This is a genomic window from Streptomyces sp. NPDC025638 (assembly GCF_055558775.1).
This window is the reverse complement of the sequence record NZ_JBVHLX010000009.1, coordinates 167507-282299: the sequence shown is the minus strand read 5'-3', so window position 1 is coordinate 282299 and position 114793 is coordinate 167507. Positions and strand designations below refer to the sequence as shown.

Sequence of the window (114793 nt, the reverse complement as noted above, 5' to 3'; positions counted from 1 at the left end):
GTATCAGGACGAGGCGGTTACTGATCGACGGCGGAGTGCGGGTTGGCGTCCGTGCCCTCGGTGCTGAGCAGTACGACCACCGAGGCCGGGCCCAGCCCCAGTGCCGCACGGCGCTCTTCGGCGCCCTTTCCGGTGAGCGCCGCGCGGACACCGGCGAGAGCGGCGGCACCGCACGGGCCCGAGGAGACACCGAGTTCCGCGAGGTCGGCGGCCGCGCAGGCGCTCGCGGCATCGGTGACGGCGACCGCGGCGTCGAGCCCGCCGTGCAGACAGGGCCAGGCGATGCTGGACGGGGTGCCGCAGTTCAGCCCGGCCATGGCGGTGTGACCGGTGATGACGCTGATGGGTTCACCCCGATCGAGACTCTCGATGACGCATGCCGCGGCCTCCGGTTCGACGGAGAGCAGCGCCGGAGCCGGTCCGGACGGACGACTCCGGTAGTGGGTCACCACGGCCTGGGCCAGGGACCCGACGCCCACCGGGACGGCGACGAGCCCCGGCGCCGTGGCTCCCGCGGCAGCGAGCTGCTCGTCCATTTCGACGCAGAGGGTGGAGTAGCCCTCGACGATCCAGCCCGGGATCGTCTCATAGCCCGGCCAGGCGGTGTCCTGGATCAGGACCGCGTCCGCAGCGGCTTCGGCCGCGTCGGCCGCCTGCCGTACGGCGTCGTCGTACGACCCGGGAACGCGGGTGATGTCCGCCCCCTCGGATCCGATGGCCGCGACGGCCGCCGGATGGACGCCCCGGGGAACGAATATGTGCGCGCGCCGGCCGAGCAGACGCGCCGACCGGGCCACCGCGCGGCCGTGGTTGCCGTCGGTGGCGCTGATCAGCGTGGCGGGCGCCGTGCCCGGGTGGCGGGCCGCCTGCTCCGCCAGCCCACGGTGTATCGCCCAGGAAGCGCCCAGCGCCTTGAAGGCCGGCAGGCCCAGGCGGGACGACTCGTCCTTGACGAAAACCCGGCCGACCGCCAACTCAGCGGCCAGGGAGGGGAGTTCTCTCAGTGGGGTGGGGGCATAGCCGGGCAGGGCGGCGTGAAAGTCCCGTACCTCGGCAGGCGCGGGTGCGCAGGTCCAGGACCGGGCAGCGGGCCGGGCGAACCAGGGCAGCGCCCTCGTGGAAGAAGCGTTCTCAAGCACGCCCTCAGCCTGCGGCCGTCCCGCATCATCGGTCCAGCGAATGTTTCCGACTTATATTCATCAGTGGGACCGATGAATCAAGCCTCCGAGCAAAGCGAGCGATCTGCCGATGTTCGACCTGCACCGGCTGCGCCTGCTCCGCGAACTCAAGCACCGCGGCACCCTCGCTGCCGTCGCCGCAGCCCTGTCGTACAGCCCGTCCTCCGTTTCCCAGCAGCTCTCTCAGCTGGAGGCGGAGGCCGGTGTCCCGCTGCTGGAGCCAGTGGGCCGGCGGGTACGGCTGACCGAGCAGGCCGAGATCCTGGTCTCGCACACCGAGGCCGTGCTGGAGCGGCTGGAGCGCGCCGAGGCGGACATAGCCACCTCGCTGACCGACCTGACCGGCATGCTGCGCATCGCCTCGTTCCAGACGGCTGCCCTCACCTTGGTGCCACCTGCGCTGAGCCTGCTGCGCGACCAGCACCCGGGCCTGCGGGTGCATGTGGCACAGATGCCTCCGGAAGTGGCCCTGTCCGCCCTCCAGGCCCGCGACTTCGACCTGGTCGTGGCCGAGGAGTACCCGGGCAATCCCAATCCCCGGCCGTCGGGCGTAGAACAGGAAGATCTGCTGGATGACCCCCTTCACCTCGCCCTGTCCGGAAAGCCGTCGGAGGACACGGGCGGCCCCACCGCGTCGCTGCGCGCGCTCGCCGATCGGCCCTGGGCCATGGAGCCCGAGGGCACGGCCGCCCGCCACTGGGCCATGACCCTGTGCCGCAACGCCGGTTTCGAGCCCGATGTGCGCTTCGAGACCACCGACCTTCTGCTCCAACTCCGCCTGGTCGAACAGGGCCATGCCGTCGCCCTGCTGCCCGACCTCGTATGGAACGGGCAATCACCGACGCTCGCCCTGCAGACACTCCCGCGCGGCCAACGCACCCGCCGCATCTTCACCGCCGTACGCCAGGGCCGTAGCCGACACCCCGCCGTCATCGCCGCCCGTCGTGCTCTCCAGCACGCAGTGACGGAACTGACGGCCCGGACCGGCGCCTGAACGGCGCGGACAAGGCTCGGAGGCCTCGCGAGTGTTCGGAATTTCCGATGGCTCATGCTCGGAAACCTTCGCTGGACCGATGCGATACGCCTGGTGCACGGTGCTCTGATCACGGATCCGCCGTCGAGACCCCGCTCCCTGGCGCGCCCTCCCCGGGCGCGGCAACGCGCCGGAAGGCCCCCCATGCTGCCCCAACCACCCGCAACCCCAACGGCTTCCGAGCTCCTGGACCGCGACCCCGTTCGTCTCCTGGCCCGGCTGACCGCCCTCGACTCCGCCAACCCCGACCTCGTACCCGGCGGGGCAGGCGAGACCGCCGTCGCCGACTTCTGCGGCGCATGGCTTGCCGCCCAGGGGTTCGAGGTGCATCGCCTGGAAGAACGTCCGGGGCGTCCCTCGCTCGTCGCGATCGCCCGCGGTGTCGGAGGCGGTCGGTCACTCATGCTCAACGGCCACCTCGACACGGTCGGGCTCGCCGGTTACGACGGCGATCCCCTCGACCCGGAGATCCGGGACGGCAAGATGTTCGGCCGCGGTACCTTCGACATGCCGACAGCGTCGAACGGGAGCTGACCGCCGTACTCGACCAACTCGTCGTCACGGTCCCGGACTTCCGGTACCGGCTGACCCGTGGCCTGTACCGAGAGCCCTTCGAGGCCGATCCCCAGGCGCCGATCGTCCGCACCCTGGCCCGCCACGCCGGGGAGTCGCTCGGGCACCCGCCCGTGGTCCGCGCCGAGCCGTTCTGGACCGACTGCGCCCTCCTCGCCCGCGCGGGCATCCCCTGCCTGCTCTTCGGCGTCGACGGCGCGGGTGCCCACGCGGCCACCGAGTACGTCGAGCTGGCCTCGCTGGAGCGCCTGACCGGCATTCTCACCGACACCATCGCGGAATTCTGTTCCTGAGTCCGCACGGGTCCCCCCGGGCACGCGGAAGACATCTCTCAGTCCGTGGGCAGTGCCTGTTCCGCCCAGATGGTCTTGCCCTCGCGGGTGTAGCGCGTGCCCCACCGCAGTACGAGCTGGGCAACGATGAACAGCCCGCGACCGCCTTCGTCGTCGTCCGCGCTGTGGCGCAGGTGGGGCGCGGTGTGGCCGGCGTCCGCGACCTCGCACACCAGGGTGCGGTCACGGATGAGCCGTAGATGCAGCGGCCCTTCGGCGTATCTGATGGCGTTCGTGACCAACTCGCTGACGATCAGCTCGGTGGAGAACACGAGTTCCTCAAGCTCCCAGTCGGTCAGCCGGCCGGCGACCAGCTCCCTCGCGCGACCGGCGGCCACCGGCTCAGCGGGCAGATTCCAGACGGCGACCCTGCGGCTGTCGAGCTCGCGGGTGCGGACCAGCAGGAGGGCCGTGTCATCGGTGGTCGTGCTGTCGGGGAGAAGTTCGGTGATGACACGGTCGCAGAGATCCTCCAGAGAACCCGAGTTCTCGCTGAGGACCTTCCCGAGGGTGTCCAGCCCCTTGTCGATGTCCCGGTTGCGCAACTCGACCAGTCCATCGGTGAACAGGGCCAGCAGACTGCCCGCCGGCAGTTCGATCTCCAGGGACTCGAAGGGAAGCCCGCCGAGGCCCAGAGGCGGACCGGCCGGCAGATCCGGGAAGCTGACCCGTCCGTCGAGTTCCACGACCGCGGGCGGCAGATGGCCCGCGCGAGCCATGGTGCAGCGTCGCGACACGGGATCGTAGACCGCGTAGAGGCAGGTGGCCCCGGCCGCGACATCGTCGTCGGGGGCCGCGCCGAGGGGGGCCGTGCCGGCCTCCGCCGACTGCCCCACGAGGTCGTCCAGCCGCTTCAGGAGTTCGTCGGGGGGAATGTCCATGGGGGCGAGGGCACGTACGGTCGTACGCAGCCGCCCCATGGTGGCCGCCGCGTGGAGCCCATGTCCCACCACGTCTCCGACCACCAGCCCGACGCGTGCTCCGGAGAGCGGGATGACGTCGAACCAGTCGCCGCCGACACCGCTCAGCGCGTCCGTCGGCAGATAGCGATGGGCCACCTCGACCGCCGAGTTGGGCGGCAGGTACTGCGGCAGGAGCTGGCGCTGAAGCGCGAGGGCCGCAGTGCGTTCGCGGGTGTAGCGGCGGGCGTTGTCGAGGGACACCGCGGCCCGGGCGGCCAGCTCGTCCGCCACCGCGACGGCCGGCTTGTCGAAGATCCCCGACCCGCTGTGGCGTACGAAGGTGACGAGGCCGAGGGAGCTGCCGCCCGCGCGCAGCGGCACGACCAGCGTGTCTTCATCGAGGACGAGCCCACCCGAGGCGAGGCTGCGGTGCTGGGGCGAGCCGTCCGCGTACACCACCGGATGCGGCTCGCGACTCGGTGATCCCGCGGAGCCCGCCGCGTCCACCGTGTCCACCACGTCCATCGCGTCGATCGTGTCCATCGCGTCCGCCGTGTGCTCGGGGGAGACCGAGCGGGAGGAGGCGCGGATCAGCTCGCTGCCCGCCGGACCAGCGATGTCCGGCACCTCGCCGCTCAGCACGGCCGGCGCGAGGTCCACTTCGACGAGGTCGGCGAACTCGGGGACCGCCACCGCGGCCAGCTCGTCCGTCGTGGCGATCACGTCCAGCGTGGTACCGACGCGACGGCCGGCCTCCACCAGCAGATTGAGCTGGCGCTGCGCCTCGTGGCGGTCGGAGATGTCGAACGCGTCCTCGCACACGCCCAGCACCTGGCCGTTCTGATCCTGCAGTCGGTAGTACGAACAGGACCACAGATGTTCCCTCCCGGGCGCGCTGGGCTGCTGTCCGCGGAAGTGCAGGTCGATGATCGGCTCTCCGGTGTCCAGCACCCTGCGCATGACCGCGTCCAGGGTCTCCGGGTAGCCCGGCGTCACGAACCTCCCACCGGGGTACAGCTCGCCGGCCGACCTGCCCCGGGCCTCCGCGCTCGGCAGGCCGAGCTCCATCTCGGAGGCGGCGTTGCACCAGACGAGGCGAAGCTCGGTGTCATAGATGGCGAAGCCCAGCGGTGACTGGGTGGCCAGTCCGTCCAGCATGGCCAGCCGGGACTCCCAATCACCGAGCCGGCCGCAGTCGGCCGCCACCACGACCCGCTGCGCGGATCCGGTGCCGGACAGCTGACAGTGCCTGGTGACGAGTTGCAGACGGTGGCCGTCGCGGTGGACGGCCACCTGCACGTCACGCTGCGGCAAGGTCAGGACCGGAACGCCGGCGGGGTGCTCCGCCGACGAGGGCTCGCACGCGGACGGCGTTCCGGTCCCGGTTTCGGCTGCGGACACCAGGAACGTGCTCATGGGACGCCCGACGATCTCGGACGGCACATATCCGAGGAGCTCCTGCGCCGCAGGGCTCCAGCCGATCACGATGTCCTGGCTGTCGACCACGAATGTGGCAGCCATTGTCACGTCCAGCGGACCGCGGAAGTCGGCGTCCCTGGCCGCCTTTCCTGCGTAGCTCATGACGCCCTCACCGGCCTGCCTCATCAGGTCCAGAGTCCGCCTGATGCTGACGCCGCGCAAGCGACGGATCACCGGCGCGCCGGGGCGGCGGGGGCTGCGGGGCTGCAGGGGGTCAGCCGGCTTCGACTGCCGTCTTGATCCGCCGGGCGAATGCGCCGGCGTCCTTACGGGCCGCGCCGACAGCGATCCCTTCGAGCAGCTTGCCGACGCCGTGGCCCTCCAGGACGTTGTAGACCCTCAGCTGGGTGTGTCCGTCGGGGAGCGGTGTGAGGTCGTAGCCGCCTTCCGCACCCGTGATCAGGTTTTTCGAGGTCTCTTCCCAGCGGATCCGCGTGGGCGGGGAGTAGGTGGTGATCCGGAACTCGCGCCGGGTCTTCATACCGGCGTCCTTGACCACGCTCCGGTAGACCGTGCCGACGGATGTCGGCCCACCCGTGGTCTTCTTGATCGCCAGCACGCGGGGGCTGAACTTCGGGTCGTTCTCGCCATCCGCGAGAAATTCAAACACTTGCTCGATGGGGCGGTCGATCTCGACCTCTGCCTCGAACTGCCCAGACATGGTGCTCCCTGTTCGATCTCGTGGTTCTCACAGGTTCCTACGCAGGAGTATCCGCCGCACGGGGGTGAGCCGCCCGCCGAGTCGGTGAGCGGGGTACGAAAGCGAGTCCGCTCTCCGGCCCCCGCACGATGGGGTCACGCAGCCGCGTCGGAGCCCGGGGAAGCGGCCCCGTCCGCAGCCGTGATGCGGCGCGCGGCCTCGACGACCGCCGACCGGTGCTCGGCCAGCCGCCGCGCCGGCCAAGGGTGATCGTCCGTCGCGGCATCGGGGTCTTCCGCATTCCAGAACCATGCCTGGGCCACGGCAAGCACCATGGTCAGGACGTCTGCCGGAGCAATCCCGGGGGCGATCTTGTGGTTCTCCTGTGCGGCCGCCACTTCGGCGGTCTTGCGCCGGAAGGCATCCGGTTCCAGCCCCGTGGTGCTCGGTCGTTCCAGCTGTTTCCACAGCCGCAGGCGCAGCAGGTCGGGCCGGGCGACGAGGTGGTCGAAGATCGCGCCGGCGTACCCGGGCAGGTCGGCCGCGTCGAAGGGCACCGCCTCGGCGCCCTCTTGCAGAGCCCGGTCCAGAACCACGTCGAACAGCTGCTCCTTGTTGCCGAAGTAGACGTAGATCAGCCGCTTGTTCGCGCCGGCATTCTCGGCGATCCGGTCCACCCTGGCGCCGGCGATGCCGTAGGCGGCGAATTCGGTGAAGGCGGCGTCGAGCAGACGGGCCTTGGTAGCGCTGGAGTCCCGTGCCATGACGGCAACCCTAGCAAGTAACTATCTGGTTATTGACGTCGATCGACCTCGGTCCTATCGTGTGTAACTATCCAGTTAGTTACATTGAAGCGACAACGTACGGAGACCCCCATGTCCCAGGCACAACCCCCCACCACGTTCGGAGCGAGCACGACCGCCGCCGAAGCAGTCGATGGCATCGACCTGCACGGCCGCCGTGCCGTCGTGACCGGAGCCAGTTCCGGGATCGGCGTGGAGACGGTCCGGGCGCTGGCGTCGGCCGGCGCCGACGTCACTCTCGCCGTGCGCGACACCGACGCCGGCGCACGCGTGGCAACCCGGCTGGAAGCCGTACTGCCGCCCACAGCCGGCAAGTTGACCGTCGCGCGACTGGACCTGGCCGACCGCTCCACGGTCGCCGAGTTCGTCGCGGCGTGGAGCGGGCCGCTGCACATCCTGGTCTGCAACGCCGGAGTCATGGCCTTCCCGGAGCTCACTCGCGCACCCGACGGCCGTGAGGCGCAGTTCGCCGTCAACCATCTCGGGCACTTCGCCCTCACGGTCGGGCTGCACCCGGCGCTCGCGGCGGCGGACGGCGCGCGAGTGGTCTCGGTGGCCTCGATCGGCCATCTCTTCTCACCGGTTGTCTTCGACGACCTGGACTACCGGTTCCGCCCGTACGACCCGTGGACCTCATACGGGCAGTCGAAGACCGCCAACATCCTCTTCGCCGTCGGTGCCGCCGAGCGCTGGGCCGGTGACGGCATCAGCGTCAACGCGCTCATGCCGGGCAACGTCGGCGGCACATCGCTGGCCCGGCATGTGGACCCGCAGCAGCTGGCCGGCTTCATCGACCTCGCCGGATTTGCCCTGCCGCCGGAGAAGACCGTCGAGCAGGGTGCGGCGACCTCGGTGCTGCTGGCGGCCTCGCCCACCGTGGAGGGCGTCACCGGCCGCTACTTCGAGGACTGCGCCCCCGCGCAGCTTGTCACGGAGCGAGCCGGCGCCGTCGCCGGCGTGGCGCCGTACGCCCTGGACCAGGGGAACGCGGCCCGGCTGTGGACGGTGTCCGAGTCGCTCCTCGGTGAGTCCGGCACCCCGGCATGACCTCGCCGCGCGAGCCCTGGGCGGCCCGGCTGCGGCGCCGGCTGTGGCAGCCGCCGCGCGCCCACGGCGAGCAGCCGCTGGAGCGGGTGGTCGGCCCGCTGGAGCTGTTCTACGACCTGGTCGTGGTCGTGCTGGTGGCTCAGGCGGCCCACCACCTGGCCGGGCACCTCACCTGGCGTGGACTGGGGGAATTCGCCGTGGTGTTCGCGCTGGTGTGGGTCGCCTGGCTCAGTGGCACGCTGCACCACGAACTCCACGGACGCGAGGACGCCTGCGGCCGCAGCCTGTTCCTGTTGCAGATCCTGCTGCTCGCCCCACTGGGAGCATGCATTCCCGAGGCCGGAGGCGAGCGCGGAGCCGCCTTCGCCGTCAACGCGGGGGTGCTGTTCGCGGTGCTGGCGGTGGTCTGGTACCTCGCCGCACGCGGGGACAGCCCCGAATTCCGCCGATCCAGTCGGCTGTTCGTGACCGGGACGGCGGTCTGTGCGGTCGTCCTGGCGGGCAGCGCCGTAATGCCCGCCGGCGTCCGGACGCTGACGTGGGGCGTGCTGGCCGCCGGCTACCTGGTCGGGTTCGCGGCGATGATGCTCACGCCCGGCCCGGTCCGGTCGGCCGCGCTCATCGTCACCGACGCACTCACCGAGCGCTTCGGACTGCTCATCATCATCGTGCTCGGAGAAACCGTGAAGGGCGTTGTCGACGGACTGGTCGATGTGCCCGCCGACGCACTCACCCTCGCGGTCGGTCTCGTCGCCGTCGTGGTCGGCTTCGGTGCCTGGTGGACGTACTTCGACTTCGCCGGCCGTCGCTCACCCCGGCCCGCCCGCACGGCCACGGCGCAATGGGTGCTGACGCACCTGCCGCTCACGGCCGCGGTGACCGTCATGGGTGCCGCGATGGTGGGCCTCGTCGAGCACGCCCACGACGGACGGACCCCCGCCGCGACGGCCTGGGCGCTGTGCGCCGGAGCGGTCGTCGTCCTGGGTACGACGATGGTGATCGCGGCAACCACGCAGTCATGGCGCCGCGACCGCCGTCTCTACCGCCCGCTCGCCCGGACCTGTGCCGGAGTTGCCGTCGGCTGCCTGGCCCTGGCCGCCGTACAGCCGCCACCCCTCGCCCTCGCCTTCGGCCTGGTCGTCCTCCTGGGAATCCCCTGGCTGCTCGCCGTGGCGCAGGGGTGAAGGAGTCCTATCCGGCCGCGTCCGGCCCGGTGAGCATGATCCACCGGGAGACGACGAAGGTCACCGGAATCGCCGCCATGGACGCGAGGAGCGGAGCGAACCGGCTTCCGGCGTGCAGGACGCCGACGATCACATACACACCCGCCGTGGTGATCAGGAAATTGGCCGCGTTCGTCAGGGGAAACATCAGGAATTTCCGCCAGGTCGGCCGAGTCCGGTAAGTGAAGCGTGCATTCAGGAAGAAGGACCCGGTCATGCTGAGCAGGAATGCAAGGACATGGGCACCGAGATAAGGCAGGGGATCGAGGAAGAGCAAGTAAAGGCCGTAGTACGTGGCCGTGTTGATCAGGCCGACCGCGGCGAAGGTGATTATCTGTCTCGGCACGGCGCGCGGCGTTGCGATGCTCATCAGGGAATGAGGTCCTTCGCTCGTTCCACGTTGGTCGCCTTCACCAGGAAGTGCGGCCGCCCCTTGACCTCGTAATAGATCCGGCCCGTGTACTCCCCGATGACCCCGAGCATGATCATCTGGACGCCAGCCAAGGCCGTGACGGCGGTGATGATCGTGACATAGCCGGGTGTCTCCACACCGTTGACGAGCGCCGCGCCCACGATCCACGCCGTGTACAGCCCCGCACACAACAGAAGTCCCATACCGAGATAGAGGGCGGCGCGCAGCGGTCGGTTGTTGAAGGACAGCAATCCGTCGAGTCCGTAGTTGAGCAGACCGCGGAACGTCCACGAGCTGCGGCCGTGTTCGCGTGCGGCGTTCTCGTACTCGAAGGTGGTGCTGGGGAACCCCACCCACGCGAACAGGCCCTTGGAGAACCGGTTGTACTCGGTGAGGGCCAGGACCGCGTCCACCACGCGACGCGACAGCAGCCGGAAGTCCCCGACGCCGTCCATGAGTTCCACGTCGACGAGACGGTTGATGAGCCGGTAGTACAGGCGGGCGGTGACGGTACGGGTGATCGGGTCGCCGTTCCTGGTGCGCCGCGCGATGACCTGGTCGTAGCCCTGTTCCCGCAGATCCACCATGCGTTTGATCAGTTCCGGGGGATGCTGGAGGTCCGAGTCCATGACGACCACGGAGTCTCCCGAGGCGTGCCGCAGACCGGCGAGGAGCGCCGCCTCCTTGCCGAAGTTGCGGCTGAAGGAGACGTACCGCACGCGCGAGTCGTGGTCGGCGAGCCGCTTCAGGACGGTGAGGGTGCGGTCGCGGCTGCCGTCGTCGACGTACACGAACTCCATGTCGTGGCCGAGCGGCAGCAGTTCCTCAGCGACCTTCTGTACCTCGTCGTGGAAGCGTTCTATGACGTCTTCTTCGTTGTAGCAGGGTGCGACGATCGAGATGAGCATGGTTCTCCCCCTGGGGCACGGTCTCGGAGCGCCGGTCACGCGCTCGTGAGGTCGAAAGGTCGTGTGGTCGTCGGTGGCGCCGCGGCACGCCGTCGGCGGACGGCGGCGAGGGCACCCAGGAGCGTCAGGGTCGCCAGCGAGGCACCTCCCACCGCCGCGCCCAGCCGCAGGCCGGGCGGGTGGAACGTGCAGGTGAGGCTGGTCGAGGAGCCGTCGAGGGGTACGGCGATGAGGCCGTAGTACTCCCGGGCGGGTACGGCGGCCGCGTCGCCCGTGGCGCAGCGCCAGCCGGCGATCCGGGGAGCCGCCACCACCGCGGTTCCCTTGCTGCCCGCGGGGAGTTGGGCCCGGATGGTGCCGTCGGAGACGGTCACCTCGGTGGCGCCGGTGGTCCTGAGCCGTTCGACGGCGGTGCGCAGCCGGGCGGTGTCCAGGCAGCCGACCGCGCCGTCCGGGACGAGGCTCGTCCGGCCGGGGGAGAGGTCGATCCGCAGCCGTCCGGAGGCGGGCACCGTGCCGAGCCGCTGCATGGCGGAGATCTTGGTGACCGGGTGGTCCGACCGGAACCGCCCGGTCACGCCGTGGGCCGAGTCACCGGCGAGCCGCGCGGAGCCCGAGAAGTACGGTGCCCACAGGTACACCTCGTTGCCGGCCGGACAGTGCGCCGTGATCGTCGGCTGCCGAGCGGCGGCACCTGCGGGCAGGGCGCCGAGGCGCAGGCCCGGCCGTGCGTCGTCGCTGCGGTGCGGTGTCTTCCCGGCGCTGGTGCGCACGGTGAGGCGGGGCACGGTGTAGACCCGGCTGCCCAGCAGCAACTCCTGGTTGCGGTACGGCGACGAGCCGAAGGCGGCGACGTCGGTGCGGCCGTGAGTGCCGGGCGGTCGCACCGTGACCAGGGGCGGCACCTCCTGCCGGGACACGGTCGTGCGGCTGCCGTCCTGCGGGAACCAGTTCTGGTGCGGGTCCGGCGGGGAGTGCACCCGCGCGCCGACGGAGAAGATCGCGTCCGTGACGGCGTTGTCCAGGCTCTGCAGGTTGCGGCCGCGCGAGGTCCAGCCGTCCCCGAGGGCGGTGAGGGTGCGGCTGAGGGCGTCGGAGGTGAGGCTGCTGTAGTACTGGGCGCCCTGGCCGCCCACCTCCAGCGGGTCGTTGCCGACGGTCTGCTCCCGGCCCGGTTCGGTGCGGTACCGGGGCCAGCCGTCGGCGTCGGCGATCGCGTCCGCCTGCCCCTGCTGGCGTGCGCCCCAGGGGGCGTAGTCGTCCATGTGCGCGAGTCGCAGCCGGGTCGCCACGGCGGAGGTGGCGGCGGCCTCGCCGAACTGCCCGCCGAGGAGCAGGGCCACCGCGAGCGTGGCGAGGGCGGCGCGGCGCCCGCCGTCCGTGCGGCCCAGCAGGGCCAGTCCGGCGAGCGCGACCAGGGCGGCGAGCAGCGTGAGCGGCAAGGTGAAGGCACGGCGCGTCAGTTCGCTTGCGCTTGCGGCGGCCGTGATCAGCGCGAGCAGTCCCGCTGCCACTGCCAGCGCGCGCCGGTCGGGCGGGCCGTACGAGAGCGCGGTCCACGCGGCGATCACCAGCAGTCCGCACAGCACGAAGGTCTGGCGGTACGCGCTGCCCTGAGGGGTGGCGAAGGCGTGCCAGACCAGATGCGTCGGCCCCCACTGCATCGACAGCGTCACCGCCGCCACCAGCAGCGTCCACCCCGTGCGCACCCGCCCCGGAACCGCTCGGTGGAAGGGCAGGGCGAGGGCGAGCAGCAGCGCCGTGGTGCCGACGTACACGGCCGGGCTGCTGAAGCTGTACGTCGTCGGCAGCAGGCGCGCCAGCAGGTCCTCGGTCGGCACCGGCACGAACTGCCTGACCCTGCCGGGATATGCGTGCCTCGTCCCGAAGTACACGACCGTCACCAGGGGCGCGGCCAGACCGACGCCGAGTGCCACGGTCAGGCCTGCCCGGCCGGCTGCCGCGAACCGCCGCCGGCGCGGGAGACCGGAGAGCCACAGCCGGAGCAACAGCACCAGACCGGCGCCGAGGGTGGCCATGTACGCGGTGTAGAAGTTGGCGATCCAGGCGATCGCCACGACCAGCACCCCGAGGACCGGCCGCCGTCCGCTCAGCGCCCACTCGCCGACCAGGCACAGCAGCGGCAGGGCGATGAGTCCGTCGAGCCACATGGGGTTGTACGCGCCCATCGCCACGCTCCAGCCGCACAGGGCGTAGGAGGCGCCGAGCAGTCCCGCCGCCCACCAGCGGCCGGGACGAAGGGCGAGCAGCAGCCAGGCCATGGCCGCGCCGGCGGACGCGGTCTTCAGCACGGTGATCGCGTAGACCGCGAGGTCGATCTCGTCCCTCGGGAACACCGCGACGAGCAGGGCGAACGGGCTGCTGAGGTACGTACCGACGTCGGGCAGGAAGCTGGAGCCGAATCCTGACTGCCAGTTGACGAGGAGACCGCCGTCGGCCCTTCCGTGCAGCAGGTCCCACAGGTGCGCGTGGAACGGCACGTACTGGTTGCCCAGGTCGTTGACGTTACGGGTGCGGGGCCCGAAGGGGTAGCTGCGTGCGACGGCGTCGGCGGCACAGGACACGAGGACGGTGATGGCCGCCGCGAGCAGGGCCGCGGCCTGCCCCGGTCCTACCGCCGGACGCGGCAGCCGGGGCCACGGACGGCGCTCGTGCGCATGGCCGTTCGGCGGATCTGCGGGCGGCGCGGATGTGGCCTCCGGCGCCGGGCGGGTCGTCGGTTTCACACCCTGTTCCCGAGCGGAGTGTTCCCGTGCGGAGTGCCACAGGAAATGGCGATGGGCAGGATCGAGTGGTGCATTCTTTGCAGGCCCCCAGGGGAAGTGGGACGCAGAGCGTCTCGTCCGGGGGCGTCACTCCCCGTGCCTTATGTGATTCGCAGTCTTAGACGGGCCTTGTTTCCGAATGGTTGTGCCTCGTCTGCAAATTGAGTGGGTGTACTGCAATTGCGGTTACGGGGGCGCAGGAAAGTGCGGTGAACGCCAGGGAAACGAAAATTGTCAGGGGTGTGATTCAACGGTGAATGATGTGGTGACATCGTCGCCGCCCACACGGACAGGTGCCCATCACCGTCAGGGTTGCGTGCCCGCTCCCCGTACCACCGCGACCGGACAGTGCGCGTGATGCAGCAGGGCCTGGCTGACCGAGCCCAGCAACAACCCGGCGAAGCCGCCGCGTCCCCGAGCCCCGACCACAACCAGTTGGGCGGATCGGCTCGCCTCGATCAGAGCTTCGCGCGTCTGACCGTGTACGACCTTGTGCTCCACCGCCACATCCGGGTACTGCTCCTGATGGCCGGCCAGCGCCGCCGAGACCAGGGTCTCTTCCTCCTGGTCGAGCGCCCCCGGCGGGTTCGCGTACGGCATCGACGCGACCTGCGGTGCGGGCAGCGGCGCATTCCACGTGGTCCAGGCGTGCAGCGCGACCAGTGGCGCCTTGCGCAGCGCGGCCTCGGCGAAGGCGAAGTCCACCGCTTGCGCACCGGCGGCGGAGCCGTCGACACCCAGCACGATCGGACCGTCGGTGTGGGCTTCCTGTCGTACCACCAGCACCGGGCATCGACCGTGTGCCGCCAGATGCACCGCCGTGGAGCCCACCAAGAGCCCGACGAACCCGCCCATGCCCCGGGACCCGACGACCACGAGTTCGGCGGCACGCGACTGCGCCTCCAAAACCGTCAACGGCTCACCCATCACCACCGCGTGCGACACCTCCACCTCCGGTGCCGCGGTTCTGGCATGCTCCACCGCCTCGGTCACCAGGCGGTCGACCATGTTCTGGATCCCGCCTTCCGGCGGACCCAGGGGTGACGGACCCAAGGGCACATGCATCGCGGGCCAGAGAAAGGCGTGCACCACCTTGAGTGCCGCTCTCCTCAGCCGCGCCTCCCGCGCCGCCGCCTCCACCGCGGCAAGACTCGACGCCGACCCGTCCACACCCACGACCACCAGACCGCCCACAGTGCCTCCTGCGTCCGAACGCTCCTGCCTCCCACCTTTCAGAGTCGCCCAGGCGACGCCCTGCTGCCACGGGATGGCGTCCTCCCGCAGTCGCGGCAACGTCGTAAACGCGCGGTCCCCAAGGCCGCAATGGAGCCTTGGGGACCGGTATGGGGGGTGTCAGCCTCGCAGGCGGTAACTGTTTGCGAAGCCGGAAGGGTTGCAGACGTTCAATTGGCTGGACACCTGGTCGTAGGTCCACCCGGCAGGAATGTTGCACGCCCAAAGGCCATTCGCGGGAGTGCGAAGGTGGTAGCTGTTTGCGAAGCCGGAGGGGTTGCAGACGTTCAATTGGTTTGCGACTCGATCGTAGGTGAGGCTGCCGTTGGGGATGGAACAAGCCCAGATGTTGTCCTGGCCGACTCGCATGCGGTAGCTGTTGGCGAATCCGGCGGAGTTGCAGACGTTCAGCTGGTTACTGGCCTGGTCGTAGGTGTAGCCGGGCAGTACGTAGCACACCCAGATGTTGTCTTGAGGTGCGCGCAAATGATAGTAGGAATGGAATCCGGATCCGCACGTATTCAGCTGGCTCGACACACGGTCGTAGGTGTACCCCGACGGCACTGAGCAGGCCCAGGTGTTGTCCAGCCCGGTCTGACCGGTCCCCGCGGCGGTTGCGGTTGCCGCAAAGCCGCCGGATAAACCCAGCAGCAGTGCCAGTACCGCGAATGCGCGCGTGCCTGCATGTGCCAGAGAACGGAATCTGAATCGCATGGAAGGCTCTCCTCCGGAAAGCGTGATCTGCCGGCGCACGAATCTGCTGACGTTCGGGACACTACTGTCTCCCGCTCGAAAAGCATGAGCTTATTTCGGCCTCGATAACCCGCCGTGCCGGTGGCTTGATGGCGCACGTTGATTTTTCATGGGCGCGGGGCTGACTTGCGTCATCGGCTGGAGTGGCCGGTGCGTGAAGTGCGCCGCAACTCGTTCCCGTCTATGCGCACGGAGACGATCTTTGCAACATGACGACCGACCGTTAGCCTCGGCGGATGACCGAGGACGCCGACGCCTGGAACCGGCTCGCCGCCCTGTTGCCGGAGGCCGAGGCCCAGGAGTTCAGGGACTGCTGGAGCATCGGGGAGCAGGAGGCAGGGCTCGGCCTGCTCGTCTCCGGCCTTCTCGCCCACCAAATGGCAGTCAGCGAGACGGTCAGGGCCCAGATCTCCGTGCTGACGGAGGTCTGGGGTGAGAGGGAGGCGCTCGCACCCCGGATCCTCCAATGCCGTGCCGACGGCGCGGACGCCGACGTGAAGTTGATCGAAGACGACGGCGGCACCGTCAGCGGTGCGACAGTCCAAGCCGAGCGGAGCCTGGCCGATCTCGTTCTCGTGCCGTGGATCATCTGCATGAGATGCAGTCAGGTCCTGATGCGCGCCCATGACCGCGAAGACTGGGGAGGTGTCTCTTATCTCGCCCGGCACTATGTGATCACTTCGCCGGACCGTGCCACTGCCGTGCAGTTGTTCGCTGCCGACTCGGTCAACGACGCCTTTGCCGCCCTCCGGCACGGGTGAACTAGCTCCCGCGGCGGAGGTGGATCATCCGTGTGGATGACTTCTCCTCGTCGTGTTCCGGCCGCGATGGAGTCATGGCGATCAAGCTGAAGTCCCGGCGGCACCTTCACCATCGACATCCTCGGGCCTTCGATCATCGCGAGCGTCGGCTTCGGGCTCTGCCTCGGACCGGTCGTTTCCACCGCCACTGCGGGCGTCGCCCCCCATGAGACCGGCACCGCCTCGGGCCTGCTCAACAGCTCACGCCAGATCGGCGCCTCACTCGGACTCGCCGCCCTCGGCACCGCGGCTCACCACCGCACCGGTTGGACCGTCACACCTGAAACTCTCAACGATGGATACGCGTGGGGCCTGACCCTCGCTGCCGGGCTCCCGGTCGTCGCCGTGCTCATCGCACTCACCGTCCCGCGGCGGACCAGTCCGCCGTCACAGCCCGAGCAGAGGGGCGGGACGGACACCCATCGGCGCATTACGGATGCGGACGACCAGCCGTCAGGGTTGCAGGGGTGGGGCCGTCGGGGCGGACGGTGATGCCGTACGCCGCCTTTGTGGGGGTGGAGGAGAAGGCCGGGATGTGGGCCGGCAGCAGGTGTTCGAGCAGGACGGTCGATTCGCGGAGCGCGAATTGGAGTCCAAGGCAGGCGCGGGGACCGATGCCGAACGGGTAGTAGGCGCCCGGGTGGGCGGGGCGGCCGTCCGGGGTGAGGAAGCGCCGGGGGGCGAAGTGCTCCGGGTCCGGCCACAGTTCGGGATCGCGGTGTGTGAGGTAGGGGCAGACCAGGATGTCGGTGCCCGCTTCGACGGCATGGCCGGCGAGGGTGTCGTCCTCGGTGGCGTGGCGGGGCAAGATCCAGGCGGACGGGTAGAGGCGGAGTGTCTCGTGGACCAGAGCCTGGATGGCCTGGCGGCGTTGGGCCGTTCCTTCGTCGCCGGCGGCGAGAGTCTGTTCGCGGGCGGCGGGATGCTGGTCGAGCAGCAGGTAGAGCCAGGTCAGGGTGGTGGCGGTGGTCTCGTGCCCGGCCACCAGCAAGGTGACCAACTCGTCGCGGATCAGCCGGTCCGTGTACTCGGGGCGCTCGGTGGCGGCGTCGGTCAGGACGCGCAGCAGGCCCGGGCCGTCGGGGCCGGCCGTCCCGCCGCGGGCGGCCTCGATGGCGTGCCGGGCGACCGCGTCGATCCGGGCGAGATCGGCGGCAACGGCGTCCTGGGCGTCGGTGACGTCGGCGGGAAGCGTCGGAAGGGCGGCCGCCACCGCTGCCACGGCGGCCAGTTCGCGCTCGGTGCCCGTGTCGAGGGGGTGCCCGGTGAGAGAGCGCCAGATGGCGTCCAGGGCGAAGCGGCGCATCTCTTGCCCGACGTCGAAGGTCTGCCCGGTACGGGCGTACGCGCTCCAGCGGCCGGCGGTGGTCCGGGCGGCCTCGGTGATGCGCTGTTCGTGACGGCGCATCCCGGTACCGGTGAACTGGGACTGCAGCAGCCGGCGCTGCCGCTTCCACGCCGCACCGGTGGCGGCGAGAACACCGTCGCCGATCAGCACACGGGCGCGGTGGGAGCGCTTGACGTACTGCTCCGGGTGCCGGGCGAGAACGTGCTGGACCGCCTGCGGGTCGGTGACGAGAACCGTGGGGGTCGGCCCGAGCCGGAACGCGGCGATGCCGCCGCACCGTTCGCGCACCCGGGACAGCAGCTCGACCAGTGCACCTCCGCCCGAACGCCACCGCTCCACCAATCCAGGCTCGGCCTCGGGAACCGGCCGCCCCGTTCCGGGAACGTACGACACAGGGCCGGGACCTGCTTCGCTCTCCACACTACGGACTGTACGCGAGGAGGAACATCCGGTGACAGGCCGCCCCTCCCCGCCCTACCCCCGTCCGTCGCAGCATTCCACCTTTTCCGTATCCGTCTCAATCGCTTACGCCCACCGTCAGAAAAATTGCCACCGCGCGATTTTACGAGCCTATTGGGCGGCGCTTTGTTTCGGCGAAGTTGCTGAAGTCGAGGTGGTGCAGGTCAGGAAGGTGACACTTCGGAAGACTGTGGCCACGCCGCCTGACCAGTGTGTTCTCTCTCACGCCGTGTCATGTTTGACATGGGCTTCTGTCTCTTTCCCGGTGTTCCTGTCGTTCTATTAAGGCTTTGACAACCCGGTCCACCGGTTCTTATCGTCGGCGGGTATTCGGGGCCCCAGTGTCGTGGCTCCAGGGATTGATTCCCCCGGCATCCATCGCCCCTTTCGCTTGTGCGCCTCACCTTCGTCTGAACGAAATTCCGTACGCGGTTCGGCTTGCCGTCCCGGTGATCCCGGTGCGGAGGCCGACGCAGAGGAGGAAAGCACCCACATGACCACAGCCGTGACGACGCGGACCATCGTGGACCTGCTGCGCGACGCCGCCCGTGACAACGCGGGGTCCGGGCTTCGCTACCCCCGGAGCGCGGACGACCGCGACGCACCCCTGCAGAGCCATCCCGAACTTCTCGACGCAGCCCGCTCGGTCCTCGCCGGCCTGCGGGAACACGGTCTCGCGCCCGGCGACAAGGTCGTCCTGCTGCTGGAGAAACCACGGGAGTTCCTCACCGCGTTCTGGGCCTGCCAGCTCGGCGGGTTCATACCCTGCCCGATGGCCGCACTCGGCGGCGACCCGGAGCGCTGGGCCGCCCAGCTCACCCATGTCGACACCCTTCTCGACCATCCGCTGGTCGTCACCAGCGCCACGCTCGCCGCCGAACTCCCGGCCGCCCAGGGCCTGTCCGTCGTTCCCCTGGAGGAGCTGCGCGCGGAGCGGCCCGCCGACTCCTTCCACGAGGCCGACCCCAAGGACACCGCCGTCCTCGTACTGACCTCCGGCTCGACCGGCAACTCCAAGGCGGTGATGCTCAGCCACGCCAATCTCCTCGCGTCCATGGCCGCCAAGAACGGCTACCACCGGCTGACCGCCGAGGACACCAGCCTCAACTGGGTCTCCTTCGACCATGTCGCCGCCCTCCTCGAATGCCATCTGCTGCCGCTGTCCACGGGCAGCACCCAGTTGCACGTCGAGGCGCCCGTGGTCCTCCAGGAGCCGCTGAACTTCCTGCGGATCATCTCCCGCTTCGGCGTCACCATGACCTTCACCCCGAACTTCCTGCTCGGGCTGATCAATCCACAGGCGGACCGGCTCGACGAGGAGGAGGGCGACGGGATCGACCTGTCCCGGCTGCGGCACATCATCAGCGGCGGCGAGGCCGTCGTACGCACCACCGGCGAGACCTTCCTCAGCCGCTTCGCCCCCTACGGGCTGCGCGCCGACGCACTGTGGCCCGCGTTCGGCATGTCCGAGACCTGCGCGGGCAGCATCTACTCCACCGACTTCCCCGCCGCCGACCAGGATCAGGAGTTCGCCAACCTGGGCCGGCCCGTCGAGGGGCTGAGCATCCGGGTCGCCGATCAGGAGCACCGTGAGCTGCCCGCGGGCCAAGTGGGCGAGCTGCAGCTCAACGGGCCGATGATCACGGCCGGTTACTACAACAACGAGCAGGCCACCCAGGACGCCTTCACTCCCGACGGCTGGTTCCGCAGCGGTGACCTCGGGCGGATCGACGACGGCCGGCTCACCCTGGTCGGCCGCAGCAAGGACAGCGTCATCGTCAACGGCGTCAACTACTTCAGCCACGACATCGAGACCCTCCTCGAAGGCCTCGACGACGTGGCCCGCTCCTATGTCGCCGCCTTCCCGACCCGCGCCCCGGGCAGCGACACCGAGCAACTCGTCATCGCCTTCCACCCGGAGTGCGCCGACGATGCCGAACTCGCGCTGTACCGGGTGCTCAGCGCGATACGCAGCACCGTCGTCATGCACTGGGGATTCAGGCCCGCGCTCGTCCTTCCGCTGCCGAAGGACGCCTTCCCCAAGACCAGTCTGGGCAAGATCCAGCGTGCGCTGATGCGCAAGCGGCTGGAGGCGGGAGCGTACGACGACGTGCGGGCGCGGGTCGACGACCTCGTGCTGCGCAGGCTCGGCGGCTACTCCGCCCCCGAGGGCGACACGGAGCTGGTCCTCGCCAGGATCTACGCCGAGATGTTCGACACCGACCCGGACCGGCTGAGCGCCACCGCCAACTTCTTCGACCTGGGCGGCACCTCGCTCGACATCCTGCGGCTGCGCTCCCTGGTCGCCCAGCGTCTCGGCGCGCACGACCTGCAGATCATCACGGTCCTGCGGGCCCCCAGCGTGCGGGCGCTGGCCGCCCACCTCGACCGGGCCGAGGACGGCGGGAAGGAGTACGACCCGATCGTCCCGATGCAGACCACCGGCGAGAAGACCCCGCTGTTCTGTGTGCACCCCGGCGTCGGAGAGGTCCTCGTCTTCGTCAACCTCGCCAAGTACTTCGTCGGTGACCGGCCCTTCTACGCGCTGCGCGCCCGCGGCTTCAACCCCGGCGAGAAGCCCTTCGAGAGCTTCGCCGAAATGGTCGACACCTACGTCGCGGCCATCCGCTCCCGACAGCCGCACGGCCCGTACGCCGTCGCGGGCTACTCGTACGGTGGTGCTGTCGCCTTCGAGATCGCCAAGGTGCTGGAGGCGCAGGGCGAGCGCGTCGACTTCGTCGGCAGTTTCAACCTCCCGCCGCACATCAAGTACCGCATGAACGAACTCGACTTCATCGAGACCGCGGCCAACCTGGCGTTCTTCCTGGAACTCATCGACAAGAGGCAGTCCCTCGAACTGCCCGTGCAGCTGCGGCCGTTGCCCAGGGACGAACAGCTCGCCCACTTCATCGACCACGCTCCCGAGGGGCGGCTCGCCGAACTCGACCTGACCTTCGAGAAGTTCAAGGCATGGGCCGAACTCGCCGACAGCCTCACCGACCTCGGACGCGGCTACTCGCCCACCGGCGAGGTCCGCTCGATGAGCGTCTTCTACGCCATCCCGCTGCGCGGCACCAAGGAGGACTGGCTCAACAACGAGCTGCGCCGCTGGGACGAGCACGTCACCGGTGAGAACCGCTACATCGACGTACCCGGCGAGCACTACACGCTGATGGGCCCGGCGCATGTGGCGACCTTCCAGTCGATCCTGCGCAAGGAGCTGGACCGCGCCCTCGGCGACGCCTGACCGCCACCATCCCAGGAGGTAAACCCCTTGAACGGCAAGAAGATCCTGGTGACCGGTGCCACCGGCCAGGTCGCCGGACCCGTGGCCAAAGCGCTGGCCGACGGCAACGAGATCTGGGCGCTCGGCCGCTTCGGCGCCCCCGGAGCGGAGGAGGAGCTGAACCGGCACGGCATCCACACCTTCCGCTGGGACATGGACGACACGAGCTCCGGCTCTCTCAAGGGCCTGCCGGAGGACTTCACCCATGTCTTCCACTCCGCCGTACGACGCGGCGAGGACGGCGACTTCAACGCGGCCGTCGAGGCCAACGCCGTCGCCGCGGGACGCCTGATGACGCACTGCCGTACGGCGGAGGCGTTCCTGTACGTCTCCACCGGCGCGCTGTACGCCCGCCAGACCCTCGACCACAAGTACACCGAGACCGATCCACTGGACGGCAAGGCCGACTGGCTGCCCGCCTACCCCGTGGTCAAGATCGCGGCGGAGGGCACGGTCCGGGCCTTCGCCCGGACCCTCGACCTGCCGACCGTCATCGCCCGCCTCAACATCGCCTACGGGCCCGGCGGTTACGGCGGCGTGCCGATGCTCTACTTCAAGCGCATGCTCGCGGGCGAGCCGATCGCGGTGCCCCTGGAGGGCCAGAACTGGACCTCGCTGCTGTACACCGACGACCTCATCGAGCAGGTCCCGCACCTGTGGAACGCGGCGAGCGTCCCGGTGACTTTGACCAACTGGGGCGGCGACGAGTCCGTCGGCATGACCGACTGCGTCCGCTACCTGGAGGAACTGACCGGGGTGACGGCAAACCTCGTACCGAGCGAAGTCACCCGCGAGACCTACCAGTTCGACCCGACCCTGCGCCGCTCGCTCACCGGACCGTGCAAGGTCCCCTGGCGCGAGGGCATCCGGCGCACCCTCGCGGCCATGTACCCCGAGTACCTCAAGGCTGAAGGAGCGGACAGGGCATGACCGACAGCACCGATCCACTGGCACCGATCCATGCCGCCTACGCCGCCTTCGCGGCCCGTGACGTGGGTGCGCTCCTGGACGCCCTGGACCCGGACATCGAGTGGGTGCACCCCGAGGGCATGGCCGTCTACGGCCTGGGCGGCACCAAGCACGGGCATGCCGGCGTCAAGGAGTTCCTCGCCCATGTCCCCACCGTCCTCGGCGGCATGCGGCTGCACCCGACGGAGTTCATCCGCGACGGCGACCGCGTGGTGGTCCTCGGCCACCGGGACATCGTCTCCCGGAGCGGCCACACGGAGACACAGCGGTTCGTGCACTCCTGGATGCTGCGGAACGGCAGGGCGGTGCGGATGGAGGACATCTTCGACACCGTCGCCTTCCACCGAGTGATCGAGAGCTGACGGGCGACGATGGCGTACGCCTACCTCGGCCCGGAGGGGACCTTCACGCAGACCGCGCTGCGGCGGCTGCTCTCGTCCGCCCCTCCGGGCCGCGAACCGGTGCTCCGCCCGTTCCCGACGGTGCCCGCCTCCCTGGAGGCGGTGCGCCGGGGCGACTGTCGAGCGGCGGTGGTGCCACTGGAGAACTCGGTGCGCGGCGTCGTCCCCGCCACCATGGACCAGCTGGCCTCGGCGGAGATGCACATCAACGCCGAGGTCGAGGTGCCGGTGTCCTTCGTCCTCATGGCTCCCGAGGGCGTCGCGCCGGAGGAGGTGACCGTGGTGCACAGCCACCCGCACGCGCTGGGCCAGTGCGAGGACTGGCTGCGCACCCGGCTGCCCGGGGCCCGTACCCGCAGCGCCAGCTCCACCGCCGCGGCCGCCCGAGCGGTCGCCGACGCGGGCGCCCCCGGCCACGCGGCGGTCGCCGCGGCGGAGGCGGCCGACCTGTACGGGCTGCGGATCCTCGCCACCGGCCTGGGCCGGGAGGCCGGTGCCGTCACCCGGTTCGTGTCGGTGGCCCCACGCTGGTCCCACCCGGCCCGGACCGCCCGCGAACGCACCTCCCTGCTGGTGTCGCTGGGCAGCGCGGGCCCGGCCCTCGTCCCCGACGTCCTCAACGAGTTCCGCACCCTCGGCATCCGCCTGTCCTGGATCCAGTCCTGGCCCACGGGCCGCGCCCTCGGCAGCTATCACCTGTTCCTCGACGTCGACGCCCACATCGACACCCGCCCCCTGCGCCTGGCCATGGCGGCCGTCGAGTCCCTGGGCCTGGAAGTGCGCTTCCTGGGCAGCTATCCGCGCTGGCCCGCCGCGGCCTGACACGCCTGCCCGGCGGCCGAGGAACTGTGGTCGTCGGGCGGGCGTGCCGTGGTCGGCGGGCAGGCGGGGGACGGGCTGTCGGGTTCCCGGGGCGTGGGCCGGCGCAGGTCGTCGGCCGCCTCTCGGACGGCCGGGAGCAGGGCGGCCACCGGGGGGCTGTCCAGGGCGCCCTCGCGCACCACGAGAGTGACCCGGCGGATGGGCCGGATTCCCTCGAGGGCGATACGGGTGACCGGGTGCCCCGGGCGGTCCGGAACCAGGTCGGGGACCAGCGCGACGCCCCAGCCCAGGGAGACAAGACCGAAGACGGCCTGCATGTCCCCGATGTCGGAGACGATGTCGGGGACGAAACCGGCGCCGGCACACAGGTGCAGGGCCAACCGCCCCAGCCTGGACGTGCGGTCCAGCAGCCACGGCTGCTCCGCGAACTCGGCGAGGGCGCACGTGCCGCCGTCCCGGGCCAGCGGGTGATCGGGCGCGACGGCGAGGCGGATGCGGTCGCTGATGACCTCCTCCTCGTACAGCCCCGGCACTCTGGGCTCGGGCACCTGCGGATAGCCGGCGGCCAGGACGGCGTCGAGCCGCCCCAGCCGGACCGTCTGCCGGCCCTCGTCGGGATCCACTCCGTGCAGGGTGATGCGCAGCCCGGGATGGCGCTCGCGCAGCCGGTTCAGCGCCGGCACCAGCAGCGCCGGACCCTCGTGCAGCGGTACGCCCACCCGCAGTTCGCCGGTGACCTGGCCGTCCTCCCGGGCGAGCAACTGTGCCTCCGCCGTCTCGAGTGCGGCGAGCACCCGCTCGGTTTGCGCCACCAACAGCCGTCCGGCCGCAGTGAGTTCGGCCCGCTTGCTGCCGCGGTCCAGGAGCGCGGCGCCGGTCTCCGCCTCCAGGGCGGACAGCTGCTGGGAGACCGCCGAACGCGTGTAGTTGAGCGCCTGCGCCGCCGCGGCGATCGACCCCCGGGCTCCGACCTCGCGCAGCAGCACAAGTTTCCGTACGTCCAGCACCGTCATCCTCGCTAACGCTTCCGGTTACGAAGTATCACGTCAGATTACGGGACATGAGCCCGCCCGGTGATTTCAATGGAGATCGACTCCAGTCCAACACGCTGATCAGACAGGGGATTTCCGCCATGCCCACACTTCTCCACCTCGATTCCAGCCCCCGTCCGGACTCGGTTTCCCGCCGGATCTCGGGCGAGTTCGCGGAGACCTGGCGCAAGACCAACCCCGAGGGCGAGTACGTCTACCGCGACCTGGCCGCCGACCCCGTCCCGCACGTCGACAGCGCGCAGATCGAGGTCATGCACCGCCTGGAGACGGAAGGTGTCCGCGACCTCGCGGCGGCCCGTGAGGCGGCGCGGACCACGGAGGAGAAGGCCAGTTGGGCCGTCACGTGGCCACTGGTCGCGGAGCTTCTCGCGGCCGACACGATCCTTCTCGGCGTGCCGATGTACAACTTCTCGGTGCCGTCGACGTTCAAGGCGTGGTTCGACCGCGTCCTGATCGCGCCGCTGATCCTCGACCCGGCCTCCGGCGAGGGACCGCTGCGGGGCAAGAAGGTCGTGGTGGCCTCCGCGCGCGGCGGCGCCTACGGTCCGGGCACTCCCCGCCACGACTGCGACCACCAGGAGCCGTACCTGAAGGCGGCCCTCGGCATGGTGGGCCTCGCCTCCGACCTGACCTTCCTGCACGCGGAGCTGACCAAGTCCGCGCACGTGCCCCGGCTCGCCCACTTGAAGGACGTGGCGGCCGCCTCCTACCGGACGGCGCTCGACGGGGCCCGCGCGCACGGCGGGGTGTGACCGCCGGGGGAACCCATCGGAGCCCCCGCAAAACCTCCGAACCCGCAGGGTCGCCGGCCCCCGGCGGCCGCGCTCGGGCTGCCGCACGCCCACAACGCACTCAGCGCAGCGGGAAATTGCGGTCGAAGACGTTCTCCGCGTCGTACCGAGCCTTGAGTGTGCGCAGCCGGGCCAGGGTCGGCCCGGGGAACGCCTCGGCCAGGACGTCGGGGGAGCGGCGGCTGTCGAAGCTGAGGTACATGCCGTTCACCTCCGGGGCGAGCTGTGCCCAGTGGATGTCCAGGGCGCGTTCCAGCTCGGGAACGGTCGCGGACAGCAGCTGGAAGTTCTGGCCGCGGTGGGCGTAGGCGGTGGCGGCCGGATCGACGTCGTTGACCGCGCCGCCCACCGAACGGAACTGCTCCATCAGCACCTCTCCCGACGCCAGCGCCTCCGCGACCGACCGTGCGGTGTGCGTGGAGACGCGGTCGAGCAGCCCGGAACGGGTGGCACCCAGCCCCTGCCCGTGGTGGGCCGCGCCGCCGACCGGCACCAGCGTCGGATACGGGGCGAGGACCGCCTCCTGCTGCAGCAGCGGGCCCAGACCCAGCAGGGGCGTCAACACCCGCTGGGCGGCATCGGGTTGGTCCCCGGCGTACACCGCCGCGACATGCGCGATGGCCGGGCGGCCGGGTCCGGCGGGCATGAGCGTGAGGAAACTGGTCAACTCGCGCGGCGCGACTTCGAGGACGGCGCCCCACTGTTCCACGAGGGGAGCGGCCTCGCGCGCGTCGAAGACCAGGTTGGCGAAGACGACGTCACCGGTCTCCGACGCCTCCAGCTCCACGGCCGTGACGATGCCGAAGTTGCCGCCCGCGCCCCGTACGGCCCAGAACAGGTCGGGTTCGTGGTCCATGTCGGCCCGGACGAACGTCCCGTCGGCCAGCACGAGTTCGACGGCCGTCACATGGTCGATCGTCAGCCCGTCCCGCCGCGCGAACCAGCCCATGCCGCCCGCCGTGACCAGCCCGCCCACGCCCACATCACCGGTGTCGCCGGAGCTGACGGCGAGCCCGTGCGGGGCGAGTGCCTGGGCCACCCGCCCCCAGCGGGCGCCCGCGCCGACCCGGACCCGACGCCGCGCCCGGTCCAGCACCTGGACGCGGTCGAGACGCGACACGTCGACGACAACACCGCCGTCATTGGTCGACCGCCCGCTGATGCCATGCCCACCGCTGCGCACGGACAGCACCGTGCCCCGGGTCCGTGCGTATGTCAGCGCGACGGCCACCTCCTCGGGGCTCTCCGGGAAGATCACCACCGCCGGGGCACCCCGGTGCACGTATCCATGGCGCACCCGCTCATACCGGGCGTCGGACGGCAGCACCGTACGGCCGGCGAGGGAGGGCGGTAACTCGACGTGGGCGACGCCCTGTTCCGTCATGACGAGGAGGTCCCTTCGAAGGACGCGGAGGACTGGGAGGAGGACTCGGGAAGCGCGGCGGGCTCCAGGAGGCACCGCAGGGTCCGCGTCAGATACGCCACGAGCCGCTCCGGCGGCATCTCGGCCACGGGCCCGCTGCGCAGCACGTACCGGCTGAAGGTGACACCGATCAGATGAGAGGCGAGCAGATCGATACGCTCGTCCGCGTCGGGCCCGCTGAGCACCGTGCTGTAGGCCGCCGCGCTGCTGCGACGCATCGCCGCGTACAGCCCGGTGGCGGCCCGCTCGTCGGAGGCTGCGCTACGGATCAGCGCGAGGAACGGGTCGTTGCCGTCGGAGCGTTCCATCCGCGCGACAAAGGCCTGCGCTATCCGGTCCGGCAGCGTCCGAGGCGGGCCGGGGACCAGTTCGGGCAGGTCCCGGGGACCGGGCACGGCCGCGAGGAACAACTGCTCCTTCGAGCCGAAGTGCCGCATGACCAGACCGTGGGTGACACCGGCCCGCCCGGCGATCTCCCGGATGGTGGCACGGGCATAGCCCCGCTCCGCGAACGCGGCCCGCGCCGCCTCCAGGATCGCCTCGCGGTGCGCCTCGGGAGCGCGGACACGCTTCCTGGCGAGGGCCGGGGCGTTGGTGGGTTCGTCGCTCACAACTCGTAATGTACATCTGGTCATTAGCGTCGGCGGTGGCTACGCTGCTCAAAATGACCAACCGTTCATTAAGGCTCCGACAATCGCACTTGGAGCCGGTCAGGGACCTCGTAGGAGCCGCGGAACCCGCGGAAACCGGGGAGGTTTTCCTGGAGGGCCGCACTGTACTCGTCGTCGGCGCGGGCGGAGGCATCGGCGAGGGGATCACCCGAGCCCTGCTGGAGCTGGGCGCCACCGTGGTCGCGGCCGGCCGCAGCGAGGCCCGGCTGAGCGCCCTCGCCGAGTATGTGGCGGATGCCGGACCGGGGGTCCTTCACCCGTATGTCGTCGACGTCTCCGATCCGGACAGCACCGCCGTACGCCACCGGCTCGTCAAGGACCACGGGAGGTTCGACGGCGCCGTCCTCACGATCGGCAACTGGGGCCCGCCGGGCCGCACGGGGCTGCTGGAGGTGTCCGACGCCGTCTGGGACGCGATGATCGCGGACAACCTCACCAGCCACTTCCGGGCGCTGCGAGCCGTCACCCCGCTGCTCGTCCGGGACGGCGCGCTCGTCCACCTCACCGGCTTCAGCGCGGAGATCCCCTACCCGGGCGCCGCCCTCGTCGGCGCGACCAACGCGGCCAAGAAGTCGTTGCTTTGCAGCCTGACCGCCGAACTCGACGGCAAGGGCCGACGGGTCTACGAACTCGTCATCGGCCCCATCCGCACCCGCCCTCGCGCGGCGGCGGGCGCCGACAGCGAGGCCTGGCTGAGCGGAGCGGACCTCGGCCGGCACGCCGGCGAACTGATCGCCGACCGCGGCCCCTGGGCCGCCGAGCCCCTGCAGTACCTGCTCGACCGGGCGTCGGGCGTGCTCACCACGCTGCCGCACTGATGCGGTCGGCGTTGCCGGCGCGGCATGCCATCAAGCCGCGATCCGTCCTTCGTCTCGTGTGGCGGAGGCGATCACGGCGGAAACAGCGGTGGTCACGACGAGGCTCCCCATCATGACCATCCCCACGCCGACCATGAAGGCCGCTGTCGTCGTCCGACCAGTGCCTCGTACGGACCGGTGGTCGTGCCGTCGGGTTGCACGTCACGAGGTTTGTCCCCGGCAAGCGCAGGAGCGGCGAGGACGCGACACGGCTCGACTGGTACGTCCGGGTTCTGAGCAGCGATAGCGGTGACGGCCCCGGTGCTCCGCCGGTATCGGTCAAGGCTTCGCCATGTGGTACCGGTGGCTGAGCGGGCGGGAGTTGCCCGACGTACTGCTGGAGTAAGCAGAACGCCCGGCGAAGGGAAGCTCCGTGAACCAGCAGCGCATCGTCCTCCTCTCGGCCGCGGGGCTTGCCTCGGCGCTTCTCCTGGGGGCGTGCGGCAGTTCGATGGACAACGCCTCCTCCGGTACCAGCCCCTCCCGTGTCGCTCCGGTCGCTACGGCCTCCGCCTCGGAACCCGCGACCTCGGCACCGGCTGGCAGCGGGCACCTGGCCATCACCACCATGTTGATGGCCAAGGCTGTCGAGGGCGTGGGCAGCGTGGTGACCGACGACAAGGGGATGACTCTCTACCGCTACGACAAGGACGAGGCCCATCCGTCCAAGTGGACATGTTCCGGCACGTGTACGAAGACCTGGATGCCCGTCATGGTGCAGGACTCCGTAAAGACCATGGGTGTTGACAAGAGCCTTCTCGGCACGGTTCACCGGGACGGCAGGACGCAGCTCACCCTCGGAGGCTGGCCGCTGTACCGGTACATGGGCGACACGGCGGCCGGACAGGCGAACGGGCAGGCGGCGGACGGGATGTGGTATGCCGTCACCCCGTCCGGCGGGAAGTCCGTCCGTTGAGTCCTACCTGCGATGCATCGTCTCCAGAGCCTTCGCCAGTACGTGAGGGTCGTGATGGCCCTTGTAGACCGCCGGAGGCCGCTTGTCGAGCTTGAGGAGTTGGGCCACCGCGGTCCAGGCCGTGCGTACGGAGTACTCGACGGTGAAGACGACGTCGTCGGGCACTTCGGCGAACTGGCCGATGAAGGCGAGGTTGACCGATCCCTCCGGCACCACCTCGGGCCGGTCCTCGCGGCGGCGTACCAGGAACTGGCTGGTGATGTACGGCATCACGCAGGGCACCACGGTCGATGTCTCCAGAACTCGCGCCGCCGTCTGCTCGTCGAACTTCAGATGGTGCAGCACCTCTTCGAGGATCTCCCGACCGGAGCACATGGTCATCGGCTTGGGCGTCTGGTTGCCGGCCCGGTCGGGGAACAGGCCGTAGCCCCACCAGACTCCGACGTCCTCGGGCTGGTCGCGGTAGACGGGCTGGCGGTTGGCGACGATGGTGAGCAGCCAGTTGGAGTCGGTGAAGGTCATCAGCCCGCCCTTGCCGGCCGGGCGCCCGCTGAACTCCTCCAGCGCCGTGAGGAAGGCGGGGTCCTTGGACGTGACCGTGAAGGACTCCCAGCGGGACTCCTTGACGTGCTTGTCGAAGGCGGACGGGTTGCCGAAGTTCTCGCGTCCGCGGGCCAGTCGATGCCACAGGAGCCAGGCTTCCGAGCGATGGGGAGCCGGGGGCGGCGCAGAGGTGTGCGAGCCGAGGCTGGAGGCGTCGGTCATGGAGCCGTTGGTGACCAGGACCAGATCCTCGGGAGCCACGGAAACCGTCTCGTCCTCGCCGTGCCGGCTCAGGAACAGGGTGTCGACCGTACCGTTGTGGATTCCCGGCGCGAATCCGAGGTCGGTGACATGGCAGCCGGTGTGCACGGTCACACCGTGTTCGCGCAGCCAGGCGGTGAGCGGGCGCACGATGGAGTCGTACTGGTTGTAGCGGGTCCGGTGGATGCCCGACATGGCGGCGAACTCGGGGAAGAGGTGGATGAAGCGTTTGAGGTAGCGCCGGAACTCGATCGCGCTGTGCCAGGGCTGGAAGGCGAACGTGGTGCACCACATGAACCAGAAGTTGGTGGTGAAGAAGTGCTTGCCGAAGCAGTCCGTGATCCGCTTGTCGTCCAGGTGCTCCTCGGGGGTCGCCAGGCACCGGATCAGCTCCAGCCGGTCCCGCTCGGAGAAGCCCATCGAGCCGGTGTCGACTATCTTGCCGTCACCGTCGACGAGGCGGGCGATGTCGTCCCAGGCGAAGTCCTCGTGTCCGGCCAGGATTTCATCGGTCACGGAGACGGCGGGATCGTCGAGGGTGGGAATGCCGGACAGCAGATCGTAGGTGCAGCGGAATTCGGCCTCGAACATCCGGCCGCCGCGCATGGTGTAGCCGGCGTCGAAGGTGCCACCCGCGTCCAGGCTGCCGCCGATGGTCCGTTGTCCTTCGAAGAGGTGGATGTCGGACCCCTGGAAGCCGCCGTCGCGGATCAGGAACGTGGCCGCGGCAAGCGCCGCGATACCGCTGCCCACCAGATACGCCTTCGCCATCACACAACTCCTGGTTCTTATTTGGGTTTTCGGGAACCGCGCAGCTCAGGGTCTCCTGTGGCGCAGGGTTCAGTCAGTGGGCCGTTGGGCACTTTCCTGGTCCGGAGGGCCCACCGGCGGGGTGAGGTCGAACTTCACGTCCACCACGCCCTCGACGGCCCGGATCAAACGCGCGGCCACAGGGATCAGTGACGTGTCCCGAACACTGCCACCGAGCTGGACGACCCCCTCGCGCACCGCGACGCGTACCGCTGACGCCGGCGCCGGGAAGAGATAGGACACCACTTCCCGTCGTACCTCCTCGGCGATGTCCTCGTCGTCCCGCAGGAACACCTTCAGCAGGTCGGCACGGCTGACGACGCCCTGCAGCATGCCCAGTTCGTCGACCACGGGGAGCCGCTTGACCCTGGCGTGGGCCATCCTCCGTGCCGCCTGGGCAAGCGTCTCGTCCGCGCGTACGGTCAGGGCCGGAGCGGTCATCAGCTCTCCCGCGGTCACGGCCCCTGCCTTCGCGAGATCGTCCAGGCGGCGCAACTGGGTGTGCCGGTCGGGGTCGCTGTCGCGGAACTCCTCCTTGGGCAACAGGTCGGCCTCGGAGACGACACCGACGACACGGCCCTCGCCTTCCAGGACGGGGAGGGCGCTGACCTTCCATTCCTGCATCATCCGCACGATCTCCTTGAAGCCGGCCCCGCGGCCGATCGCGGCGACCGTATGGGTCATCACGTCGCTCACGATGTGCGGGCTGCCTGTCATGGTGTCTCCTTGGTCTGGGCCGTTTCGACGGGCGGGACCGGTCAGTGCAGGCTCCCGCTGCCGTAAGGGGCGTACAGGTCCAGCAGCCGGGTGCGGGCCGAGCGCAGCCGGTGGGCGACGATGTCACCCACCCACTGGGCGACGGCGAGGCCGAGCGCGGGGTCGTCCTGGCACATCGACCGGACCGCGACGGCGTCGAACTCGTAGGCGCGCACCGGGCTGGTCGTCTCGGCGCCCAGGTGCCGGCTGTGCGGGCCGAAGAGCCAGGACCAGCCGACGAGTTCGTCGTGGCCGAGGGTCTCGATGACGGCCGCACGACGGCCGGGCACCCTCATGTCGAGGGCGACGGTGCCGGTGCGAATGATCCAGAACCGGTCGGCTCGGCCCCCTTCCTCGAAGAGACGGGCGCCCTGCGGGAACGAAACTTCCCGGGCCATGCGCATCAGCCGTTCTCGATACTCGACGGGCAGCGCGCGCATCATGCCGGGTGTAGGGGGAGCGTTCATCACGTGCCTCCAGTAAGGCGTACCGGCCTCTTCTTTCAGCGTCGTCCATGGCGCCGGTCCGGCCCATGGGCCACTGGACCCTGTGACCGGGCCGCTCGGCACCGGGTCCGATCAGTGACCGCCCTGGTGGGCGGCCGGGCGGGTGTCGTCGAGGTGGAAGGTCAGGCTGTTGACGACGCCGATCACTCCGTCCACCCGGTACGTCGACCGGACGGTCAGGGGTATGTCGCTCCGGTGTTCGAGCCGGCCCTCCAGCGTGACCATGCCGTCCCGGACCGAGACGACCACGTCCTGGGGCGGAAGGGACAAGGTGTTCAGGATGTCGTCGAGGACCTCCTGCCGGATCTCCTCGTCGGTGCGCAGGAAGACGCGGAGCAGGTCGCGGCGGGTGGCGATGCCGATGAGCCGGTCCTCCTCGTCCACGACCGGAAGGCGCTCGACACCGTGGCGTTCCATCACACGCGCGGCGTCCGCGACCTTCTGCTCCGGATGCACGGTGATCGCGGGCGTCGACATCAGTTCCTCCGCCGTGGCGGCGACGGCGCGACGGGCGGAGTGGTCCCGCGCATGCGGGTGTTTCCGCTGTGCCGGGCCGTCCGCGGGCCGGGTCGCCTGGCGGCGGATGAGGTCGCTCCCGGAGATCACCCCGATGACCTTGTCGTCGTGATCCACCACGGGCAGCCCACTGATCCGGTGCTGGTCGAGCAGCCGTGCCACGACCTTGAACGGTGTCTCCCGGTGCGCCTGGACGACGTCCCGGGTCATCACCTCGCCGACTGTGCGGGCCATGCCGCCCACTTCCTTCCTGGTCTGCCGTCTTCGTCGGGCCCGTCCTCGGAGCCGTGCGGATACCCTTCCAGGCTCCCTCCGGCACGCCGCCCGGCGCAGGGGCCGAGTGTCCCCAGACAGGGGACTGACCCGCCCACCGTCGATAGGTCTCAGGAGCCTGGCTCCGTCACCTGCTGTCGCTCGTTTCCGTCCCGGCGAGCGCGGCCCGTCCGGCCTCCAGGCGTGCGACCGGGATGCGGAAGGGCGAGCAGGAGACGTAGTCGAGGTCCGCGTCGTGGAAGAAGTGGACGGAGTCGGGATCCCCGCCGTGCTCGCCGCAGACGCCGATCTTCAGGCCGGGTCGTGCCGCACGGCCTTCGGCCACGGCGATCCGGATCAGCCGGCCCACGCCCGTGCGGTCCAGCGTCTCGAACGGTGAGACGGCGAAGATGCCCTTGTCGAGGTAGGCGGAGAAGAATGCCGCCTCGACGTCGTCGCGGGAGAAGCCCCAGGTGGTCTGGGTGAGATCGTTGGTGCCGAAGGAGAAGAACTCCGCCTCCTCGGCGATCCGGCCCGCGGTCAGGGCGGCCCGTGGCAGTTCGATCATCGTGCCGACGGGGCAGTGCACGGGGACGCCGGACTCTTCGGAGACCTCGGCCAGCACCCGTTCCACTTCTTCCCGCTCGATACGCAGCTCCTCCACGGCGCCGACGAGCGGCACCATGATCTCCGCCTCCGGAGAGCCCCCGGCCCGCACGCGCTCCACGACCGCTTCGGCGATGGCACGCACCTGCATGGCGACCAGCCCGGGGACGACCAGGCCCAGACGCACCCCGCGCAGGCCCAGCATCGGGTTCTCCTCGTGCATACGGTTCACGGCGTCCAGCAGCTCGGCGTCGCGCGGGTCCGGGACGTCGCCACGGGCCTCGGCGGCGGCGACGCGCACGGCGAGGTCCGTGCGGTCGGGCAGGAACTCGTGCAGCGGCGGGTCGATGAGCCTGATGGTGACCGGCAGGCCGTCCATCGCCTCGAGGATGCCGGTGAAGTCCTGCCGCTGGAGCGGCAACAGCGCCTCCAGCGCCCGTTCGCGCTCGGCGTCCGTCCGGGCCAGGATCATCTCCTCGACCAGCTTGCGGCGTTCACCGAGGAACATGTGCTCGGTGCGGCACAGTCCGATGCCCTGCGCGCCGAACCGGCGGGCCCGGGCGGCGTCTTCGGGGGTGTCGGCGTTCGCGCGTACCTCCAACCTCCGTACGCCGTCGGCCCGGTCCATGGCGCGGGCCACCGCCTCGACCACCCCGTCCGACCGCTCGCCCGTCTCGAAGTACCGCATCACCGCGGAGTCGACCAGCGGAGCCGCGCCCAGGTGGACGGTGCCCTCGGAGCCGTCGACGGAGATCACCGTGCCCTCCTCGACGACGGTGTCACCCACCGTGAACCGGCGGGCCTGGGTGTCCACCCCGACTTCTTCGGCACCGCAGACGCAGACCTTGCCCATGCCACGCGCGACGACGGCGGCATGGCTGGTCTTGCCACCGTGGCTGGTCAGTACGGCCTGTGCGGCGATCATGCCCGGCAGATCGTCGGGTGTGGTCTCCTTGCGTACGAGGACGACCTTCTCGCCCGCGGCGGCCCGCCGGACCGCTTCGGCGGAGTCGAAAACCGCGGCGCCGACGGCCGCTCCCGGCGAGGCCGGCAGGCCGTGCGCGAGCGGCTCGCCGACGGCCGTGGTGTCGAACCGGGGGAACATCAGATGGGCGAGGCCGTCGCCAGCGACGCGGGCCAGGGCCTCATCGGCGCTGATCAGGCCCTCGTCGACGAGCTCGGCGGCGATGGCGAACGCGGCCTCCGCGGTGCGCTTGCCGACCCGGGTCTGCAGCATCCACAGCCGGCCGCGCTCGATGGTGAACTCGATGTCGCACAGATCCCGGTAGTGCTGCTCCAGGGTCCGCATGTGGTCGCGCAGCTGCGCGTACGACCGTGGATCCAGCCGCTCCAGTTCGGTCAGGGAGACGGTGTTGCGGATCCCGGCGACGACGTCCTCGCCCTGCGCGTTGGGCAGATAGTCGCCGTACAGTCCGGGCTGTCCCGTGGCCGGGTCGCGGGTGAAGGCGACGCCGCTGCCGGAGTCGGGGCCGAGGTTGCCGAAGACCATGGTCTGTACGTTGACCGCGGTGCCAAGGTCGTCGGGGATGTGCTCCCTGTGACGGTAGAGACGGGCGCGCTCGCCGTTCCACGACTCGAAGACGGCGAGGACCGCGCGCCGCAGTTGCTCGGCGGGGGACTGCGGGAAGGTCTCACCGGTCTCGCGCCGGATCAGCTCCTTGTACGCCTCGACGAGCGCTGCCAGATCGGCCGCGTCCAGGCCCAGGTCGTCCGCGGCGCCGCGGGCCTGCTTGAAGTCGGCCATGGCCTTCTCGAACAGCGCGCCGTCGACCCCCATGACGGTGCTGCCGAACATCTGCACAAGGCGGCGGTAGGAGTCCCAGGCGAAACGCTCGTTCCCGGAGGACTTGGCCAGGCCGTGCACGGATTCGTCGTTGAGGCCGATGTCCAGGATCGTCTCCATCATGCCGGGCATGGAGAACCGCGCGCCGGAGCGGACGGACAGCAGCAGCGGGTCGTCGGGCTGCCCCAGCACCCGCCCCGCACCGGCCTCCAGGAGCGAGAGGTGTCCGGAGATCGCACGGGACATCCCGTCCGGTTCCGTGCCGGTGGCGAGGAAGGCGCGACAGGCTTCCGTGGTGACGGTGAACCCGGGCGGCACGGGCAGGCCCATCCGGGTCATCTCGGCCAGGTTGGCTCCCTTGCCGCCGAGCAGGTCGGCCATGTCGCGGCCGCCCTCGGTGAACGCGTACACGTAGCGGTCCATGACGGTGTGTGCTTCCTTCCGACTACTGGTGCCTGGGAGGTGCGGGGCTACTGGTGCCCGGGGAGGTGCGGGCTCGGCCGCGCGCCGGGCGGTGCAGGGCTGCGGACGTTCGACGCACGGCGTGTGGCGTGTTGGCGGGGGAGGGTCACATCTCGAAGACGATGCGTGCCTTGACCCGCCCGTCGAGGACCTCGGCGATCGACTCGTTGACGGTCTCCAGGGGCCGGGTCTCGTAGATGACCTTGGTGCGTCCGGCCGCGTGCAGCCGGAACACCTCGTCCAGGTCCTGGCGGGTGCCGACGATGGAGCCGATGACGGAGGTGCCGTTCAGCACGGTGTCGAAGATCGGCACCCGGATGGTGCCACCGGCGGGCAGGGCGACCATGACCAGCTTGCCGCCACGCCGCAGGCCGCCGTAGACGGCCGCGAACGCCTGCTCGGCGACCGCCAGCGCAATCGCCGCGTGGGCGCCGCCGTGCTGCTTGAGCACCTCGGCCGGGTCCTCCTTGCGGGCGTCGATGAGGATGTCCGCGCCGAGCTCGCGGGCGAGGGCCAGCTTGTCGTCGGTGACGTCGATCGCGGCGACAGTGGCTCCGGCGATCTTCGCGTACTGCACGGCGAGGTGACCGAGCCCGCCGACGCCGGAGATCGCCACCAGCTGCGCCGGGCGGACCCCGGCGACCTTCAGTGCCTTGTACGTGGTGACGCCGGCGCAGGTCAGCGGCGCGGCGTCGCGCGGGTCGACGCCGTCGGGGACCGGGGCGGCGAAGTCGGCCGGCGCGAGCATCTTCTCGGCGTAGCCGCCGTCGACGCTGTAGCCGGTGTTCTGCTGCTGCTCGCACAGCGTCTCCCAGCCGGACAGACAGTGCTCGCACCGACCGCACGCCCAGCCCAGCCAGGGCACGGCCACCCGTTGGCCGAGGTCCAGGTGGGTCACTCCCTCCCCGAGCGCCTCGACGATGCCGACGCCCTCGTGTCCGGGGACGAACGGGAGGGTGGGCTTGACGGGCCAGTCCCCGTGGGCGGCGTGGATGTCGGTGTGGCACAGTCCCGACGCCTCAAGACGGATACGGACCTGGCCGGGGCCGGGCCGCGGGTCGGGGCGCTCCTCGATCACCAGCGGCTCGCCGAAGGACCTGACGACTGCTGCCTTCATTGCCTGCTCCTTGAGCACGGTTCGGTGCGTTGTGCTCCCAGCGTCGAACGAGCCGCGGCTCGTCAGGAAGTACTGGACGTCCCGGGTGCGAGGCCGCTCGGCCCTGGTCGTACGGCCCCCCGTCCCGCAAGATTTGACAGACCGGGAACAATTGAGGTCCGCCGGGGTAGTTCCGGCACCGGAGAACAGAACAGACGACGCGGCACGAGGAGCAATCAATGGCGGACAGCGAGCGACCCGGTCCCGACAACCCGATCCGGGTCTTCCTGCTGGACGACCACGAGGTGGTACGACGCGGGGTGCACGACCTGCTGAACGACCATCCGGACATCACCGTGGTCGGCGAGGCCGGGACAGTGGAGCAGGCACTGACGCGCGTCCCCGCGTTGCGTCCGGACGTGGCGGTGCTCGATGTGCGCCTGCCGGACGGCGACGGTGTGACCGTGTGCCGCGAACTGCGTTCACAGATGCCGGATCTGGCCTGCCTGATGCTGACCTCGTTCGACGACGAGGAGGCCCTGCTCGACTCGATCATGGCGGGCGCGTCCGGTTACGTCCTGAAGCAGATCCAGGGCTCGGACCTGGTGTCCGCCGTACGAACGGTCGCCGCCGGCCAGTCCCTGCTGGACGCCAGCGCCACCTCCCGGCTCATGGCCCGGCTGCGCGGTGCTCAGGAGCGGGAGCAGGAGCCGGACGCCTTCCCGGGCCTGACCGACCGCGAGCGCGAGATCCTGGCCCTGATCGGGGAGGGTCTGACCAACCGCCAGATAGGCCAGCGGCTGTACCTCGCCGAGAAGACGGTGAAGAACCACATCTCGCGCCTGCTGGCCAAGCTCGGTGTGGAGCGGCGCATCCAGGCCGCGGTCATCGCCACACAGGCCCAGGACCGGCTCAAGCAAGCCGGGAACTGAGCGCCTTCGTCGTCGGCCTCCCGGGAGGCAGCGCCGATCCGTCAGGACGCGTCGTCCGTACCGGGGGGCGCTTCAGCGCGCCTCGACCGTCCCGAGGAGCTCGCGTCCGGTGACGATCTCGGACTCGATCCGTACGAAGACCCCGTCGCGCACCGGCATCCAGGAGCGAGGACCGGTACGTGACAGGCGCTCGTGCTCGGCCGGGTCGGTCACGATCTCGGCCCTGCCGGTGACCACCACGCTCCAGCCCGACTGGGTCTCCGCCCGGAAGTCGTCCACTTCGAACGCGACCACGACACCGTCGATCGCGCGGACGAGGTCGGAGCCCGATGACGTGAACAGCACCACGGAGGAGTCCGCGTCCAGGGAGAAGTTCACCGGCAGGACCGCGGGCAGCGCCTTACGGGTGTACACCACACGGCCGATCGGCACCTTGCCCAGCAGGCGCAGGCATTCCGGCCGGTCGAGTGCGCGAAAGGCGTCGTCTTGGAACATCCGCCCATCGTCCTGGCGGTCGACGGCCGGGAATAGGGCCGATCGGCCCTGTTTCTCTCCGCTTCAGACCACTAGGGGGTGTCGTTTGGATCATCCCGGCGTCCAAACGACACCCCCTAGGACGGGGGTCGGCCCTCTCACTGCGCGGGCAGTGGCACCGTCCATTCCGCGACGGTGCCGACGGGTTCGTTCGCTGTGAGGGTGAAGTCGCCGCCGAGGGCGGTGGCGCGCTGGCTGAGGTTGTCCAGGCCGCTACGGCGGGTGACGGTGGGGTCGAGTCCCCGGCCGTTGTCGGCGACGCGCAGGCTCAGTCGTCGCCCGTCCGTCTCGGCGGTGACCTCGACGGCGGCGGCGTGCGCGTGCCGGGCGGCGTTCGACAGGGTTTCGCGCAGCACCGCAAGAAGCTGCTCGGCATGACCGGCCGGCACGTCGGTGTCGAGCAGCCCGGTCATGCGCAGGGCCGGGGTGAAGCCCAGCACGGCGGCGGCCTGGTCGGTCTCGGCCAGCAGCTGCGCGCGCAGCCCGCCACGCCCGTCGGGGCGGTCCCGCTCGCGCAGCGCGTAGATGGTGCCCCGTACCGTCTTGATGGTGTCGTCGAGGTCGTCGACCACCCGCTGCACGCGCTCGGCCACCTTGGGCCGGTCGGAGAGCAGTCCGAGCACCGAGTTCAGGGTCAGCCCCGAGGCGAAGAGCCGCTGGATGGCCAGGTCGTGCAGGTCGCGGGCGATGCGGTCTCGATCGGACAGGACCAGCAGATGCTCGGCCTCGCGCCGGTGGTCGGCGACCTCAAGAGCCAGCGCGGCCTGATCGGCGAAGCCACCGATCATGGTCATGCTGGCGTCGGAGAACTCGGCACCGCCCGGCAGATTGGCGACCTGCAGCACCCCGCGCACATACTCGTCCCCGCCCAGCGGGAGCAGGAACCCGGGCCCGAGGTCGATCTGCGCCGCGGAACCGCCCCCGGCCTGCGCCTCCTGGGACAGTGCGCTGCTGGTGATCCGTTCATTGGACTGATAGACCTTCGAGGCCAGCGTGGTGGTCGGCAGTACCAGCCCGCGCACCCCCTCGGCGCCCTCTCCGTCGGCAGCCTCGATCACCAGCTCGCCGCCGTCGAGCGGCACCGCCAGCGTGACCAGATCCGCCTCCGCCAGAGCTCTGACGGTCGACGTGACCTGGTGCAGCACCCGGACCGGATCGGTGCCGGACAGGAGACTGCGGGTCAGTTCGCTGCTCGCGGTCAGCCACTGCTCCCTGCGGCGGCTGTCCTCGTACAGCCGGGCGTTGTCGATCGCCACGCCCGCCGCGGCCGCGAGGGTGCGCAGCACCGCCTCGTCATCGTCGTCGAACTCCGCGCCGCCGCGCTTGTCGGTCAGATACAGGTTTCCGAACACCTGGTCGCGGACCCGCACCGGTGCCCCGAGGAACGTGGTCATCGGCGGGTGGCCCGCCGGGAAGCCCACCGAATCGGGATGCCGGCCCAGGTCGGCCAGCCGCAGCGGCTCGGGCTCCCGGATCAGCAGCCCCAGGATGCCCTGGCCGTGGGGGTAGTGGCCGATCGTACCGATCGTGTCCTCGTCCATGCCGACCGTGATGAACTGCTTGATCCGGCCTTCCTCCCCCAGCACCCCGAGTGCCCCGTACCGCGCGTCCACCACGCTCACCGCGGACTCGGTGATTCTCCGCAGGACGACGTCGAGATCCAGATCGGAGCCGATGGCGAGTACCGCGTCCAGCAGCGTGTGCACGCGGTCACGGGTCGCACGTACCTGCTCGACCTGCGCCTGCAGCCCCTCCAGCAGCTCATCCAGCCGCAAATGAGGCGCCGCCGGACGGCTCCCGCGCTCGTCGGCCGGACTCTCCGCCATTCCCGCTCCTTCCGAAAGGTGCCAGTCGCACCCCCGCATCATGCCCGAACGGCCCTGTTCCCATACGAACGCATGTGTTAGTGGGTGCCGTCCGCAGGAGATCCTAGTCGGCCGCCGGAACTGTGGCCGAAGCCTCCTCGAAGATCCGCGGTGCCGCCGGACGCGCCGGCAAGGAGACAGACGACGACCCCGCTTCGCCGGACGACCGAACGGCGGTTCAACGGGCCTTGCAGACAGGGACGTTCAGCCCTACGGTCACAGACCTTCGGCATCCGGTGCCGCCGAGCTCGCGAGACCAGAGTGAAGGGCGTCAGGCAACGCCCCGACCCTCCCCGAAGGGATCGCCATCATGGCCGTGCACGAGCACCCTCACCGGAGCCCTGGCTTCCACCTGCCGTCCTTCCGCAGGAACCGCACCGCCTCCGAGCCCACGGTGTCGGTGGACACCGACACCCACACCGCGTGGGCCTACGCCCTCGCCTCCCTGCGTCTGCTCACCGGATTCGTCTTCCTGTGGGCATTCCTCGACAAGACCTTCGGCCTCGGCTACGCCACCCAGTCCGGCAAGGGCTGGATCGACGGCGGTTCGCCGACGAAGGGCTTCCTCGGTTCCGTCGCGGCCGGGCCGATGGAGTCCACCTTCCACTCCTGGGCCGGTGACACCTGGGCGGACTGGCTGTTCATGCTCGGCCTGCTCGGCGTCGGCCTGGCCCTGACCGCGGGCGTCGCGCTGCGCATCGCCGCCGTCGCGGGCACCGCGATGATGGCGCTGATGTGGATCGCCGAGTGGCCGCCCGCCAAGCACCTGTCGGACGGCTCACCGAGCATGTCCTCCAACCCGTTCGTCGACTACCACCTCATCTACGCCGTCGTCCTGATCGCACTGGCCGCCGTCGCCGCGGGCAACACCCTCGGCGCGGGCCGACTCTGGGCCAAGCTGCCCATCGTCCGCGACCACGGCTGGCTGCGCTGAAAGCCGGCGGCGCGGCGGGCTCCCCCGGGAGCCCGCCGCGCCGGCGCGTGTTCCGAGTCCCCGCGGTGGAAACCCCGCGGGGTCTCATGCTTCGCGCGGCGTGTCCGGGACGACGATGACGGGGCAGTGCGCATAGTGCAGTACGCCCTGACTCACCGACCCCAGCACCATGCCGGCGAAGCCGCCGTGGCCGCGGCTCCCCACCACAAGGCCCAGTGCATGGGTGGACTGCTCGGTCAGCACCTGCACGGGATGACCGACGACCAGCTCGTGGTGCAGCTCCACCTCCGGATACCGCTCTTTGCGCCCTGCCACGATCTCGGAAAGCACCCTCCGGTGCTCCTGCTGCTCCGTCTGTTCGTCGAAGATGCGGAGCGGACCCGGCTGCCACACGTACAGAGCCCGCAGCGTGGCGCCGTGCAGGGCCGCCTCCTCGAAGGCGAGGTCGACGGCGGCGGTGGAACGCGCGCTGCCGTCGACGCCCACCACGAAGTACGCGGGCTGCTGGGTGATGTGCTCCGGCTCGGGCACGACGACCACGGGGCAGTGGGCGTGGGCCACGACCGGCAGGGCGACCGAGGCCCCGCCGAACACCTCCTTCGCGCGGGTCAGATGCCGTGACCCGAGCACCACGGCCGTGGCGTCGCGGCTCTGCTCCTGCAGGATCCAGGCGGGGTCGCCCTCGGCGAGCAGCCAGTCCACATCGAGCTGCGGCTGCCGGGCCTCCACGAAGGTCACGGCGGCCTTGAGCGCCCGTTCGCCCGCCTCGTGCAGCGACGCGTTCCATTCCTCCCAGGACGGCGGGGGCTCCCGCCTCCGGTAGCCCCTGGTCGGCACGCCCTCGGCATGCACCAGGCGCAGGGGCACGTGGCGCCGTGCGGCCTCGTCGGCCGCCCAGGCCAGCACCATCCGCTTGGCGGGCTCGGGGTCGACACCCACCACGATCGGTCGGCGATCACTAGGTCCGGACATCGTCGTCTCCAGCGTGGGGTTCTTCCGCTGCTTTCATGAAAGTCCCGATGGCGGGGAGCCTCCAGTCGGGGATGCCCCTGGGCCGCTCGCTGCGTTTCACGGCGCGAGGGAGAAGTAGTTCTCCTCCTCCTGTGTGAAGTGCAGGCGCAGCACGGTGTACAGCCCGTAGAGGCAGGCGCGCAGGTCGTCGAGTTGCTCAGGGGCCACGCCCGTGTCGGCGTCGGCGAGCGCGAGGTGGGTGGCGATACGCCGGGCGAGCCGCTCGATCTCGACGTGGGCACGGCTCATCGTCGCGGTCGTCTCGGGTCCGCCGAGCGCGGAGGCCAGCGCCGGGTAGAGCTGGTGCTCCTCGGCGTACTCGTGCGGCAGCAGCCGCTCGGTGAGCAACCGGTGCGCCTCGGCCACGGCCGCCAATGACTTCGGGCCGCTGTCATCGGCGAGCCGGTCGGCGGCGGCGCGCACCGCTTCCAGGACCTCCTGCAGATCGTCGTGCTCGGCCGCGAAGCGGTGGATGAGCGCCTCCGTGGCGGGTTCGAGGGCCGGCCCCGCCGCCTGGCCGATCTTCAGGGCGCGTAGCGCGTTGAGGATGACCGCGACGTCGATGGCCTCCTGGAGCAGCGCTCCGGCCGCCGGCGGCAGCAGGCCGGCAGCGGCGGCGCCCATGGCCGCCAGCGACATCAGCATCCCGCCGAGCGCGCTCTGCACCGCGATCCGCCGGGCCCGTACGGCGATGGCCACGGCGTCGGCCAGGCGGTCCACCCGGTCGGTGGTCAGGACGACGTCGGCGGCCTCGGAGGACGCGGTGGAGCCGCGCGCTCCCATCGCCACGCCGACGTGCGCGGCCGCGAGGGCCGGAGCGTCGTTGACCCCGTCGCCGACCATCACGGTGACCGCGCGCTCACCCTCCGTCCGTACGGCCGCCACCTTGTCCGCGGGGGTGAGGTCGGCGCACACGTCGTCCAGGCCGAGCACGGCGGCGACCTCCCGAGCGGGTTCGGGCCGGTCACCGGTGAGCATCACGAGCCGCTCGATGCCCGCCGCGCGCAGCCGGCGCAGGGTCCGGGGCGCGTCGTGGCGGAGCGGATCGCGGAGCAGGACCGCGCCGACGGGCCGGCCGTCGGCGCTGAGCCACGCGACGGCCGCACCGTCCAGCAGGGCCCGGTTGCGGGCCGCACGGACCCATGCCTCCCGATCCGCACCGAGATCGAGCCGGCCGACCGCCAGCCGGTGTCCCTCCACCGTCGCCCGGGCGCCCCGGCCCGGCTCCTCGGACACATCGGTGGCCACGGACGGTTCCAGCCCGCGCTCACGCGCCGCGTCGACGATCGCGTGAGCGAGCACATGGGGCGAGTACTGGTCGACGGACGCGGCCAGCCGCAGTACCTCCGCCGGCTTCCAGCCGGGTGCGCCGGTCACGTCGAGCACATGCGGGCGTCCCCGGGTGAGCGTGCCGGTCTTGTCGAGGAGGAGGGTGCGCGCCCGGCCGAGGTTCTCCAGCGCGCCACCGTCGCGGACCACCACGCCGAGCCGGGAGGCCCGGGACAGCCCGGAGACGACCGCCACCGGCGCCGCGAGCAGCAGGGGACAGGGCGTGGCGACGACCAGCACCGCCACCGCCCGCACGGCAGAGCCGCTGATCAGCCAGGTGAGCCCGGCCACCGCAAGGGTGAGCGGCAGGAACCAGGCCGCGTATCGGTCGGCCAGCCGCACGACCGGCGCGGACTCGGCCCCCGCCTGCTGGGCCAGTCGTACGATCTCGGCGTACGTGCTGTCCTGCTCGGTGGCCGTGGCCCGCAGCTCGAACGCGCCTCCGGCGTTGACGACACCACTGCGGACGCTCCGGCCGTGCCCGTACTCGACGGGCGCCGACTCACCGGTGAGGACCGACTCGTCGAGTACGGCCGGGCCCTCGACCACGTGTCCGTCGACGGGGACCACCTCACCGGGGCCGACGACGAGCAGGTCCCCTACGACGATCTCGGCGAGCGGCACCGTGCGCACCTCGGTGCCGGTGCGCCGCCGTGCGGTGCGGGGGGCATGCTCCAGGAGCGCCCGCAGATCATGGGAGGCCCGGCGCTGGGCCGCCGCTTCGAGGGTGCGCCCGGTGGCGAGCATCAGCGCGATCAGCGCTCCGGCGAGGTACTCGTGCACGGCCAGCGTGCCGCCCAGGGCCAGGATCGCGATCAGGTCCACCCCGGCGTGGCCATGGCGCAACGCGGCCAGCGCCCAGCCGACGGCGGGCCCGATCGCCGCGAGTGTGCCCAGCGCCCAGCACAGATCGGCCAGGTCGGTGGCGCCGATCAGCCACAGAGCGCCGCCCGCCACGAGCGCCGCGCTGGTGACGATCAGGAGAATCGGTTCGAGTTTCAGCGACATGGCATCGCCCTCCCGTCACATCCAGCGTCGTCCGGGACCGCCTGCACGGCGAGGGCCGGAGGGCACGCACTCATTGCCCCGTCCGGCCCTGTGCGCCCGTGGGAGAAGGAACCCGCTCCTCGACGTACTCGGGGCCCTCGGCCGCCTGGGCGGCCGAGCCGGACCAGGGCCGGTCGGTCCCTGGCGGCGGGACTGTCGGCCCGGGCAGGGGGGAGCCGTGCGAGCGACCATGGGAGGGACCTGTAATCAGGGAAGAAGGCTGATGGGCAGGAAAGAAGGCTGATGGTGATGGCACGAGCTTCATGGACGACGACTGGGGTGTTCGCCGGGCGGGGAGGTGCTCGTACCGACGAGGCCGGAATCGTGTCCGGTGACCTGACCCTCCACACCACCTGGGACGGCAGGCAGGCCCACGTGGCGATCCAGTACAGCGGCACCTCCACGTGGTTCACCCTTGCCGGAAGTCCGGTGCCCTGCTCTTCCTCGCAGGACAGTCGGCAGTTGCACCAGGCGGCGGTGGAAGCCGTGCGGGCCGGTGGCGGCGCGACCGTCCCCGGGAACGACGTGTTCAGGGGGAGCGTCTGAAACGCACGGGCGGCGGATCCCCAGGGCCTGGGGATCTGCCGCCCGTGCGCGGTGGTCATGGCGCGGGTTCCGGTTGCTTCGGGTCGTCGGGTTCGTTGCCGCCCATGTCGAGCCGGAACGGCGGATACACGTCGGTGAGCAGCGCCGCGTAGGCGACCACGCGCAGCACCCAGCGGTTGAGCCCGGTCAGGAGATCGAAGATGCCTGCCGGGTAGCGGCCCGTCACCGCGAGTGCGACCCCGGCGAACAGCGCGAGCAGTCCGATGAGTCCGCCCGCCGCCCAGGGAACGCGGACGCCGCCGAGGAGGAACGCGAGGATCAGATAGTGGGGAAGGGCCAGCAGCCACCACTTCACCAGGACCAGACCGCGTGAGAGGTGTTCGGGGTACGGCAGATCCCAGCGCGCCGGGTAGTCGGGGACATCGGCGAGCGTGAAGGGCGGGTAGCGGTCGGTGCCCAGTGCGCCGTACGCGTAGTAGGCCACCCGCCAATTCCAGCGCAGTACGCCGGTGTTGAACTCGAACAACGGGCGTGGGTACCGGCCGGTGAACAGGATCGCGAAGAACGCCACCGCGCTCACGCAGATGAACGCGATCCACAGGAGGACGAGGACGATGTAGTGGGGGAGGGCCAGCAGCCACTTGACCAGCCACAGCCAGCGCGACAAGGGGGTGTCGATCCGCGCTGTCAGCCGGGCGGGGTGAACGGTGGACATGGTGATCACTTCCGGAATGCCGTGTGACCGATTTGGTCTTCAGCTTCCGGCCCCGACCGTCGAGCAAGTATGGGCTGAGTGGGCACGGCATGCGGCCGAGCGGCCCTTCGCAGACGTTCACCTTGTCGCGGTGCCTGCCGGTCGCAGTGCCGGAATCGCCGCGTGGACGCGCGCAATGAGCGGGGGGAGGAACAGTGAACTCACCGTCGCACCGACCGCGGCGGACAGGGCGATGCTCCAGGCGATGGGGCCGAGCGGCGTGCAGCCGAAGAACTGGCTGAGGACCGGGGTCTGGACGACGGCCGCCAACGCGGCCAGAGAGCCGACGGAGGCGATGACGATCGCTGGGCTGCGGCCCCCGACCAGGAGGGTCTGACCGAGCTGCGCACCGACGAGCGCGACCAGAGCGACGGTGCGGGCACGCGCGGGGCGGCCGGTGAAGCGGGCGGCGAGCCAGCCGGCCGTGGCGCCCAGGGCGGTGGCCACGGCGCGGTTCACCGTCTCGTCGGTCAAGGCAGTGCCGAGGGAGACCTCGGGACCCTCGTGGAGCATGCGCTCCGTGGCCTCGGGCCGCGGCGGGCGCAGGGCGACGGCCATGGCCGGGGCGAGGTCGGTGAAGAGGTTGACCAGCAGGAGCTGACGGGCCGTCAAGGGGGAGGTCCCGGTGGCGGCCGCGCCGAGCAGGGTGAAGGCGATCTCGCCGAGATTGCCGCCGACCAGGATCGCCAGCGCCTTCCGTACGGAGGCCCACATCGCGCGGCCCTCCACGAGTGCGTCGAGCACCGACTCCAGCCGGTCGTCCGTGACGACGAGGTCCGCCGCCGCGCGCGCGGCCGGCGTGGCCCGCGTACCGAACGCGATCCCGAGGTCGGCGAGCCGGATGGCGGGCGCGTCGTTGGCGCCGTCGCCGGTCATCGCGACAGTGCGGCCCAGGCGCTGGAACGCCTGAACCACGCGCACCTTGTGCACGGGGGTGCCGCGGGCGACGACACCGACGTCGGGCAACAGCTTGTCGAGGGCGCGGTCGTCCATGTCGTCGAGTTCGGCTCCCGTCACCACCCGTCTGCCGTTCACGACGCCCAACTCGCGCGCCATCGACTCGGCGGTGCTCGGATGGTCCCCGGTGATCATCACGATGTGCACCCCCGCCTCCGCCAGTCGGCGCACCGCGTCGCCTGCGGTGCCGCGCACCCGGTCGGCGAACGCGAGGAAGCCGAGGAAATCGAGGCCGTCCACCGTCTCGTCGGTCAGCTTGCCGCCCGGCGCGTCCCGGAGTTCGGCGACCGCGAGGATCCGGTGGCCCTTGGCCGCGAGCCGTTCGCCCGCCGTGAGGATGGCCGTCCTGCCCTTGCGGTCCAGGTGTCGGCCGTCGCGGGTGGCACAGCGCTCCACGACCTCCTCCGGTGCCCCCTTCACGGACAGGATCCGGCGCTCGCCGCAGCGGCCTCGCGTGGCGTGGAAACCACGACTGGGCTCGAACGGCAGGCTGGAGGTGCGCCGCCAGCCCGCCGCGGCCGTGGTCCGGCTCACTGCCGCCTCCTGAGCGCCGTCGGCGACCGCGCCGTCGGTGGCGTGTTCCAGTTCTCCACCGTTGTGCGGGCGTGGTGTTGCCCGCAGCGCCGCGGCGAGGACGGCCCGCTGCTCGTCCCCCAGCTTTTCGAGAGGAAGGCTGTGGCCGTCGGCGGCGACGGCGACGAGGGAGATCCGCCCCTGGGTGAGGGTCCCCGTCTTGTCGAAGCACAGGACGTCGGTGCGGCCGGCGGCCTCGATGGTGCGGGGGTGTCTGAGCAGGGCTCCGCGTGCGGAAAGCCTTCTGGCGGAGGCGAGTTGGGCGGCCGAGACCAGGAACGGCAGTCCTTCGGGCACGCTGGCCACGGCCAGTCCCACGCCCGCCCCCACCGTGTCCCGGATGGGGCGCCCCCGCAGCATGCCCGCCGCTACCACGGCGGCTGCGGAACCGAGGGCCACCGGCAGTGTGGTGTGGGTGATCCGGGTCAGTCGGCGCTCGACGCCGGCGGAGGGGGGCGCCCCACGCCCGCCGGCCGCGGCGCGGCCCGCCTCGGTGGCCGTGCCGGTGGCGACGACGACGGCACTGCCGCGGCCGGCCGCCACGGTGGTGCCCTCGTAGACCATGGACGTACGGTCCCCCAGGTGCGAGGCCAGCACGGGCTCCACACCCTTGGCCACCGGCAGCGACTCGCCGGTCAGCGCGGATTCGTCGAGTTCCAGATGGTGCGCCTCCAGCAGCCGGCCGTCCGCCGGCACCACGTCACCGGGGTTCAGATTCACCACGTCGCCCACGGCCAACTCCTCGGCGGCGGCGACGGTTTCCTCCCCGTCCCGCACCACATTGGCCATGACGGCCGACTCCCGCCGCAGTTGGGCGACCGCACGGTCCGTCCGGTACCGCTGGAACCCGCCGAGGAACCCGGACACGGCGGTGACCGCCACGATGACGACGGCGTCGAGGACAGCGCCCACCGACGCCGACATGGCCGCCCCGGCACCGAGGACGGGTGTGAGGGGGTTCGCCATCTCGGACAGGTAGGCCCGGCCGAACGACGTCGTCGGCGCCGGCTCGCCGGTGGTCGTGGCCCGCGCCCGTGCCTTCTCGTCCGCCGGGCCTCCGCCGCCACCGGTCCTGGCGAGCACGGTGGACGGATCCATGGTGTGCCACGGCTGCCGCGACGAGGGCTGCGGCGCAGGGCGCCGCAGCAGCCGTACGGCCGCCCAGACACCGGCCACGGTGCCCAGTCCGGCCGCCGCGTTGAACACCGTCGTACCCCGAGCGGTCGGCCGCTGCGTCCGCCCCGCCAGCACCGCCGTCTCGCCGACCACGGCCGCGGCCTCGGCGAGCCGCACGCCCCGGCGCGCCGTCTCCCGCGCGGTGCGGCAGGCCTCCACGATCACCACGGCCGCCCCGGGATCGCCGTCCAGGTACAGGTCCGCGCCCCAGGGCGGCCTGTCCTGCGGGTCGGCCACACCCATGCCGACATCGGCGGCCTGCAGCGCGCGCCGGTCGTGCGACAGCAGCAGCACGCCCTCGCCGTCGCGCTGCAGGGCCCGTACGGCATCCAGCGGCCGATCGCCCGCCTCGCTGACGGCGTCGGCCTCCCGGACGGACACCTGTGCGGTGTGCGCACCGGCGGTCACGACCCTGAGCCCGGCAGCATGCGCGGCGGGGACGATGGTGCTCGCGGCTTCGTGCATCTCGGGCAGCACGCTGATCACGGCGAGCAGGCTCTGTCCGCGCGCCAGTCCCAGCACGAACCGCGCACCGTCCCGCCGCAGACCCTCCCGGGCCCGCTTGCCCGTTCGCCCCTGCAGCTTCAGACGCTCGACCGGCCCCAGGCTCCACTCCGTGTCCCGCTGCACGCGCTGCGGGGCGGAGCCGTCGAAGAGCCGGTGCGCCGTGGCAGCGAGTTCGCCCGCGGACGTGTCCTCGTCGAGGGCCACCAGGTCGGCAAGCCGATGGGACCCGGTGGCCAGCGCGTTCGTGTCGAGCAAGAGGACCCCGATCCGGTCCAGCCTGCGCAGCGCCTCCGGATCGGCCACGACCATGCCCCGGCGGGCCAGGCCCCGGCCGAGAACGCAGGCGAAGCCCTCGCGCGCAAGGACCGGTGCCTTCGGGACCGCCGCCAGCGCCGCGCCGGCGGCCCGCCCGGGATGCCGGGTGAACAGCAGCGATCCGGCGAAGGACGCCGCGCCCACGACGGGTGCCCGGTCGGCGTAGTGCTCGATCGGACCGGGCTTCAGCGGTGTCTCCCGGGCAAGCGGCACGGGCGGCGCGCCATGGGCCCCCGCCGCGGCGCTGCCCGCGAGGCGCGGCTCGGCCGCGGCCCAGGCGTTGGCCTCCGCGTCGGCCTCGATCGTGCGCAGGACGTGCCGGGCGGTGTCCACGACCACCCCGGCGAGACCGCCCGAGCCGGCCTGCCCCAATGCGGTGAGCGAGGCCAGGAGCAGTCCGGCGTTCTCGGTGCCGACCGCGTCCTCGACGACATGCCTCAGACGCGGGTGGGCGTCGACGATCGGAGCGAGCGCAGCGATGCCCGCGGGGATGGGGGTCCGCCGCGTCAGACCTGCCATCACTGCCAAGGGTGCGGCCGCCACATGCAGGGCCGTCGCCGAGGTGGACCTGCGGACCGCCCCGCCCGACGTGGGGTGCTCGGGCAGCGGGTGCGCGACGCCGTGGGCCTCCTCCACCGCCTCGACCGCCTCGATCAGGGCGTCCGTGATGGCTTCCATCTCGGACGAGCCGTCGGTGCCGACCACGGCGTGCCCGATCACGGTGTTCACCACGGCCCAGTCCACCGAGGGCACGGCGGCCAGGCGCCGCTCGACCTCCTTGGCCAGCTTCGTCGCCGCGGCCTCGGGCAGGTCGCCCGGGCGCAGACCCCGTACGGCCACGTGCGCGCGGTTGCCGAAGAACCGTACGCGTACCCGGGCCTCGGTCCGCAGCACACCGGCCGCGGACGACACCACAGTCCTCAGCAGTCCGCGTCCCGGAAGTGCCACAGCGCATCACCAGCTCCCTGCGGCCCGGCACCCTCCCCGTGTGCACGGGTGGCTCAGCAACCCCCTTTTCCATCGCAACGCCTTGACCGCGCACCCGCCACCGGAGGCGCGCGACAATTGAGGAGGCACAACCACACCGACTCCGGAGAAAGGAGGAGGGGGATGGCCAAGACGGCTACGGAGACCACGCGACAGCAACCCCAGGCGCACGACGGTGCCGGTCTGCACCTGCACATGCGCACCCTGCATCCCCCCGTGCCGGTTCCGTACTTCACCAAGGAGGAGATGACGAGCACGGCCCACGCGGCCACGGCACGACTGCCCAGTGCGCCGCCCGCCAAGGATCTCCTGTACTACGGAGGTCTCGGAGCACTGACCGTGGCAGGAGCCCTGGAATGGCCGGTCGCCCTCGCTGTCGGCGGAGCCACCTGGCTGCTGCGCAGCGGGCGAAGGGAAAAGCAGAGCTCAGGCGCCAAGCGCTAGCTCATACCCCCAGGGCGCGCGGTGGCGTGAGCGACGCTGCCGGGCGCCCGGCGGTCACGCGGCAGCCGCTACGAAGTTCAAGCGCAGCGAGCGTGAGCAAGCGGCCCACAGCTCCCACACGAGGCGCATGATGATCGCCTCGGCGAGCGCCATGGCGACTTTCGTTGCCATGGCTACAAGGAATTCGCCCATGTCGGCTGACTTTCTGTGCTCGGATACGGGTGTCCGAAACCAGACAATGCAGCCTTTTCCTCCGCCGTGGGTGCCTCACAGATGTACCTATGGCGTCACGTAGGTGAACAGATGGGGTGGCTCCGCGCCGGAAGCGGGGTCATGCCTTGTGGGCGTGTGCCGCGGTGGCGACCGTGGTGGTGTGCTGCTCGGTTGTCTGGCACACCGGGCAGAGCTCGTGACGGCCGTCCAGAGTTACTACCGTTCCCCAGCCCCAGCACTCCTTGCAGTCCCTCGACAGCAGCAGATCAGCACGCGGGGCGGGACCGAATGCGTGACTGGCCCCGTGATCCATATGGGGCTCCTTACGATGACTCGCCAACCTCACCCCTCCGGGTTCCCTCGCTGGGCGGTAATTCACCTCGACGGCGATGAACAGGCACATCTTCCGGAGTCACACCCGTCGCTCGGGCGTGTTGGACGACCGGCTCGGGGCAGTCGGAGACGATGGCCGTCCATGGACATGAAGTGGGGGAGGCAGGCGGGAGAGGCAGGGGTCGTATGCCTGAGGCGTTCGCGGGGCCGGATGACGACGTACGGCGGCGGATTCCGCGGACGGACGCCCTTCTGCGTGATCCACGACTGGTCGAGGCGGCCCGTCTGCTCGGGGCGTCCGTCGTCAAGGCGGCGGTCCGGGAGGCGCAGGAACGGGCCCGGACCGGCCGCGTCGCGCCAGGAAGCGTGGCCGACGAGGCGGCCGCCCTGCTTCCGGACACGGCCGGCGGACTGCGTGCGGTGATCAACGCCACCGGGGTGCTGCTCCACACCAACCTCGGCCGCGCGCCACTGTCGGCCGCGGCCCGGCGCGCGGTGGCCGCGGCCGCCGGGCCGACCGACGTGGAGCTGGACCTGCGCACCGGCGTACGGGCCCGCCGCGGGCGTACGGCACTGCGTGCGCTGCACGAGCGGGTGCCGTCCGCGGGAGCCGTGCACGTCGTCAACAACGGAGCCGCCGCGCTGGTCCTGGCCGCCACCGCGCTCGCCGCGGGCCGGGAGATCGTCGTGAGCCGCGGCGAGATGGTGGAGATCGGGGACGGCTTCCGGCTTCCGGACCTGCTGGTCTCCACCGGGGCCCGACTGCGTGAGGTCGGCACCACCAATCGCACGACCGCCGCCGACTACGCCGCCGCGATCGGTCCGGACACGGGCTTCGCGCTGAAGGTGCACCCCTCCAACTTCCGCATCACCGGCTTCACCCGCGCCGCCGAGGTCGGCGAACTGGCCGGACTCGGCGTCCCGGTGGTCGTCGACATCGGCTCCGGGCTGCTCGCCCCGCATCCCCGGCTGCCCGAGGAGCCGGACGCCGAGACGCAGCTGCGGGCCGGTGCCTCCCTCGTCACCGCGAGCGGCGACAAACTGCTCGGCGGACCGCAGTGCGGACTCCTGCTGGGCAAGGACGACATCGTGCGCACCCTCTCCCGGCACCCGCTGGCCCGCGCCGTACGCGTGGACAAGCTGACACTGGCCGCCCTGGAGGCCACCCTCACCGGGCCGCCGACCCCGACCGACGACGCGCTGACCGCCGGCCCCGCCACTCTCCGGGCCCGCGCCGAACGGCTCGCCTCGGCACTGCGCCCGCACGGCATCGACGTACGGGCCGTCGAGAGCGACGCGACGGTCGGCGGGGGCGGCGCGCCCGGAGTGACGCTGCCCAGCGCCGCGCTGTCCCTGCCAGAGCGGTTCGCGGCCGCGCTGCGCACCGGACGCGTCCCGGTCGTCGGCCGTCTGGAGTCGGGCCGCTGCCTTCTGGACCTGCGGGCGGTGCCTGCGGAGGACGACGAACGACTCGCCGAGGCCGTGCGGGCGGCGGCGGGAAGCTAGGAGGCAGGCGTCATGCGGGTGCTGGCCACCGCCGGACACGTCGACCACGGCAAGTCCGCCCTCGTCAGGGCGCTGACCGGCATGGAACCCGACCGCTTCGAGGAGGAGCGGCGCCGCGGACTGACCCTCGACCTCGGCTTCGTATGGACCCGGCTCGGTCCGGCCGGCGAGTACCTCGCCTTCGTCGACGTGCCAGGACACGAGAGGTTCGTGCCGACCATGCTCGCCGGGGTCGGCCCCGTCCCCGCGGTGCTCTTCGTCGTCGCCGCCGACCAGGGCTGGCAGCCGCAGTCCGAGGAGCACCTGGCGATCCTGGACGCGCTCGGCGTGCGGCACGCCGTCCTTGCGGTGACCCGCAGCGACCTGGCCGATCCGGGGCCCGTCCTGGCCGATGCGGCCGCGCGCATGGCCGACACCTCCCTCGGCGCCGTACCGGCCGTCGCGGTCAGTTCGGTGACCGGCGCGGGGCTCGACGGCCTGCGCACCGAGCTGTCCCGGCTGGCGGCCGCGCTGCCGGACCCGCCCGCCGACGCGGACGTACGGCTGTGGCTGGACCGGGCGTTCACGGTGCGCGGCCACGGCACGGTGGTGACCGGCACGCTCGGATCCGGCACTCTGCGCGTCGGGGACCGGCTGGTGACGGGCGACGCGACGGCCGCGCTGCGGGTGCGCGGGCTGCAGTCCCTGCACGAGGATCGCTGCGAGGTCAGCGGGGTGGCGCGCGTGGCGGTCAACGTGCACGGGTCCGCCGCCGACCTGCGACGCGGGGATGTGCTGCTGGCGCCGGAGCGCTGGCTGTGCACGGATCTTCTCGACGTCCGGGTCGTCGGACAGCCCGTTGCCGACCTGCCCCGGACCGTCACCCTGCACATCGGCACGGCCGCCGTCCCGGTGACCGTCCGCCCCCTGGGCGAGGACACCGCCCGGCTGACCCCGAGCCGGGAGCTGCCGCTGCGCGTCGGCGACCGCGCGGTCCTGCGTGAACCTGGAGGCCGGCGCGTGCCCTGCGGCGTGACCGTGCTGGACGTCCGCCCGCCGCGGCTGCGCCGACGGGGCGCGGCGCGGGCCAGAGCGGCCGAGCTGGCCACCATGACGGGCCTGCCGGACGCCACGGCCGAGCTGCGGCGCCGCAGGCTGGTCACGCGCTCGGAACTGCTCGCGATGGGCGTACCGTCCCCGGCCGCGCCCGTGGCGGGGGACTGGCTCGCCGACCCCACCCACTGGGCTGAGCTGGGCGAGCGCCTGGTCACCGAGGTGGAGCGGCATGCGAAGGAGCATGCCCTGGACCCCGGACTCTCCCTGGAGGCCGCCCGTCATCTGCTCGGCCTGCCCGACCGGTCGCTGGTGGACGCCCTCGCGGCGGAGACCTCCCGGCTCACGTGCCGGCAAGGGCGTCTGTACGGCGCTGAAGGCCTCCGGCCGCCCCTTCCGCAGGAAGTACAGGCGGGCGTCGACGCCGTACGCCGGGATCTGGCGACGGCACCGTTCCGCGCGCCGGAGGCCGGCCACCTCGCCGAACTCGGCCTCACCCGTAAGGCGGTGGCCGCAGCTGTGGCGGCTGGTGCGCTGCTTCGGGTGGCCGACGGGATCGTGCTGCTGCCGGGCGCGGACGAGCGGGCCGCGGCCGTGCTCGCGCGGCTGCCGCAGCCGTTCACCGCGAGCGAGGCCCGGCAGGCGCTGGACACCACGCGCCGGGTGGCCGTGCCGCTGCTGGAGCACCTGGACGCCCAGGGCTACACGGAGCGTGTGGACGACCGGCGGCGGCGCTGCCGGGACGGTGCGGGGAGCGGAGGCGGACGGGAATCGAACCCGCCTGCCCGAGATCCTCGGGCACCTCGGTTTTGAAGACCGGGAGGGCCACCAGGCACCCACACGCCTCCATCGACCGCCAGGCTAGTTCCCCGGGAGACCGATATGACACCGACCCGCCAAGCCTCCGTACGGCTCACGCAGTTCGCCCACGGCGGCGGCTGCGCCTGCAAGATCCCGCCCGGAGAACTGGAGGAGGTCGTCAGCGGTCTGGGCGCACCGCTTGCGGGGGGCGACACTCCGCTGCTGGTCGGCCTCGCCACCGGCGACGACGCGGCCGTCGCCGCCCTGCCCGCGCATGCGGGTACGGCGCTGGTGTGCACAGCCGACTTCTTCACGCCCGTCGTCGACGACCCGTACGACTGGGGACGCATCGCGGCCGCCAACGCCCTGTCCGACGTGTACGCGATGGGCGGCCGCCCCGTAGTCGCCGTCAACCTCCTGGCCTGGCCACGCGACCGGCTGGCGTTCGATCTGGCCCGTGAGGTGCTGCGCGGCGGACTGGACGTGGCCACGGAGGCGGGCTGTCACATCGGCGGCGGGCACAGCGTCGACGACCCCGAACCCAAGTACGGCATGGCCGTCACCGGACTGGCCGACCCGGCGAGGCTGCTGCGCAACGACGCCGGCCGGCCCGGCCTGCCCCTTTCGCTGACCAAACCACTCGGCCTGGGTGTCCTCAACAACCGGCACAAGGCCACCGGCGAGCGGTTCGAGCAGGCGATCGCCACCATGACGGCCCTGAACCGGGACGCGTCCGTGGCCGCCCTCTCGGCCGGCGCCACCTGCGCCACCGACGTCACCGGCTTCGGTCTCCTCGGCCATCTGCACAAGCTGGCCCGGGCGTCCGGCGTGACGGCCGTGGTCGACACCGCCGCCGTGCCCTACCTCGACGGTGCCAGGGAGGCGGTCCGGGACGGGTACGTCAGCGGCGGCACCCGGCGCAACCTGGAGTGGGTGGCGCCCCACACCGACTTCGGAGACACGGACACCGACACCCGGCTGCTGCTGGCCGACGCGCAGACCTCCGGCGGACTGCTGGTCGCCGGAGAGGTGCCCGGAGCGCCGGTGGTGGGGGAGTTGATGCCGTCCGGGGCGCACTCGATCGTGCTCAGGTGATCGCCGCGCTCACACCCGCGATGCTCACGGCCGCGATGCGCGAAGGCCGTGACATGGAGGGCTCCTTGCTGCCGGCCGACGCATGCCGGCTGCCGCTGCCGGACGGCGCGGTGGACGGTGTGTTCAGCGCGGGCCTGGTCAACCATGTCCCCGACCCCGCTGCGGCCCTGCGCGAGTGGGCCAGGGTGACCGCTCCCGGCGGGGTCCTGCTGCTCTTCCACCCTTCCGGCCGCGCCGAACGTGCCGCCCGCCACGGCCGCCCCCTCGACCCGGACGACCCGCTGGCCCCGGAGAATCTGCGGCCCGTGCTTCTGGCCGCCGGCTGGGATCTGGCGTACTACGAGGACGTCCCGCACCACTTCCTGGCCCGCGCGGCCCGCCACGGCGGTCGAGCCTGGATGCAGTCGGCCTGAGGTACCTCACCTGATACACCCGAAATGGCATGATTCGCCATGCATTGTGCTTCCTCGTGGGCGCCCTCCGGGCTCAGGGCCGAGGCGGCCACCGTGCATGACCCCTACACGAGGAGAAGCAGCCATGCCGGGACGCATCGCGGTGGGAGTGGACGGCTCCGAAGAGAGCATGAGAGCGGTGGACTGGGCCGCGGACGAAGCCGCGCTGCGGAGTGCCGAACTGCGCCTGGTGAACGCCTCGCTCTGGCAGGAGCACGCCCTCGTGGCGGTCCGGCCGTCCCGGGACGTGCTGGCCGCACGGGCGCAGGAGCTCCTCGACACCGTGACGGATCGGGCCCGGTCCCGCCACAGCGGGATCACGACCAGCGAGGAGGAAATCGAGGACGCGCCCGACTCGGTACTGGTGTCCGCTTCCGCCGACGCCGACCTCGTGGTGCTCGGGTCGTACGGCTCCGGCGCGGGCTACACGGTCGGCTCCGTGGGCCAGGAGGTGACGGCCGAGGCGCACAGCCCGGTCGTGTTGGTACGCGGGAGCAAGCCGGACGAGGGCGGCCGTGTCGTCGTGGGTCTGGACATCCGGTCTCCCGGCGAGGAACTGCTCCAGTTCGCCTTCGACTTCGCCGCACGGCGCTCCGTACCCGTCCATGTCCTGCACACCTGGGGCCTGACCGCCCTGCATCACCCCATGCACCCGCACGGCGAGGGCAGCAAGGAGGCGGAGGCGGGCAGGGCGGCGCTGAGCGAGGCCGTGCGGCCCTACCGCGAGCGCTTCCCCCAGGTGGAGGTACAGGAGGAGGCCACCGCCGGACGGGCGGCCGGCCGACTCGTCGAGGCCGCGGCCGGAGCCGGCCTCACGGTGGTGGGCCGGCGCAGGGGCCGGCAACGGCTGGGCCATCTCGGTGCCGTCGCCCATGCGGTGCTCCATCACGCGGACTGCCCCGTTGCCGTCGTCCCGCACGTCTGACCGGCCCGGCCCCGGCGGCGAGGCCGACTGCCATGGGCATGCGGGCACCGGTGATCTGGCGTGTACTGGAAGCGCAGGAGCACCGAAGGGATCGGACCGGCTGCCCATGACCGACCAGGACATGCTGCCGGTGGACGCCATGCGCGGCCTGTGCATGGACACCGTCCAGCAGGCGGAGCCAGGACGCCCCAGTGCGCGGGAGGCAGACCATGAGCACTAACACCCCCATGCAACTCGGCATGGTCGGGCTCGGACGCATGGGCGCCAACCTGGTGCGCCGACTCATGCGCGACGGCCACACCTGTGTGGTGTACGACCTCGACGCCGATGCCGTCGGCGAGTTGGAGCAGGAGGGCGCCACCGGCGCGTCCTCCCTGAAGGACCTAGTCGGCAAGCTCGACCGGCCGCGGAACATCTGGCTGATGCTCCCCGCGGGCGTGGTGCAGGGCACGGTCGACGAACTGGCCGGCCTGCTCGCGCCCGAGGACATCGTGATCGACGGCGGCAACTCCTACTACCGCGACGACATCACCCGCTCCCAGCAGCTCGCGCCGAGCGGTATCCACTACGTGGACTGCGGCACCTCCGGGGGCGTCTGGGGCCTGGAGCGCGGATACTGCCTGATGGTCGGCGGAGACCGGGAGGCGGTCCAGCGCCTGGACCCCCTCCTGCGGACGATCGCCCCGGGCGCCGGCTGCGCGGAACCCACTCCCGGCCGGACCAAGACGACCGGCACCGCCCCCGACGGCTATCTGCACTGCGGGCCCAGCGGCGCCGGCCACTTCGTGAAGATGGTCCACAACGGCGTGGAGTACGGGATGATGGCCGCCATCGCCGAAGGCCTGAGCGTCATCAAGCACGCCGACGCGGGACTGCGCAAGCGGACGGTCGACGCGGAGACCGCCCCGCTGCGCGATCCCGACGCCTACTCCTACGAGATCGACGTCGCCGAGGTCGCCGAGGTGTGGCGGCGCGGTTCGGTGGTCGGTTCCTGGCTGGTCGACCTGGTCGCCGATGCGCTGGCCAGGTCGCCGGAGCTCGACGGTTTCGCCGGCCGGGTCTCCGATTCCGGGGAGGGCCGCTGGACCGTGCTGGCGGCGGTCGACGAGAGTGTGCCCGCCCCGGTGATCACCACGGCCCTCTACCAGCGGTACGCCTCGCGCGGACTGGGCGAGTTCACCGACAAACTGCTGTCCGCGATGCGCGGTGAGTTCGGCGGGCACGTCGAGAAGGCGGGCTGAACCGTGGCGCAGCCGACCCCCACCCGGGCCTCGTCCTCGGAGCCGCGCCCGGACGACCATGTGATCGTGCTCTTCGGCGCGACCGGCGACCTGGCCCGCCGCAAACTGCTGCCCGGGCTGTTCCATCTGGCCCACGCCGGACTGATGCCCGAGCGCTACCGGGTGGTGGGATCCGCGCCCGGCGCCGACGCCCTCAGCGACGAGGAGTTCCGCACGCATGCCCGCGATGCGGTCGCGGAGTTCGGCCGGTCGAAACCGCAGGGAGAGGCGTGGGAGGCGTTCGAAGCGGCGCTCAGCTTCGGTGCCGCGGACCCGGAGGATCCGCAGCCGCTGCTGGCCGCGGTCCAGAAGGCCGAGCAGCCGCTCGGCGGCCGGCCGCGCCGCCTCTTCCACCTGGCCGTGCCGCCGGTCGCCTTCTCCTCCGTCGTCCAACTGCTCGGCGACACGGGACTCGCGCAGAACGCGCGGGTGATCGTGGAGAAGCCCTTCGGCACCGACCTGCCGTCGGCCCGGGCCCTGAACGCCACCATCCACGCCGTCTTCGACGAGTCGAGGATCTTCCGCATCGACCACTTCCTGGGCAAGGAGTCGGTGGACAACATCCTGGCCCTGAGGTTCGCCAACGGCCTGTTCGAGCCCATCTGGAACCGGGACCACATCAGCCATGTGCAGATCGACGTACCGGAGCAGATCGGCATCGAGGGCCGGGCCCGCTTCTTCGAAGGGACCGGCACCTTCCGGGACATGATCGTCACTCATCTCTTCCAGCTCATGGGCTTCGTGGCGATGGAACCCCCGACCACGCTCGACGCGCAGGCGCTGCGGGACGAGAAGGAGAAGGTGTTCCAGTCCCTGCGGCCACTGGACCCCGCCCACGTCGTCCGCGGCCAGTACACGGGCTACCGCGACGAACCGGGAGTGGACCCGCACTCGGACACCGAGACCTTCGTGGCCCTGCGCGTCGAACTGGACAACTGGCGCTGGGCCGGCGTGCCCTTCTTCCTGCGGTCCGGCAAATCCCTCGCCCAGGGCCGACACGTGGTCACGCTGGGCTTCCGCGAGCCGGTGCTGCGCATGTTCCCGATGGACGTCGACCAATGCGCCGGCGCGCGCAGCAACGCACTGCTGATCGACTTCGACGATCCCGGAAGCATCACGGCCAGGTTCCTCACCAAGGAACCCGGGCCCGCGATGCGGCTGGAGGACGCCGAGATGGTCTTCCGGTACGCGGGCTCGTACAACGAGGAGCACGCGCTGGAGGGCTACGAGCGGCTCATCCTGGACGCCATGTTGGGGGACCAGTCCCTGTTCACCCGTTCGGACGGCATCGAACGTCTGTGGGAGGCGGCCACCCCGTTGCTGAAGGACCCGCCGCCCGTGGAGCTCTACGAGCCGGGTTCCTGGGGGCCCGACCGGATCCAGCAGCTCATCGCTCCCTACCGGTGGAGTCTCCCGGACCAGCACTGAGCAACGGACCACCGCTGACCGCCGGACCACTACCGGCCAACGGACCACTACCGGCCAACGGGTTGTTCGGCCGCGTTGCTCCGGATGCCGCCTGCGCCTCGACCGAGCGGGTTCCTTCCGGCGCGCCGGGTGACGACTGCCCGACGCGACCCGCCGGGCACTTCTAGCCTCGACGCCATGCTGGGTCTTCCTGATCACGTACGTGCCTGTCTGTTCGACCTCGACGGGGTGCTCACCCAGACCGCGAAGGTGCATGCGGCCGCCTGGAAGGAGATGTTCGACGGCTATCTCCGCGAGCGGGCGGCACATGAGGGGACCGCGTTCGTGCCGTTCGACGCGGTCGGCGACTACGACGAGTACGTGGACGGGCGCCCTCGCGAGGACGGGGTGCGCACCTTCCTCGCCGCACGCGGAGTGCACCTGCCCGAGGGATCGCCGGACGACCCGCCGGAGGCGGAGACCGTGAACGGGCTGGGCACCCGCAAGAACAACCTGGTGCTGCGCCGGATTCGCGAGGACGGGGTGGAGCCCTACGAAGGCTCGGTCAGGTTCGTGCACGAGGTGCGGAAGGCCGGCCTGCGAAGCGCGGTGGTGTCGTCCAGCGCCAACTGCCGGGACGTCCTGATGGCGGCCGGCATCGAGGAGCTGTTCGACGAGCGGATCGACGGGATCGTGGCGCGTGAGCGCGAACTGCACGGGAAACCGGCTCCGGACACCTACTTGGAGGCGGCCCGTGTCCTGGGGGTGGAGCCGGACGCGGCCGCCGTGTTCGAGGACGCCCTGGCCGGTGTGGAGGCGGGGCGGGCCGGACGGTTCGGCATGGTCGTGGGGGTCGACCGGATGGGCCAGGCGGAGCAGCTGAGGGCCCACGGTGCGGACGTCGTGGTAAGTGACCTGGCCGAACTCCTGGAGTCGCGGTGATCACCCATCCCAGCTACACGGTCGAGCCCTGGTGCCTGCGCGAGACCGAGCTGAACCTGGATGTACTCGCCCAGAGCGAATCGGTCTTCGCCCTGTCCAACGGGCACGTCGGGTGGCGCGGGAACCTCGACGAGGGGGAACCCCATGGGCTGCCCGGCGCCTACCTCAACGGTGTGTACGAGCGGCATCCACTGCCGTACGCGGAAGCGGGCTACGGCTATCCCGAGTCCGGCGAGACGATGATCAACGTCACCGACGGCAAGGTCGTCCGGCTGCTGGTCGACGACCATCCGTGCGACCTGCGCTACGGGCAACTTCTGGCGCACGAGAGGGTCCTGGACTTCCGCTCCGGTGTACTCAGCCGGACCGCGCGGTGGACCACGCCCGGCGGCCGGACCGTCCGCATCACCTCGCGGCGCCTGGTGTCCTTCACCCAACGGGCGGTGGCCGCGGTGATGTACGAGGTCGAGCCGGTCGACGGACCGGCCACGGTGGCCGTGCAGTCCGAACTCGTAGCCAACGAAACCCTGCCGCACACCGAGGGTGACCCACGGGTTGCCGCGGCGACCGAGTCCCCGCTGACCGCGGAGGAAAACTTCGCCCAGGACACCCGGCTGCGGCTCGTGCACCGCACCGAGCACAGCGCACTGCGCGTGGGAGCGGCGGCCGACCATCTCATCGAGGGGCCGGACGGCACCCGCTGGACGGCTCAGTGTGAGCCGGACGTCAGCCGCCTGACGGTGACCGCGGACCTGGCGCCCGGACAGCGGCTGCGGCTGGTCAAGTTCGTCGCCTACGGATGGTCCGGGCAGCGCTCGCTGCCCGCGGTGCATGACCAGGTCGACGGGGCGGTGGCGGCCGCCGTCAGTGCCGGCTGGGACGGGCTGGTCGCCCAACAGCGGGCCTACCTCGACGAGTTCTGGGCCGGCGCGGACGTCGAGGTGGAGGGCGATGCGCAGATCCAGCAGGCCGTACGGTTCGCCCTGTTCCACGTACTCCAGGCGGCCGCCCGCGGGGAGGAACGGGCCATCCCCGCGAAGGGACTGACCGGAACCGGGTACGACGGCCACTCCTTCTGGGACACCGAGTCCTACGTGCTGCCCGTGCTCACGTACACCGCGCCACAGACCGTCGCCCCGGTGTTGAGATGGCGGCACGGAACCCTGCCGGCTGCCCAGGAACGGGCGCGCCAACTGGGGCTGGCGGGGGCGACCTTCCCCTGGCGGACCATCAACGGCGCCGAGTGTTCCGCCTACTGGCCGGCCGGGACGGCCGCCTTCCACGTGAACGCCGACATCGCCATGGCCGCGGTCCGGTACGTCATGGTGAGCGGCGACGAGGAGTTCGAGCGCGGCGACGGACTGGAACTCCTGGTGGAGACCGCCCGGTTGTGGCGCTCCCTCGGCCATCACGACGCGGAAGGCGTCTTCCACATCGACGGGGTCACCGGACCCGACGAATACAGCGCCATCGCCCAAGACAACCTCTACACCAACCTGATGGCCCGCCAGAACCTGCTGGCCGCGGCGGAAACGGCCACGCGCCACCCGGACCGGGCCGAGGAACTCGACGTCGACGACGAGGAGACGGCGGCCTGGCGGGACGCCGCGAGCCGCATGGCGCTGCCGTACGACGAAGGCCTCGGCGTGCACGAGCAGTCGGCCGGCTTCACCCGCTTCCAGCACTGGGACTTCGACGAGACCCCGCCCGAGAACTACCCGCTGCTGCTCCACTATCCCTACTTCGACCTGTACCGCAAGCAGGTGGTCAAGCAGGCCGACGTGGTACTGGCGATGATGGTGTGCCCCAACGCCTTCACCGACCAGGAGAAGGCCCGCAACTTCGCCTACTACGAGGCCCTCACCGTCCGCGACTCCTCCCTGTCGGCGTGCTGCCAGGCGGCGCTGGCCGCCGAGACCGGGCATCTGCGGCTGGCGTACGCGTACCTCAGCGAGGCGGCGCTGATGGACCTGGAGGACCTGGAGCACAACACCCGCGACGGGCTGCACATCGCCTCGCTCGCCGGCACATGGATCGCGCTGGTCATCGGCTTCGGGGGCATGCGCCGGCACGCCGGCGAGGAGGGGCATCCGGACCGGCTGGGGTTCGTGCCGCGCCTGCCCGAAGCACTGTCCCGGCTGGCGTTCACGGTGACGGTACGCGGGCGCCGGCTGAAGGTGGACATCGGCCCGGCCAAGGCACGCTACGTCCTGGAGGAAGGCGACCCGCTGGAGGTACTGCACCACGGTGAGCCGATGACCCTGACCACCGGTACACCACTGGACCGCCCGGTGCCTCCCGTACCCGCCCGCCCCGAGCCGCAGCAGCCCCGGGGCCGGCGTCCGGCCGGGCTGCCCGGCGGGGAGGAATCCGGGGGCGCGCCCCAGGAGCAATGAGGAGGAAGTGCCCTGGGACCTGCGCACAGCGCATCTGAGAGACTGCACCTCCCGTGCCGTACTGGGAGGAGATGCCGTGCAGGTAGCCGTGGTCACCTTGGATGGATTCAACGAGCTCGACAGCTTCATCGCCTCCGCGCTGATCAACCGATGCCGGAAGGACGGCCTGGAGGCCTTCATCACGACACCGACCCCGGTAGTCAGCTCCATGAACGGCGTCGAGGCAACCGGGCAGCGCCCGATGGAGTTCGTGACCGAAGCCGATGTCGTGCTGATCGGAAGCGGGGTGAAGACGCGAGACGTGGTCGCCGACGACCGGCTGATCTCCAGGCTGCCGCTCGACCCTGCCCGACAGCTGATCGGCGCGCAGTGCTCCGGCGCGCTGGTGCTCGCCCGGCTCGGGTTGCTGGACGGCATGCCCGCCTGCACGGACAGGAAGAGCCGGCCCTTTGTCGAAGCCTGCGACGTCACCGTTCTGGACGCGCCGTTCCACGCCGAGGGGAACATCGCTACGGCGGGCGGCTGCCTGGCGTCTCAGTACCTCGCCACGTGGGTGATCACCCGAACGCTCGGGGAGGACGCCGCCCGCGACGTTCTCGACTATGTGGCTCCGGTGGGTGAGAACCGGGAGACCGTCGAGCGCGCCCTGCGTGCCGTCCATGCGGGCGAGGTTGCACTGGGGCGGTGACGCGCGTGTCAGAGTGCGTCGACCGCGCTCACCTTCCAGCCGTCGGACGTGTGGGTCAGCGTCATCCGTACCCGGTTCAGGTCCAGGCGGGAGCCCGAGACCTGGGTGCTGGTGGTCAGCTGGTTGACGAAGAGGAGGACCACCGCTCGGTCCGCCGATGCCGAGATCACTGAGGCTGCGGGAGGTCCGGCGGTCGGCGTCGCCACCGTTGCCTTCACCACCCCGTGGTACTTCCTGGCCGTCGGGCCGACCACCGTCGTCGTGGTCTTGCGGTACTCGTCGCGGAAGTGCCCGGTGAGCCGGGTGCTTGCCGCGGCGAAGTCGCGGGACAGATGCCGGTAGTCGTACGACAGCACGACGGGCGCCGCCTGTTGCGCGGCCGCGAGTGCCTGCCCTCGTGCCTGCTCGGCCTCCACCCCCTGCTGGTACCGCCAGCCGAGCACGGCCGCCGCGATCAGGCCCGCCACGAGCAGGACGCACAGGACCGCGGTGAGCAGCAGCCGCCGAGCGCGCCGCGTCGGCGTTACGGGACCGGGCTCGCCTTCCTCCTGCGGGGCATCCTCCGCCTCGAAGGACTCCGGCGAGGGCTCGGGCGGGTCGTCCCAGCCGTGCTTCGGGGGATCGATGAGCACGGTGCGTCCGGCGTCGCGCGTCTCGGGCCGGCCCGGAACGGTCTCATCGGTGGCCGTCGGCCCCGGTTCGCTGTTTCCGCGCTCCGCGCGCTTGGCTGCCGCGCGGGCGGCAGCGGTCATGGTGCGCCGGGTGCCGGAACCGGAGCCGCGGCCTCGGGTGGTCGTCTTCGCCACGGTCTTACTCCTCATGTCTTGCAGGGCGGAGAGGGCAGGGAGGGGAGGTGGGTGGAGGATGGAGGGTGGAGTCAGCCGACGAACTCGACGTCGGACGTCAGCCAGCGGCCATCCCGGTACACCAGGTCGAGCTGCAGCCGGTACGTGCGCGCCTCGCCCTTCGGCGCGGCCGTGTTGGTCACCTTGCTGTCGGCGACCACCAGGACACGCGCCGAGTGTTCGTCGGACCGGACTATGCCCGCCTCCAGGACCTGGCCCTCGGACACGGATTCGTTCGCGGCGACGAGCTTGGTCAGCTCCTCGGTCTGTGCGGCGAACTGCTTCTTGAAGTCGCCGGTGGCGCCGTCGAGGACGTTCGCGCTGTCCCGGTCGTAGTGTCGGTAGTCGAGCGAGGTGAAGTTCAGGGCCGACTGGCGAGCCGCTGCCAGGATGTCCTGACGCCGCTGCTCCGTCTTGTGCTGGTCGTAGAGCGCGAGGCTCAGCCAGATCGTCAGCGCGGTTGTGAGGACGGTCGCCACGACGAGCCCCACCGACCTGGCCCTGCCCGACAGGGCCCTGCTCATGCCATCGGTCCGACGAGCAACCATTGCCATGACTCCTTTCCGAAGACCGCCTGTTGGCCGCCCGAAGAGCCGATCTCGACGGGCCTTCCGTCCGGGCCGGTGGCGGTGCCGGTGTCCGGGTCGTACGGCGTGACGTACGCCGTCCGGTTCGCGCCGCCGGGAGCTGTCGTGGGGCCGGGGGCGTTCTGGGCGCCCCGGACCGACGACTTGCTCCCGTGCGGGGCCGTGCAGTGCGCGTCGGTGTTCGCCTCGCGCGTGCTGGTGTCCGCGGGGTCACGGCGCGCCGTGCCGTAGCCCTGGGCGCACGGCGGCGGGTCGTCGGCGTTGACCACCAGGCCGAAGTGGGTGGTGCCGTCGCCCGGGACGACGGTGTAACTGCCCGAGACCAGCGCCGGGAAGGTGACGAGCGCCTGCTCCACACCCGGCAGGTGCGCCAGCGTGACCTGGCCGCCGCTGATCAGGTTGGCCAGCAGGACCGACAGTCGTGGCCCGGTGGACTTCAACAGGGAGTTCACCTGTTGCGCGGCCGGCGTCGCGTTGCCGATCAGCTTGCGCAGGTCCCCGTCGCTCGACTTCAGCTGTGCGGTGAGCGTCGCCAGGTCGTGCGCGAACGACTTGATGGAGGAGCCCTGGTCGGCCTGCGTCTTCAGGACCTTCCGCGAGTCCTCGATGAGCGCGATCGTCTGGGGCAGTGAGTCGGACGCCGACGCGACGAGCGCGTTGCCCGAGTCCACCAGTCGGCTCAGGTTCGGTCCGGTGCCGGCGAAGGCCCGGCCCAACTCGTCGACGGTGACCCGCAGATCGTCCTTGCCGACCGAGTTCACAAGCCGGTCCAGACTGAGGACCAGGTCCGTCGTGGGCAGCGGTACGCGGGTGCTGCCGCGCGGAATGGCGCTCCCGTCGAGCAGGTACGGTCCGTTGGACGTGCGGGGCTGTAGATCGACGTACTGCTCGCCCACCGCCGAACGGTTCGCCACCACGGCGAGGGTGTCCGCCGGGATGCGCGGCGCGCCGTCCTCGATGTCGAGGGAGACCGAGACGCCGCCGGAGCCCGTCAGCCGCAGCGTGCCGACCCGGCCCACCGGCACCCCCCGGTAGGTGACCTCGGCGCCCGGGAAGATTCCCCCGGAGTCGGCGAAGTCCGCCCGCACCGTGTAACCGCGGTCCAGGACGTCGTCGAGCAGGCCGGTGTACTCGGCGCCGACGTAGGACACCCCGACGGCCGTGACGGTGGCGAAGGCGAGCAGTTGGGCCTTGACCGTCCGTGTGATCACGGCTGAACCCCCTTCAGCATCAGCTCCGCGAGCGCGAGATCTATCCCCTCGGGACTCTCGGGACTCTCGGGACCCTCGGATCCCTCGGGCAGCGTTCCTCGGGCGGTGTAGGCGCTGGTGCACACCGGCGGGCAGAGCGGCCCGCCCCCGCCTGACGGGGCCGGCGGGGCCGACGGCACCGAAGCGGACGGCAGGCCGGGCGTGCTCGGCAGCGCGGTGGGCGTCGGGACGCCCGGCACGTCCGGGAGCTCCGGCAGGTCGGGAGTCCCGGGCTGCTGGGAACCGCCGTTTCCCCCGCCGGACTTGCCGGACCCGCCCGTCAGGTTTCCGTAGAGATCCGACAGATCGAGGTCGGCGGTGATGTCCAGGTTGACGTAGTCGCCCTTGACGGCGTCCGCCGCGTTGCGCGGGAAGGGATAAGTGGTCAGCAGCTCCAGGGAGTTGGGGAGGTCGTCGCCCGCCTTGTTCAGCTGCTGCAGGATCGGCCGCAGCTTTTCGAGGTTCGCGACCGTGTCGTCGTGCGAGGCCTGGACCACCTTGGTGCCCGTCGTGCCCAGCTTCGACAGTGCCGTGAGCATCCTCGTCAGATCGCGCCGCTGGTCGGCGAGGACCTTCAGGGCGGGCGGCATCGTGTCCACGGCCTGGGCGATCGTCTTCTTCTCCTTCCCGAGCCGTTGGGCGAGGCGGTCGACGGCCTTGAGGGCGCGGACGATGTCCTTGCGCTGGTCGTCCAGACCGCCGATGAACGTGTTCAGCTCCTTGAGCAGCGACCTCACCCGGTTCTCGCGGCCGTCCAGGGCCTTGTTCAGCTCCACGGTGATGGTCTTGAGCTGGGCCACTCCGCCGCCGTTGAGGAGCGCGGACAGTGCGGACAGCACCTCCTCGATCTCCGGGTTGCGGCCGCTGCGGGAGAGCGGGATGCGGTCGCCGTCGCCGAGCCGGCCCACGGGGGCCGTACCGGACGGGGCGGAGAGCGCTACGTACTTCTCGCCGAGCATGCTGGTCTGCCGCAACTCGGCGACCGCGTTGGCGGGCAGTCTCACCGAGTCGGCGACCCTCAGCCGTACGCGTGCGTGCCAGCCGTCCAGCTCGACCTTCTCCACGGCGCCCACGGTGACGTTGTTGACCTTCACCGCCGACTGCGGCACCAGGTCGAGGACGTCACGGAACTCGACGGTGACGTGGTAGGCGTGGCCGTCGGCGGCGGCTCCGCCGGGCAGCTGGACGTCGTACCAGCCCTTGAACTCGCAGCCGGACAGCAGCAGCGAGCCGACGGCCGCCCAGGCGAGCGCCCCGCCCTTGCGCAGTGCGTTCATGTGCTCGCCCCCAGGATTCCGCCGAGCGTCCGGTCGACCGTGCCTGTCACCGCTGATCCCCGAGGCACCTTCGGCAGGGAGTCGAAGAGTTCCTTCAGCTCCTTGCAGTCGGGGTTCTTGCCGCCTTCGTCGCCGGTCGTCCTCAGTACGGAGCACAGCAGTGAGGCCGGATCCTGGGGCTGGTCGGGGTTGTTGCGGGTGTCGAGGGTGCCCGCGGACGGGTTGTAGGCGTTGTTCAGGTTCGACAGTCCCGTGGGGGCGACCTTCAACAGCTCGTCCAGTGCGGCCCGTTGGGTGACGAGCACCTTGGTCACCTTGCTCAGGCCCGTCACGTTCGAGGTCAGTGACTTCTTGTTCTTCTTCACGAAGTCCGACACGTCACCGAGCGCTGTCCCCAGATTCAGCAGCGCGGCGGCGAGATCCTTGCGTTCGCCCGCGAGCTGCCCGGCAACCTTGGCGAGGCTGGTGTTGAACGACCGCACGCTCTGGTCGTCGGCGGCCAGGGCCGCCGTGAAGACCTGCAGGTTCCGTACCGTGCCGAAGAGGTCGGTGCGGCCGTCGGACAGGGTGGTGACGGCCTGCGAGAGGTCCTCGACCGTCTGATGGAGGTTGTCGCCCTGGCCGTCGAGGTTGTCCGCGCTCACCCCGAGCAGCCGCGACAGTGAGCCGTCCTTGTTGGCGCCCTTGGGACCGAGCGCTTCGGCCGTCGTGTGCAGACTGTCGAAGATCCGGTCCAGCTCGACCGGTACGGCCGTCCGCGTCTCGGGGATGACGTCACCGTTCCGCATGGTCGGACCATGGCGGTAGACCGGCAGCAGCTGCACGTAACGGTCGCTGACCACGGAGGAGTTGATGATCGCGGCCTTGGCGTCGGCCGGGACCTTGCGGCCTGCGTCGTACTCCAGCTCCACTCGCACCCGGTCGCCCTCCGGCGTGATCTTCTCGACCTCGCCGATCCGGACGCCGAGGACGCGGACGTCCGAGCCGGGATAGATGCCGACGGTGCGCGGGAAGTACGCGGTGACGTGCACGGGCTCGGAGCGCGGCCACAGCACGTAGGTGAGCGCGGCGACGAGGGCGAGTGCGGTGACCAGGGCCACGCGCCGCTTCAGGTTGTTCACTGCGAGCCTCCCGTGCGCGGCACCACCGGAGCGGCGACCAGGTTCTGGACGTAGGAGTCGAACCAGCGGCCGTTGCCCAGGGTGTTGGTGAAGAGCCGGACGTACGGGGCGAGCAGCTTGACGCTCCGGTCGAGGCTCGACTGATTGCGTTCGAGCATCTCGACCACGCGGTTGAGGCCCTTGAGCGCCGGCCCGATCTCGTTCTTGTTGTCCTCGACCAGGCCGGTCAGCTCGATGCCGAGCGCGGCGGAGCTCTTCAGCAGCTTGTGGATCGCCTTGCGCCGCTTGCTGATCTCCTTGAACAGTTGGTCGCCGTCCTTGACCAGTGCGGTGAAGTCCTCGGTGTGCTCGGCCAGTACGCCCGTGACACCGTTTGCGTGGTCGAGGAGTTCACCGAGTGCCTTGTCCCGTGAGGCCACCGTCCGGGAGATCTTGGACAGGCCCTTGATGGACGCCCGTACCTCGGCGGGGGAGTCCTGGAACGTGGTGGAGATGGTGTCGAGGGCTTTCGCCAGCCGGTCGGTGTCTACCTGCTCCGTGGTGGTGGTGAGATCGCTGAACGCCTGCACGACGTCGTACGCCGGGACCGTCCTCCTGAGCGGTATCTCGCTGCCCGGCTTCAGCTGACCTGGTCCCTTGGGGTGCAGCGCGAGGTATTTGGCGCCGAGGATCGTCTTGACCCGGATGGAGGCGCCGGTCTCGGTGCCGAACCCGGGTTCGCCCTTGATCTTGAAGGTGATCTTGACGTGGTCTCCCTCCAGATCGACGCCCTCGACCTTGCCGACCTTGACCCCGGCGATGCGCACCTCGTCACCGGGCCTGAGCCCGCCCGCCTCCGAGAAGGCGGCGCTGTATGTGTCGCCGTCACCGATCAGCGGCAGGCTGTCGACGTTGAAGGCGGCCACGGTCAGCAGCGTGAGCGTGGTGAGGCCGACGGCCCCGATCACCACGGGGTTGCGGTCCCGGAACGGGACCAGGCGCGGGCGGCGTATCCGTATGCGCGGAAGCCGTGGCGGCTCGATGCGTACCTTGATCAGTGGTTCCGGGCGGCGGGGGCGAGGCGCGCGGCGCGGAAGGAGCCGTACTTTCGGGAGCTTGGGCGGGTCGATGCGGACCTTGACCAGCGGCTCCGGGCGGCGCTTGCGCAGCTGCTTCGTCATGCGCCGCACCTCGCCCTCGCCACATGCAGCTCGGGAGTGAGCACCTGCTTCGTCTTCGGCAGCACGATCCGGCCGTCGAAGTCGCACAGGTAGAAGTTGAACCACGAGCCGTAGGACGCCGTCCCCGTGAGCTCGTTGAGCTTGTTCGGCAGCCGCTTCAGCACGCCCTCCACGGTCTTGTCGTTCCTGTTCAGGGTTCCGGTGAGATCGGTCAGCTCGGCGATGTCGTCCTTCAGCGGCGGACGTGCGTCCTTGAGCAGTCCCGAGGTGGCGTCCGTCAGGTCGCCGATGCTCACCAGCGACCGACCGATGGGCTTGCGGTCGGCGGACAGCCCCGAGATCAGCCGGCGCAGCTGCTTGAGCAGCCCGGAGAAGCGGGCGCCCCGCTTGTCCAGCGTCCCCAGCACGGTGTTGAGGTTGTCGATCACCGAGCCGATCAGCTTGTCGCGGCCGGCCAGCGTCGTGGTGAGCGAGGCCGTGTGCACCAGCAGGCTGTTGACGGTGCCGCCCTCGCCCTGCAGCGTCCGGATGATCTCGGTGGCGAGCTGGTTGACGTCCTGCGGGCTGAGCGCCGCGAACAGTGGCTTGAAGCCGTTCAGGAGCGCGTTGAGGTCCAGCGCGGGCTGCGTGCGCGAGAGCGGGATGGTGGCTCCGGACTTCAGCCGGGTACCGTCTCCCACCCCCTCGGTCAGGGCGACGTAACGCTGTCCGACCAGGTTCCGGTAGCGGATGACCGCGCCGGTGCTGTTCAGCAGCGGACGGTCCGCGGTGACGGTGAAGGTGACCTCGGCCAGTGTCCGGTCCTTGATCCGGATCCCCTCGACCTCGCCGACCCGCACCCCGGCCACCCGGATGTCGTCCCCCTTCTCCAGGCCGGTCACGTCGGCGAACACCGCGCGATAGGTGTGCTCGGGCGTGAGGGAGATGTTGACGATGGTGGCGGCGAGCAGCGCCGTCGCCAGGATCGTCACCAGCGCGAAGAGGCTGAACTTGATCAGCGGGGCGGCGGTCTGCCGGGCACTCGATGTCCTCATGCGACGCTCACCGCCGTCCCGCGAGCGATCGGCCCGAACAGCAGCGTCGCGACCGGCGGCACCTCGTCGGCGGGCACGCCCATGACGGGCGCCACGAGCGAGCCGACGGCGCGCTGCTCGGCCCGGGTGGCGGACACACCGAGCGGACTCGTCGAACTCCCCTTGCTCGAACCGTCGTTGAGGTGCACTCCGGGTGCGGGCACCGGGGGGTGGGGCAGGTCGCGGCAGTTCGGTCCCGAGCGGTCGTCGTAGCGCGGCTCCTCACCGGGCTGGTACGCCCCCTGCTGTCGTACGACTTCGAGCGTGATGTGCATCTTGCCGCCCCGGAACGCCTGCTCGGAGGCCTGTTCCTCGCGGACCAGGCCGGCCAGGAGGCAGGGGTACTCGGGCGAGTAGCGGGCGAAGAGTTCGAGCGTGGGGCGGGAGACCCGGCCGAGGGTGATCAGCCGGTCGCCGTTCGCGTCCAGGAAGTCCTCCGTGGTGCCGGCGGCGGTCGCCGTCGTGGTGAGTGCGGAGGCGAGCCGGCCGTGCTGCTCGACCAGGGTGCGGCTGGTCGTGACGGTGTTGCGCAGGATCTCCATCAGGTCGGGAGCCGCGTCGCCGTACACCTCGGCGACATCGGCCAGGCGCGCGAAGTCCTCGGTGAGGGACGGCAGATGAGGATTGAGCCGGTGCAGATAGTCCTCCACGCGCATGAGGTTGTCGCCGATCCGGTCGCCGCGTCCTTCCAGGGCTGTGGCGAACGCGGAGAGCGTGGCGTTGAGCTTGCCGGGCTGCACGGTCCGCAGCAGCGGCAGCAGGTCGTTCATCAGCTGCTGGAGCTCTATGCCGACGCGGGTGCGGTCCTGGGTGATGACGTCCCCGGCGTGGATGGGGCGAGCCGACGGGCGCCCAGAGTGCACGGGCGCGACCAGGTCCACGTACTTCTCGCCGAACAGCGTCTTGGGCAGCAGGCGTGCGTGCACGTCGGACGGGATGTGCGCGACGTACTCCGGCTTGAGCGCGATGTCGAGCGTCGCCTTCGTCCCATCGGTGTGCACCGCGCGGACCTCGCCGACCAGCAGCCCGCGCAGCTTGACGTCGGCGCGCGGATCGAGCTGGTTGCCGAGGCTGTCGGCCTCCAGCCTGATCCGTACGACCGGGGTGAACGCCTGCTGGTAGACGGCGACGGACAGGGACAGCAGCAGGGCGAGCACGGCGATGAACACGACGCCGTACAGCCGTAGTCTCAGCACCCTCATCCGGCTCACCCCGCAATCCGTACGGTCGTGTTGGCGCCCCAGATCGCCAACGAGAGGAAGAAGTCAAGGACGTTGATCGCGACGATCGACGTCCGCACGGCGCGGCCCACGGCGACGCCGACGCCCGCCGGGCCGCCGCTCGCGTAGTAGCCGTAGAAGCAGTGCACCAGGATGATCAGGACGGCGAAGACGAGCACCTTCCCGAAGGACCACAGCACGTCGACCGGCGGCAGATACTGCTGGAAGTAGTGGTCGTAGGTGCCCGCCGACTGCCCGTAGTAGCCGGTGGTGATGGTGCGGGCGGCGAGATACGAGGACAGCAGGCCGATGACGTACAGCGGGATGACCGCGACGAAGCCGGCGATCATCCTGGTGGTCACCAGGAACGGCAGCGAGGGGACGCCCATGACTTCGAGGGCGTCGGTCTCCTCGCTGATGCGCATCGCGCCGAGCTGAGCGGTGAATCCGGCGCCGACGGTCGCGGAGAGCGCGAGCCCGGCCACCAGCGGGGCGATCTCACGGGTGTTGAAGTACGCCGAGAGGAACGCCACGAAGTTGGAGGTGCCGAGCTGATTGAGCGCGGCATATCCCTGCAGGCCCACCTCCGTGCCGGTGAAGAACGACAGGAAGGCGATGACGCCGACCGTGCCGCCCACGACGGCGAGGGCGCCGCGGCCGAAGCTCACCTCGGCGAGCAGCCGCAGGATCTCCTTCTTGTAGCGGCGCACTGTGCGGCCGGTCCAGGCCAGTGAGCGGCCGTAGAAGGAGAGTTGGGTGCCGAGCTCTTCGAGAGAGCGCAGTGGTCGTTCGAGAAGTCCCATCGGCTAACCCCTCTGCGGGACGACCTGGAAGTACACCGCGGTCATCACGAAGTTCGTCACGAACAGCAACATGAAGGTGATCACCACCGACTGGTTCACCGCGTCGCCCACGCCCTTCGGGCCGCCCTTCGCGGTGAGTCCCTTGTACGAGGCGACGATCGCGGCGATCGCACCGAACACCAGCGCCTTGATCTCGGCCGCCCACAGGTCGGAGAGCTGGGCGAGCGTGGTGAAGGAGGCGAGATAGGCGCCCGGAGTGCCGTTCTGCAGAACGACGTTGAAGAAGTAGCCGCCCGCGACACCGACCACCGACACCAGGCCGTTGAGCAGCACCGCCACCACCATCGACGCCAGCACGCGCGGAACGACCAGCCGGTGGATGGGATCGATGCCGAGCACCTGCATCGCGTCTATCTCCTCGCGGATCTTCCGCGCCCCGAGATCCGCGCAGATCGCCGTACCGCCCGCGCCCGCGATCAGCAGCGCCGTCACGATCGGCGAGGCCTCCCGCAGCACCGCCAGCACCGAGGCGGCCCCGGAGAAGGACTGGGCGCCCAGTTGCCGGGTCAGACTGCCGATCTGCAGCGCGATGACCGCTCCGAACGGGATGGACACGAGGGCCGTCGGCAGAATGGTGACGCTCGCGATGAACCAGGCCTGCTGGATGAACTCCCTTGCCTGGAACGGCCGTCGGGGCACGGTCCGGACGACGTCCAGGGCCATCGCGAAGAGGTTCCCGGAATGCCTGAGCGCCCCGGCCGGTGACACTCTCATCGGTCCGCCACCTCCTTCCGGCGCAGTTCGGCCTCCCGTCGCGCGATCGCCTCCCAGCGGGGCGGGCGGATGATGCCGGGTCCCGGCAGCAGCCGGGGTGTCGGTTCAGGGACGGGCGCCCGGTCGACGAGTTGGGCCAGCTCCTGCTGCACCTGCGCGGCGTCCTTCTCCTCCGCCATGCCGATCGGACCCTGCATCCGGCCGTTCAGGAACTGCCGTACGACGGGTTCGTCGCTGGTCAGCAACTGCTCGCGTGGGCCGAACATGACCAGCTCGCGGCGGAACAGCAGCCCGATGTTGTCCGGCACCTGGCGGGCGGAGGCGATGTCGTGCGTGACGATCAGGAAAGTCGCGTCGATCTGCGCGTTGAGGTCGACGATCAGCTGGTTGAGATAGGCGACGCGCACCGGGTCGAGGCCGGAGTCGGGTTCGTCGAAGAGGATGATCTCGGGGTCCAGCACGAGCGCCCGTGCCAGGCCCGCGCGCTTGCGCATCCCGCCGGAGATCTCACCGGGCAGCTTCCCCTCCGAGCCGATCAGCCCGACCATGTCCATCTTCTCCAGCACGATGCGCCGGATCTGGCTCTCGGACTTACGGGTGTGCTCGCGCAGTGGGAAGGCGATGTTGTCGTACAGGCTCATCGAGCCGAACAGCGCGCCGTCCTGGAACAGCACGCCGAACAGCTTTCGCACTTCGTAGAGCTCGTGTTCGCGCAGCCTGGTGATGTCACGACCGGCGACCTTCACGGAACCGCGGTCCGGCTTCAGCAGTCCGACGAGCGTCTTGAGGAACACCGACTTGCCCGTGCCCGACGGCCCGAGCATGACCGAGACCTCCCCGGCGGGCAGCGTCAGCGAGACGTCCTGCCAGATGACCTGGTGACCGAAGGACTTGGTCAGCCCTTCCACACAGATCTCGACACCCATCCGTTCCACCCTTCCGCCGTGGAGCAGCTCCGACATCTGCTCTACGGGGAGAGGCGGGGCGTCCGTCGCGGGGAAGGGAGAATTTTTTCGGCAGGGCTCGCGGCGGGGCTACGGCAGTGCGGTCGGCACCGATACCTCGGTGGGAGCCACCGGGACGGACGGAAGAGCCGCAGGGATCGTGGACGCGTCCGGCAGGTCGGGAAGGGCGGGCACACTCGGGAGGCCCGACATGCTCGGGACCTCCGGAACGGCCGGCAAGGGTGACAGGGAGGCCTCCGGCAGGGGCGGCACCGTCAGCGGCAGCAGCGCATCGTGGTGATCACCGGGTGAGGCCGTCGCGCCGGAAGCCGTCGCGGGGGCCGACAGCTCGCGGGCGTTCGGGGTGGGTGTCCCGGCGGTGCCGTCGGGCCGGACGGTCTCGGCAGGGATCCCGGACACGGAGGATGCCAAGGGCAGGGGCGCCGCGTCCGGCCCGCCCCCTCCGAGCGTGTGCGGCAGTACGAACCCGGCGACCGCCAGGGTCGCCGCCGTCGACGCGGCCGCTACGGCCTGTGCCTTGCCGCCCGCCCGCAGTCGCCCTCGCCCGAACAGGAACAGCGCGAACCCGAGCGTGGCGGCCAGTGAGTTGCGCAGCGTGCGCCGGGCCCGGGCGAGCAGCGACTCGACGGTCCGGTAGCTCAGCCCCATGCGCACGGCGACCTGGCCGACGTCGAGGTCCTCCGACTTCAGCCGGAGCGCCTCGGCCTGGCGTGCGGGCAGCTCCCCGCTGCGTACGGCCAGCCATCTGGCCTCGGCCCGGTCGCACACCGCCTCTTCGACGGGCACCGGGCCCGGCGCGACGAGCGTGGGACTGCCGGACACCTTGGCCTCACGGTTGACCTGGCGGTACCGGTCGACACACAGCCGCATGGTCACGGTCGTCAGCCAGGCGCCGAGACGCTCGTCGTCCAGGTCGGGCCGCTCCGCGGCGCGCAGCATCGCCTCGTGCACCGCGTCCTCGGCGTCCTCCAGGCTCATCGACCTGCGCCGGGCCACCTTGAGCAGCTGCTCGCGATGACTCCACATGCGCTGCCAGCGGTCGTGGGCCGCCTGTATCTCCGCAGGCATGTCCGACATGTCCGTCATCATGAGGGCCCCTTTGCGCTCACCCGCCGGTCTCGTGCCGTCCGGCGGGTGGCGACATTACCGTCCGGTATCCGCGGTTGGGGAGGGGGCGGCGGTCAACGAGACCACTCCGTTGCTGGTCAGCGGACCGTCGCTGGGCAACAGGCCGTCGCCGGGCGGTTCGATGTCCCTGCCGGGCAAGGGGAGTTGGGGCTCGTCCGGGTCACCGGCCCGGGGCGCCGGGCGTGAGTCGGCGGGAGTCGGTGACGCGGGCGCGGACGGGGTTCGGGACGGGGCGGGACTGCGACGGGCGGACGGCGTCGGCTTCGGGGCGGGCTCCTGGTGCGACCGCTGCGACCGCTGCGACCGCTCGGGGCGCGCCGACGATCCTGCCGCGTTGTCCGGCACCACCCGGTGCCCAGCCAGGAAGTACGCGTACCAGGCCCTGACGGTGCGCAGATAGGCCTGCGAGTGGTTGTAGCCGAGGATCGCCCGGTCCAGTCCGACCGGGTCGGAGAGGTCCCGCTCGCCCGCGCACAGATAGCGCCCGGCGGCGAGCGCCGCGTCGAAAGTGTTGTTCGGGTCGGCCCGGCCGTCGCCGTTGCCGTCCGTGCCCCAGCGGGCCCACGTCGAGGGGATGAACTGCATCGGTCCGACCGCACGGTCGTAGGCCGGGTCCCCGTCGTACGCGCCGCCGTCGGTGTCCCGCACCAGGGCGAACGCGCCGCCGTCCAGCCGCGGCCCGAGGATCGGCGTCACGGTCGTACCGTCCGCCGTCACCCGACCGCCCCTCGCCTGCCCGGACTCCACCTGGCCGATTGCCGCCAGCACCTGCCACCGCAGCCGGCAGCCGGGCGCCGTGCGCGCCAGCTCCGCCTCGGCATGACGGTAGGCGGCGAACACACTCACCGGCAGCGCGGCGCTCGCCACCGCCACCCCACGCTTCTGCTCCCGCGTCCGTAGTGGCGGGAGATCGGTGCGGTAGGGGGTGTCGCCCGTCACGCTCGGCCCCTGCTCGGCGGGTGCCGCCGACCGTGCGGGTGCGGAGGTCCGTGCCGGAACCGCCCACGGCGGTTGTGACGCGGTCAGCGCCGCCATGGCTGCTGCCGTGATCGCCGCACTTCTGGCGCCTTTGACCCTGTGCCCTGCCAAGTCGTGCTCCCCTCCCTGTGTGCCGATGTCGTCTGCTCTACGGGCCAGGGCGGCGGGTCCGTCGCGCGAGAGTGGGCGAATTCGGAAGCGGGGTGCGCAGGCACGTCCGCTATTCCGTTGCCGGTCCACCTGCCGTGCAGCAGGATGCGGGGATGCGCTTCTCGGTCAACATTCCGAACTTCGGTGACTTCGCCGATTCCAGGACCGTCGCGAAGGTGGCCGTGGCGGCCGAACAGGCAGGGTGGGACGGGCTGTTCGTCTGGGACCATGTGCTGCACCGCAAGCACGAGGGCAGGCCGTTCGGCGACCCGTGGATGCTGCTGACCGCCGCCGCGTTGGCGACCTCCCGGATCAGGCTGGGCACGCTGGTCACCCCGGTCGCCCGCCGACGCCCGCAGCAACTGGCCCGCCAGGTGGCGACCCTGGATGCCATGAGCGGCGGTCGGGTCGTCTTCGCCGCGGGGCTGGGCGGGCCCCTTGAGGACGAGTACGCGAGTTTCGGTGACACCACGGACCCCAAGGTGCTGGCCGAGCGGCTGGACGAGGGTCTGGACCTGCTGCGGCGATTCTGGTCGGGCGAACCGGTGAACCACGACGGACGGCACTACCAGGTACGGGACGTGACCCTGCTGCCCGCCACGGTGCAACGCCCTCGGCCGCCGGTCTGGGTCGCCGGCTTCTGGCCGAACCGTCCGCCGATGCGCCGGGCCGCCCGCTGGGACGGCGCGGTCCCGCTGTTCACCGACGCCAGGCACGGTCATGTGCCGCCTGTCGGTCAGGTGCGCGACCTGGTCGCATTCGTGCGCAAGGAGCGCGAGGACCGGTCAGGCGCTCCCTTCGAGATCGTCCTCGGCGGTGCCACGCCGGGCGACGACGCCGCCAAGACCCGTGATCTGATCGGTCCGTTGGCCGAGGCGGGAGCCACCTGGTGGGACGAGCGGCAGATCCAGACCGGCGAAGCGCTCGACCGGCTCACACCGGTGCTGCGCCGCATCGAGCAGGGGCCGCCGGTGTTGTGGTGACCCGGCTGAAGGTGCCCCGCCCGGACCTCAACGCGCCCGGGCGGCGGCCGCCTGCCAGGCGGAGGTGAGGTAGCGCAGCCGGGCCTGGTCATCGTCGGGCAGCGACTTGGCGTAGCTCCGGCGCAGAGCGAGCGCGAGGCTCGGGATGTGGAGTTTCGCGGCGCACTTGCCGTCCGCCACGGCGACGGAGACCTCGCGGTTGCGCAGCGCCCGGGTGGCACCTTGCTTGTGATAGGCGGCCCTGAGCCGTTCGTAGGCGTCGTCGGGAGAGCCGTACGGGTATCCCTCGGCCCGCATGCACGTCTTCCAGTCGGTCATGGCCTTGCGGTACTTCGGGGATTCCTCCACCAGAGGCGTGAGGCGGCCGTTGAGATTCTGCGGGTAGTAAGCGACGGAAACCCAGTCGTCGAGACTTCCGTAGAGGTGCTTCCGGCTCTCGGCCTCGCAGCCCCGTGCCGAGAACGTGACCCTCTGGCCGCCCCCGAAACGCATCTCGCGGAAATCCGAACCGCTCCCGCGCAGGGCTTTCATATAGGCGGCCGACTCTTTCTCCGACAGCGAGGCCACATAGGCGTCGTTCGGTGATGAAGCGCGGCCGTCCGAGCCGGATGCGTACTGATCTCCCAGGCCGTATCCCCGGCTTCGGCGGTCTCGCATGTTCAGCGTCCGCTGCTCGTCGGATCCGGCCGGCCGAGCCGTCTTGTCGGCGCGGTAGCGGAATCCCTTCTTTGCCATGCAGGCCGCGATGAGTTCGGATTCCTTGTTCGCCAGCCCGGTGCTGGTCCTGACGAAGGTCCCGGACCGGGTGAGCAGGTCGAGTTCGGCAGCGGCGAGGGGTCTCTCGCGTTTCTCGTGCGCGTCGTCGGTCGTTCCGCACGCGGCGGCGAGCGCGAGGGCTCCCGCCACCGCGCAGGCGAGCGATGCGCGTCGCATGGTGTCCTGGGCCTCTCGGTCGGCGGGGTGGGACGGGCGGTGCCCGCGGACTGCTGCCCGCGGGCACCTGGAACCTGGGGAGTTGAGCTGTCCCGTCAGCTGTCCCGTTCCTTACGGCACAGGGCCGGTGCAGGTCGAGTTGGTGCCGCCGGTCGCGTAGACGCCCCAGCTGTTCGACGAGACGGCGTCGTTGAACGTCGAGTTGAAGTTCCCGCCGGTGCCCTTCGGGACCCAGCCGCCGGTTCCGCCGTAGGACTTGCCGGTCCACACGACGGCGTCACAGCTGACTCCGTTGTTGTAGTCCGACGAGGCGCAGTCGTTCCAGGTGCGGCTCGGACAGCTGGAGTGACCGAAGACGGACCAGTCGGAGTTCTTTCCGGAGAGCTTTCCCGGCCCGTCGGAGTATCCCGCGTTCACCCAGAAGCAGAAATTGCCGGAGGTACAGCCGGCAGGTGCCGCGGCAGCCTTTACCGAGGTGAAGGATGTCGCCGCGGATGCCTTGCCGTGGTTTGCGGAATCATTTGCCGAACTGGCCGCCGATGTTCCGGCCATCGCACCGAGCAGAATCACAACTCCCGCGATCATGGCTAATATTCGTCTCACCATTCCCCCTTGAGGTGTGCGGTTGGTCGCGTCCACTGTTGCCAATTCCGCCTCAGTGGTCCATGGTGTGTCGCCAGGAGGAAAATGCCGAGGCCGGACAGGGGACCGGGATGCTCCGCATTCATTTCTCAGAGATCGACCTGGCGAGAACCAGAGTGGCCCGGGTGCCCGATCCCCTGTGGGAGGTGGCCGCGAGTCTGCACCGCTTCCAGACCCGCGCCGGCCGCTGGGCCTACGCCGAGTGGTACCGGACGGCCGGCGCCCGCGTTCGGGAGAACCATCTCGAACGCACCCTGCGTGATCTGCTCCTGCCGCTGTACCCACGAGCCGTCTACTTTCCGGACTTCCTGACGCCTTCCCCCGCCCTGGACGATGGGCTCGACGCCGGTCTCGACACCATCATGTCCACCCCGCCCCGCCGCGTGCGCGATGAGCTGGCGGTGCTCGACCACCGTGTGGGCGCTCCGGCCTGGGTACGACGACTGACGGACCGACAGGAGCGCGCGGAGCTCGTCGCGGCGATCCGCGCCTACTACGAGGCGGCCGTCGCCCCGTTCACCGAGGCGATGCACTCGCGCATCGAGGCGGCGCGGTCGCAGTGCTGCCGCGATCTGCTCGACGGCGGCGTGGACCGGATGCTGGCCGGGCTCGGACCCGGGCTGATCTGGCGGCCTCCGATCCTGGAAGTCCGCTATCCGGTCGACGACCGGGATCTGTACCTGGACGGCCGGGGGCTGCGCCTCGTGCCGTCCTACTTCTGCTGGAGCAGCCCGATCAGCCTCGCCGATCCCCACCTGTCACCCGTGCTGGTCTACCCGCTGCTGCACGAACCGACCGCCCTCAGTATCCGGGCCGCCACGCCACTGGCCGCGCTGCTCGGCCGAACCCGGGCGACCGTGCTCTGCGTCGTCGCGGCGGGCGCGGGCGCCACGACCGGGGAGATCGCCCGTGCGGTCGGGATCTCCGCGCCCTCCGCGAGCAAGCACGCCGGAGTCCTGCGTGACGCGGGCCTGCTCGCCAGCAGCCGGCATGCCGCGCACGTCCTGCACACACTGACTCCGACCGGTGCCTCCCTACTGGTCGGGTCTCAACGGTTGGGCGCGCGCACTGGTCGTTGAGCTGAGCGCCCTCGCGACTATCACCCGGGTGGATGCGACTCGAAGGCGTTCACCACGGGGAGGCACTTGCACATGCCAGTGATTTTCTTCGACATCGGGGCGACCTTGGCGGATGCCCATGTGGATCCCGACGGCTCCCTGACTCTTCAACCCCGACCGCGTGTCATGGCTGTGCTCGACGCCCTCCAGGAGGTCCGCAGGGGCATCATCTCCGACCCCGGTCCGGGCAATGGTGCTGCCGCACGTGCGGCAGCCGCGCTGCGGGAGGCGTTCCCCGGCCGCTTCACCGACGAGGCACTCGTGCACTGGGGGGCGAAGGACAGCCGTAGGACCTTCGACCAGGCGGTCACGAGCACCGGGGGAGTGGCAGCCGACGACTGTGTCTTCGTGGGCGAGGACGCGGAGGAGCGCGCTTGCGCACGCGAGGCCGGAATGCGTACGGCGGCTCACCCGGTGTTCGCCATTGCCGCGATGGAGGACCGACCGGTGCTCCGGGCGAGGATCGAGCTGCCGGACGGCCTGGGCCCGCCCGAGTTGACCACGGCCGTGGACGAGACCGAGGCCCTTGTCGTGGAGTTCGTCTCCGATCGGCTCGCACTCACCATGGCGACCAGGCAGGGTGCCCAAGCGCTCCAGCACGCGGGTTTCACGGTGGATCTGCGGGGACCGGTGGACGAGGTGGTGGCCTTCCCGATCCGGGCCGATCAGTAGGTCACGGCGGCCGAACAGTCGGCGGACGCCTCGCGCGCATCTCCGTGGACGGCTGGGCCAAAATCGGTCGCGCCCCGATGGACCAGCCGTTAACTTCCGCCTGAGCGCAGTGTCGTACGAGACGCGACCGCGAAGGGAGCCACGTATGGAGACCGAGGACGCGCGGACCGACCGGTTGGGCCTGCTGCTCGACCAGTTCGACCAGGCCAGGGAGATGGCCCGGGTGCGGCTGACGGGGCTCGGTGACGAGGAGTATCTGTGGGAGCCTGCGCCGGGTTCCTGGTCGATACGGCGCCGGGGCGAGGCGGCGACGCCCAGGGCGTTCGGGCCGGGGGAGTGGGTGCTCGACCTGGGCGCCCCGGACATCCCGGCAAGCGAGTACGCCGAGGTCGCCCGACAGGCCGCAGACGGAATGACCCTCGCCAAGATCGCCGACGACTGGAGCGTGAGCATCGAGCGTGTCGGGCAGGTCCTCGCCCACACCGGTGCACCGGAGCCTGACGAGACACCGATCACGACCATCGCGTGGCGGCTGGGGCACCTGCACTTCCACTTCGCGGGCGGATGGGAGTGGACCTTCGGTGGCCGGCGGCAGGAACCGAAGCAGTTGGTCGACTTCACCCCCAACGCCGCCTTGGCGCTCGAGCGGTTCTGGGCGCTGATCGACCGCTGGCGCGACAGCGTCGCCGCCGTCTCCGACGAGCAACTCGACATGGTCGGCTTCTCGCAGTACCCGTACAGCAACGACGCCGACAATCCCTTCGTCGCCGTGCTGTCGGGGGCCAACCTCGAATTCATCCACCACATGGCCGAGATCGCACTGCTCCGCGACCTGTGGCGGGCGCGCTCCGCCACTCCCCGGTAGCCCTGGTGGCCCGGTCGCGCCGGTCAGAGTCAAGATTCAAGACAACCCTCGCGGCAACACAACCCTTTGGCCCTCCGCCTCATCTTGCTTGCCGGCAGCAGCAGAACTGACCTGAAAGCAGGAGCACTTGTCCAGTGCGCGCTCTCCTCTGACACGACGCAGTGCGGCGGTCGTCACCGCCTTGGGGCTCGTCGCCCTCGCCGGGCCGCAGGCGGCCGAGGCGACGCCGGCCACCACGGCCACGGGACCCGCCGCCCTCCACTGGTCCACCTGTCCCGCGGGCTCGGACGCTCCCCGCGGCACGTACTGCGCCACCCTCAAGGTCCCTCTCGACTACGCCGATCCGGGCGGACGACAGATCAAGCTCACCCTGTCGATGGCGGGTGATGTGAACGCCCCGCGCACTCTCGTGGTCAACCCGGGCGGGCCGGGCGAATCGGGGATCGGTACGGCCAAGCTGGTGTGGAGCTCGCTGCCCCGGGACGTCGGCGCTAAGTACAACGTCGTCAGTTTCGACCCGCGCGGCGTCGGTGCCAGCACCCCGGTCTCCTGCGGGGACACGACCAGGCTGATCAAGCACCCGGCGGTGCCGTACACGCCCGCGAACGACGGACAGGAGCAGGCGCGGCGCACCGTGGCCCGCAAGATCGCCGAGCAGTGCGACGCGAAGTCCAAGGCCCTGCTTCCCTACATCACCACCGAGAACGCGGCCCGCGACATGGACCGGATCCGTACCGCGTTCCACCGCGACAAGATGGACTACCTCGGCTATTCGTACGGGACGAAGCTCGGCGCCACGTACGCGACACTGTTCCCCTCGCACACCGGTCGCATGATTCTGGACAGCGTCGTCGACCCGACCGTCACGATCTATGCCTCGCAGTACGAGCAGAATCCGGCGCTCCAGCACCGGGCCGGCCAGTTCTTTGCCTGGGCGGCGAAGAAGGACGGGACCTACCACCTGGGTGCCACGCAGGCCAAGGTGGCCGCCGCGTGGGAGGCCACCCGTAAGAAGCTGGACACCAAGCCGGCCGGGCACCGGGCGGGCAGTGCCGAGCTCGACGATCTGCTGGCGTCCGCCATGTACACGGATCTGACCTGGGGCGATGTGGCGCAGGCCGTCTCCGACTACCGGGGCGGGGATGCGAGCGGCCTGCTCAGCGCCACCGACCAGCTCGCCCTCGGCGGTGCGGATCCGGCCCAGCTCGCCTACAACTGCGTGGACGACGCCTGGCCCCGCGACTGGGCGACCTGGCACCGGGACACGGCCGCGTCGGCCCGTAAGGCTCCACTGTTCGCCTGGCTGAACACCTGGTACAGCGCACCCTGCGCATTCTGGAAGGCCCCGACGGCCCGGCCCGTGAAGATCGGCTCGGCTCACGTGCCGCCGGTCCTGCTGCTCCAGGCGAAGGACGATCCGGCGACCCCGGTCGTGGGCGCGCGGCGCATGCACCAGGCACTGGCCGGCTCCCGCCTGGTCGTCGCGGGCGGCGGCAACCACGGGCAGTACCTGTTCGCCGGCAACACCTGCATGGACCGCCACGGCAGCCGCTATCTGCTCACCGGACAGCTCCCGGCCGACAACGCCACGTGCCCGGCACCCCCGGCGCCGTGAGCGACTCCGCGACCCGCGACTCCACGATGACGTGACGGGCGACGGCTACTGCGCCACCCCGTTTCGGGTTCGCCGACCTCGCATCTCCGCTCCAGCTCGTGCGGGGGACGCAAGAGCGGTGTCATATGAGGCGTTCCACGGCGGCGTGCAGTTGCTCGACGTGGTGTTCGCTCTCGGGCTTCATGAGCACGCTGCGCAGGATGCGGGCGCCATCGGTGTCGCGGTCGATTTTGGGATGGCGGCGGGCAAAGGCGTCGGCGGAGGCACGGAGCGTGCTGACGAAGACGGCGTCGCGGGCGGTCATGCCGTCGTTGAGGATGCGGGCCGAGGCATGGTCGATGGCGGAGAGGGTGGCCGGTTCGACGGCGGGGAAGTAGCTGACGATGTCGAGTTCGGGCTGTTGATACAGAGTCAGAAGATCGGACGCGTCGATGAGCTCTGCCCAACGCAGGGCCGCTCTGCGGCCCGCGGCCAGCACGCGCCCCAGCCTCTGCGGGGTGGGCGGCAGCAGTTGGAAGGTGAGCCAGAGCGCGGCAGCCGCCGCGCCGGCCCGGGAGCATTCCAGGCTGATCTCGCCGAGGTGCAGCTCGGTGGAGGTGAAGTACGTGTACGGGGAGTCGTGCAGGTAGAAGCGCCCCACCTCGGGGTCGCGGAAGACGACCGCGCCGCAGCCGTAGGGCTGGAGCCCGTGCTTGTGCGGGTCGATCACCACGGAGTCGCAGTCCGCGATGGCGCGCCAGGGCTCCGGCGCGAGCGCCTCGGGCCCGTCGGCCGCGGCCAGCAGGGTGAAGAATCCCCCGTACGCGGCGTCGACATGGACCCGGGCTCCGTAGCGTCGGCACAGTGGCAGCGCCTGGTGCACGGGGTCGATCGCACCGAGTCCGGTGGTCCCGACGGTGAGTACGACCGTGCCCACCCGCCCGGTGCTCAGTACCTCCTCCAGAGCCAGGAGATCGATGCGGCCCGCGTCGTCAGCGGAAACCGGGTGCCCTTCCATGCCGAGCACGCCGCACATGCGCCCGTGCGTGTAGTGGGCCTCGGCGCTGTAGGCGACTCCCTTGCCGGGGTGACTCTCCCGGGCGACGAAGAGGGCCTCCAGGTTGGCGATGGTGCCGCTGGTGGTGAGATGGCCCAGGTGTTGGTCGAACCCGAACATGGCCGCCAGCTGTGCCACGGCCTCCCGCTCCATCCGCGCGGTGGCCGGGCCGCCGTCCAGGGCATGGTTGTTCGGATTGATCAGCATGGCGGTGAGGTAGCCGACCACGGCGGCCGGGTGCGGCGGCTTGAGCATCTGGCCTGCGTACCGGGGATGGAAGAACGGATAGTTGTCCCGCAGCCGGTCCGTGAAGTCGGCGAACACGGGGGCGAATGCCTCGTCGGTGACTTTCAGCGCGGGGTGCGGCTCGTAGGGGCCGAAGTCCGCGGACCAGTCCTGGACCGCCTGGGTAGCTTCGCCCAGCCATCGGTTGAGGTCCATGCCTGCTCTCCCTTTCGCTCATGACGCGACGCCGCTGACAGGTGGCGTCCGGCCCGCTAGATTTAGTTGAGCAGTCAGTGAGTGAGTAGTCAATGAATTCGTTTGAGTCCGAAGGAAAATCTCTGGTGGGCAATGGTGACGACGCGGAGCAGCGGGCTGTGCGGGCGGCGGGCAGCGATCTGGTGCGCGACTTCGGCATGCTCTTCAAGGCTGCGGGCCGCCTCGAACAGCGGATCGACGCGGCCCTGCGGGAGCGGTGCGGCATCCACCACACCATGTTCGAACTCTTGCTCAGGCTCTACCGCACACCCGGCGAGGAGGTGTCACAGCGCAGTCTCGGGGATGAGCTGGTCCTCACCAGCAGCGGCACCACACGGCTGATCGACCGCATGGAGGAGGCCGGCCTCGTCCGCCGCCACCCCTCCCCAACCGACCGGCGCGTCACCGTCGTGGAGGCCACCGAGCAGGGGTGTGCCGTCTTCCTCAAGGCAGCCGCCGTCCACGCGGAGGTGGTCGAGGAATGCTTCGTGACCCCGGTGGCGGGAGACGACTACGGTTCCCTCGTTCGAGCCCTGACCGAGATCAACAGAGCCGTGCAGGGCGGCGCCGGGCAGCGAGCCGGAGGCAAGGCGGGCTAGCGTCGGCCGACGGATCCGAGCGGGCAATGACTCGGTCTGGCCCACCGGAACACGCGGGCATGACGTCCCGGGCGCCTACAGGCGGTCGGCTACTTGGCCGGTCGGAGCTTCACCTTGTGACCGTCGGCCGTGACCGCGTACCTGACGGGCTCACCATTTTCGGCGGTCGAGCAGTGGATGGCGACGGTGCCGCCGGGAACGTCGGGCAAAACGCTCTCGGGCTTGGTGTTGGTCGCAGCCAGGTACTTCGCACGGACACGCTCGACGGTGGTGAAGGTGCCGTCGGCGGTGAACGAGTGTCCGAGTGCCTTCCTGCACACGGCAGTCATGGAGGCGCGCGAGCTGATCGTGGTGTCCTCGCGCCACAGGGCAACGACCTGTTTGTGGCTGTCCAGGAACCGCAGCGTTCGGGCGGCCGAGTCGGCGGGCGCGTCCACGGTGACGTAGGCGGTACGCGCGACCGCGTCCAGGAGGTCGGGGGTCGGCGTGGTGAGCATCGGGCAGGACTGGAATCGTGGTGGCGGCATCGTGGCGGTGAACGAGCCGTCCGTTCCCAAAGTGAAGCTGCCACCGACCAGTGGACCGCAGGCACCGTTCACCTTCCATGCATTCGGTTCCCCGTCGGCACCGATCACGATGTTCGCGGGCATGCCGCCGAGGTCGCGCCACGACGAGACGTCGCGACTGTCGATCCGGACGGCGGTCCATCGCCCGCCGAGGCCTTCGGCAGTCAGGGCCGAGTTGCCGTAGATGGGAGTAGCCAGGGTGTCGCGCCTGTCATGGCCGGCCCGTGTTACGACGGCCACCGATCCGGCGAGGGCCACGACACAGGCGAACGCGCCGACGACGGCAAGCTGCCGGTACCGGCGCCGCCTCGTCCCCGCGCGGACCGCCTCGTCGATGTCGATGCGGTCGGCCGGAGCACTGATGCTGATGGACGCGATACGCGTGGCGAGTTCCTCCGGCGTCTGGTCGGGGGTCACGACGCTCCTTCGATCCTGGTCGGTCGTACGTTCTTGGGCGGTCGCGTCCGGAGTGCGGAGCGCAGGGCGTCCATGCCTCGGCTCGTCTGGCTCTTGACGTTGCCCGGACTCGTCTTGAGCAGAGCGGCGGTCTGCTCGACGGACAGATCCTCGAAGAAGCGCAGGACGAGCACGGTCCGCTGCCCGGTCGGGGTCGTCAGCAGGGCGGCGATGAGGTCATCGTCACGCTCCTCCATGGTGGTGTGCGAGTGTGCGTGCAATGTGGCCACATCCGCCTCGCTGATCTCACGTCGTGCCGGCCGACGCCGATAGTCCGTGTGGAGATTGCACAGGATCCGACGGACGTAGGCACGCGGATCACCGGATGCCACCACCCTGTCCCACCTGGAGTAGAGACGTCCGAGCGCGTCCTGGACGAGGTCATCGGCGAGGTACCAGTCACCGCAGAGCAGAAATGCCGTCGTGCGCAGGCGCGTTCGGTGCTCCAACACCCACGTACGGAAGTCGGTCTCGCGGGGATGATCGGCCACACTCCTCCTTGTCTCGCGCACCCAGGCGGCGCGTGCGTCTGATCCAAGTCGACGCAGGTCGCCTCTTCCTACGTCCTGCACGGAATCCGGGCCGCCCGGGGTTGCACGCGGCCGCGAACGCGTCTCGGTGGTCCTCGCCGTGCGAATCCGGCGCGACCCGCTTCCCGCGGCGCCGCGGCGCCCACGCCTCCCGCGGCTCCCAGGCTCCAGGTATTCGACAAGGTGTTCCATTTTTGATGGATGGCGGGTTATGGTCAACCCGAACGATCTTGTACGGAGGTGCCCGGATGGAGAACACCGCGCCCACTCGCCGAGGCCGTCCCCCGGGGACCCGGGCCGCTGAGGGAGAGCTGACCGGCCGTCAGTCGGCCATCGTCCGTTACATCACGGAGACGGTCGACCGGCAGGGCTACCCTCCGTCGATGCGGGAGATCGGCCAGGCCGTGAATCTCGCCAGTACGTCCTCGGTGGCCTACCAGCTGACCGTCCTCGAACGCAAAGGCGTCCTCTACCGCGACCCGCACCGTCCCCGCGCCTACCAGGTACGGCCCTCCTGGGCGCCCGACCTCGGCGGCAGGGGCGCCGCGCCGGTCGAGGTGCCGCTCGTAGGCCGGATCGCCGCCGGTGCGCCCCTGCTCGCCGAGGAGATGATCGAGGACGTCTACTCCCTGCCCCGCCAGATCGTGGGGGAGGGCGACTTGTTCGCCCTGACCGTCTCCGGCGACAGCATGATCGACGCGGCGATCTGCGATGGAGACATCGTGACCGTTCGGCGGCAGGACAGCGCCGACCACGGGGACATCGTCGCCGCACTGCTGGAGGACGAGGCCACGGTCAAGGTGCTGCGTCGGCAGGAGGGGCGCGTGTGGCTCATGCCCCGCAACCCCGCGTACGAGCCGATCCCCGGTGAGCAGGCGCAGATCCTGGGCAAGGTGGTGGGCGTCCTGCGGCGCCTGTGATCAGGCAGCCTCCGGCACGCGCAACGGGTGTGTGAGGTGTCCGGCTCGACCCGTGCCACCGTCCGTGTGGGTTACTGGTAGATCATTGCCAAATTGCAAGACATGCCAGTAAATTTCGGACAACTGCTTCGAGATGTCACCGGCAGACGGGGCCACAGGATGAGCACGGACGACCGCGTCGCGGTGACGACCGGGATCGCACGACTGGCCGCGTGCCCCGGACTTGCCGGGCCCGGCCGACTCGGGCTGGTGACCAACCACAGCGGCGTCCTCCCCGACCTGCGCCCGGCCGCGCCCGCGCTGCTGGAGGCCGGCGCGCGGCTGGTCGCCCTGTTCGGTCCTGAGCACGGGCTGTACGGGACCGGCCAGGCCGGCGCGAGCGAGTCCGCCCAGGTGGATCCCGCGACCGCGCTCCCGGTCCACGACACATACCGGTGCAGCGGCGAGCGCCTCGATGAACTGCTGCTCGCCAGCGGCGTCGACGCCCTGGTGTACGACCTGCAGGACATCGGGGCCAGGTTCTACACCTACGTGTGGACCATGTTCGACCTGATGGTCTCGGCGGCCCGTACGGGCGTACGGTTCGTGGTCGCCGACCGGCCGAACCCCCTGGGCGGACTCCTCAGCGAGGGCCCGCTGCTCGACCCGGCGTGGGCCAGCTTCGTCGGGCGCGTACCGATACCCGTCCGGCACGGCCTCACCTGCGGTGAACTCGCCCGGCATCTCAACGCCTCGGCTGTGCCCCAAACGGCGGGCAGCGCCGCTGACTTGACGGTGATCGAGGTCGACGGCTGGCAGCGTGCCATGGGAGCGGAGGCCACCGGCCTGCCGTGGGTAGCGCCGTCGCCGAACATCCCGACGCCCGCCACCGCCACCGTCTACCCCGGCACCTGCCTGTTCGAGGGGACGAATGTCTCGGAGGGCCGTGGCACCACACAGCCCTTCGAGATCGTGGGAGCACCGTACATCGACGCCCGGTTCGCGCCCTCGCTCGCCGAACTCGCCCTGCCCGGAGTGCACTTCCGTGATCTGCGGTACGTACCGACCTTCCACAAACACGCCGGACAGCCGCTGCGCGGGGTCCAGCTCCACATCACCGATCGCAAGGTGTTCGCACCCGTACGTACGGCCGTCGCGATGCTCGCCACGCTGCGGCGCCTGTACCCGGACGACTTCGCCTGGCGCACCACGGACGACGGCGCGGAGGGGACCGGCCATCGTCACTTCATCGACCTGCTGTGGGGGTCCGATGGATTGCGGCGCGTTGTCGACGCGGGCGACGACCCGCTGCCCCTGTGCGATCCGCCGGCGCCGCCCGGCCGGTGGGTCGGCGACGACGTGCTGCTCTACACCTGAGACCTCCCGCCCCACCGCCGTGACCTGCCGGCCCGGCACCGACGCGAGACTCCGCACGGGCGCGCGATGGCAGCCGAGTCCCCCAACTCGCCATCGCGGACCCATGGAAGGACAACCCCGCCGATGACCGACCCCACGACGACATCCCCTGCCGCGATTCGTGGCTTTCGCGCGGGGGACGGCCCGCAATTGGTGGAGGCGTGGTGTCGAAGTGCGCCGGCCGACCCCATCATCCCGGACCGCTTCCGCTCCCTGGTGCTGCTCGACGCCAACTTCGACCCCGAAGGGCTTCGGGTCGCCGTCGACGGCGACCGTGTCGTCGGCGCCGCCTACGCGGTGCGCCGTCTGACGCCGATGACCGGCACCGACCTTGAGCCGGAGCAGGGCTGGATCCCGTTCTTCTTCGTCGACCCGGCCGCCCGCGGGCGCGGCCTCGGGCGGCGGCTGCTGACCGACGCCCTCGACTGGCTGCACAGCCACGGCCGCACCCGGGTGGACTTCTCCTCGTACACCCCGAACTACATCCTCCCCGGCCTGGACGCCGAGGCGTACCCGGAGGCGGCGGGGCTCCTTGACTCGCTGGGCTTTCGCACCCTGTACGAGGCGGCGGCGATGGACCGCGGCCTCGTCGGCCATCGCCTCCCGGACGATGTCGCAAGCCGCTTGGACGAACTGAAGGCGCAGGGCCACCGGTTCGCCACCCCGTCCGACGACGACCTGGTGGAACTCGTCGCCCTCGCCGGGAACCACTTCAACCCGGACTGGGCCCGCGCCATCCGGGAGTGTCTGGCCGCGGGCACGCCGCTCGACCGGATCGTCGTCGTCCGGGAGCCCTCCGGCCGCCTGGTCGGCTGGGCGATGCACGGTGCGTACGAGTCGGTGGTCGAGCGGTTCGGGCCGTTCGGTGTGCTGGAGGAGATGCGCGGCACCGGGCTCGGCAAGGTCCTGCTCCATCTGGTCCTGGAGCGGATGCGGGCGCGCGGTGCGCACTGCGCGTGGTTCCTGTGGACCGGCGAGCGGTCCCCTGCGGGCCATCTGTACCGCAAGGCCGGTTTCACCACGACCCGGCTGTTCCGTGTGATGCGGCGGGAGGCCACCCCATGACGCGGGCACGGCGCACCCACGGCCTGAGCCGCCGTCACTTCGTGCTCGCGCTCCCCTCGGCGCTGCTCGCCTCCGGATGTACCGCGCCGCACCGGGGCACCGGGCGGCCCGGGGATCCGATCGTCCTCACCCTGCTCTCCCACTACGCGAGCGGGGAGCTCAAGGCGGCCCTGCAGGGCCCGGTCGACGAGTGGAACGCCACGCACGACCGGGTCAAGGTGCAGACGAAGGCCGTCGAGTTCACGGATCTGCTGACCACGTTCATGGTCAGGCAGGCCGCGGGCCAGGGCGCCGACATCCTCCACCCGTACTGCCTGTGGACCGGCCAGCTGGTCCGGGCCGGCGTGCTGCGGCCGGCTCCCCCCGAGCACGCCGAGGAGATCAGACGCGGCTACGGCGAGGCCGCGGTCGGCTCCTCATCGGTGGGGGGCAGACTCTACGGCTACCCCACCGAGATGCAGACGTACGCCCTCTACTACAACAGACGGCTGCTGCGCGAAGCAGGCATCGACGGACCTCCGCGCACCTGGCGGGAGTTGGAGGAGGCGGCCTACCGCACCAGCAGACGGGACCGGTACGGCAACACACTGGTCCAGGGCTTCGGGCTGTCGACGTACGACGACTCCACCACCGTCGGCCAGACGCTCGCCCTCCTCAACGCCGCCGGCGGAACGTTCGTCTCCGCGGACGGCAGGAGCACCGCCATCGACTCGCCGGCCGGACGTGCCGTATTCGATCTGGAGCACCGCCTGGTCACCAAAGGTGCGAGCGCCCCCGGCGTCAACGTCTACAAGGCGTTTCCGTCCGGGCAGGTGGCCATGGTGATCAGCGCCGGCTGGTGGACCGGGAGCCTGAAGCCCCTGATGGGCAAGGACTACCGCGATGTCGGCGTCGCGCCGCTGCCCGTCCCCGAGGCGGGCGACCAGCGCGCCACCCTTTCCACCGGCTTCATGCTGGGGGTCAACGCGGCCAGTGAACACCCGCACGCGGCCTGGGAGTTCCTGCGCTGGCTCAACACCGCGAAGGTGGGCGTGAAGAGCGCCAAGAAGGTGACAACGGCGACCCGCATGAGCTCCCTGCAGGTGTCGGTCGGCTCGCTGACCGGCCGCGCCGACGACATGCGGACACTCCTGAGCGAGGGGAGCGATCCGAACCTGCGCCCGTTCCTGGACGCGCTGGCCTACGCGGTACCGGAGCCCAACGTGCCGGGCGCTCAGCAGGCCAAGTCGCTGTTGCGCAAGAACATCGAGGCGTTGTGGACCGGTCAGCAGTCGGTCGACGAGGCACTGCGCACCACCCGCCGTCAGGTCGATCAGGAGGTGTCGCGCGCATGGTGAACACCCTGACGCCCACGACGACCGAGCGGGCGCACAGCCCGAGCTCCGCCGGGCTCGCCGTCGACGGCCGCAGCCGTACGCGGCGCCGCCAGGTCGTCGTCGCCTATCTCTTCCTGGCGCCGACGCTGCTGTTCTTCGCGGTCTTCCTGGTCCTGCCGCTCGGCTTCGCACTGCTGCTGTCGATGTCCCGCTGGGCCGGTTTCGACCTCGGTGACATCGATCCGGTCGGCCTGGACAACTTCACCGACCTCTTCGCGGACGGATCGACGTTCCTGGCGCCGATCCTCACCAACACGCTGCTGTTCGCCCTGGGCACCGTGGCCCTCGCGCTCGCCGGCTCCGTGCTCGTCGCCACCTGCATCGACAACCTGCGGTTCCAGGGCCTGTGGCGCACCCTGTACTTCCTGCCGATCGTCACGACCGTCGTCGCCGTCGGCAACGTGTGGAAGTACATGTACGAGCCGGGCGGGCTCGTCAACGGCGTCCTCAACGCGCTCGGTCTCGGCTCGGTGGCGTTCCTGCAGGACCCCGACACCGCGCTGCCCTCGGTCGTGGTCGTACAGGCCTGGGCGTCGGTCGGCTCGGCGATCCTCATCCTGACCGCCGGGCTGAAGTCCATTCCCGAGTCGTACTACGAGGCCGCCGCGCTCGACGGCGCCGGGCCCGTCACCGTCTTCTGGAAGATCACGCTGCCGCTGCTGAGGCCGTCCCTGCTGTTCGTGTGTGTCACCCAGTTCCTCACCGGCCTGCAGTCGTTCGCGCTGATCATCGTGATGACCAAGGGCGGGCCGGGTGACGCGACCAACGTCGCCGCGCTGGAGTTGTACCGACAGGCCTTCTCGTACGGCAACTGGGGCATCGCGAGCGCTGCCGCCTTCGTGCTGTTCGTCGTGGTCCTCGCGGTCACCCTGGCACAGTTGTGGATCTTCCGGCGCAAGGGGGAGGACGCATGAACCGCCGCCGTTTCCCGCTCTTCTCGTACCTGGTGGTCGTGACCGGCGCCGTCCTGACGGTGGTGCCGTTCCTCGACATGGTGATGACGTCCTTCAAGGGGCCCGGAGAGTCCGGCACACTGCCGTACCGGTTCCTGCCCCAGGCGTTCGACCTGTCCAACTACCGGGCGGCGATCGACCAGCTCGATCTGCCGGTACTCTTCCGCAACAGCGTCGTCGCCACCGCCGTGATCACCGGATCGGTGCTGCTCACGTCGTCACTCGCGGGCTACGCGCTCGCCAAACTCCGCTTCCCCGGACGGAACTTCATCTTCCGCCTCGTACTGTCCACGATGATGTTCCCGCCGTTCCTGTTCTTCATCCCGCACTTCCTCATCCTTGTGCACTGGCCGCTGGCGGGCGGCAACGACCTGTTCGGGCGCGGTGGCGCCGGCCTGACCGTCAGCATCGCGGCGCTCGCCATGCCGTTCCTCGTCAACGGCTTCGGGATCTTCCTGACGCGCCAGTTCATGCTCTCGATTCCGGACGAGGTCCTTGAGGCCGCGCGCATCGACGGGGCAGGCGAGTTCGCCGTGTGGTGGCGCATCGTGGTGCCGCAGACCAAGCCGGTCGTGGTGACGCTCGGGCTGCTGACCTTCGTCGACGCCTGGAACGAGTACATCTGGGCGCTGCTCGTCTCCACCGCCGACCCGGACGTGATGACCCTGCCCGTCGGCATCCAGCTCCTGCAGGACTACGTCGACCCGACCCGCACGATGCCCATCGTCATGGCCGGACTCGTGCTGAGCATCCTGCCGGTCCTGATCCTCTTTCTGCTGCTGCAGAAGTACTACATCCGCGGCGTCATGCTCAGCGGCCTCAAGTGAGGCCTCGTACAGGGAAGGTGGCTCGGAATTGTGGCCTCCGCCATAGCCAGTGTGCTCCGGGCCTGCTGAGGTGATCGGCATGACCGAGGGAATCACCTGGCTCGCCGAACCGAAGTCCATCGACTGGGGCGGCTACAGTGTCATCATCGCGCAAGACCTCGCCGGGGACACGCTCGCCCAGCGTGTAGCCGCTACCCGGTTCGGCCGGAACCTCCAAGAACCACGTTTCCTGGGCAACCTCACCGCCGGCCAGGCCGACGATGTCATGACCGGGCTCTTCGGCGACACCCATGACGCGATCGCTCTGCGCTACGGCGAGACGGGCGAGTGGACCTACGTGGTCCAGCACGGCTTCTGGTACGCGGAGTTCGGGCCCCAACCGCCCGTCTCCCGCGGCGGCGCCCATGTGTTCCGCCTGTGGTACGAGGAGGAGAACGGCAAACCCGTGCCGCCCTACTTCGCCTACGAGCACGACGGCCGCACACTGTGCCACTTCAACCTGCACCTCGACGGCTCATGGGGATCGAGCAGAGTCGACGGGGATCCGGAGCCGGCCCGCGCACTCGAAGCCAGGCTGACGGCGGCCGGTCTCTCCCTCGAGAACCCCGAAGACCGCTGGGACGACCGACGCAGGACCCATCGGGCGTGCCTCGCCGCCATCGAGGAGCACTTCAACCTCACGCTGCCCCGCGAACAGATCCTCAACGGCACTCTTCCCACACTCCTGATGAAGGCGAACAGCGCCAACTGCCCGTTCTGCGGAGCAAAGCAGGCATGAGTCAGCCTGGCCTCGCACTGGTCGGTCCGCCTTGCGCGGCTTCGGGGCCGCTGCGTGCGACCCGTGCCAGATCGTGCATCAGCGCGTCCAGCCAGGACACGGTCGCGTAGTACAGCCGTGGTGCGCCGGGCGGCTCCGTGGCGAACCCCTTGACGGCCGGGTCGTTCAGCGGCACCGGCGCGGTCGGGGTGTCGTCCCCGGGGTCCAGCGCTGCCGAGACCAGCAACATACGCCCGCACACCCGGTCCCCCAGGCCACCGACCGAGTCGGCCGGCGCCGGGCCCATTGCGGTGAGCGGCGGCTCCAACAGCCGCTCCGACCCCCACAGGGTGTGATGGCCGGCCATCAGCGTCGCCTGCCAGTCCAATCCGGGCAGTGCCACGCTCCTGGCCGGTCCGCCGAAGGGTGTCGGCTCGCTCTGGTACTGCGCGTACGCGGACTCCGCGAGGATGACCGCGTGCTGGAGCGACCGGTGGCCGGGCACCCCGGACGGCGCGGCCGCCGCTCCGCCTCCCGCCACCGAGGCACTGGTCGCCACCACGATCTCGGCCGCCCTGCGCAGGAGTTCCGCCGAGGCATTGCACAACTCGTTGTGGGCCCCGCGCGGCCAGGCCAGCAGACCGAAGACCGCGCCGATCGCGCTGCCGACCAGCACGTCCAGCAGCCGGACCTCCGCCAGCCGCCAGGTCGGCGGCGCCAGTTGGGCGAAGACCAGGGCCACGACCACGGTGAACAGGCCCTGTGCCCAGCCGACTCCCCTGACCGGCCCCACCGTGAAGGCGAACAGCATCCCGATCGGCAGTACGGCGGCATACACCAAGGTGTGGGGCCCCACCAGGTCCAGCAGCCCCGCGGTCACCAGAGCCCCGGCCAGGGTGCCCGCGAGCGCCACCCGGATCGTGCTCCAGGTTTCGTCCATGGTGGTCCGGGTGAGGGTGAGGGTCGCCAGCATGGCCCAGAACCCGTGGGGCAGCGTGTCCACCCCGGACACGAACCTGGCCGCCGTCAGGGCCAGGGAAATGCGAACCGCGTTCTGGAAGAACACCGAGCGGCGCCCGGCATGGCCGCGCAGCCGGTGCCACCACAGGCACGGGGCCCAGGCAGTGGCGTACCAGAAGCGACTCGGCGAGACCTGCACCGAAGCCCGTCGGCCTCGTACCGCCAGATCCGCCGCCGTGGCCATCGCGAGCGCAGCGTCGGCGATCTCCAGCACGGCGGCGTGCCGACGCAGAACGGCGGGCGGGAACTCCGGCGCGGGATCGCTCCCGCCGGTGACCACGGCGGCCGAGGTCATCGTGGGGGCGGCGCCGCCGGACACTGCCGACAGGCGGGCGCGTGCCGCGACCAGCTCCTCGTACGCGGCCACGGGCGACGGCTCCGACCTCAGACAGGCCGCGGTGGCCGTGGCCAGCCGCGCCACCGCCTCCAGTACGCCCGTCACGTCGGGTCCGGGACCGACGGCCGGCGCGGCGGGCAACTGCTCCAGGCGGCTGAGCAGGGTGCGGGTGGCCAGTCCGGTGTGGGCGAGGGCACGGTCGTGCACTCCCGGTCCGGCAGGACGTTCCGCCTCCGGCACGTTCAGGGACCGCAGCGCCTGCGCGCCGTCGCTCAACGCCCGGATGTCCGCATCGTCGAGGGCGTACGGAGGCGCGGCGAGGAGTGTCGCACAGTGCGCGGCGGTCCGCGCGGACCGGGCGGCTCGCTCCCGGTACGACGGCGGGGCGGGCTCAGGGAGGATCAGCGCCTCGGCGGCGATGAAAAGGGCCAGCCCCGTAGTCGTCCCGATCAGCCGGTCGCCGAGCGAGCCGGGATCGTACGGTGGGAAGGAAGGCAGGATGTAGAGGAGCTGCAGGCCTGGTGCCGCCCCCGCCGGACGTGGACCACCCACGGCGGAGAAGGCGAGCGCGAAGCCGACCACGAGCATGCCGACGACGGCGCTCCAGGTCCGTACCGACAGATAGGTGCCGACGGCCACCAGCATCCAGCACACCGGCACCAGGCGCAGCGTCAGCGCGGCGCGCTGACGGCCGGTGCCGGGGATCTTGGAGAGTCCGCCCAGCGCCACGGTGGCGAACAGGGCGTAGGTGGCGGCAACGGGGCGATCGAGGCCGTAGCGGAAGAGGTAGAAGGCGGCCGAGGCAACCAAGGTCACGCGGAGCGCCCGGCGACCCGAGGACGCGTAGGCCGCCCGGATCCGGCCGACTGGCACACCCCACACCCCTACAGGATCACGTACGACCGGGAACCCGGCACCTTCCCGGCGCTGATCGGGTGGCGCGCCGCCGTTGGCCGGCCCATGGCCCCCGAGGCCGGGGGTGGCTCCGGGTTCAGCGCCGGAGCCACCGATGAGGGGTGGGTCGGTGGGATCAGTCCTCGTCAGGGTCGAGGACGCGGCCCTTGAGCTTGACGGGGGTGGCCATGCCCACGCGGAGCTCTCCGTCGGTGTAGCGGCCCGGCGTCGCGCCGTCGATGGCCGTGACCTGGGCCGCGTAGCCGATGCACTCCTGGTTGGTGGCCAGGTACGGGTGGTGGGTGAAGGTCAGCGTGCGGCCCCCGTCGCCCAGGGTGCCCTGGGTGGTCTTGAGATTGCCCTTCGCCTGGAGGGTGTTGACATCGTGGTAGGCCCAGGAGAGCCAGCCGGTGAAGGCGAAGCCGGTGGGTGCCTTGAGGGCGAAACTGATGTCGCCGGGGTTCACCGGGTCGGGGACGGTGCTGAGCACGCCGAAGCTGAGGTGGGCCGGTACGCCGCCCGGTGCGTCTTCGACGATGCCCTGCTGGAGGATGTACAGCTGATTCTCGGAGCCCGGCTTGACGGGTGCCTGAGTCTGGGTGGCCATGGTTTCCCTTCTGTGGATGGTTGTAGTCCGCGTGAGCGGATCCGCCGGTGGCGGGCTTGTGGCGGGCTCGGCTGCCCGTCGGGCGATGACGGGCGGCGTGAGCTCCGCTGGGCGCCGGGAGCAGGCGTGCGTTCAGTCGCTGCCGGGCGTGGGCGGGGCGGCGGAGGGTGCGTGCTCGGCCAGAAGCGGGCCGAGGACGACAAGGGCGCCGAGGATGATGTCCTCGTAGAGGTAGAACCCCGCTTCCAAGGGCGGCGGTTCGGATTCGGTGCCCTTGACGCCGGCGCCGGCGTCCGCGGCGGTGTCGTACCGGGTGTCGTCGTCGGCTTCGCCCTGCGCCGCGGGCGTGCCGAGGAGGTCGGTGAGGTCGTTCGCGGCGCCTTGGAGGGCGGCGCGGGCGGTGCTGGCCAGCAGGCGAAGGGGGAGGTCCAGGGCGGCGGCGGTGCGCTGGCCGGGGATCATCTTCGCCGCGGTGGGGGCCTCCGCGGTGGCGGCGCCGAGCCACTGCACGGGCAGCGTGCAGGCGGAGACGATCCGTTCGGCGGACATCAGGGGCGGGGGCTCGCCGTCGACCATGAGGTCCTCCCACTCCATGAGGTCGAAGAGGAACTGGCCGCCCTTGTAGAGGGGCCAGGGCCGGACCGTGTCGAGCAGGACACGGGCCCGTTCGGGCTCGCGCCGGCGCAGGGCCACGCCGTGCCGGGCCAGAGTGCACAGGCACTGGCGCAGACAGCTGTTGACCTGGCCGAGGAAGGCGAACGCCCGGTGGTCGGTCGGGGCCGGCGGGCCGGTGGGGTCGTCGGTCGGCGAGGGTGTGGTCGTGGTGGTCACAGTGGCCTTGAGGTGACGTAGTGGGCGATCTGCCGCAGGACGGCTTTGCCCTCGTTCTCGGGGATGATCCGCAGGTCATCTTCGAAGCGGGCGATGCCTTCGGCGGCGAGCCGGTCGGCGAGGTCGGTGGCGTATTCGATGGAGCCGTGCCGCCGCATGGCGGCGAGGAGTTCCTCGGCGTGCTGCTGGGTCTTGTCGGCGCGGCGTTGCCGCAGGACGTCGAAGAGGCGGGGCCGCTCGTGGGCGTGGGCGGTGCGGAAGAGGTGGATCAGCATCACGGTGCGCTTGCCTTCGAGCAGGTCGCCGAGGGGCTCCTTGCCGTAGAGGGCTTCCTCGCCGACCAGGTTCAGAATGTCGTCCTGGATCTGGAAGGCGATGCCGATGAGACGGAACGCCTCGTCGAACCGGCCGAGCACGGCAGGGTCGGTGACGCCGGCACAGACGGCACCGATACGGCAGGGGCTGATGCAGGTGTACCAGCCGGTCTTCTTGGTGCTCATCGTGCAGTAGGCGTCGTCGGCCTCGGGGACGACGTCGTGACGGATCCAGCCCAGCTCCATGGCCTGGCCCTCGATGGACTCCCGGCACATGTGCAGCGCCTCGTGGATGAGCCCGAGCGTGCGCACCAGGCCCAGTGTTTCGAGGTTGGACAGGACGGCGTCGACGGCGAGGAGGTTCAGCCCGTCGCCGACGTTGACGGCCAGGCCCAGGCCGTGTTCCTCATGCATGGTGGGCAGGCCGCGCCGATGGGTCGACTCGTCGGCGATGTCGTCGTGGACCAGGAAGCCGTTGTGAAACAGCTCCAGCGCGGCGGCCGCGCGTACGGCGTCGTCGGGCCGTCCGCCGAAGGCGGCGCAGGCCGCGATGGTCAGGGTGGGCCGCAGACCCTTGCCCTGCCTGGCGGGGTAGGAGCGCATGAGGTCGTACAGCTCGGCGCGCGGTTCCCGGTCCGGCAGCAGCCGCTCGATCTCCTCGTTGGTGCGGGCCCGGCACCGGCGCATGGTCTCCATGAGGTCCGCGTCGCGGACGGTGTCCTCCAGTGACCAGCTCGTACTGGTGCGGCCGTCCCACAGCAGACGCGGAGGCCTGACGGTGGTGTCGCCGATCAGCGCGAGTGGCGCGGGCCCGTCCTCGGGCGAGCGCCGGGCGAGGAAGTCCAGCGCCGTCCAGTCGACCGGCGCGGCGGACGGCTCCACGGCGGCGGGTGCCGTACCGCCCCACAGCCGGGGAGCCTGTTCGCGGTAGGCGCCCCAGAGTTCCTGCATGCTGCGCAGCCCCGCCGCACGCTGGGACAGCAGCGTGAAGGCGCGCCACACCGCGAGGGTGTCCTCCCGGGATCCGCGCACGTCGAGGCTGTCGGGCAGGACCTGGTCGACGGGCGGGCGCTGGAGGTCGAACAGCAGGTTCATGGCCCGGTTGTCGAAGACGACCTCGACGTCCGGATCCGGGCAGCGGTCCTGGCGTACGACGATACGGCTGTGCCGGGCCGTGAGCGTGGCGTGGCTGTCGTCGTTGAACCGCAGGCCGAGCCGGATGCCGCGCAGCTGGTCGGCCGCGGCGGCGAGAATGGCCGGCGCCCGGTCGGACAGGGCGGCGACGGTCTCGTCCAGCAGCCGGGCACCCGTGAACGCGGGCACGGTCTCAGTCATGGGCACCACCGGCGAACTCCACGATGCCCTCGGTGTGAAAGCCGATGGTGTGCCCGCCGACCCGGCCCTCCACCGTGCACGGGCCGAGCGTCTCGTGCACGCTGAACGGCTGCAGGCTGGTCTCGGACGGGTTGGCGATCCGGCCCGCCGTGTGGGAACGGAAGTCCAGGACCAGACGGTCCTCGCCGAGCCGGGCGGTGATCAGCAGCCGGCCGGGGACCGCTGCCATCGGCGGGGTGCCCAGCGTGCCCGCGAGCGGTGGCACCATCACCACCCGGTCGCGGTCCAGGATGCCGCTGACCGCGACCCGCAGGTTGCGGCGCGGAAAGTGACGGATCATACGTCCGTCGCGCCACAGCATGACCGATCCGTTGGCCGCGTCCGCCGGATACTCGGGCTGGATCAAGGTGAAGACCACCGCGAAGGGCGGGGCGGCGCCGGTGGGGCCGGACGGGTCGTTGACGAAGCCGAACACCCAGCCCCCCAGCGTGGGCCAGGACCACCGGCCGCGCACCCGTTCGTGGTAGCCCAGCAGTTCCGTCTCCGTGGCCGTGCCGTCGCCGTGCCGCAGGGTGCCCTCGCCCAGGATGCCGGGCTCCGACTGCCAGCGTAGGTGCTCGTCCTCGCCGAAGGGCGCGCACTGCGAGGTGCACGGCCTGCTCGTCCGGGTCAGCCGTACATCGGCCGCCGGTGCCGTCGACCGGGCCGCCAACCGGAACGCGCCGGACGCGCCGTGCGGGTGGGGTAACCGGAAGGCGGACCAGGGGAGTTCGGGCTGGTCGGCGTTGAACTGCGTGGCACTCCAGCCGCGATCCCTCGCGTAGACGAGGAGGATCGCCATGTGCTGGCCCTCGGCCGCCGTGCCGGTACCGCTGCGCCGTCCGGTGTCCGGAGCTCCGGGATCCGCGAAAACCGCGCCGGTGGAGGAGCCCAGGACGGACAGGTTGGCGATCAGGGCTTGTCGGCCGCACCGTGACAGGAACGCGTAGTGCAGCCACTTGCGGTCGAGTGGATGGGTGAGGGGGGTGTGCGGGAACGGACCCGGGGGCCCGAGTCTCGCGAGGATCGGCGTGGACACGTCCCGAAAGCTAACGCACCGTGGCATCGCAATTACAACACGTGACCTTCGAGTGGGTGACCTGGGAGCAAAGAAACGTTCACTTGCATATTCGAGGTTTGAAGCGCAGAGAGCCGTCTGCGGCGGACACTCCGCCACGGACGGCTCCAGGTTCTGCGCGGGCCCTTCCGCCAGGCCTCGTTTGGTCCTCGTCTAGTCCTCGTCGTCTCCAAGAACGCTTGCCTTCAGGCGCACTTCCGGCTGCCCCGCGATCAGCGCTCGCCCGTCGGTGTACCGGCCCGGCCGGGCATCCGTGCCGGCCCGTACGCCGAGGGTGTACACCAGGGCCGCCGCCGGATTGCCGGGGGTGTTCAGCCGGGGGTCGTCCGTCACGGACAGCGACCTGCCGCCCTCCCGCACGGCTGCCGTCGGTTCCGGAGCGGCGACCACGGAGCCGTCCACTCGGTAGTACGCGCATGTCGCCCGGCCGTCGAAGAAGAGCCCCGTCGGAGCGGTGAAGCGGTGCTCCACGCGCCCGGGGGCCCAGGCGTCCGTGCAAGAGACCCGCACATGCATCAACTCGCTGCCGCCGCGCGGGATTTCCACCCCGACTTCCTGGCGTACCAGCAGCCGCGCGGCCGTCTCCGCGGCGGTGCCTCCGTCCGTGTCCGGAGCGCCTTCGTCTGCGCCGTCCGGTTTCGGATTCTCGTCCGGTTCCGGCTCGGCGACCTGCGAGGCACTGGGGGTGAGAGGTAGGGCAACGATCCGGTGGTGGAAGTTGTCCGCCACGAGCAGTCGCCCGGCCGGGTCCACGGCCAGACCGCACGGATAGGCCAGCGAGATGTCGACTCCCGGGTCCTGCCCCGCGACGACGCGGGCCGCTCCGTCCGCCAGCCGCCAAACACGGTGTCCATTCATGTCGGCGACGTGGACGACCCCTTGGGCGTCGACCGCCACGGCGCACGGGGCACGCCAGTCGACTGCGGTGACGTCGGAGTTCCCGCCCGGCGGCCCCGCCAGCACCCGAAGCGTCCCGTCCGTGCCCAGCAACAGCACCCGACGGCCCACCGGGTCGGCAATGTACAGGCGGCCCGACGCGTCGGTCGCCAGGCCCGCGGGCAGGAATGCCTCGCCGGCGTCGGCCGCACCTGAGCGCCCGTCTGCCGCGACGACCGTGCTGATGGCGCCGTCAACGCCGACTCTGCGCACCCTGGGGCTGCCCGCTTCGCCGATGTACAGCGATCCGGCGCCGTCCACCGCCAGGGCGCACGGGGCGTCCAGCCGGGCGCGGTCGGCGGGGCCGCCGTCGCCGTCGCCGCCGCGGCACCCGTCTCCCGCAGCCGTGTCGATGACACCCGAGGGGGCGATCCGGCGGATCCGGTGGTTCATCTCATCGGCGATGAGCACACCCCCGTCCGCGTCGACCGCGAGGGCGGCCGGGAAGCCCAGGCGGGCCCGCACCGCGTCCGTGCCGTCCCCGGCGAAGCCCCGCAGTCCGTCACCGGCGACCGTCGTCAGCACGCCGGAACCGTCGATCCGGCGAACCCGGTGGTTGGCATGGTCGGCGATGAAGACGACTCCTCGGCCCACGGCCACATCCGAGGGAAAGGCCAACTGCGCCTGTGCGGCCGACCCCCTGTCACCGGAGAATCCGGCAGTGCCGTTTCCCGCCACGATGACCAGTGGATCGTGCTCGTCCGAAGAGCACCGCTCGTGCGTCGGGGCCGCTGCCTTCGCCGTCACGCCGTCACCACCCGGCACCGTCGCAGTGGTGCATGTTCGGCGCCTCTCACCTTCCACGGCCTCGTCACCCGCATGTCGGTCTCCTTTCCGAGCCGTCGCTGCCACCCCCTGAATACCGGCCGGGCCGCAACCGCGAGAGCAGCGCACCGAGGCCTCCACCCGCACGGGGGAGGAGTGGTCAACGGGCGCGTGGCTGCTGCGCTCTGCATTCCGTGCGCCCCACGTGCCCCAGCTCCACTCGAACAAGTGATGCAGAATCGATCCCTCATTCCAAACGGAGGAACGACGGCATATCGCCCGCAGACCTGGGCTAACCATGGAGGCGGATGACGGCCCGGTGCATCCGTATGCCTGCGCAACATCCCGGCCGTAGCCCCTGGCGGCGTCCCGCGTTCCGTCTTGGGACACCGCTCCCATGGCGTCCCGTGCTCCGTGAACCGGCGCGGCATGCCGTGTCCGCCCCTGCCTGCCCGCGCGGGCCGGACCGGGTGGCCGCGCCAGGGCGTCTCCTTTCACCGCACGTTCGATCACAGCCCCAGGAGGACCCGGAGATGACCACTGACGTGCAGTCCACGAAGAAGGAAGCCTACAAACGGGGAGAGGAACAGGGGCGAGCCGACGCGCTCGCCGGGCGCCCGTACGCCGACCCGCCGCGCGACGGCACACGCGGCGAGAAGGACCACTACGCGAACGGCTACGACTGGGGTTACGAACAGGGCCGTGCGCAGAAGCTGGACCTCGTGGTGTGGCAGGAGGGCGGGGTCGAGGACGCACCCGGTGGCCTCGGCACCACCATCAACATCTGCGTCCGCACACCGAACTGGACCGAGACCGTCGACGCCGGCGAGCGGGAGCACGTCTTCACCGCCCCCACCGGATTTCGCTGGAACGGCATGGTGGGCGCCCAGTACAAGCGCATGGACCAGACCACGGGCGGCAGCCTGCCACCCGTCCAGGCCAAGGTGAGCGAGGACGGGCGCACGCTGACCTTCACCTACCACGTGCACCTGAACACGACCGACCAGGACAAGGACTGCATCGTCTACACCTGCGGTCTCGAAGCCGTCGACGGCGCCAAGCCCGGCCGCCACACCGACGGCGTCGCCCAGATCGGCACCGCACCCCCGGCCAAGCTCAAGGCCGAGGTCATCGAGGACGAGGACTGAGAGAGCAGGAGTCAGACACCATGACCACCGTCGTCACTTCCGGCGTCTTCCCGACCACCAGCCCAGCCATCTCCCCGGTCAACGGGCTGGGCACCGCGGACGTCAGGTGGGGCGGCAGCGGCTCCCAGAGCGGGTACCAGTTCCGCGGTGCGGCCGCGGACGTCCAGCTCGACGGCACCGAGTTCGTCGTCGGTACCTTCGTGCACCGCAATCTCCCCACCAGTGTCAGCCCGAGCAAGTTCAACGTCATGCTCACCGTCAACGTCATGTTCGAGGACGGCAGCACGACCGATCTGAACTTCGCCTTCCATCACTACGAGACACCCAACAGCACCGGCAGCAGTCCCGTGGATGACGATCTGGTCGACCTGCAGGAGTTCATCCACCCTCAGCCCGTCACGATCGACGGGAAGCAGTACAAGGCGGTCCTGAGCGGGTTCAAGCGGGGCGGCCAGATCGTCCGGCAGTTCCGCAGCCCCGAGGGCGGAGTCAACTTCGCCGAGGTCGTCTGCATGTTCACCTTCGACGAGCCGGACGTGATCATCTCCGACCTGCGCTACCTGGGCAACGGCACGGGCCAGCCCGACGAGTACATCGAGATCCTCAACAAGGGCGGCGCGCCCCAGGACCTGACCGGCTGGGTCGTGGAGTCCAAGCCCACCGGGCACGCCTACACCTTCCCCCCGGGGACGGTCATCCAGCCCGGCCAGCGCTACAGGGTCTACACCGACGAGGTCCGCCAGGAGTTCGGCGGATTCTCCTTCGGCTCCTCCGAACAGGTCTGGCGTGACGAGGGCGGCATCGGCCGCCTGGTCCACAATGGTTTCGTCGTGGACCAGTACCCCTACCTCGACAAGGGCTTCAACAAGACGGCCGCGCCGTAGCGGTTCCTCATCGGCCCCGCCGGGGTTCCTGGATGTGTCCGGACGGCGGGCACATCCAGGGTGCGGTGCGGTCGTACGTCGAACAACGGTGATGCTGCCCTGACTTGGTGATTTAAAGTGACTCTCACCTGTTTCCGACGACCTAGGTACTTGTGAGGGACACGCGAGCATGCCGACCGAAACGTTTGAGTTCCAGGTTGAGGCCCGTCAGCTGCTCCAGCTGATGATCCACTCGGTCTACTCGAACAAGGATGTCTTTCTGCGGGAGCTCGTCTCCAACGCCTCCGACGCGCTCGACAAGCTGCGCCTGGCCGCGCTGCGGGACGACAGCCTCGACGCCGACACGTCCGACCTGCACGTCGAGATCGAGATCGATCAGGATGCCCGTACGCTCACCGTCCGGGACAACGGCATCGGGATGTCGTACGACGAGGTCGGGCGGCTCATCGGCACCATCGCCAACTCGGGTACGGCCGCCTTCCTGGAGGAGCTGAAGGAGGCCCAGGACGCGGCTGGGGCCGAGAAACTCATCGGACAGTTCGGCGTCGGTTTCTACTCCGGCTTCATGGTGGCCGACGAGATGACCCTGGTGACCCGGCGGGCCGGGGAGAGCAGCGGCACCCGCTGGACGTCGCGCGGCGAGGGCACCTACACCCTGGAGACCGCCGACGACGCCCCGCAGGGCACCGCCGTCACCCTCCACCTCAAGCCGGCCGACCCCGAGAACCAACTGCACGACTACACCTCCGTGTGGACGGTCAAGGAGATCGTCAAGCGGTACTCCGACTTCATCACCTGGCCGATCCGGCTCGTTCCGGGGGCCGACGACGGCGAGGGCACGCCCGACCCCGAGACGCTGAACTCGATGAAGGCGCTGTGGGCACGCGCGCGCGACGAGGTGTCCGACGACGAGTACCACGAGCTGTACAAGCACGTCAGCCACGACTGGCGCGACCCGCTGGAGACGATCCGCCTCCAGGCGGAGGGCACCTTCGAATACCAGGCTCTCCTGTTCCTCCCGGCGCACGCACCGCACGACCTGTTCACCCGGGACTTCCGGCGCGGCCTGCAGCTGTACGTCAAGCGCGTACTGATCATGGACGACTGCGAGGCGCTGCTGCCGCCGTACCTCCGCTTCGTCAAGGGCGTCGTCGACGCGCATGACCTCTCGCTGAACGTCTCCCGTGAAATCCTCCAGCAGGACCGGCACATCCGGTTGATCCAGCGTCGGCTGACCAAGAAGGTGCTGTCCTCCGTCAAGGAGATGAAGGCCAACGACGCCGACAAGTACGCAACGTTCTGGCGGGAGTTCGGCCCGGTCCTGAAGGAGGGTCTGCTCGGCGACCCGGACAACCGTGACGCACTGCTCGCCGTCGCGTCCTTCGCGAGTACGCACGCGCAGGACGAGGCGACCACGCTCCAGCAGTACGTGGAGCGGATGAAGGACGGCCAGGACGACATCTACTACATGACCGGCGAGTCCCGGCAGAGCATCGAGAACTCCCCGCACATGGAGGCGTTCCGGGCCCGGGGCGTCGAGGTCCTGCTGCTCACCGACCCCGTCGACGAGGTATGGGTCGACGCGGTGGGGGAGTACGAGGGCAAGGGGCTGCGGTCCGTCGCCAAGGGCGAGATCGATCTCGACGCGCAGGAAGGCGAACAGGCCGACGGCGAGCGGGAGAAGCAGGCCGAGGCGTACGCCGGTCTGCTCGGCTGGATGAAGGAGCAGCTGGGGGAGGACGTGAAGGACGTACGCCTCTCGACGCGGCTCACCGTCTCCCCGGCCTGTGTCGTCTCCGACTCCCACGACCTCACTCCGGCGCTGGAGAACATGTACCGGGCGATGGGCCAGGATGTGCCGACCGCGAAGCGGATCCTGGAGCTGAACCCCGGTCACCTGCTCGTGCAGGGCCTGAACCAGGCGTACAAGGAGCGCGAGGATCACGCCGAACTCGTGGAAACCGCAGTGCTGTTGCACGGTCTGGCACTGCTCGCGGAGGGTGGCCAGCCGAAGGAGCCCGCCCGTTTCGTGAAGCTGGTGGCTGAGCGACTGGAGCGCACGCTCTAGCGGGGTGGTCCCCGGGCACCTGGCAAGAGGTGCCCGGGGACTCCGTCGCCGTACGGTCCTAGGCGGCGGTGCCGCCTGCGTAGTCGCTGTTGAAGGTGGTCTCGATGGTGGTGGCCACGGGGTTGGCGACGCCGGTGCCGGTGAGGATGAGGCCCAGTTCACGGTTGTTGTTCAGCGAGTTGCTGCTGATGTTCATGGAACCGGCCTCCACCTGCTGGGTGGCCCGGCCGTAGTCGGCGACCATCGCCTTGGCGTGGATGTAGAAGCCGTTGGGGTCGGAGTATCCGACGACGGTGCCACCGGCGGCCTTGATCGCGGACACCTCACTGGCATAGCCGGCGGGGTTCTCCAGGACGACCCGCACGGCGACGCCCGCCTTCGCCCTCGCCACGATCGCGTCGACCACGGCGCTGTCGCTCAGCTCCAGCTCCTCGACGTCGAGTGAGGCGGTGGCGGCGTTGATGAAGGACAGCAGCCGGTTGCGGGAGTCCGTGGGGGACCAGAGCAGATGGTCGCCGTCGGTCGGGGTGATCGCGGAATCGGCATAGTCCGCGTTGAAGACCTTCTCGATCGAGGCGACGTCTCGGGTGTCGTTGTCGAACACGCCGTAGTCACGGCTGGTCGCGTAGTACTGGGAGGTGAGGTTGCCGGTGAGAATCAGCGACTTGACGCCGTCCACGGTGATGGTCTTCTGATGGGTGTAGACGAAGCGGGAGGGTGACCACTTCACGCCCACGCCCGCGTTCGTCAGGGCCGTGTACGCCGCGCCGTTGGCGGACTGGTGCTGGCGGTCCAGGATCACCCGCACGGTGACGCCCTTGTTCTTCAGGGCTATGAGGTCGTTGACGGCCGTGGTGTCCTCCAGCTCGTACATCGTCATGTCGAGGGAGGTCGTGGCCGAGTTGACGAAGTCGTAGATGGTGGGCTGTCCGCCGCTCCGCGAAAACGCGAAGGCGGAGTAGACGGCGGCGTCCGCGGGGACGGCGGTGGCGAGTACGGCCGCCCCGGCAGTGAGGGCGGCAGCTGCGCGGCCGAGGACCTTCCACAACATGCGTGACTCCTAGGCGAGTTGATGCTCACCTCGGGGAATGGCGAGCGCGTGCATGACAGCACGCGCGTAGAACGTCGAGGAAGGGAAACAGGGTGAACTCTGCGTCACCAGGTGGCCGCGCGGGCCAGCAAAACGGACTTCACGCAGGTGGGAGGTGGTTAATGCGGTTCCCGAGGGATCGCAAAAACTTCGTAGCCGGCAGCGGGCCACGGACCCGTGCCCGGGCTAGCCTGTCCGTATCAGGCCATTTGTCCCGCTCAAGGAGGTACTCATGACCTCGCGGCTCAACCCCTATCTCAGCTTCGACGGCGACGCCCGCCAGGCGATGGAGTTCTACCAGGAGGTCTTCGGCGGCACCCTGGACCTGAATGTCTTCGGTGATTTCGGCCAGCAGGACGCTCCCTTTGCCGACAAGATCATGCACGGCATGCTGGAGACCCCGAGCGGCTTCACCCTGATGGGTGCCGACACCCCGCCGGGTGTGGAGCGCACCGTCGGCGACAACTTCGCGGTGAGCCTGAGCGGCGACGACGACGCCGAGCTGCGCGGCTACTGGGAGAAGCTGTCCGCAGGAGGCTCCGTGTCCGTTCCGCTGGAGAAGCAGATGTGGGGCGATGTGTTCGGCATGTGCACGGACCGCTTCGGGGTTCCCTGGATGGTCAACATCGGCGGGTCCGAGAGCTGACCGCAGGCGCACGCAGCCATGTTCCTCCGCGTGTTCAGGCGCAAGGGAAAGACACGGTGGAGCGGCGCCCCGCGCCGCTCCACCAGGCCGTGCCCCACGTCAGGCTCCTCCCGTCGGCGGCTGGACGCCGATGACGAGCTTGCCGCGGGCCCGCCCGTCCAGCATGTGGCGGACGGCCGCGGCGACATCGTCGATCGGGTAGGTCCGGTCGACGGCGGGTGTGACCTTGCCGGACTCGATGAGCTCGCGGATGGCGATCAGGTCCTGGCCGTTCTCCGACGTGATGAAGGTGCCGAGGGTCTGGGCGATGAACGGGGACAGCAGCTGAGCCCGTAGCTGGCGGTCCGTGCCGCCGAGCCAACGTCCGTCGGTCTCGCTGCCGACGATCACGAGCCGGCCCCTCGGGGTGAGGGCGCGGCGGAGATGTGACAGCCGGCGGTTGCCTGCGATGTCCAGGATCACGTCGTAAAGGACGGTGCCGTCAGCGACGTCGGCTCGGGTGTAGTCGATGACATGGTCTGCGCCGAGAGCGCTGACCGCGGCGGTCTTCGCGGTGCTGCACACAGCCGTCACTTCGGCTCCGTATGCCTTGGCGATCTGCACGGCGAACGTACCCACGCCGCCCGACGCTCCCACGATCAGCACCTTCTGGCCCGCCCCAACTCGTCCCTGGTCGCGAACGGCCTGCAGGGCGGTGAGTCCGGAGACGGGTACCGCGGCCGCCTGGCCGAAGGAGAGGTTTGCCGGCTTGGGGGCGAGCTTGTCGGCGCGGGCGCGCGCGTACTCGGCGAACGAGCTGCTGCCGATGCCGAACACCTCGTCTCCCGGCTTGACGCCGGTCACATCGGCGCCGACGGCCTCGACCGTTCCAGCCAGTGCGCGGCCCGGGTTGGTGTACTTCGGCCGGCGCAGGCCGAACCCCGCCGCTCGGACGGGATAGGGAAGTCCGGCCATCACATGCCAGGTGCCCCGGTCCACGCTGGCCGCGTACACCTTCACCAGGACCTCGTCGCGCTGAATCGTGGGCCTCTCGGTCTCCGTGAGCCGGAGAACGTCCTCGGGGGCGGCACCGTAGCGGTCCTGGACGATCGACTTCATTGGTCTTCCCCTCGGGGCCACAGCGATCCTTACGTCGTAAGGCATTCCTTACTGCGTAAGGTTCGCCCTTACCTCGTAAGGTTGTCAACACCCTCGACGAAAGGAGACCGATGCCCCCGAAGACCACGCGCGACCGAACACCTCGTATCCCGCTCAGCCGCCCAAGGGTGCTGCATGCAGCCATCGCCCTCGCCGATCAGAGCGGACTCGATGCGCTCACCATGCGCAAGCTCGGCGAGGCCGTCGGGGTCGAGGCGATGTCGCTCTACACCCACGTGGCCAACAAGGAAGACCTCCTCGACGGCATGATCGACCTGGTGTTCAGCGAGATCGATCTCCCGTCCGACGAGGACGACTGGAAGACGGCGATGCGTCAGCGGGCGATCTCGGTTCGCCAGGTCCTGTCCCGCCATCGCTGGGCGATCGGTCTGATGGAGTCACGGACCTCACCGGGTCCGGCATCCCTGCGGCACCACGACGCGGTCCTCGGGTGCCTCCGCAGGGCCGGGTTCTCCGTTGCGCTGACCGCGCACGCCTACTCGGCCCTCGACAGTTACATCTACGGCTTCACCCTGCAGGAACGCAGCCTGCCCTTCGACACCCCCGACCAGACCGCGCAGCTGGCGCAGTCCATCTTGTCGCAAGCGGCCGCCGACCAGTACCCGCACCTGGCCGAGCTGACAGCCGAGCATGTGCTGCGCCCCGGCTACGACTACAGCGACGAGTTCGCCTTCGGACTCGACCTGATCCTCGACGGGTTGGAGAGGGCCCGGTGAAGCTGGCCGGCAGACAGCCCCGCCCACACCCGGGCGAGGCCGTACTGCTGCGCGATGTCGGTCCTGTGCTTGACGCTGACGCCTGACCGGGCACTACTGGCTGTCGGAAGGTGACGGGTCCTCCCGCGGTGCCAGGCCTGTGTGAACCATCAGGGCCGTGGCAAGGGAGGCCACGGTGGGGTGTTGCCAGATGAAGTTGCTTGCCAGGCGGACCGCGAGGTCGGTGTCGAGGCGGATGCGCAGTTCGGTGGCCAGCAGTGAGTCGAACCCGAGGGATTTCAGCGGGGTGTGCGGGTCCAGGGTGGTGCTGCCGGTGCGCAGGATCGCGCGGATGTGATCGGCGAGGTAGCTCTCCAGAGCGGTCTGGCGGGCCATGCCCAACGGGAGCGCTTCGAGGCGGGCATGGATGTCCGAGCCGCTGGACTTGGACTCGTCCTCGGGCTCCGCGCCGTCCGGCGCGAGGCGGGCGAACAGGCTGGAAGCCGCGGCCGCGCGGGGGATCCAGGTGTGCGGCGGGCCCGGAATCACACCGGTCCGGACCCGTCGGTGGGTGAGGAGGGAGTGGAGCGCCGCCAGGCCCTTGCGGGTGGGAACGGTCTCGTAGCCGCGGTCGGCGAAGTCGACGGCCTGCCCCGTTTCACCCCAGGGACCCCAGTCGACAGCCAGTGTGGGCAGACCGTTGCGGGTGCGCCAGGTGGCGAATGCGTCGAGCCAGGCGTTGGCCGCCGCGTACGATCCCTGTCCGGCGTTGCCCAGCAGCGAACTCATCGAGGAGTACAGCACGAACCAGTCGAGTGATTGATGCGCCGTGGCCCGATGAAGGTTCCAGGCACCGGTGACCTTCGGGGCCCACACCCGATCGAGCTGGTCGTCCCGGGTGGTGGTCAGTGCGGCGTCGTCGAGGACCATGGCGCAGTGCAGGATCCCGCGCAACGGGACACCGCCCGCGGTGGCGGCCTCGACGAGCTGTTCGGCGGTACCGTCCCGGGAGATGTCGCCGAGAACGACCTTGGTGTCGGTGTTCAGGTCGTTGACGGCACGCGCGGTATCGACCGAGGGGGCACGGCGGCCATTGAGCACGATGCGGCCCGCTCCCTGCTGAGCCAGCCAGCGAGCGGTGGCCAGTCCCAGCCCTCCCAGGCCTCCGGTGATGATGTACGCGCCGTCGGGGCGTACGACGGACGGGCCGTCGGGCAGGACAGCCGTGGTCTCTCCCCGGTCGGGGACGGTCAGCACGATCTTGCCGTTGTGACCGGCACGGGCCATCAGATGAAAGGCGTCGGCCGCGCGCTCCAGCGGATACTCGGTGCACAGAAGCGGTTTGAGCCGTCCGGCGGCAATGTGGGTCATGACCTCGCGCAGCACCGAGGCGAACAACTCCGGGCGCTGCTGCTGCAGTTCGATGAGGTCGACGGTGCTGAAGGTGATGTTGTGGCGCAGCGGGGCGAGCCTGAGGGCGGCGTCGGCCATGATGTCGCGTACGCCGAGTTCGACGAAGCGGCCGAACGGGCGCAGGCTTTCGAGCCCGGCCCGGACGGCGGGGCCGGCCAGGGAGTTGAGGACGACGTCGACTCCTTGGCCGTCGGTGGCCTGGCGGGTCTGTTCGGCGAAGTCCAGCGTGCGGGAGTCCATGACGCAGCGGATGCCCATACCGCGCAGATGGCGCCGTTTCTCCCGCGTACCGGCCGTCGCCAGGACGTCCGCGCCCAGGAGACGGGCGACCGCGATCGCGGCGCGACCGGTGGCGCCGGTGGCGGAGTGGATCAGTACCCGTTCACCGGGAGCGAGCCGTGCGACGCGCCGCAAGGCGTACCACGCGGTGAGATACGCCGTGGGCAGTCCCGCCGCCGTGGCGGGCGCGAAGGCTCGCGGCACGCGGGCGACAGCGCTCGCGGGGACAGTGATGAAGGAGGCGAAGGAGCCGCCTTCGAGCTGAACCGCGAGCACGGTGTCCCCGGGGCGGACCTGGTCCACGCCGGGTCCTACGTCACTCACCACGCCCGCGCACTCGAAGCCGATGCGGTAGGAGGTGAGCGGCTGCGAACCGAGCATGCCGAGCGAGGTCAGGACGTCACGGAAATTGAGGCCGGCGGCCTGGACGCGAACTTGGACCTCGCCCTTGCGGGGCCGGCGACGCTCGGTCGCGGCCAGTTCGAGGCTGTCGATATCCCCGAGCTTTCCCACGCGCAGTCGGAATCCGTCCTGCCCGAACCGGACCGTTCGGGTGGTGCGGGCGGTGCGTTCGGCGGGCGAGACGGGAGCGCGGTCGATGCGGGCGACGTAGCGAGTGCCACCACGCAGTGCGACCTCGTCTTCGGGCGCGTCGGCGAGGAGTTCGGCGGCCAGGGCGCGCAACCCCCTTTCGTTGGGGTCGGTGTCGACCAGAGTGGGGCGCATGCGCGGCTGCTCGACGGCCATGACACGTGCCACGCCGCGCACCGTGCCGTGGGCGGGGTGTCCGGGCTCGTTCGTGGTGACGGCGTACGCGTGCCGCGTGGCGGCGTACAGACGCCAGGTTCCGCAGTGTTCGTCGGCGGCCTGCGCAAAGGCGAGCAGCCGCCGGGCCCGTTGCTGTGCGCCGTGGGTGGGGTCGGTGTCGTGGGCCGAGGGCGTGCCGCACAGCAGGACGACGCCGCGCCAGGAGTCTGCTCCGGCGGCCAGGTACTGGCGGTAGGTGTCGGCCAGTGAGGCGAGCCCTTCCGCGCTCAGGGGGAGTTCCCGCGCCTCGACCCGGGCGCCGGCGTCGCGCAGGAGTCCGGCCAGCCGGTCGGCCTCGCCGTCGCCCTCGCCCACGACGAGCCAGTTGCCGGGCGCGGCGGCCAGGCCGCCGCGGGGACGCGGTACGCGGTGCCAGCCGTGTTCCATGAACCACTGATCGACGGGCGTGCCTTCGGCGGGCGCGCGGCGGATGAAACGCACGCCGTCGAGGGCGACGACCGGCCGCCCGTGGGCGTCCAGGACGCGGATGTCGCCGGCGAGCGTCGTCTCCCCGTTCTCGGTGATCCGCGCGTGGGCGTGTGCCGCCTGCGCGGGGTCGCCGAGAATCCGCAGGCCGCGGACCTGGACCGGCAGGATGGGGGCGGGTGGGGTCTCGTGGCCGGCTCCTGCGACCAGCAGTTGCAGACACAGGTCGAGCAGAACGGGATGGATGCTCAGGCCGGGTTCGGGGGTGCGGGCGGTGGGCGGCACCTGGATGCGGGCCCAGAAGCTGTCCAGCCGCTTCGTGGTGTGCAGGGCGGTGATGCCGGTGAAGGCCGGGCCGTGTTCGAGTCCGCAGGCGCGCAGCCTGGCGTACAGCTCGGCGGGGGTGAGGGGGACGGGGTGCTTGCGGTCGAGGTCGGGGACGGATGCGGCGCGGGTGATGTGGGTCGAGATGTCGTGGCGGGCGACGGCTGAGGCGTGCAACTGCCAGGAGCCGTCCGGGTTGCGGGAGTGGATCTCGCAGGTGGCCTGCTCGCCGGTGGCGAGGGTGACGGTGGTGCTCAGGTCGGTGTCGTCATTCAGCCGAAGCAGGTCGTGGAAGGTGATGCCGCTGAGATGGATGTGCGTGGCGGGGCCACCGCCGAGCGCGGTGCGGGCCGTGGTGTGGAGCAGGGCGCAGAAGCCGGCGCCGGGCAGGACGCAGGTGTCGTGGACGCGATGGTCCTTGAGCCAGGGCAGGTGGCGGGCCGGAGCGGTGGCGCGCCAGGTGTGGCGGGTCTGGTCACCGGGAACTTCGGTGTGCCGGCCGGGCAGGGCGCCCGTGTTGGTGGACGGGGCCCGGCCGGCGGCCCAGTGGCGCGCGCGGTCGAAGGTGATGGTGGGAGCGTCGGTCAGGCCCCCGTCGCCGTACAGGGGGGTCCAGTCGACGGTGCCGCCGTTGCAGTGGAGGGTGGCGAGCTGAGTGCGGAAGACGGTGACTTCGTCCTGTGCGCGACGCAAGGTGGGCAGGACCACGGCGTCGGGGGCCAGTTGGGCCAGGCTTTCGGTGAGCGACTGGGTGACCACGGGGTGGGGTGAGACTTCGATGTAGATCTGGTACCGGTCCTGGGCGGCCGCGGCCACGGTGGGGTGGAAGCGCACGGGGTGGCGCAGGTTGTCGCACCAGTAGGCGGCGTCGAGGAGGGGTGCGCGGCGCG

General features: G+C 70.5%; 95 protein-coding genes, 1 tRNA gene and 3 pseudogenes (1 of these 99 only partly in view). 46 read left to right on the top strand and 53 right to left on the bottom strand.

What is annotated here, in order from left to right:
- Window positions 1-17: 17 nt before the first annotated feature.
- A complete protein-coding gene (locus ACZ4EG_RS24425; RefSeq protein ID WP_467792079.1) occupies window positions 18-1139 on the bottom strand; it encodes a diaminopropionate ammonia-lyase in 1122 nt (373 codons plus the stop codon).
- A gap of 109 nt (window positions 1140-1248) precedes the next feature.
- On the opposite strand from ACZ4EG_RS24425, the gene ACZ4EG_RS24420 reads away from it, so the two are divergent.
- From ACZ4EG_RS24420 to ACZ4EG_RS24410, 3 genes and pseudogenes are all read left to right on the top strand, one after another.
- Window positions 1249-2172, top strand: a complete 924-nt coding sequence (locus ACZ4EG_RS24420; RefSeq protein WP_467792078.1) for a LysR family transcriptional regulator — start codon at window positions 1249-1251, stop codon at window positions 2170-2172.
- Between the two features lie 54 nt (window positions 2173-2226).
- Window positions 2227-2673, top strand: a pseudogene (locus tag ACZ4EG_RS24415) (hypothetical protein); the annotation flags it as partial.
- Window positions 2607-3077 (top strand): annotated as a pseudogene (locus ACZ4EG_RS24410) (M20/M25/M40 family metallo-hydrolase); the annotation flags it as partial. The pseudogenes ACZ4EG_RS24415 and ACZ4EG_RS24410, both read left to right, overlap by 67 nt.
- Before the next feature lie 38 nt (window positions 3078-3115).
- Here the strand turns inward: ACZ4EG_RS24410 and ACZ4EG_RS24405 are convergent.
- From ACZ4EG_RS24405 to ACZ4EG_RS24395, 3 genes are all read right to left on the bottom strand, one after another.
- A complete protein-coding gene (locus ACZ4EG_RS24405; protein ID WP_467792077.1) occupies window positions 3116-5599 on the bottom strand; it encodes a SpoIIE family protein phosphatase in 2484 nt (827 codons plus the stop codon).
- Between the two features lie 112 nt (window positions 5600-5711).
- Entirely contained in the window at window positions 5712-6158 is a 447-nt protein-coding gene (locus ACZ4EG_RS24400; protein WP_467792076.1) for an SRPBCC family protein, read from the bottom strand.
- A gap of 134 nt (window positions 6159-6292) precedes the next feature.
- Window positions 6293-6901: a TetR/AcrR family transcriptional regulator gene (locus tag ACZ4EG_RS24395; protein WP_467792075.1), complete on the bottom strand. Its 609-nt coding sequence runs from the start codon at window positions 6899-6901 to the stop codon at window positions 6293-6295.
- Window positions 6902-7012: 111 nt separating this feature from the next.
- Between ACZ4EG_RS24395 and ACZ4EG_RS24390 the strand changes: the two genes are divergently transcribed.
- On the top strand, window positions 7013-7987 hold the full coding sequence (locus ACZ4EG_RS24390) for an SDR family NAD(P)-dependent oxidoreductase (protein ID WP_467792074.1): 975 nt from the start codon (window positions 7013-7015) through the stop codon (window positions 7985-7987).
- On the top strand, window positions 7984-9171 hold the full coding sequence (locus tag ACZ4EG_RS24385) for a low temperature requirement protein A (protein ID WP_467792073.1): 1188 nt from the start codon (window positions 7984-7986) through the stop codon (window positions 9169-9171). Before ACZ4EG_RS24390 ends, ACZ4EG_RS24385 begins: the two co-directional genes overlap by 4 nt.
- A gap of 7 nt (window positions 9172-9178) precedes the next feature.
- On the opposite strand, the gene ACZ4EG_RS24380 is transcribed toward ACZ4EG_RS24385, so the two are convergent.
- The 5 genes from ACZ4EG_RS24380 to ACZ4EG_RS24360 form a co-directional block, all read right to left on the bottom strand.
- On the bottom strand, window positions 9179-9580 hold the full coding sequence (locus tag ACZ4EG_RS24380; RefSeq protein ID WP_390708008.1) for a GtrA family protein: 402 nt from the start codon (window positions 9578-9580) through the stop codon (window positions 9179-9181).
- Entirely contained in the window at window positions 9580-10530 is a 951-nt protein-coding gene (locus ACZ4EG_RS24375; protein WP_453548830.1) for a glycosyltransferase family 2 protein, read from the bottom strand. Before ACZ4EG_RS24375 ends, ACZ4EG_RS24380 begins: the two co-directional genes overlap by 1 nt.
- 35 nt (window positions 10531-10565) lie before the next feature.
- Window positions 10566-13277 carry a YfhO family protein gene (locus tag ACZ4EG_RS24370; protein WP_467792072.1) on the bottom strand — a complete coding sequence of 904 codons (2712 nt, stop codon included), beginning with the start codon at window positions 13275-13277 and terminating at the stop codon, window positions 10566-10568.
- Window positions 13278-13622: 345 nt separating this feature from the next.
- Entirely contained in the window at window positions 13623-14510 is an 888-nt protein-coding gene (locus tag ACZ4EG_RS24365; protein WP_453548835.1) for a universal stress protein, read from the bottom strand.
- 159 nt (window positions 14511-14669) lie between these two features.
- Complete coding sequence (locus tag ACZ4EG_RS24360; RefSeq protein WP_467792071.1) at window positions 14670-15263, bottom strand: hypothetical protein; 594 nt, start codon at window positions 15261-15263, stop codon at window positions 14670-14672.
- Window positions 15264-15538: 275 nt separating this feature from the next.
- Here ACZ4EG_RS24360 and ACZ4EG_RS24355 point away from each other — a divergent pair, with 275 nt between their 5' ends.
- Complete coding sequence (locus ACZ4EG_RS24355; RefSeq protein ID WP_467792070.1) at window positions 15539-16063, top strand: hypothetical protein; 525 nt, start codon at window positions 15539-15541, stop codon at window positions 16061-16063.
- Between the two features lie 469 nt (window positions 16064-16532).
- Here the strand turns inward: ACZ4EG_RS24355 and ACZ4EG_RS24350 are convergent, their stop codons facing one another.
- The gene (locus tag ACZ4EG_RS24350; protein WP_467792069.1) at window positions 16533-17870 is read right to left on the bottom strand and encodes a cytochrome P450; all 1338 of its coding nucleotides are present in this window, start codon (window positions 17868-17870) and stop codon (window positions 16533-16535) included.
- A 532-nt stretch (window positions 17871-18402) separates the two neighbouring features.
- Here ACZ4EG_RS24350 and ACZ4EG_RS24345 point away from each other — a divergent pair.
- Genes ACZ4EG_RS24345 through pheA form a run of 4 tightly spaced genes read left to right on the top strand, consistent with a single transcriptional unit; the run spans window position 18403 to window position 23387 of the window.
- Window positions 18403-21156 carry an alpha/beta fold hydrolase gene (locus ACZ4EG_RS24345; RefSeq protein ID WP_467792068.1) on the top strand — a complete coding sequence of 918 codons (2754 nt, stop codon included), beginning with the start codon at window positions 18403-18405 and terminating at the stop codon, window positions 21154-21156.
- Between the two features lie 27 nt (window positions 21157-21183).
- Window positions 21184-22125 carry an NAD-dependent epimerase/dehydratase family protein gene (locus ACZ4EG_RS24340; protein ID WP_467792067.1) on the top strand — a complete coding sequence of 314 codons (942 nt, stop codon included), beginning with the start codon at window positions 21184-21186 and terminating at the stop codon, window positions 22123-22125.
- On the top strand, window positions 22122-22526 hold the full coding sequence (locus ACZ4EG_RS24335) for a nuclear transport factor 2 family protein (RefSeq protein WP_453548848.1): 405 nt from the start codon (window positions 22122-22124) through the stop codon (window positions 22524-22526). The genes ACZ4EG_RS24340 and ACZ4EG_RS24335 overlap by 4 nt, the downstream gene beginning before the upstream one ends.
- Window positions 22527-22535: 9 nt before the next feature.
- Window positions 22536-23387, top strand: coding sequence for a prephenate dehydratase (pheA, locus tag ACZ4EG_RS24330; protein WP_467792066.1), 852 nt, complete (start codon window positions 22536-22538; stop codon window positions 23385-23387).
- On the opposite strand, the gene ACZ4EG_RS24325 is transcribed toward pheA, so the two are convergent.
- Window positions 23360-24400 (bottom strand): LysR family transcriptional regulator, encoded by a 1041-nt coding sequence (locus ACZ4EG_RS24325; RefSeq protein WP_467792065.1) that lies wholly within the window; start codon window positions 24398-24400, stop codon window positions 23360-23362. The two genes, pheA and ACZ4EG_RS24325, sit on opposite strands and share 28 nt — an antisense overlap.
- Window positions 24401-24519: 119 nt before the next feature.
- Between ACZ4EG_RS24325 and ACZ4EG_RS24320 the strand changes: the two genes are divergently transcribed.
- The gene (locus tag ACZ4EG_RS24320) at window positions 24520-25191 is read left to right on the top strand and encodes an FMN-dependent NADH-azoreductase (protein WP_467792064.1); all 672 of its coding nucleotides are present in this window, start codon (window positions 24520-24522) and stop codon (window positions 25189-25191) included.
- Between the two features lie 100 nt (window positions 25192-25291).
- Here ACZ4EG_RS24320 and ACZ4EG_RS24315 read toward each other — a convergent pair whose 3' ends face one another.
- Both ACZ4EG_RS24315 and ACZ4EG_RS24310 read right to left on the bottom strand, forming a co-directional pair.
- Window positions 25292-26614 (bottom strand): FAD-binding oxidoreductase, encoded by a 1323-nt coding sequence (locus ACZ4EG_RS24315; RefSeq protein WP_467792063.1) that lies wholly within the window; start codon window positions 26612-26614, stop codon window positions 25292-25294.
- Window positions 26611-27264: a TetR/AcrR family transcriptional regulator gene (locus tag ACZ4EG_RS24310; RefSeq protein ID WP_467792062.1), complete on the bottom strand. Its 654-nt coding sequence runs from the start codon at window positions 27262-27264 to the stop codon at window positions 26611-26613. Before ACZ4EG_RS24310 ends, ACZ4EG_RS24315 begins: the two co-directional genes overlap by 4 nt.
- 89 nt (window positions 27265-27353) lie before the next feature.
- On the opposite strand from ACZ4EG_RS24310, the gene ACZ4EG_RS24305 reads away from it, so the two are divergent.
- Together ACZ4EG_RS24305 and ACZ4EG_RS24300 are read left to right on the top strand one after the other, a co-directional pair.
- Window positions 27354-28142, top strand: coding sequence for an SDR family NAD(P)-dependent oxidoreductase (locus ACZ4EG_RS24305; RefSeq protein ID WP_467792061.1), 789 nt, complete (start codon window positions 27354-27356; stop codon window positions 28140-28142).
- Window positions 28143-28554: 412 nt separating this feature from the next.
- Complete coding sequence (locus ACZ4EG_RS24300; RefSeq protein WP_467792060.1) at window positions 28555-29097, top strand: hypothetical protein; 543 nt, start codon at window positions 28555-28557, stop codon at window positions 29095-29097.
- Between the two features lie 3 nt (window positions 29098-29100).
- On the opposite strand, the gene ACZ4EG_RS24295 is transcribed toward ACZ4EG_RS24300, so the two are convergent.
- The 6 genes from ACZ4EG_RS24295 to adhP form a co-directional block, all read right to left on the bottom strand.
- The gene (locus ACZ4EG_RS24295) at window positions 29101-30672 is read right to left on the bottom strand and encodes an oleate hydratase (RefSeq protein WP_467792059.1); all 1572 of its coding nucleotides are present in this window, start codon (window positions 30670-30672) and stop codon (window positions 29101-29103) included.
- A 69-nt stretch (window positions 30673-30741) separates the two neighbouring features.
- On the bottom strand, window positions 30742-31428 hold the full coding sequence (locus ACZ4EG_RS24290) for a CBS domain-containing protein (RefSeq protein ID WP_467792058.1): 687 nt from the start codon (window positions 31426-31428) through the stop codon (window positions 30742-30744).
- Window positions 31429-31469: 41 nt separating this feature from the next.
- Window positions 31470-31934: a cyclic nucleotide-binding domain-containing protein gene (locus ACZ4EG_RS24285; protein WP_390707988.1), complete on the bottom strand. Its 465-nt coding sequence runs from the start codon at window positions 31932-31934 to the stop codon at window positions 31470-31472.
- 111 nt (window positions 31935-32045) lie between these two features.
- Entirely contained in the window at window positions 32046-32723 is a 678-nt protein-coding gene (locus tag ACZ4EG_RS24280) for a CBS domain-containing protein (protein ID WP_453548870.1), read from the bottom strand.
- A 166-nt stretch (window positions 32724-32889) separates the two neighbouring features.
- Window positions 32890-35574: a pyruvate, phosphate dikinase gene (ppdK, locus tag ACZ4EG_RS24275; protein ID WP_467792057.1), complete on the bottom strand. Its 2685-nt coding sequence runs from the start codon at window positions 35572-35574 to the stop codon at window positions 32890-32892.
- A 145-nt stretch (window positions 35575-35719) separates the two neighbouring features.
- Complete coding sequence (gene adhP / locus ACZ4EG_RS24270; RefSeq protein WP_390707985.1) at window positions 35720-36730, bottom strand: alcohol dehydrogenase AdhP; 1011 nt, start codon at window positions 36728-36730, stop codon at window positions 35720-35722.
- A gap of 218 nt (window positions 36731-36948) precedes the next feature.
- On the opposite strand from adhP, the gene ACZ4EG_RS24265 reads away from it, so the two are divergent.
- Window positions 36949-37641, top strand: coding sequence for a response regulator (locus ACZ4EG_RS24265; RefSeq protein ID WP_390707984.1), 693 nt, complete (start codon window positions 36949-36951; stop codon window positions 37639-37641).
- Between the two features lie 72 nt (window positions 37642-37713).
- Here the strand turns inward: ACZ4EG_RS24265 and ACZ4EG_RS24260 are convergent, their stop codons facing one another.
- Together ACZ4EG_RS24260 and ACZ4EG_RS24255 are read right to left on the bottom strand one after the other, a co-directional pair.
- On the bottom strand, window positions 37714-38136 hold the full coding sequence (locus ACZ4EG_RS24260; protein ID WP_453548876.1) for a pyridoxamine 5'-phosphate oxidase family protein: 423 nt from the start codon (window positions 38134-38136) through the stop codon (window positions 37714-37716).
- Window positions 38137-38273: 137 nt separating this feature from the next.
- Entirely contained in the window at window positions 38274-40001 is a 1728-nt protein-coding gene (locus tag ACZ4EG_RS24255) for a sensor histidine kinase (protein ID WP_467792056.1), read from the bottom strand.
- A 349-nt stretch (window positions 40002-40350) separates the two neighbouring features.
- Between ACZ4EG_RS24255 and ACZ4EG_RS24250 the strand changes: the two genes are divergently transcribed.
- Window positions 40351-40974 (top strand): hypothetical protein, encoded by a 624-nt coding sequence (locus ACZ4EG_RS24250; protein WP_467792055.1) that lies wholly within the window; start codon window positions 40351-40353, stop codon window positions 40972-40974.
- An 84-nt stretch (window positions 40975-41058) separates the two neighbouring features.
- On the opposite strand, the gene ACZ4EG_RS24245 is transcribed toward ACZ4EG_RS24250, so the two are convergent.
- Together ACZ4EG_RS24245 and ACZ4EG_RS24240 are read right to left on the bottom strand one after the other, a co-directional pair.
- The gene (locus ACZ4EG_RS24245; RefSeq protein ID WP_467792054.1) at window positions 41059-41946 is read right to left on the bottom strand and encodes a universal stress protein; all 888 of its coding nucleotides are present in this window, start codon (window positions 41944-41946) and stop codon (window positions 41059-41061) included.
- Between the two features lie 96 nt (window positions 41947-42042).
- Complete coding sequence (locus ACZ4EG_RS24240; protein ID WP_467792053.1) at window positions 42043-44322, bottom strand: heavy metal translocating P-type ATPase; 2280 nt, start codon at window positions 44320-44322, stop codon at window positions 42043-42045.
- A 288-nt stretch (window positions 44323-44610) separates the two neighbouring features.
- Between ACZ4EG_RS24240 and ACZ4EG_RS24235 the strand changes: the two genes are divergently transcribed.
- A complete protein-coding gene (locus ACZ4EG_RS24235; RefSeq protein WP_390707978.1) occupies window positions 44611-44907 on the top strand; it encodes a hypothetical protein in 297 nt (98 codons plus the stop codon).
- Window positions 44908-44962: 55 nt separating this feature from the next.
- Here ACZ4EG_RS24235 and ACZ4EG_RS24230 read toward each other — a convergent pair whose 3' ends face one another.
- The gene (locus ACZ4EG_RS24230; RefSeq protein ID WP_453548885.1) at window positions 44963-45622 is read right to left on the bottom strand and encodes a DUF4389 domain-containing protein; all 660 of its coding nucleotides are present in this window, start codon (window positions 45620-45622) and stop codon (window positions 44963-44965) included.
- A 117-nt stretch (window positions 45623-45739) separates the two neighbouring features.
- On the bottom strand, window positions 45740-50137 hold the full coding sequence (locus ACZ4EG_RS24225; protein WP_467792052.1) for a cation-translocating P-type ATPase: 4398 nt from the start codon (window positions 50135-50137) through the stop codon (window positions 45740-45742).
- A gap of 162 nt (window positions 50138-50299) precedes the next feature.
- On the opposite strand from ACZ4EG_RS24225, the gene ACZ4EG_RS24220 reads away from it, so the two are divergent.
- The 3 genes and pseudogenes from ACZ4EG_RS24220 to ACZ4EG_RS24210 form a co-directional block, all read left to right on the top strand.
- Entirely contained in the window at window positions 50300-50620 is a 321-nt protein-coding gene (locus tag ACZ4EG_RS24220) for a hypothetical protein (protein ID WP_453548889.1), read from the top strand.
- A 732-nt stretch (window positions 50621-51352) separates the two neighbouring features.
- On the top strand, window positions 51353-52672 hold the full coding sequence (selA, locus tag ACZ4EG_RS24215) for an L-seryl-tRNA(Sec) selenium transferase (RefSeq protein ID WP_467792051.1): 1320 nt from the start codon (window positions 51353-51355) through the stop codon (window positions 52670-52672).
- A gap of 12 nt (window positions 52673-52684) precedes the next feature.
- Window positions 52685-54424, top strand: a pseudogene (locus tag ACZ4EG_RS24210) (SelB domain-containing protein); the annotation flags it as partial.
- A 35-nt stretch (window positions 54425-54459) separates the two neighbouring features.
- On the opposite strand, the gene ACZ4EG_RS24205 reads toward ACZ4EG_RS24210, so the two are convergent.
- Window positions 54460-54552, bottom strand: a tRNA-Sec gene (locus tag ACZ4EG_RS24205).
- 34 nt (window positions 54553-54586) lie between these two features.
- Between ACZ4EG_RS24205 and selD the strand changes: the two genes are divergently transcribed.
- The 8 genes from selD (at window position 54587) to ACZ4EG_RS24165 (ending at window position 63690) form a co-directional block, all read left to right on the top strand.
- Window positions 54587-55600, top strand: a complete 1014-nt coding sequence (selD, locus tag ACZ4EG_RS24200; protein WP_467792050.1) for a selenide, water dikinase SelD — start codon at window positions 54587-54589, stop codon at window positions 55598-55600.
- On the top strand, window positions 55597-56013 hold the full coding sequence (locus tag ACZ4EG_RS24195) for a class I SAM-dependent methyltransferase (protein ID WP_467792049.1): 417 nt from the start codon (window positions 55597-55599) through the stop codon (window positions 56011-56013). The genes selD and ACZ4EG_RS24195 overlap by 4 nt, the downstream gene beginning before the upstream one ends.
- Window positions 56014-56137: 124 nt before the next feature.
- The gene (locus ACZ4EG_RS24190) at window positions 56138-56977 is read left to right on the top strand and encodes a universal stress protein (RefSeq protein WP_467792048.1); all 840 of its coding nucleotides are present in this window, start codon (window positions 56138-56140) and stop codon (window positions 56975-56977) included.
- Window positions 56978-57186: 209 nt separating this feature from the next.
- Complete coding sequence (gene gnd, locus ACZ4EG_RS24185) at window positions 57187-58218, top strand: phosphogluconate dehydrogenase (NAD(+)-dependent, decarboxylating) (protein WP_453548905.1); 1032 nt, start codon at window positions 57187-57189, stop codon at window positions 58216-58218.
- 3 nt (window positions 58219-58221) lie between these two features.
- Window positions 58222-59685, top strand: a complete 1464-nt coding sequence (gene zwf, locus ACZ4EG_RS24180; protein ID WP_467792047.1) for a glucose-6-phosphate dehydrogenase — start codon at window positions 58222-58224, stop codon at window positions 59683-59685.
- 177 nt (window positions 59686-59862) lie between these two features.
- The gene (locus tag ACZ4EG_RS24175; protein ID WP_453548910.1) at window positions 59863-60606 is read left to right on the top strand and encodes an HAD family hydrolase; all 744 of its coding nucleotides are present in this window, start codon (window positions 59863-59865) and stop codon (window positions 60604-60606) included.
- The gene (locus tag ACZ4EG_RS24170) at window positions 60603-63002 is read left to right on the top strand and encodes a glycoside hydrolase family 65 protein (RefSeq protein WP_467792046.1); all 2400 of its coding nucleotides are present in this window, start codon (window positions 60603-60605) and stop codon (window positions 63000-63002) included. The genes ACZ4EG_RS24175 and ACZ4EG_RS24170 overlap by 4 nt, the downstream gene beginning before the upstream one ends.
- Before the next feature lie 76 nt (window positions 63003-63078).
- A complete protein-coding gene (locus ACZ4EG_RS24165) occupies window positions 63079-63690 on the top strand; it encodes a type 1 glutamine amidotransferase family protein (RefSeq protein ID WP_467792144.1) in 612 nt (203 codons plus the stop codon).
- A gap of 8 nt (window positions 63691-63698) precedes the next feature.
- Here the strand turns inward: ACZ4EG_RS24165 and ACZ4EG_RS24160 are convergent, their stop codons facing one another.
- The 13 genes from ACZ4EG_RS24160 to ACZ4EG_RS24100 all read right to left on the bottom strand — a co-directional run bounded on the left by ACZ4EG_RS24160 (window position 63699) and on the right by ACZ4EG_RS24100 (window position 76832).
- Window positions 63699-64496, bottom strand: coding sequence for a hypothetical protein (locus ACZ4EG_RS24160; protein WP_467792045.1), 798 nt, complete (start codon window positions 64494-64496; stop codon window positions 63699-63701).
- Between the two features lie 71 nt (window positions 64497-64567).
- Window positions 64568-65059, bottom strand: coding sequence for a hypothetical protein (locus ACZ4EG_RS24155; RefSeq protein ID WP_467792044.1), 492 nt, complete (start codon window positions 65057-65059; stop codon window positions 64568-64570).
- Window positions 65056-66333 carry an MCE family protein gene (locus ACZ4EG_RS24150; RefSeq protein ID WP_467792043.1) on the bottom strand — a complete coding sequence of 426 codons (1278 nt, stop codon included), beginning with the start codon at window positions 66331-66333 and terminating at the stop codon, window positions 65056-65058. The genes ACZ4EG_RS24155 and ACZ4EG_RS24150 overlap by 4 nt, the downstream gene beginning before the upstream one ends.
- Entirely contained in the window at window positions 66330-67649 is a 1320-nt protein-coding gene (locus ACZ4EG_RS24145) for an MCE family protein (RefSeq protein ID WP_467792042.1), read from the bottom strand. The genes ACZ4EG_RS24150 and ACZ4EG_RS24145 overlap by 4 nt, the downstream gene beginning before the upstream one ends.
- Window positions 67646-68770 carry an MCE family protein gene (locus ACZ4EG_RS24140; protein WP_467792041.1) on the bottom strand — a complete coding sequence of 375 codons (1125 nt, stop codon included), beginning with the start codon at window positions 68768-68770 and terminating at the stop codon, window positions 67646-67648. The genes ACZ4EG_RS24145 and ACZ4EG_RS24140 overlap by 4 nt, the downstream gene beginning before the upstream one ends.
- Window positions 68767-69747: an MCE family protein gene (locus tag ACZ4EG_RS24135; protein ID WP_467792143.1), complete on the bottom strand. Its 981-nt coding sequence runs from the start codon at window positions 69745-69747 to the stop codon at window positions 68767-68769. The genes ACZ4EG_RS24140 and ACZ4EG_RS24135 overlap by 4 nt, the downstream gene beginning before the upstream one ends.
- A gap of 179 nt (window positions 69748-69926) precedes the next feature.
- On the bottom strand, window positions 69927-70964 hold the full coding sequence (locus tag ACZ4EG_RS24130) for an MCE family protein (RefSeq protein WP_453548925.1): 1038 nt from the start codon (window positions 70962-70964) through the stop codon (window positions 69927-69929).
- Window positions 70961-72205 carry an MCE family protein gene (locus ACZ4EG_RS24125; RefSeq protein WP_467792040.1) on the bottom strand — a complete coding sequence of 415 codons (1245 nt, stop codon included), beginning with the start codon at window positions 72203-72205 and terminating at the stop codon, window positions 70961-70963. Before ACZ4EG_RS24125 ends, ACZ4EG_RS24130 begins: the two co-directional genes overlap by 4 nt.
- Window positions 72206-72210: 5 nt before the next feature.
- On the bottom strand, window positions 72211-73026 hold the full coding sequence (locus ACZ4EG_RS24120) for an MlaE family ABC transporter permease (RefSeq protein ID WP_453548930.1): 816 nt from the start codon (window positions 73024-73026) through the stop codon (window positions 72211-72213).
- Window positions 73027-73029: 3 nt separating this feature from the next.
- Window positions 73030-73800 carry an MlaE family ABC transporter permease gene (locus tag ACZ4EG_RS24115; protein WP_467792039.1) on the bottom strand — a complete coding sequence of 257 codons (771 nt, stop codon included), beginning with the start codon at window positions 73798-73800 and terminating at the stop codon, window positions 73030-73032.
- On the bottom strand, window positions 73797-74726 hold the full coding sequence (locus ACZ4EG_RS24110) for an ABC transporter ATP-binding protein (RefSeq protein WP_467792038.1): 930 nt from the start codon (window positions 74724-74726) through the stop codon (window positions 73797-73799). The genes ACZ4EG_RS24115 and ACZ4EG_RS24110 overlap by 4 nt, the downstream gene beginning before the upstream one ends.
- Window positions 74727-74834: 108 nt before the next feature.
- Window positions 74835-75842, bottom strand: a complete 1008-nt coding sequence (locus tag ACZ4EG_RS24105; protein WP_467792037.1) for an RNA polymerase sigma factor — start codon at window positions 75840-75842, stop codon at window positions 74835-74837.
- A 66-nt stretch (window positions 75843-75908) separates the two neighbouring features.
- Window positions 75909-76832, bottom strand: coding sequence for a lytic transglycosylase domain-containing protein (locus tag ACZ4EG_RS24100; RefSeq protein ID WP_467792036.1), 924 nt, complete (start codon window positions 76830-76832; stop codon window positions 75909-75911).
- A gap of 302 nt (window positions 76833-77134) precedes the next feature.
- On the opposite strand from ACZ4EG_RS24100, the gene ACZ4EG_RS24095 reads away from it, so the two are divergent.
- Window positions 77135-78004: an LLM class flavin-dependent oxidoreductase gene (locus ACZ4EG_RS24095; protein WP_467792035.1), complete on the top strand. Its 870-nt coding sequence runs from the start codon at window positions 77135-77137 to the stop codon at window positions 78002-78004.
- 27 nt (window positions 78005-78031) lie between these two features.
- Here the strand turns inward: ACZ4EG_RS24095 and ACZ4EG_RS24090 are convergent, their stop codons facing one another.
- On the bottom strand, window positions 78032-78937 hold the full coding sequence (locus ACZ4EG_RS24090) for a hypothetical protein (RefSeq protein WP_467792034.1): 906 nt from the start codon (window positions 78935-78937) through the stop codon (window positions 78032-78034).
- A gap of 111 nt (window positions 78938-79048) precedes the next feature.
- Window positions 79049-79354: a hypothetical protein gene (locus ACZ4EG_RS24085; protein WP_453548945.1), complete on the bottom strand. Its 306-nt coding sequence runs from the start codon at window positions 79352-79354 to the stop codon at window positions 79049-79051.
- A gap of 13 nt (window positions 79355-79367) precedes the next feature.
- Between ACZ4EG_RS24085 and ACZ4EG_RS24080 the strand changes: the two genes are divergently transcribed.
- From ACZ4EG_RS24080 to ACZ4EG_RS24060, 5 genes are all read left to right on the top strand, one after another.
- Window positions 79368-79553: a hypothetical protein gene (locus tag ACZ4EG_RS24080; RefSeq protein WP_453548947.1), complete on the top strand. Its 186-nt coding sequence runs from the start codon at window positions 79368-79370 to the stop codon at window positions 79551-79553.
- 151 nt (window positions 79554-79704) lie between these two features.
- Complete coding sequence (locus tag ACZ4EG_RS24075; RefSeq protein ID WP_467792033.1) at window positions 79705-80658, top strand: ArsR/SmtB family transcription factor; 954 nt, start codon at window positions 79705-79707, stop codon at window positions 80656-80658.
- 72 nt (window positions 80659-80730) lie between these two features.
- The gene (locus tag ACZ4EG_RS24070) at window positions 80731-81369 is read left to right on the top strand and encodes an HAD family hydrolase (RefSeq protein WP_467792032.1); all 639 of its coding nucleotides are present in this window, start codon (window positions 80731-80733) and stop codon (window positions 81367-81369) included.
- 145 nt (window positions 81370-81514) lie between these two features.
- Complete coding sequence (locus tag ACZ4EG_RS24065) at window positions 81515-82234, top strand: DinB family protein (RefSeq protein WP_467792031.1); 720 nt, start codon at window positions 81515-81517, stop codon at window positions 82232-82234.
- 127 nt (window positions 82235-82361) lie between these two features.
- The gene (locus ACZ4EG_RS24060) at window positions 82362-83849 is read left to right on the top strand and encodes an alpha/beta hydrolase (protein ID WP_467792030.1); all 1488 of its coding nucleotides are present in this window, start codon (window positions 82362-82364) and stop codon (window positions 83847-83849) included.
- Between the two features lie 121 nt (window positions 83850-83970).
- On the opposite strand, the gene ACZ4EG_RS24055 is transcribed toward ACZ4EG_RS24060, so the two are convergent.
- Entirely contained in the window at window positions 83971-85326 is a 1356-nt protein-coding gene (locus tag ACZ4EG_RS24055) for a pyridoxal phosphate-dependent decarboxylase family protein (protein ID WP_467792029.1), read from the bottom strand.
- A 125-nt stretch (window positions 85327-85451) separates the two neighbouring features.
- Between ACZ4EG_RS24055 and ACZ4EG_RS24050 the strand changes: the two genes are divergently transcribed.
- A complete protein-coding gene (locus ACZ4EG_RS24050) occupies window positions 85452-85964 on the top strand; it encodes a MarR family winged helix-turn-helix transcriptional regulator (RefSeq protein WP_467792028.1) in 513 nt (170 codons plus the stop codon).
- An 89-nt stretch (window positions 85965-86053) separates the two neighbouring features.
- On the opposite strand, the gene ACZ4EG_RS24045 is transcribed toward ACZ4EG_RS24050, so the two are convergent.
- Entirely contained in the window at window positions 86054-86947 is an 894-nt protein-coding gene (locus ACZ4EG_RS24045; protein ID WP_467792027.1) for a hypothetical protein, read from the bottom strand.
- Entirely contained in the window at window positions 86944-87477 is a 534-nt protein-coding gene (locus tag ACZ4EG_RS24040) for a SigE family RNA polymerase sigma factor (RefSeq protein ID WP_467792026.1), read from the bottom strand. Before ACZ4EG_RS24040 ends, ACZ4EG_RS24045 begins: the two co-directional genes overlap by 4 nt.
- A gap of 287 nt (window positions 87478-87764) precedes the next feature.
- Between ACZ4EG_RS24040 and lexA the strand changes: the two genes are divergently transcribed.
- The 7 genes from lexA (at window position 87765) to ACZ4EG_RS24005 (ending at window position 94830) form a co-directional block, all read left to right on the top strand.
- On the top strand, window positions 87765-88436 hold the full coding sequence (gene lexA / locus ACZ4EG_RS24035; RefSeq protein ID WP_467792025.1) for a transcriptional repressor LexA: 672 nt from the start codon (window positions 87765-87767) through the stop codon (window positions 88434-88436).
- 159 nt (window positions 88437-88595) lie between these two features.
- Entirely contained in the window at window positions 88596-89792 is a 1197-nt protein-coding gene (locus ACZ4EG_RS24030) for an exo-beta-N-acetylmuramidase NamZ family protein (protein WP_467792024.1), read from the top strand.
- Between the two features lie 123 nt (window positions 89793-89915).
- A complete protein-coding gene (locus ACZ4EG_RS24025) occupies window positions 89916-90896 on the top strand; it encodes a GNAT family N-acetyltransferase (RefSeq protein ID WP_467792023.1) in 981 nt (326 codons plus the stop codon).
- A complete protein-coding gene (locus tag ACZ4EG_RS24020; RefSeq protein ID WP_467792022.1) occupies window positions 90893-92233 on the top strand; it encodes an ABC transporter substrate-binding protein in 1341 nt (446 codons plus the stop codon). Before ACZ4EG_RS24025 ends, ACZ4EG_RS24020 begins: the two co-directional genes overlap by 4 nt.
- Entirely contained in the window at window positions 92227-93186 is a 960-nt protein-coding gene (locus ACZ4EG_RS24015) for a carbohydrate ABC transporter permease (RefSeq protein WP_467792021.1), read from the top strand. Before ACZ4EG_RS24020 ends, ACZ4EG_RS24015 begins: the two co-directional genes overlap by 7 nt.
- On the top strand, window positions 93183-94052 hold the full coding sequence (locus tag ACZ4EG_RS24010; protein WP_453548981.1) for a carbohydrate ABC transporter permease: 870 nt from the start codon (window positions 93183-93185) through the stop codon (window positions 94050-94052). Before ACZ4EG_RS24015 ends, ACZ4EG_RS24010 begins: the two co-directional genes overlap by 4 nt.
- Window positions 94053-94131: 79 nt before the next feature.
- Window positions 94132-94830 carry a hypothetical protein gene (locus ACZ4EG_RS24005; protein WP_467792020.1) on the top strand — a complete coding sequence of 233 codons (699 nt, stop codon included), beginning with the start codon at window positions 94132-94134 and terminating at the stop codon, window positions 94828-94830.
- A gap of 1 nt (window position 94831) precedes the next feature.
- Here ACZ4EG_RS24005 and ACZ4EG_RS24000 read toward each other — a convergent pair whose 3' ends face one another.
- The 6 genes from ACZ4EG_RS24000 to ACZ4EG_RS23975 form a co-directional block, all read right to left on the bottom strand.
- A complete protein-coding gene (locus ACZ4EG_RS24000) occupies window positions 94832-96982 on the bottom strand; it encodes an FUSC family protein (protein ID WP_467792019.1) in 2151 nt (716 codons plus the stop codon).
- A gap of 214 nt (window positions 96983-97196) precedes the next feature.
- On the bottom strand, window positions 97197-97667 hold the full coding sequence (locus ACZ4EG_RS23995; protein ID WP_453548988.1) for a hypothetical protein: 471 nt from the start codon (window positions 97665-97667) through the stop codon (window positions 97197-97199).
- A 132-nt stretch (window positions 97668-97799) separates the two neighbouring features.
- The gene (locus ACZ4EG_RS23990; protein WP_467792018.1) at window positions 97800-98498 is read right to left on the bottom strand and encodes a hypothetical protein; all 699 of its coding nucleotides are present in this window, start codon (window positions 98496-98498) and stop codon (window positions 97800-97802) included.
- Entirely contained in the window at window positions 98495-100147 is a 1653-nt protein-coding gene (locus ACZ4EG_RS23985; RefSeq protein WP_467792017.1) for a polyprenyl synthetase family protein, read from the bottom strand. The genes ACZ4EG_RS23990 and ACZ4EG_RS23985 overlap by 4 nt, the downstream gene beginning before the upstream one ends.
- Complete coding sequence (locus ACZ4EG_RS23980; protein WP_453548996.1) at window positions 100140-101225, bottom strand: hypothetical protein; 1086 nt, start codon at window positions 101223-101225, stop codon at window positions 100140-100142. Before ACZ4EG_RS23980 ends, ACZ4EG_RS23985 begins: the two co-directional genes overlap by 8 nt.
- A 192-nt stretch (window positions 101226-101417) precedes the next feature.
- A complete protein-coding gene (locus ACZ4EG_RS23975) occupies window positions 101418-102947 on the bottom strand; it encodes an NHL repeat-containing protein (RefSeq protein WP_467792016.1) in 1530 nt (509 codons plus the stop codon).
- 551 nt (window positions 102948-103498) lie between these two features.
- On the opposite strand from ACZ4EG_RS23975, the gene ACZ4EG_RS23970 reads away from it, so the two are divergent.
- The 3 genes from ACZ4EG_RS23970 to htpG all read left to right on the top strand — a co-directional run bounded on the left by ACZ4EG_RS23970 (window position 103499) and on the right by htpG (window position 107065).
- Window positions 103499-104113 (top strand): hypothetical protein, encoded by a 615-nt coding sequence (locus tag ACZ4EG_RS23970; RefSeq protein ID WP_390707931.1) that lies wholly within the window; start codon window positions 103499-103501, stop codon window positions 104111-104113.
- 20 nt (window positions 104114-104133) lie between these two features.
- Window positions 104134-104997 carry a choice-of-anchor K domain-containing protein gene (locus ACZ4EG_RS23965; RefSeq protein WP_467792015.1) on the top strand — a complete coding sequence of 288 codons (864 nt, stop codon included), beginning with the start codon at window positions 104134-104136 and terminating at the stop codon, window positions 104995-104997.
- Between the two features lie 169 nt (window positions 104998-105166).
- A complete protein-coding gene (gene htpG / locus ACZ4EG_RS23960; protein WP_467792014.1) occupies window positions 105167-107065 on the top strand; it encodes a molecular chaperone HtpG in 1899 nt (632 codons plus the stop codon).
- A gap of 58 nt (window positions 107066-107123) precedes the next feature.
- Here htpG and ACZ4EG_RS23955 read toward each other — a convergent pair whose 3' ends face one another.
- Window positions 107124-108116, bottom strand: coding sequence for a phospholipase D-like domain-containing protein (locus ACZ4EG_RS23955; RefSeq protein ID WP_453549004.1), 993 nt, complete (start codon window positions 108114-108116; stop codon window positions 107124-107126).
- A gap of 271 nt (window positions 108117-108387) precedes the next feature.
- On the opposite strand from ACZ4EG_RS23955, the gene ACZ4EG_RS23950 reads away from it, so the two are divergent.
- Window positions 108388-108801, top strand: a complete 414-nt coding sequence (locus tag ACZ4EG_RS23950) for a VOC family protein (protein WP_453549007.1) — start codon at window positions 108388-108390, stop codon at window positions 108799-108801.
- A 99-nt stretch (window positions 108802-108900) separates the two neighbouring features.
- Here ACZ4EG_RS23950 and ACZ4EG_RS23945 read toward each other — a convergent pair whose 3' ends face one another.
- Complete coding sequence (locus ACZ4EG_RS23945) at window positions 108901-109899, bottom strand: NAD(P)-dependent alcohol dehydrogenase (RefSeq protein ID WP_467792013.1); 999 nt, start codon at window positions 109897-109899, stop codon at window positions 108901-108903.
- 110 nt (window positions 109900-110009) lie between these two features.
- Between ACZ4EG_RS23945 and ACZ4EG_RS23940 the strand changes: the two genes are divergently transcribed.
- Window positions 110010-110675 carry a TetR/AcrR family transcriptional regulator gene (locus ACZ4EG_RS23940; protein WP_467792012.1) on the top strand — a complete coding sequence of 222 codons (666 nt, stop codon included), beginning with the start codon at window positions 110010-110012 and terminating at the stop codon, window positions 110673-110675.
- 93 nt (window positions 110676-110768) lie between these two features.
- On the opposite strand, the gene ACZ4EG_RS23935 is transcribed toward ACZ4EG_RS23940, so the two are convergent.
- Window positions 110769-114793 carry the 3' portion of an SDR family NAD(P)-dependent oxidoreductase gene (locus ACZ4EG_RS23935; protein ID WP_467792011.1) on the bottom strand. The gene runs 2305 nt beyond the window's last position, so 4025 of the gene's 6330 nt are visible here — the last part of the coding sequence; the start codon falls outside the window, past its right edge — the gene reads right to left on this strand; its stop codon occupies window positions 110769-110771.

What these genes read in the sequence shown, in the direction of transcription:
- pheA (WP_467792066.1), top strand. Translation starts at nt 22,536, where the DNA reads ATGGCGTACGCCTACCTCGGCCCGGAGGGGACCTTCACGCAGACCGCG.
- ACZ4EG_RS24005 (WP_467792020.1), top strand. Translation starts at nt 94,132, where the DNA reads ATGACCGAGGGAATCACCTGGCTCGCCGAACCGAAGTCCATCGACTGG.
- ACZ4EG_RS23945 (WP_467792013.1), bottom strand. Translation starts at nt 109,899, where the DNA reads ATGAAGTCGATCGTCCAGGACCGCTACGGTGCCGCCCCCGAGGACGTT.
- ACZ4EG_RS24390 (WP_467792074.1), top strand. Translation starts at nt 7,013, where the DNA reads ATGTCCCAGGCACAACCCCCCACCACGTTCGGAGCGAGCACGACCGCC.
- ACZ4EG_RS23995 (WP_453548988.1), bottom strand. Translation starts at nt 97,667, where the DNA reads ATGGCCACCCAGACTCAGGCACCCGTCAAGCCGGGCTCCGAGAATCAG.
- ACZ4EG_RS24375 (WP_453548830.1), bottom strand. Translation starts at nt 10,530, where the DNA reads ATGCTCATCTCGATCGTCGCACCCTGCTACAACGAAGAAGACGTCATA.
- ACZ4EG_RS24295 (WP_467792059.1), bottom strand. Translation starts at nt 30,672, where the DNA reads ATGGCGAAGGCGTATCTGGTGGGCAGCGGTATCGCGGCGCTTGCCGCG.
- ACZ4EG_RS24405 (WP_467792077.1), bottom strand. Translation starts at nt 5,599, where the DNA reads ATGAGCTACGCAGGAAAGGCGGCCAGGGACGCCGACTTCCGCGGTCCG.
- selA (WP_467792051.1), top strand. Translation starts at nt 51,353, where the DNA reads ATGCCTGAGGCGTTCGCGGGGCCGGATGACGACGTACGGCGGCGGATT.
- adhP (WP_390707985.1), bottom strand. Translation starts at nt 36,730, where the DNA reads ATGAAGGCAGCAGTCGTCAGGTCCTTCGGCGAGCCGCTGGTGATCGAG.
- ACZ4EG_RS24230 (WP_453548885.1), bottom strand. Translation starts at nt 45,622, where the DNA reads ATGTCCACCGTTCACCCCGCCCGGCTGACAGCGCGGATCGACACCCCC.
- ACZ4EG_RS23985 (WP_467792017.1), bottom strand. Translation starts at nt 100,147, where the DNA reads ATGACTGAGACCGTGCCCGCGTTCACGGGTGCCCGGCTGCTGGACGAG.
- ACZ4EG_RS24030 (WP_467792024.1), top strand. Translation starts at nt 88,596, where the DNA reads ATGAGCACGGACGACCGCGTCGCGGTGACGACCGGGATCGCACGACTG.
- ACZ4EG_RS24395 (WP_467792075.1), bottom strand. Translation starts at nt 6,901, where the DNA reads ATGGCACGGGACTCCAGCGCTACCAAGGCCCGTCTGCTCGACGCCGCC.
- ACZ4EG_RS24220 (WP_453548889.1), top strand. Translation starts at nt 50,300, where the DNA reads ATGGCCAAGACGGCTACGGAGACCACGCGACAGCAACCCCAGGCGCAC.
- gnd (WP_453548905.1), top strand. Translation starts at nt 57,187, where the DNA reads ATGAGCACTAACACCCCCATGCAACTCGGCATGGTCGGGCTCGGACGC.
- ACZ4EG_RS24110 (WP_467792038.1), bottom strand. Translation starts at nt 74,726, where the DNA reads ATGGGTGTCGAGATCTGTGTGGAAGGGCTGACCAAGTCCTTCGGTCAC.
- ACZ4EG_RS23955 (WP_453549004.1), bottom strand. Translation starts at nt 108,116, where the DNA reads ATGTTGTGGAAGGTCCTCGGCCGCGCAGCTGCCGCCCTCACTGCCGGG.
- ACZ4EG_RS24120 (WP_453548930.1), bottom strand. Translation starts at nt 73,026, where the DNA reads ATGGGACTTCTCGAACGACCACTGCGCTCTCTCGAAGAGCTCGGCACC.
- ACZ4EG_RS24095 (WP_467792035.1), top strand. Translation starts at nt 77,135, where the DNA reads ATGCGCTTCTCGGTCAACATTCCGAACTTCGGTGACTTCGCCGATTCC.
- ACZ4EG_RS24245 (WP_467792054.1), bottom strand. Translation starts at nt 41,946, where the DNA reads ATGTCCGGACCTAGTGATCGCCGACCGATCGTGGTGGGTGTCGACCCC.
- ACZ4EG_RS24290 (WP_467792058.1), bottom strand. Translation starts at nt 31,428, where the DNA reads ATGACAGGCAGCCCGCACATCGTGAGCGACGTGATGACCCATACGGTC.
- htpG (WP_467792014.1), top strand. Translation starts at nt 105,167, where the DNA reads ATGCCGACCGAAACGTTTGAGTTCCAGGTTGAGGCCCGTCAGCTGCTC.
- ACZ4EG_RS24325 (WP_467792065.1), bottom strand. Translation starts at nt 24,400, where the DNA reads ATGACGGTGCTGGACGTACGGAAACTTGTGCTGCTGCGCGAGGTCGGA.
- ACZ4EG_RS24240 (WP_467792053.1), bottom strand. Translation starts at nt 44,322, where the DNA reads ATGTCGCTGAAACTCGAACCGATTCTCCTGATCGTCACCAGCGCGGCG.
- ACZ4EG_RS24420 (WP_467792078.1), top strand. Translation starts at nt 1,249, where the DNA reads ATGTTCGACCTGCACCGGCTGCGCCTGCTCCGCGAACTCAAGCACCGC.
- ACZ4EG_RS24090 (WP_467792034.1), bottom strand. Translation starts at nt 78,937, where the DNA reads ATGCGACGCGCATCGCTCGCCTGCGCGGTGGCGGGAGCCCTCGCGCTC.
- ACZ4EG_RS24145 (WP_467792042.1), bottom strand. Translation starts at nt 67,649, where the DNA reads ATGAACGCACTGCGCAAGGGCGGGGCGCTCGCCTGGGCGGCCGTCGGC.
- ppdK (WP_467792057.1), bottom strand. Translation starts at nt 35,574, where the DNA reads ATGGACCGCTACGTGTACGCGTTCACCGAGGGCGGCCGCGACATGGCC.
- ACZ4EG_RS24260 (WP_453548876.1), bottom strand. Translation starts at nt 38,136, where the DNA reads ATGTTCCAAGACGACGCCTTTCGCGCACTCGACCGGCCGGAATGCCTG.
- lexA (WP_467792025.1), top strand. Translation starts at nt 87,765, where the DNA reads ATGGAGAACACCGCGCCCACTCGCCGAGGCCGTCCCCCGGGGACCCGG.
- ACZ4EG_RS24255 (WP_467792056.1), bottom strand. Translation starts at nt 40,001, where the DNA reads ATGGCGGAGAGTCCGGCCGACGAGCGCGGGAGCCGTCCGGCGGCGCCT.
- ACZ4EG_RS24065 (WP_467792031.1), top strand. Translation starts at nt 81,515, where the DNA reads ATGGAGACCGAGGACGCGCGGACCGACCGGTTGGGCCTGCTGCTCGAC.
- ACZ4EG_RS23940 (WP_467792012.1), top strand. Translation starts at nt 110,010, where the DNA reads ATGCCCCCGAAGACCACGCGCGACCGAACACCTCGTATCCCGCTCAGC.
- ACZ4EG_RS24190 (WP_467792048.1), top strand. Translation starts at nt 56,138, where the DNA reads ATGCCGGGACGCATCGCGGTGGGAGTGGACGGCTCCGAAGAGAGCATG.
- ACZ4EG_RS24125 (WP_467792040.1), bottom strand. Translation starts at nt 72,205, where the DNA reads ATGAGGGTGCTGAGACTACGGCTGTACGGCGTCGTGTTCATCGCCGTG.
- ACZ4EG_RS24175 (WP_453548910.1), top strand. Translation starts at nt 59,863, where the DNA reads ATGCTGGGTCTTCCTGATCACGTACGTGCCTGTCTGTTCGACCTCGAC.
- ACZ4EG_RS24070 (WP_467792032.1), top strand. Translation starts at nt 80,731, where the DNA reads ATGCCAGTGATTTTCTTCGACATCGGGGCGACCTTGGCGGATGCCCAT.
- ACZ4EG_RS24010 (WP_453548981.1), top strand. Translation starts at nt 93,183, where the DNA reads ATGAACCGCCGCCGTTTCCCGCTCTTCTCGTACCTGGTGGTCGTGACC.
- ACZ4EG_RS24400 (WP_467792076.1), bottom strand. Translation starts at nt 6,158, where the DNA reads ATGTCTGGGCAGTTCGAGGCAGAGGTCGAGATCGACCGCCCCATCGAG.
- ACZ4EG_RS24265 (WP_390707984.1), top strand. Translation starts at nt 36,949, where the DNA reads ATGGCGGACAGCGAGCGACCCGGTCCCGACAACCCGATCCGGGTCTTC.
- ACZ4EG_RS24130 (WP_453548925.1), bottom strand. Translation starts at nt 70,964, where the DNA reads ATGAGGACATCGAGTGCCCGGCAGACCGCCGCCCCGCTGATCAAGTTC.
- ACZ4EG_RS24115 (WP_467792039.1), bottom strand. Translation starts at nt 73,800, where the DNA reads ATGAGAGTGTCACCGGCCGGGGCGCTCAGGCATTCCGGGAACCTCTTC.
- ACZ4EG_RS23950 (WP_453549007.1), top strand. Translation starts at nt 108,388, where the DNA reads ATGACCTCGCGGCTCAACCCCTATCTCAGCTTCGACGGCGACGCCCGC.
- ACZ4EG_RS23970 (WP_390707931.1), top strand. Translation starts at nt 103,499, where the DNA reads ATGACCACTGACGTGCAGTCCACGAAGAAGGAAGCCTACAAACGGGGA.
- ACZ4EG_RS24250 (WP_467792055.1), top strand. Translation starts at nt 40,351, where the DNA reads ATGGCCGTGCACGAGCACCCTCACCGGAGCCCTGGCTTCCACCTGCCG.
- ACZ4EG_RS24380 (WP_390708008.1), bottom strand. Translation starts at nt 9,580, where the DNA reads ATGAGCATCGCAACGCCGCGCGCCGTGCCGAGACAGATAATCACCTTC.
- ACZ4EG_RS24280 (WP_453548870.1), bottom strand. Translation starts at nt 32,723, where the DNA reads ATGGCCCGCACAGTCGGCGAGGTGATGACCCGGGACGTCGTCCAGGCG.
- ACZ4EG_RS24315 (WP_467792063.1), bottom strand. Translation starts at nt 26,614, where the DNA reads ATGACGGAACAGGGCGTCGCCCACGTCGAGTTACCGCCCTCCCTCGCC.
- ACZ4EG_RS24020 (WP_467792022.1), top strand. Translation starts at nt 90,893, where the DNA reads ATGACGCGGGCACGGCGCACCCACGGCCTGAGCCGCCGTCACTTCGTG.
- ACZ4EG_RS24285 (WP_390707988.1), bottom strand. Translation starts at nt 31,934, where the DNA reads ATGAACGCTCCCCCTACACCCGGCATGATGCGCGCGCTGCCCGTCGAG.
- ACZ4EG_RS24155 (WP_467792044.1), bottom strand. Translation starts at nt 65,059, where the DNA reads ATGAGCAGGGCCCTGTCGGGCAGGGCCAGGTCGGTGGGGCTCGTCGTG.
- ACZ4EG_RS24385 (WP_467792073.1), top strand. Translation starts at nt 7,984, where the DNA reads ATGACCTCGCCGCGCGAGCCCTGGGCGGCCCGGCTGCGGCGCCGGCTG.
- ACZ4EG_RS24105 (WP_467792037.1), bottom strand. Translation starts at nt 75,842, where the DNA reads ATGTCGGACATGCCTGCGGAGATACAGGCGGCCCACGACCGCTGGCAG.
- ACZ4EG_RS24355 (WP_467792070.1), top strand. Translation starts at nt 15,539, where the DNA reads ATGACCGAGGACGCCGACGCCTGGAACCGGCTCGCCGCCCTGTTGCCG.
- ACZ4EG_RS23965 (WP_467792015.1), top strand. Translation starts at nt 104,134, where the DNA reads ATGACCACCGTCGTCACTTCCGGCGTCTTCCCGACCACCAGCCCAGCC.
- ACZ4EG_RS24015 (WP_467792021.1), top strand. Translation starts at nt 92,227, where the DNA reads ATGGTGAACACCCTGACGCCCACGACGACCGAGCGGGCGCACAGCCCG.
- ACZ4EG_RS24335 (WP_453548848.1), top strand. Translation starts at nt 22,122, where the DNA reads ATGACCGACAGCACCGATCCACTGGCACCGATCCATGCCGCCTACGCC.
- ACZ4EG_RS24320 (WP_467792064.1), top strand. Translation starts at nt 24,520, where the DNA reads ATGCCCACACTTCTCCACCTCGATTCCAGCCCCCGTCCGGACTCGGTT.
- ACZ4EG_RS24055 (WP_467792029.1), bottom strand. Translation starts at nt 85,326, where the DNA reads ATGGACCTCAACCGATGGCTGGGCGAAGCTACCCAGGCGGTCCAGGAC.
- ACZ4EG_RS24360 (WP_467792071.1), bottom strand. Translation starts at nt 15,263, where the DNA reads ATGCGATTCAGATTCCGTTCTCTGGCACATGCAGGCACGCGCGCATTC.
- ACZ4EG_RS24025 (WP_467792023.1), top strand. Translation starts at nt 89,916, where the DNA reads ATGACCGACCCCACGACGACATCCCCTGCCGCGATTCGTGGCTTTCGC.
- ACZ4EG_RS24235 (WP_390707978.1), top strand. Translation starts at nt 44,611, where the DNA reads ATGGCACGAGCTTCATGGACGACGACTGGGGTGTTCGCCGGGCGGGGA.
- ACZ4EG_RS24345 (WP_467792068.1), top strand. Translation starts at nt 18,403, where the DNA reads ATGACCACAGCCGTGACGACGCGGACCATCGTGGACCTGCTGCGCGAC.
- selD (WP_467792050.1), top strand. Translation starts at nt 54,587, where the DNA reads ATGACACCGACCCGCCAAGCCTCCGTACGGCTCACGCAGTTCGCCCAC.